The following is a 114,043-nucleotide window of genomic DNA, read 5'->3' as shown; positions in this document are numbered from 1 at the left end:
TCACATGGGTGGTGCCATTGCGGTACGGAGTTTTGAGCTCGTAACGCACCTGCCCATTGGCGGTTAATGCCAGACGTTTTTCTGAAACCGCTGGCCGACTAATGTAGCGACACAAGCGCTCAAGCTTATCCCGCTGATGCGCTTCGGCCATCACACCGGCGTGTAGCGAGAAACCAGCATGGTTGGCTACTCGACTGCTTGAGTCGGCTTTATCCTCACGCCCTGGCAAGGTTTGCAGGGTGAAGACTTTGCGCCCTTGCTGGGGGCCGACGGCAATGCGATACGTAACCGAAGCACCATGTAATTGAGTCAGCGTATCGTCTTCGCCCTCTTCCAGTGTCAACCACGTATTCTCGGCATCACGCTCCAAAATCCCACGCTTTTCCATGCAGCGAGCGATGCGATGGCTGAGGGTGTGAGCGAGCGTATTCAGCTCATCGTAAGTGGGTGCCTTGACACGATGGAAGCGTTGCTTGCCATAGTCATCTTCGGCATAGACACCATCGAGAAACAGCATGTGGTAGTGGACATTGAGATTTAGCGCGGAGCCAAAGCGTTGGATAAGAGTCACTGAGCCAGTTTGTGCAGAGGCTTTGGTGTAACCGGCTTTTTTGATCAGATGAGTTGAGAGTGTACGATAGACGATACTCAAGACCTGGCCCATCAGCTGGGGATGGCGAGCCAGCAAAAAGCGTAGCTGGAAAGGAAAGCTGAGCACCCACTGGCGAATGGGCTCCTTGGGGAAGACTTCGTCTATCAGCAGCGCCGCACTCTCGGCCATCCGGCGGGCACCGCAGCTAGGGCAAAAGCCGCGTCGTTTACAGCTGAAGGCGACCAGACGCTCGTGATGACAATCCTCGCAGCGAACCCGCATGAAACCATACTCCAGACGGCCACATTGGAGGAGGTCGTTGAATTCTTGTTGGATGTAGCGAGGCAGGTGTTGACCTTGGGCTTCGAGTGAGGCTTTGAAGGCTGGGTAGTGCTGCTCAACCAGCTGGTAGAGCAGCGTCTGGTCGGGTTGGTGGCGTTCGTAACCGTTTGTTTGAGTGGGCGATTGACTCGCCGTGGCGTTCCTTGCCAGCGACATGGGTATCCTCCGCTGATACTGTGGTTATGTACAGTATCAGCGGCTTGCGTTCAGACGTCCAGTCTGGCCCTAGACATCGCTAAATGCTTAACCCGCAATAGCCCTCACGAGTTGTTATCAGCCACTACCGGTTGAGCGAGAAGGTTTTGGGTTCAGGGTGCTATTGCTCCACCAATCACAATACTGAAGCCCCAACTGTTATCAGTTGGGGCTTTTTCTTGTCTGTTTGCGGCGGTTGCGTTTTATCGGTAGTCGTCGAGCTCTGCACCATCCCACATAAGAGCTTAACGGTGCGATCTTCAACGCCATCACACAAAACTTTCTTTTTCACGCACAGTCAACTTATTGGATGTTTTATTAACAACCCAAAAGGAGATATTTAGCGGGCGGCCGGAAGGTGAATGCTAGGCATGATCTAACCCTCGGTCTCTGGCGTCGCGACTGCGAAATTTCGCGAGGGTTTCCGAGAAGGTGATTGCGCTTCGCAGATCTCCAGGCGCGTGGGTGCGGACGTAGTCAGCGCCATTGCCGATCGCGTGAAGTTCCGCCGCAAGGCTCGCTGGACCCAGATCCTTTACAGGAAGGCCAACGGTGGCGCCCAAGAAGGATTTCCGCGACACCGAGACCAATAGCGGAAGCCCCAACGCCGACTTCAGCTTTTGAAGGTTCGACAGCACGTGCAGCGATGTTTCCGGTGCGGGGCTCAAGAAAAATCCCATCCCCGGATCGAGGATGAGCCGGTCGGCAGCGACCCCGCTCCGTCGCAAGGCGGAAACCCGCGCCTCGAAGAACCGCACAATCTCGTCGAGCGCGTCTTCGGGTCGAAGGTGACCGGTGCGGGTGGCGATGCCATCCCGCTGCGCTGAGTGCATAACCACCAGCCTGCAGTCCGCCTCAGCAATATCGGGATAGAGCGCAGGGTCAGGAAATCCTTGGATATCGTTCAGGTAGCCCACGCCGCGCTTGAGCGCATAGCGCTGGGTTTCCGGTTGGAAGCTGTCGATTGAAACACGGTGCATCTGATCGGACAGGGCGTCTAAGAGCGGCGCAATACGTCTGATCTCATCGGCCGGCGATACAGGCCTCGCGTCCGGATGGCTGGCGGCCGGTCCGACATCCACGACGTCTGATCCGACTCGCAGCATTTCGATCGCCGCGGTGACAGCGCCGGCGGGGTCTAGCCGCCGGCTCTCATCGAAGAAGGAGTCCTCGGTGAGATTCAGAATGCCGAACACCGTCACCATGGCGTCGGCCTCCGCAGCGACTTCCACGATGGGGATCGGGCGAGCAAAAAGGCAGCAATTATGAGCCCCATACCTACAAAGCCCCACGCATCAAGCTTTTGCCCATGAAGCAACCAGGCAATGGCTGTAATTATGACGACGCCGAGTCCCGACCAGACTGCATAAGCAACACCGACAGGGATGGATTTCAGAACCAGAGAAAGAAAATAAAATGCGATGCCATAACCGATTATGACAACGGCGGAAGGGGCAAGCTTAGTAAAGCCCTCGCTAGATTTTAATGCGGATGTTGCGATTACTTCGCCAACTATTGCGATAACAAGAAAAAGCCAGCCTTTCATGATATATCTCCCAATTTGTGTAGGGCTTATTATGCACGCTTAAAAATAATAAAAGCAGACTTGACCTGATAGTTTGGCTGTGAGCAATTATGTGCTTAGTGCATCTAACGCCTTGCTAAACGGCAGGCAAAGCGCAGCTTTGGCTGTCCGGTGGAGGGCCGTAGGCCCGGAACGTATTTGAGCAACTTGTTAGCTGCATGCTTACCGCTGATCTCTTCGTATGTATACAGCATATCTCGCATTTGTGCGCTTTGTTTTTCCTGACTCGGGAGCTACAAGATTGAGCCATATTTCGCCTTTCGAGTTCACTGGCTCTATGGATGAAATTCGCCAAACGCAACCAAAATTCGTATAACTCAAATGGATAAGCATTCCGACACGAAGCTGATTCGAAGGGATACTCTGGCCTACGTTGTGACGCTTTTTATAAAATCCTCTTGCCATAACTACTCCGTTTCTTGGCAGCTAACGCCTGGCACAGCGGATCGCAAACCTGGCGCGGCTTTTGGTACAAAAGGCGTGACAGGTTTGCGAATCCGTTGCTGCCACTTGTTAACCCTTTTGCCAGATTTGGTACCTATAATTTATGTTAGAGGCGAAGTCTTGAGTAAAAACTGGCCTAAAATTGCTGGGGATTTCAGGAAAGTAAACATCACCTTCCGGCTCGATGTCTATTGTAGATATATGTAGTGTATCTACTTGATCGATCAGGCTTTTGTATATCTCCCCACCACCTGAAACAATGACATGATCCGTTATTTTCTTTAGGTTGGTTAAAGCATCTTTAATTGATGGAAAGATCAATACGTTCTCATTGTCAGATGTAAAACTTGAACGTGTTACGACCGCATACTTTCGGTTGGGTAATGCTCCCATTGATTCAAAAGTCTTGCGTCCAACCAACAGCCATTGGTTATAGGTAATAGCTTTAAACAGGAGCTGTTCACCTTTGGCACTCCATGGAATATCAGGGCCATTCCCGATAACTCCATTCTTCGATATAGCTACCATTAGTGATAGTTTCACAATTCTTCCTCAGAGGTTAACGCAAAGCACACGGGCGGAAAAACGCGTTAGCGTTTGACGTCCCAGTGGCCGCAGGCCACGAGTGATGCGCCTTGTTATGTTTTTGAACGCTGCGCATTAGCTTTACTATCTAAAATATTTAATAACTCTTCGTACTTAGGCCCAGAACCAAACTGAGGTAATCCGATAGCCAGAACAACAGCGCCGAATGCTAAATAAACGATAAACTCAGCAACAACCACGCCTGTTGCCATCAAGGTAATACCGCATAGCATGACAACAATGAGCAAAACTCTGAAGAATGTTGCAGCTTTAATCTTTTTCCTAGCACCGGCTATCACTGCCAGTTCTTTGTCACTAAATTCCATAGTTAAACCTTTTTAAAACATAACGCTGCCAGCAAGCGCGACGCTGTTTGGCGTCGCTTGACTGGCCTTGTTAGCAGCCTGCACCTAACTTTCGCGGCTTGCCGCACTGGCAAACCCGAACAACGGCAAGCTGCTTTTAATTTAAAACTAAACCGGTTAACTGCGATACGGCGAGCCGACCGGAACCTGTAAAACTGTTAAGCGAAGCCAAGAAGAACAACGCTACCGCCACAACCGTTTGCAGCAAACCCACAAACTGGCGAACTAAACCTTTTGGCGCTGCCGCTAGGAAAACCAAACGCGAGCAATGCCGAAAAAAGCTACTGACTAAAACCGTTAAAACCCGAAAACCTGCTAACGCCCGGCTTTGGGGCGGACTTGTAGCCGCAAAGCGGCGGAAAGGCCGTCCCAGCCCCGAAGGGGCGACAACAGCCGTTTGTTAGGCACTTGAACGCTGCCAAAAATGGTACAAGCCTGCAATATCAGACGAGCACAAAAGAGGCATTGCTTCTTTAATTTGCTCCAACGGCCAATCCCACCACTTCATATCTAGCAACATTGAAATTTCCTGTTCTGAAAAGCGCTTCTTTATCTCTTTTGCAGGGTTGCCACCAACTATTGTGTATGGCTCTATATCTTTGGTAACCAAAGCCCGGCTGCCAATTACCGCTCCATGGCCAACCTTTACTCCAGGCATAATCATTGCTTCAGAGCCAATCCACACGTCGCTTCCTATGACGGTATCACCTGCCGCCTGGAAAGCATCAACTGATTCCGAAAATGCCGGTTCCTCATTCATATAGAAAAAAGGGAATGATGTAACCCAATCATATCGGTGACCTTGATTTCCAGCCATGATAAAAGATGCACCCGTCCCTATGGAGCAAAAGCTTCCAATTATCAATTTATCAACGTCATCACGATCAGGCAGGAGGTAGCGAGCGCAATCATCAAATGAATGCCCGTGGTAATAGCCTGAATAATAGCTATAACGGCCTACCTTGATATTTGGGTTCTTTACCTGTTCGACGAGAGGTTTTCCCTTAAACGGGCTCTCAAAATAGTTCTTCATATAATTCCGCACCAAAAATCTGCAACAACACCGTTGCCTAACACCTGAATTAAGCCGCGCCGCGAAGCGGCGTCGGCTTGAATGCTGTAATGGACTCTCCCTGCGCCACAGTTCTATACCGAGAACGGTGGTGGCTGAAATTGGGAGTGTTGTGATGAAGCGAATTGCGGTTGATCTGGCCAAGTCCGTTTACCAAGTTGCCGAGAGTGTCCGTTCCGGCCAAGTGGTGCAGCGCAAGCGGCTGAACCGAGAGGCGTTTAGGCGATATATACAGGAGCAAGCCGAGCCGGTCGAGTGGGTGATGGAGGCCTGCGGTACGGCCCATTACTGGGGGCGCGTGGCGCAGGCACTGGGCCATTCGGTAAAGCTGATCCACCCGCGCTATGTGCGCCCGTATCGCCGCCGCAACAAGACCGACCGCAACGACTGCGATGCGATGCTAGAAGCCGCGCGCTGCAAGGATATCCATCCCGTGCCTGTGAAAACCCATGAGCAGCAACAGGTGCAGCAACTGCATGGGCTGCGCGAAACCTGGAAGAAAAGCCGTACTCAGCGGATCAACCTACTGCGCGGCATCCTGCGCGAAGCGGGCATCGAAGCTCCAGCCTCTACCGCCGCTTTTATCCGTGCCGCCCATGAGTTAGTTGAGCGCCCAGAAATCGCGCCCTTGAGCCATCAACTGCATATCGTCCTGGCGGAAATAAACCTGCACGAACAGTGCATGGTCGAGTGCGAGCAGCAACTCAAACGCTGGCATGCCGACGATGAAGTCGTGCGCAAACTCGATGAAGTCAGCGGTATTGGCCTGTTGACCGCCAGCGCCCTGAAAACCGCAGTCGGCAAGCCCGAGCGCTTTGCCAATGGTCGCCAGCTCAGCGCTTGGCTGGGCATGACGCCGCGAGAGTTCAGCAGTGGTGAGCGGCGCAAACTGGGCCACATTAGCCGGCAAGGCAATGTATACGTGCGCACCCTGTTGATCCACGGCTCGCGCGCGGCCTTGTTGGCAGCGCAGCGCTGTCAGGCCCGGACACCCGAGAAACTGACCCAGTTACAGCGCTGGGCCGTCGAGACGGCGGCACGTGTTGGCCACAACAAAGCGGCCGTGGCCTTGGCCAACAAGCTGGTTAGGATTTGCTGGGCGGTGTGGTGTCATGAGCGGCGATTTAGTGGTGACTGGCAAAGCGTAAAGCCCGCCTGACGGCGGAGGTAATCAAGAAGGCGTGATGGTTTTCTTGTGGTTGTGGTGAGTAGCAGCACTGTCGGAACAGGCGAGTCCTGCAGCGGAATAAGGCCGATAACAATCATGATCTTCGTGATCGATTGAACGCTTGGCCCCCGCTGCGCGAACTACAGAATGGCCAGGGCGGTAGAGCCCAAAACAGGCCGGATATACGAATGCAACCGCGCTGACGACAAGTGCAAAAGAAAAGCTTTGCTCACTACTTGTGGGGAGAGTCCATATATGAGTTGTTAGGCAACACCGCGCTTTCTCTCGAAGGCTTGTCGTGTTTGAACCATGTAAACCGCCGGCCCGTCAGGCGTGGTGATGATCTTCTCCCGCACGAATCCTGCCTTCTCATAGCAGCGTATGGCTCGATGGTTGTTCGGAGTCGGGTCGGTCTGAATCTTCGTCACGGTGGGGTCCGAGAACAGTAGTTCAACGAGAGCGCGGACAAGCCTTGTTCCTAGGCCTTTGTTCAACTGTGTCGGGTCAGCCAGAGACTGGTCTATTCCTCGCACTCCTGGATCAGTTTCATCTTCCCACCAGCCATCACCGCTTCCGAGCGCGACGTACGACTGAGCATAGCCGATCGGTTCCTCGCCCAGCATTGCGATGTACGGTGTTACGGACTCTTCCGCCATCGCTCTGGGCAGGTAGTGTTCCAGCACTTCATCAAGAGTCGGTCGCTCTTCGTCACCACCCCACCACTCAACGATGTGCGGCCGGTTGAGCCAATCATGGAGCATCGGCAGGTCGCGCTCGGTCATGAGGCGAAGAGTTATGGGGGGGGTGCTCGCGGACATGAAATGGTCGCTCTGTGCTGCCTAACGCCGCGTTAAGTAGTGAGCAACATGCCACCCAACCTAAACCATTGTGCCGTAAACACTAAATTCAAAGCAAACCGAAAATGCCCAGCGTTGCGAATCTGTCTTAAACGCTTTGTTATGTGCGTAGCCGAATCTTGCGCTTAGTCAGGAACAATGATTACCCCTAATTGCTCCAGTAACTGCTCCTGTTGCCACGAGCATATTTTTACACCTGTAAGATCAATCTTTCGAGGATCTAAACCATAAAGCTCTGAATGACTTAAATCACAGCCTTGTACTCTAAACTGTTCCCAGCAGTCTTCTGAAAAAACGCCACGACTTAAATCTGATTCTTTAAATGAAGCGCCTCGAAGATTTGCACCAATCCATCTATTTTCGAACAGGTCACATTTTTCAATAAGCTGCTGCTCAAAATTGGCATAGGATAAGTTACAACCTGTTATGTATGCAGAGCAAAAGTACATTTTATTCGAAACCTGATTTACAAAACTAACTTGGCTAAAATTTGCCCCTTTAAGATCACAATCTCTCAGTTCAATACCAAAGCAATTTGCCCCCTTAAAATGGGACATTGAAAGCTGACAATCTTTAAATGAAGCATCTCGAAGATCAGCATAAGAAAAATCGCACCCTTCCAGTGCCCCCTGCTCTATGAAAGTACAGTTAATGAACTGTGTATCTCGAAGGTTTGAGCGCTTAAAATTACAATGTATAAAAGTACAATTGCTAAAGATATGTTCTTGCAAGTCCTGATGTGAGAAGTTCACTTGATTATATAATTGCTTTGATTTTTCCATGCTGTAGCTCCAAAAAACATTTGATTTGAAGACTACCATTTTACCTGAAAGTTCTCAACAAAAACAAAACCAATAAAAACAGACACTTAAAACACCCCGTTTTAGCCAAGATAAGGCATCAAAATGGCATTTTAAAGGGTGCTAATTCAAAATAAGCGATGCGGCCAGCTAGAAAAAAGTTTTGGTGAACCTGGTGAGTTTTAGAGAAAGCACATAACTTTGTTTTAGGGCGACTGCCCTGCTGCGTAACATCGTTGCTGCTCCATAACATCAAACATCGACCCACGGCGTAACGCGCTTGCTGCTTGGATGCCCGAGGCATAGACTGTACAAAAAAACAGTCATAACAAGCCATGAAAACCGCCACTGCGCCGTTACCACCGCTGCGTTCGGTCAAGGTTCTGGACCAGTTGCGTGAGCGCATACGCTACTTGCATTACAGCTTACCAACCGAACAGGCTTATGTCCACTGGGTTCGTGCCTTCATCCGTTTCCACGGTGTGCGTCACCCGGCAACCTTGGGCAGCAGCGAAGTCGAGGCATTTCTGTCCTGGCTGGCGAACGAGCGCAAGGTTTCGGTCTCCACGCATCGTCAGGCATTGGCGGCCTTGCTGTTCTTCTACGGCAAGGTGCTGTGCACGGATCTGCCCTGGCTTCAGGAGATCGGAAGACCTCGGCCGTCGCGGCGCTTGCCGGTGGTGCTGACCCCGGATGAAGTGGTTCGCATCCTCGGTTTTCTGGAAGGCGAGCATCGTTTGTTCGCCCAGCTTCTGTATGGAACGGGCATGCGGATCAGTGAGGGTTTGCAACTGCGGGTCAAGGATCTGGATTTCGATCACGGCACGATCATCGTGCGGGAGGGCAAGGGCTCCAAGGATCGGGCCTTGATGTTACCCGAGAGCTTGGCACCCAGCCTGCGCGAGCAGCTGTCGCGTGCACGGGCATGGTGGCTGAAGGACCAGGCCGAGGGCCGCAGCGGCGTTGCGCTTCCCGACGCCCTTGAGCGGAAGTATCCGCGCGCCGGGCATTCCTGGCCGTGGTTCTGGGTTTTTGCGCAGCACACGCATTCGACCGATCCACGGAGCGGTGTCGTGCGTCGCCATCACATGTATGACCAGACCTTTCAGCGCGCCTTCAAACGTGCCGTAGAAGGCACTGTTGCAAAGTTAGCGATGAGGCAGCCTTTTGTCTTATTCAAAGGCCTTACATTTCAAAAACTCTGCTTACCAGGCGCATTTCGCCCAGGGGATCACCATAATAAAATGCTGAGGCCTGGCCTTTGCGTAGTGCACGCATCACCTCAATACCTTTGATGGTGGCGTAAGCCGTCTTCATGGATTTAAATCCCAGCGTGGCGCCGATTATCCGTTTCAGTTTGCCATGATCGCATTCAATCACGTTGTTCCGGTACTTAATCTGTCGGTGTTCAACGTCAGACGGGCACCGGCCTTCGCGTTTGAGCAGAGCAAGCGCGCGACCATAGGCGGGCGCTTTATCCGTGTTGATGAATCGCGGGATCTGCCACTTCTTCACGTTGTTGAGGATTTTACCCAGAAACCGGTATGCAGCTTTGCTGTTACGACGGGAGGAGAGATAAAAATCGACAGTGCGGCCCCGGCTGTCGACGGCCCGGTACAGATACGCCCAGCGGCCATTGACCTTCACGTAGGTTTCATCCATGTGCCACGGGCAAAGATCGGAAGGGTTACGCCAGTACCAGCGCAGCCGTTTTTCCATTTCAGGCGCATAACGCTGAACCCAGCGGTAAATCGTGGAGTGATCGACATTCACTCCGCGTTCAGCCAGCATCTCCTGCAGCTCACGGTAACTGATGCCGTATTTGCAGTACCAGCGTACGGCCCACAGAATGATGTCACGCTGAAAATGCCGGCCTTTGAATGGGTTCATGTGCAGCTCCATCAGCAAAAGGGGATGATAAGTTTATCACCACCGACTATTTGCAACAGTGCCTCAGCAATCATATTTTTAAATTATATAACTCCCAACTGAGCTTTTGCTCCAACGATAAGGCTTTCATTTTGAGTTTCTAAGGCAAATAAACCATACATCAAAGGAGAGGCCGCTGCTCTTTCTAAAGTCTGTTCATATAGTTTATTCCAAACTTTACCCCCTAGTTTTTCATACTCGATGATTAGAGTTTTGAGGCTTTCTTCTCCAAACAAAGTTACATGCCCAGCAAAATCAATCGCTGGGTCATCTATATGGGCTGTTGACCAATCAATAACGCCTGAAACAGCTCCATCCTTTGAAGCTAGTACATGCCCAGCATATAAATCGCCATGTATAAATTGGGTGAAATCTGCCCATAGAACATCATTATCCAACCATTTTCTGTAGCGGGTTTCCAATTGCTCACTTATACCAATTTCAGATTTTACTAACTGCAAATTGTTTGCTATTTCAGGTCTTAAATCTGAAGGTTTCATAATTTTCAAATCATTTTCCCGAACTTCTTTTTCAGGAATACTATGGATTTCAAATAAGGTTTTTGCCAAAGATGTTATGTATTTCGGGCTATCTTTGTCCATATTCCAAATTATTTCATAGGTTTCAGCATCCAAATTTAAAACAGGATTATCTTTAAGTATGGGATAAGCCACTAATTCTGTAGATGAAATTCTCCAATCAGGAACCTCTACAGAAAGATGTTTTTTTACCAATTCTAAAATGCGTTTTTCTTTCTTGATTTGTTCCCTCATGCCATCACGACGAGGAATACGCAGCAACCATTGTTGCCCCTTTGTATCAAGAGCAAAAACGACCTTAAAATCAATGCCCATTTCATTGAAATTCATTTTGTCCGTAAGCAACAAGCCGTGTGCTTCAGCAAGTGATTGAATATCTTGAATTGTCATTTTTAATTTCCTTTAAAGAGTTCAATAATTAATGTTCGGATTAGATTGGCTATCATTAACAATCTCTCTCAAAAGTCTTGATGATTTTGTGGTCTTTGATCTCGTAGATAATGTCAGCAATATTATCGACCAATTGCTTGTCATGAGATACGAAGATAATAGTTCCTGCATAGGACTTCATCATTGTTTCTAATGCGGCAATACTTTTTAGGTCAAGATAGTTTCCTGGTTCATCCATAAGCAAAATATTATATTTTCCTAAAAGCATTTTGGATAAAAGCAGTTTGATGATTTCACCTCCCGATAAGTCGGATAAGTTTTTTTGAATATCATTCGCTCCGATCCCCATTGAAGCCAATACTGCACGAATTTCCGCAACTGTGTACTCGCACTCTTCCTGCATAAAGGAGAGCACAGATTTATGCGTGTTAAATTTATATCCTGTTTGTGTAAAGTAGCCAATTTCAGCTTTTGGAGATATGGTTAATCCATCAGCACGTTCTGATATCATTTTTAACAAGGACGTTTTCCCTGTTCCATTCGATCCAGTTATAGCGACTTTAGCGCCAAGCGGTATTATAAAGTTAGCGTCATCAAAGATAGTACGGCTACCAAATTTTAAGCTCAGACCATCTGCCGTAATCGGGAACTTATTGTGCAGTTCTAGGGCTGAACTTTGACGAAAACGAATAGAACGCAAATGCTCTGGTGCTTGAATATCTTCTAATGCAGCCAAACGCTTTTCCATACTCTTAGCTGCCTGATACAGTTTTCTTTGCTTGGTGCCAGTCATTTTTGCATGCCCAAGTCGTCCAGCACTTTCGGTAGAGTTTTTGGATTTTTCTCCTTTTTTCTTATTGTCTAATCGATTAGCTTGCTGGCGTTTTTCTTGCACAGCAGATTCTAATCGCTCCCGTTCCTTCATCATCAGCTCATATTCTACGGCTTGGTGTTGTCGCTCTTCTTCTTTTTGACGCAAGTAATCCGAGTAACCACCCCAATATTCCGTAATTTTACCGTCTTTTAACTCCCATATCTTGTCTACAACCATATCAAGAAAATATCGGTCATGACTGATAACAAGTAATGCTCCATCAAATGCTTTAAGTTGACCAATAAGTAGATCTATTCCATTGAGATCAAGGTGGCTGGTTGGTTCATCCGCTAGAATGCCATGTACTTGTTGGGAAAATGCGGCAGCAATTTTTGCACGAGTTTCCTCTCCGCCACTCATTGTGTCGTTTTGTACATTGGAAACACCAAGGCGAGATAACATTGCCCGGTCTTCGACCGTTTCTATTTCGATTCCGCCCAGTTGGCTGATATGTGCAAAATCACCAAAACGCTGTAATGTCGCTTCGGCTAAAACAATTTCGCCATTAAGTACTTTGAGTAAACTACTCTTTCCTGCTCCGTTATCACCCACAAGACCAATACGGTCATAAGAGTGAATTTCCAATTCATCAATATCCAAAACATCACGCCCAGCATAATCCAAGCGTATGTTTCTCGCTTTAATAATTAAACTCATTTTTATTTACTCCTGTTTAGCTCTTGAAATTTTTTATGCAGCAAACAGGATTTAGGTGAAAACAAAAGCTAGCATCACAGTGTCCTCCCAAAAAAAAAGCTATTCATCCACAGGGTGGACAAATAGCTAGTCAATTAAGTTATAACTGGAAACTATGCACTAAAAGCATACTTATAAATTAAGCATACTTTTACTTTATATATCCGCATATATTCTTAAAGACACAACAAAAGCCCACCATTATAAAATAGTGTCACTATGCAAATAGTTGTGTCTTAACGAATGCGGATAGAATGCATAAACTTACCTAAAAAATAAAATTCAGTTTTATGATAACTTTACTGTTAAAAGAAGTCTAGACAACCTTGTTTTATGCTTGGATATAAGGCTTATTTTAGGCACTGTTGCAAAGTTAGCGATGAGGCAGCCTTTTGTCTTATTCAAAGGCCTTACATTTCAAAAACTCTGCTTACCAGGCGCATTTCGCCCAGGGGATCACCATAATAAAATGCTGAGGCCTGGCCTTTGCGTAGTGCACGCATCACCTCAATACCTTTGATGGTGGCGTAAGCCGTCTTCATGGATTTAAATCCCAGCGTGGCGCCGATTATCCGTTTCAGTTTGCCATGATCGCATTCAATCACGTTGTTCCGGTACTTAATCTGTCGGTGTTCAACGTCAGACGGGCACCGGCCTTCGCGTTTGAGCAGAGCAAGCGCGCGACCATAGGCGGGCGCTTTATCCGTGTTGATGAATCGCGGGATCTGCCACTTCTTCACGTTGTTGAGGATTTTACCCAGAAACCGGTATGCAGCTTTGCTGTTACGACGGGAGGAGAGATAAAAATCGACAGTGCGGCCCCGGCTGTCGACGGCCCGGTACAGATACGCCCAGCGGCCATTGACCTTCACGTAGGTTTCATCCATGTGCCACGGGCAAAGATCGGAAGGGTTACGCCAGTACCAGCGCAGCCGTTTTTCCATTTCAGGCGCATAACGCTGAACCCAGCGGTAAATCGTGGAGTGATCGACATTCACTCCGCGTTCAGCCAGCATCTCCTGCAGCTCACGGTAACTGATGCCGTATTTGCAGTACCAGCGTACGGCCCACAGAATGATGTCACGCTGAAAATGCCGGCCTTTGAATGGGTTCATGTGCAGCTCCATCAGCAAAAGGGGATGATAAGTTTATCACCACCGACTATTTGCAACAGTGCCGCCTGTTCAGTTACAATCGCAACCAATAGTCCTCTAACAATGCGCATTGCGCAGTCGGGTGTTTTTCATGCCGTCACCAAATCGCTGGCTCGTACTGCTGATCGTATCGACAGCCCTTTTTCTCATCTGCATTGACGTTACAGTTCTATACACGGCACTGCCCCGGCTGACGCACGATCTTGGTGCGTCGAACGCTGAAAAGCTCTGGATCGTCAACGCCTATCCTCTCGTCATGGCGGGCCTTCTCATGAGCACTGGCACGCTTGGCGACAAGATCGGCCACAGGCGCATGTTCCTGATGGGTCTGATCGTCTTCGGGATTGCCTCGGTCATTGCCGCCTACTCGCCCACGCCAGGTATTCTGATCGCCTCGCGAGCGCTTCTCGCCGTTGGCGCAGCGATGATGATACCGGCAACGCTTTCGATCATCCGCATTACCTTCACCGACGACCGCGAGCGCAGCCTTGCGATTGGCGTATGGGCGGCGGTCGCCTCTGGCGGCGCAGCCTTCGGCACGGTGGTCGGCGGTATTCTGCTCGAATTCTTCTGGTGGGGATCGGTGTTCCTCATCAACGTGCCCGTCGTCATCCTGGCGCTGCTCCTGACACCGCGTCTTGTGCCCAACATTCCGGGCAATCCACAGCGGACATGGAAGTTTTCGGGCGCGATCATCGTCATGATCGGCCTTGTCGGCGTCATCTATGCGATCAAGGAGACGAGCAAGATCGACCCGTCGATCCTCATTGCAGTCGGGTCCGGCGTCATCGGTGCCGCGTTCCTATTCTGGTTTGTGCGCTCGCAGAGGGCAATGGCTGAACCCATGGTGGATTTCAGCCTCTTTCCGAACCCGGTCTTCCGGGGTGGTGCGCTCGCTGCGATGGTCTCCATGCTCGCCATGATAGGCGTGCTGCTGGTGCTCACCCAGCGTCTTCAGCTTGTCAGCGGCATGTCGCCGCTCGAGGCAGCATTCGCCTTGATGCCGCTATCGATCGCTTCCCTCGTCATCGGGCCGATTGCTGGCCTTTTGTCGAACCGGATCGGCAACGCGACGGTGATATGGGGAGCGCTGTTCGTTACCGCCGCGGGCCTCGCCGGGCTCGCACTCACCTACGATAGCAGCTTCATGATGCGGCTCGTGCCAATGGTAGCGATCGGCTTGGGAGTTGGCGGCACCATGACCGGCGCTTCGGGCGCCATCATGCTCAGTGCCCCGCCTGAAAAGGCCGGCATGGCCGCCTCGATCGAAGAAGTGTCGTACGAGTTCGGCAGCACCATCGGCGTCGCTCTCATCGGCACGATGCTATCGCTCTTCTACACACGCGCCTTCATCCTGCCAGACGGTTTTGAAGTGCCGCTTGCGGCGCGCGACAGCATCGATCAGGCGATCATCGCTGCCGAATCTTTGAACCCGAAAGGGGCCGAACAACTGATGACTATTGCGCGCAGCGCTTTCGATCAGGGGTTTGTCGCTTCGGTCTGGACCGCCGCTGCGCTCGTCTTCCTCGTTGCGATCTACATTGCGATCTCGACGCGCAATCAGCCCAAGCTAACGGGCAGCCATTGAAATCCGAATGATTGCCGCCCGGTCCTGGCAAGGGCCGGGCGGTTCGATTCCCGCAAAATTGGCCGTTGATAAGGAAATAGCTCATGTCCAGCACCCCCATACTCGTCACTGGCGCGACCGGCAAAACCGGACGCCGCGTTGCGGCACTTCTTACGGCACTGTTGCAAAGTTAGCGATGAGGCAGCCTTTTGTCTTATTCAAAGGCCTTACATTTCAAAAACTCTGCTTACCAGGCGCATTTCGCCCAGGGGATCACCATAATAAAATGCTGAGGCCTGGCCTTTGCGTAGTGCACGCATCACCTCAATACCTTTGATGGTGGCGTAAGCCGTCTTCATGGATTTAAATCCCAGCGTGGCGCCGATTATCCGTTTCAGTTTGCCATGATCGCATTCAATCACGTTGTTCCGGTACTTAATCTGTCGGTGTTCAACGTCAGACGGGCACCGGCCTTCGCGTTTGAGCAGAGCAAGCGCGCGACCATAGGCGGGCGCTTTATCCGTGTTGATGAATCGCGGGATCTGCCACTTCTTCACGTTGTTGAGGATTTTACCCAGAAACCGGTATGCAGCTTTGCTGTTACGACGGGAGGAGAGATAAAAATCGACAGTGCGGCCCCGGCTGTCGACGGCCCGGTACAGATACGCCCAGCGGCCATTGACCTTCACGTAGGTTTCATCCATGTGCCACGGGCAAAGATCGGAAGGGTTACGCCAGTACCAGCGCAGCCGTTTTTCCATTTCAGGCGCATAACGCTGAACCCAGCGGTAAATCGTGGAGTGATCGACATTCACTCCGCGTTCAGCCAGCATCTCCTGCAGCTCACGGTAACTGATGCCGTATTTGCAGTACCAGCGTACGGCCCACAGAATGATGTCACGCTGAAAATGCCGGCCTTTGAATGGGTTCATGTGCAGCTCCATCAGCAAAAGGGGATGATAAGTTTATCACCACCGACTATTTGCAACAGTGCCCTCGTGTGCGCTTGCCGACTACTTTGCTCCATGACTGTAACAGCGGATTGCGCTCGCTCTTGTAGAGCGCTGATCATGCTTTGAATATCCGTTGTCGATTGCTGTGTGCGAGCAGCAAGACTGCGAACCTCATCGGCGACAACAGCAAAACCACGCCCCTGCTCACCAGCACGCGCGGCCTCAATTGCTGCGTTGAGTGCCAACAAATTCGTTTGCTCGGCGATCCCTCGTATAACGTCAGAACTTTTGATATCTCGTTACTTTGACCTTCAAGCTCATGAATAACCTGAGTGGCTTGCCTAATTTCACCTTCAAGGGCAGTGATTGACTGGCTTGTGTGGGCTACCAGACGCTGGCCAGATGCCGTCTCAGTGTCTGCTCTTCCGGCCGCATCTGCAGCATGCTGTGCATTGCTCGCAACCTCTTGAATGCTTGCCACCATTTGGTTTACTGCCGTTGCTATTTGATCTGTCTCTGCCTGCTGCTCAACTGTAAGTACATTGCTTGACTCAATATCCTTTAGTAGGCCTCGGGTGTGTTCGCTAAGCCGATTTGATGCATCACCTATGCGACCTACTATGGCGCCTGTTTCAGCTTGCATCATTCGTAAAGCAAACTCTATTTGGCCAAACTCATCGGTGCGCCCAGTGTAGTGAATAGCCCCGGTTTTTCTAGAGACCGTCTTGCCTCAGAAAATAACGTCGTTCGAACTCTACCGGCGACAGCTTCTCGGCGAAACCATGTCGTCGTTTGGGGTTGTAAAACATCTCGATGTAATCGAACACATCGCTTCTCGCCTCATCTCGACTGCCGTAAATCCTGCGCTTGATCCGCTCACGCTTGAGCAACTGAAAGAAACTCTCAGCAACCGCGTTGTCATGGCAGTTGCCACGACGACTCATGCTGCCAACAAGATTGTTGGCCCTGAGAAAACTCTGCCAATCCGAGCTACTGAACTGACTGCCCTGGTCAGAGTGGATCATTACTTCCTGCTTCGGCTTGCGTCGCCAGACGGCCATCAGAAGCGCATCAATGGCCAGATCACTGCTCATGCGTGATTTCATCGACCAACCGATGACCTGACGAGAGAACAGATCGAGCACCACTGCCAAATACAGCCAACCTTCGTAGGTGCGGATGTAGGTGATATCGGTGACCCAAACCTTATTCGGCTCGCTGACATTGAACTGGCGTTCCAGCCGATTCGGCGCAGGTGTTGGCGGCTTGCCGCCATAGCGACCGGGGCGGCGACGATAGCCTGTTTGCGAACGCAGTCCTTCCGCACGCATCAGCCTAGCCACACGATGCCGCCCACAGCACTCACCTAGTTCGCGCAGATCTGCATGGATCTTGCGATAACCATAAACCCCGCCGCTCTCCAGCCAGGAATGCTTGATCAAACCCAGCAGGCGCTGATCGTCCTTGGCCCGTGCGGACTTGGGCTCAGCCAGCCAGGCGTAGTAACCGCTGGGATGCACTTTCAGAGCCTGGCAGAGGCGTTGAGTCGAGTAACTTGCCGCTAACTGGCGGATGAAGGCGTACCTCAGCCGGACTCCCTGGCAAAGTACGCGGCGGCCTTTTTTAGGATGTCTCGCTCTTCGGTCACCCGCTTGAGTTCAGCACGCAGACGACGAAGCTCCGCCTGCTGATCATCTTCTTGCTTACGCTGGGCTTCTGGCTTGCTGTAGCGCTTGATCCACGCATACAGGCTGTGCGCAGACATGCCCAAACGGGCCGCTACATCGGCAACAGGCAGGCCGCGCTCAGTCACTTGCCTGACTGCTTCGATCTTGAACTCTTCGGGGAAACGCTGGTTGCTCATGGCACCTCCTAGTGGCCTCATTATGAGGCTTGGAGGTCTCTAGGGAATCCGGGGCTATTCATAGAGGGATTGACTTAATGGGTTATTGGAAATATTCCTGGCTCTTTCAACCAGTCTTCCAAGAGGAGAGAGAATAGCCAAAACACTAACAGAGCTTAAGCTTCCTGACATTAAAGTGGCTAACAATAAGCTGCTTATTGATGTATCAGTAAGCATGCCGGCAGCCATTGCGCTTGATATAATACTACCCCATATGAGCAAGAGTATTTTCACGGAAAAGCTAGCAGCCAATTTCGGCCTCGCGGCCTTCCCGCTTCTCAATTGAGCATATAATTTTTCCGCAGCCAAAACCTGCTCAGGTTCAGGCTTGGTCCTTACAGACTGGTATTCAACAATCGAACCATTCTTAGCTATTGGCGTTACATAAGCACTTACCCAATAGTGGTCGCCATTTTTACAGCGATTTTTTACTAGCCCCATCCATGAGCGGCCAGATTTTAATGTACTCCACATATGCTCAAATGCAGCAGGCGGCATATCTGGGTGTCTTACGATGTTGTGAGGCTGGCCTAATAGTTCTTCCTCAGTGAAACCACTGATTTTAATGAAGTCAGGATTAACGTACGTGATATGGCTTTGAGGGGAGGTAGTCGAAAGAATATTGGCATCTTTTGGGAGTTCTAAGTTTCGACCCGTCACTGGTAAATTCTGGCGCATAAGAACCTCAAGGGTTGGCTGTTTTATTTTATTGTTTTCGGCATTAAGCCCAATTTCTTGAGCGTTACGATAAAGCTAGCATGGAAACGATAGGTGCAAGCAAGTTAAGGGTTGCATCGCGCATGTCAATCTAGGCTATACCCTAACTTGATGTCAGGCAGGGCCGCGCCGCTTCGTCAGAATAGAGTCTGCTTTCCCATTTTTTGACACATGCCCGCGAAGGTTATAGATTTCAGCCTGACAGAAATGGGCTTTGAGGCACAACGGAACAGAAAGTGCACTTAAGCCGCCTTCAACCAAGGAGACATCGTGCAGGGGCACCGCATCGGCTACGTCCGGGTCAGCAGCTTTGACCAGAACCCGGAACGCCAGCTGGAACAAACCCAGGTGAGCAAGGTGTTCACCGACAAGGCATCGGGCAAGGACACCCAGCGCCCCCAGCTCGAAGCGCTGCTGAGCTTCGTCCGCGAAGGCGATACAGTGGTGGTGCACAGCATGGATCGGCTGGCCCGCAACCTCGATGACCTGCGTCGCTTGGTACAGAAGCTGACTCAGCGCGGCGTGCGCATCGAGTTCCTGAAGGAGGGCCTGGTGTTCACTGGCGAGGACTCGCCGATGGCCAACCTGATGCTGTCGGTGATGGGGGCCTTCGCTGAGTTCGAGCGCGCCCTGATCCGCGAGCGGCAGCGTGAGGGCATCGCCTTGGCCAAGCAGCGTGGCGCGTACCGGGGCCGCAAGAAAGCCCTGTCCGATGAGCAGGCTGCTACCCTGCGGCAGCGAGCGACGGCCGGCGAGCCCAAGGCGCAGCTTGCCCGCGAGTTCAACATCAGCCGGGAAACCCTCTACCAGTACCTCCGCACGGACGACTGACACATGCCGCGTCGCTTGATCCTCTCGGCCACGGAGCGGGACACCCTGCTTGCGCTGCCGGAAAGCCAGGATGACCTGATCCGCTACTACACCTTCAACGACTCCGACCTGTCGCTGATCCGCCAGCGACGCGGCGACGCCAACCGCCTCGGCTTCGCCGTGCAGCTCTGCCTGCTGCGCTACCCCGGTTACGCGCTGGGAACCGACAGCGAGCTGCCCGAGCCGGTCATCCTGTGGGTGGCGAAGCAAGTCCAGGCCGAGCCGGCGAGCTGGGCAAAGTACGGCGAGCGCGACGTGACCCGTCGCGAGCATGCCCAGGAACTGCGCACCTACCTGCAACTGGCCCCGTTCGGCCTGTCCGACTTCCGCGCCCTGGTGCGCGAGCTAACCGAGCTGGCCCAGCAGACCGACAAAGGCTTGCTGCTGGCCGGTCAGGCCCTGGAGAGCCTACGGCAGAAACGACGCATCCTGCCGGCGCTGAGCGTGATTGACCGGGCCTGCTCGGAAGCCATTGCGCGAGCCAATCGGCGGGTCTACCGCGCCCTGGTCGAACCACTCACGGACTCGCATCGGGCCAAGCTGGACGAGCTGTTGAAGCTCAAGGCCGGCAGCAGCATCACCTGGTTGACCTGGCTGCGCCAGGCACCGCTGAAACCCAACTCTCGGCACATGCTGGAACACATCGAGCGGCTGAAGACATTTCAGTTGGTGGACTTGCCCGAAGGCCTGGGCCGGCACATCCACCAGAACCGCCTGCTCAAGCTGGCCCGCGAGGGTGGGCAGATGACGCCCAAAGACCTCGGTAAGTTCGAGCCGCAGCGCCGCTACGCGACCCTGGCCGCCGTGGTGCTGGAGAGCACCGCGACCGTGATCGATGAGCTGGTCGATCTGCATGACCGCATCCTGGTCAAGCTGTTCAGCGGCGCGAAGCACAAGCATCAGCAGCAGTTCCAGAAGCAGGGCAAGGCGATCAACGACAAGGTGCGCCTGTACTCCAGGATCGGCCAGGCGCTGCTGGAAGCGAAGGAAAGCGGCAGCGACCCCTATGCCGCCATCGAGGCGGTGATTCCCTGGGACGAGTTCACCGAGAGCGTCAGCGAGGCCGAGCTGCTGGCCCGGCCGGAAGGCTTCGACCACCTGCACCTGGTCGGCGAGAACTTCGCCACCCTGCGCCGTTACACGCCGGCCTTGCTGGAGGTGCTGGAACTGCGCGCCGCGCCGGCCGCGCAAGGCGTGCTGGCAGCCGTGCAGACCCTGCGTGAGATGAACGCCGACAACCTGCGCAAGGTGCCGGCCGATGCACCCACGGCCTTCATCAAGCCGCGCTGGAAGCCGCTGGTGATCACCCCGGAAGGCCTCGACCGGAAATTCTACGAAATCTGCGCCCTGTCCGAGCTGAAGAACGCCCTGCGCTCCGGCGACATCTGGGTCAAGGGCTCGCGGCAGTTCCGCGACTTCGACGACTACCTGCTGCCGGCCGAGAAGTTCGCCGCACTCAAGCGCGAGCAGGCCCTGCCCCTGGCGATCAACCCGAACAGCGACCAGTACCTGGAAGAGCGTTTGCAGCTGCTGGACGAGCAGTTGGCCACCGTCACCCGCCTGGCCAAGGACAACGAGCTGCCCGATGCCATCCTCACCGAGTCAGGGCTGAAAATCACCCCGCTGGATGCGGCGGTGCCGGATCGGGCGCAGGCGCTGATCGACCAAACCAGCCAGTTACTGCCGCGCATCAAGATCACCGAACTGCTGATGGACGTGGACGACTGGACGGGCTTCAGCCGCCACTTCACCCACTTGAAGGACGGGGCCGAGGCCAAAGACAGGACGTTGCTGCTGTCCGCAATCCTCGGTGATGCGATCAACCTCGGGCTGACCAAGATGGCCGAGTCGAGCCCCGGCCTGACCTACGCCAAGCTGTCCTGGCTGCAAGCCTGGCACATCCGCGACGAAACCTATTCGGCGGCCTTGGCCGAGCTGGTCAACCACCAGTATCGCCACGCCTTTGCCGCCCACTGGGGCGACGGCACGACCTCATCCTCCGATGGCCAGCGCTTCCGCGCGGGTGGCCGGGGCGAGAGCACCGGGCACGTCAACCCGAAGTACGGTAGCGAGCCGGGACGGCTGTTCTATACCCATATCTCCGACCAGTACGCGCCGTTCAGCACCCGCGTGGTGAATGTCGGCGTCCGCGATTCCACCTATGTGCTCGACGGCCTGCTGTACCACGAGTCCGACCTGCGGATCGAGGAGCACTACACCGACACGGCCGGCTTCACCGATCACGTCTTTGCCCTGATGCACCTGCTAGGCTTCCGCTTCGCGCCGCGCATCCGCGACCTCGGCGAAACCAAGCTGTACGTGCCGCAGGGCGTGCAAGCCTACCCGACGTTGCGCCCGCTGATCGGCGGCACCCTGAACATCAAGCACGTGCGTGCCCACTGGGACGACATCCTGCGCCTGGCCAGCTCGATCAAGCAGGGCACCGTCACCGCCTCGCTGATGCTGCGCAAGCTCGGCAGCTACCCGCGCCAGAACGGACTGGCCGTGGCCCTGCGCGAGCTGGGCCGGATCGAGCGCACGCTGTTCATCCTGGACTGGCTGCAAAGTGTTGAACTGCGCCGCCGCGTGCATGCCGGCCTGAACAAAGGTGAGGCGCGCAACTCGCTGGCCAGGGCGGTGTTCTTCAACCGCCTTGGGGAAATCAGGGATCGGAGCTTCGAGCAGCAGCGCTACCGGGCCAGCGGCCTCAACCTGGTGACGGCGGCTATCGTGCTGTGGAACACGGTGTACCTGGAACGCGCCACCCAGGGGTTGGTCGAGGCCGGCAAGCCGGTGGACGGCGAGCTGCTGCAATTCCTGTCGCCGCTGGGCTGGGAGCACATCAACCTAACCGGCGATTACGTCTGGCGGCAGAGCCGCAGACTGGAAGACGGGAAGTTTCGGCCCTTACGGATGCCCGGAAAACCTTAGCGTACGATTTTTTCCGAATTCTGCGGGCTCCCCAAGGTCTGCAACTCGATGCGCTTGAGGAACCAGTCGACGTTGTCTTCTTCCAGCGGGCCCTCCAGGGTCATCAGATCGCGGCGGATACGTTCGACCAGGTTGTTGAGGAGCACGTCGCTGGATTGTTCCTCCGGCTGGATCACGCGGACCATCAGCTTCTTGCCGGAGGCGTTGCGCAGGTTCATCAGCACGGCTCCGTCCGGACGGCTGTGGAACTGGGGCCGGTAGTCGGTGAAAAGGCTGGCCAGATGTGCAATTACGATATCGCGGCAGTTGTACATGTCGATCCCTCCCGGAGCATTGGCTTGGAGTGGGGACCGTTGCATCAGCCGTTCCAGGCCGGGGCCAGGTGTCTCATCGGCCTAACATCTTGTAAACGCTGGCAATAGCGCTGCCGGTAGTGGCGCTTGGATATGAGCAGAATGCACGGGTCGCCTCGGAGCGGGACGAAAAATGCACGGTGCGGGCAGCGCACCATCTGGCTCGCGGGCTGCAGGCCGCCGGCAAAAAACCTGAACTCCCGCGCCCGGGCCGGCTCAACCGAGCACTGCCCACGGGAGGAAAACGCCATGAATTCGGAAGTCTGCCAATGCCCCGGCTGTATCTGCGAGCTCGATGACTCCGCCGTACGCCGTGGCGATCAGTTTTTCTGCTGCCAGGCCTGCGCCGACGGCCATCACCAGGAGCGCGCCTGCCGCGATCCGGAGTGTCCCTGCACCGACCGGGCGCGACAGAACAGTTCGGACAGCCAGCTCGATCACTCGCTCGAAGAAACCTTCCCGGCCAGTGATCCCATTTCGCCCTGAGCGAGCCACTGGCGATCCACCCATTCGAACAGTGGAGGAAGCGACCATGAAGCGCCATCAGCCGAATGATATCGACGATACCGAAGACCGCATGGGCACCGTCCGCGAGCTGGATTTCGAGAAAGGCCCGGAAGGGCGCATCGGTGACGAGCGCTCGCCCGGCGAGGTGGAAAACGAATTCCCCGCTCGCCGCCGCCGGGAGATGGGCATGAGCGGCGGCGAAACGCAGAACGACAGCCAGGTGGAGGACAACGTGAGCATGGACGACCTGGCACCGGAAACCCTGATCGATGAGCAGGGCACCGAGTCGCCGCTCGATCCCTCCGATGAAACGCCTGCCGATGAAGAATTGCGCATCGCCGGAGCAGGCGAGATCGGTGGCGGCATCGGTCTGGACGAAGCGCAGGAGGGCCGGGTGAAGCCGCTGGACGGCAAACCCTGGGCGCGCACCCCCCGCGACGAGAAAGAATGAACCGGAGATCCGCCCCATGCCCGATGCCAACGCTCTGCAGGAATACGCGCGCAAGCGTGATTTCAGTGGCACACCTGAGCCACGCGGCGAGGCTGCGGCCCCCGCCGACGAATACATCTTCGTGGTGCAGAAGCACGATGCGAGTCACCTGCACTACGACTTCCGCCTGGAACTCGATGGCGTGCTGAAAAGCTGGGCAGTGCCCAAGGGGCCGTGCCTTGATCCTAGCGTCAAGCGCCTGGCCATCGAGGTCGAGGACCACCCGCTGGATTACGCACGCTTCGAGGGCCACATTCCCGAAGGCCACTATGGCGCGGGCGATGTGATCGTCTGGGATGAAGGCCGCTGGCAGCCGCTGGGCGATCCCCACGCCGGGCTGAAAAGCGGGCATCTGAAATTCCGCTTGCAAGGCCGCAAGCTGTCCGGCAGTTGGAACCTGGTACGCACGCGCATGCCTGGCCGCCAGCCGCAGTGGTTCATCATCAAGGGGCGCGATGGCGAGGCGCGCGATTTCCCGCGCTTCGACATTCTCGCCAAGGAGCCGCTCAGTGTGCTCAGCGGCCAGCCGCTGCCCAGCGAAATGACGGCGCCGGCCAGCAACCGTGGCTTGGCCGGGAAGCCCGCGAAGAAGCCAGCCGCAACCTCGGCGAAACCGGCCGCGCCGCGCAAGTCGGCCCGACAGCGGCTGCCCGAGCGCTTCGCGCCGCAACTGGCAACGCTGGTCGATGCGCCGCCCGCAGGCGACTGGCGCTACGAGATCAAGATCGACGGCTATCGCATCCTTGCACGCCTCGACCACGGCAACGTCCGGCTGCTGACCCGCAACGGCCATGACTGGTCGGCGAAGCTGCCCGAGCTGTGCAAGGCGCTGGCAGGGCTGGAAGTCGACTCGGCCTGGCTGGACGGCGAGATCCTGGTGGTGGACGAGGAGGGCCGGCCGGATTTCCAGCGCCTGCAGAATGCCTTCGATGCCGGTCTCTCCGAAGCGATTCGCTACACGCTGTTCGACCTGCTCTGGCTCGACGGCATGGATTACCGCGACAAGCCACTCGAAGAGCGCCGCGCAGCGTTGCAGGATCTGCTGCGTGAAAGCTCCAGCGACCGCCTGCGCTACTCCGAAGACTTCACCGATGACCCGCGCAGCATTCTCGACAGTGCCTGCCGGCTGGGGCTCGAAGGGCTGATCGGCAAGCGCGCCGGCAGCCGCTACGTCGAGCGCCGCTCCGGCGACTGGATCAAGCTCAAGTGCAAGCGCCGGCAGGAGTTCGTCATCGTCGGCTACAGCGAACCCAAAGGGTCGCGGACGCATTTCGGTGCACTGCTGCTCGGTTTGCACGACAAGGATGGCGAACTGCGATACGCCGGCAAAGTCGGTACCGGCTTCAGCGCCACCAGCCTGAAGGCCATCCATCAGCAACTCCAGCCGCTGGTGCGCCAACGCTGCCCGCTGAAGACGCTGCCCAAGGGGCAGGACGCCAGGGGAGTCACCTGGCTGCGTCCGCAACTGCTGGGTGAAGTGGCGTTTGCCGAGATTACCCGCGAAGGCCTGGTGCGCCAGGCGGTATTTCATGGTCTGCGCAGCGACAAGCCGGCCAGGGAAATCGTACGCGAGGAACCCAGGTCCACGCACAAGCGCTCACCCGGCGCTGCCGCCGGGCGTGGCAACGTTGTCGCCGGGATTGCCATTACCCATCCCGACCGGGTGGTCGATCCCGGCAGCGCGCTGCACAAGATCGACGTGGCGCGCTACTACGAACAGGCCGCCGAGCGCATATTGCCGTGGCTCGGCGACCGCCCGGTATCGCTGGTTCGGGCGCCGGATGGGGTTGGCGGCGAGCAATTCTTCCAGCGCCATGCCTCGCGCACCGAGCTTCCCGGTGTCGAGCAACTTGAACCGCGACTGGATCCCGGCCACGCGCCGCTGTTGCGTATCGCCAATACCCGTGGGTTGGTCGGTGCGGCCCAGATGGGCGTGCTGGAACTGCATACCTGGAATGCCAGCGTCGATGACCTGGAGAAACCGGACCGCTTCATCCTGGACCTCGATCCGGACCCGGCGCTGCCCTGGAAACGCATGATCGAGGCGACCCGACTGACACTCACCCTGCTCGACGAACTGGGTCTGAGCGCCTTCCTCAAGACCAGCGGCGGCAAGGGCATGCACATTCTGGTGCCGCTGCGCCGCGATTATGGATGGGATGAAGTGAAGGACTTCGCCCACGCCATTTCCCGGCACATGGCGAAGCTGATGCCGGATCGTTTCAGTGCCATTTCCGGACCGAAGAATCGTATCGGCAAGATCTTCATCGACTACCTGCGCAATACCCGTGGCGCCAGTACCGTTTGCGTCTGGTCAGTGCGCGCGCGCGATGGCCTGCCGGTGTCGGTACCGATCAGCCGTGATGAACTGGCCGACCTGAAGGGCGCCAATGCCTGGAATATCCAGAACGTTGCGCAGCGGCTGGGCGGCCCTGATCCCTGGAGCGCATGGCCTTCCGCCCGGCAGCAACGCCTCGGCCGCAAGATGTGGCAGCAACTGGAAGGCTAGGGTTTTTGCGAGGCTACCAGTTGATCGGCGATTTCCCGCTGGTGGTAGAGCATCGGTAACCAGAGGCGAGCGAAGCCCTGCAGTTCGGGGTCATCGGTGCGCTTGCTCATGCGATCGAAGGATTCCACAGCAGCCCTGGATGCCTTGAGCTGCGCCTCCGCGTAGTCCCGGTCGAAGCGCTGGCTGCTCGCCAGATCCGCTTGCGCCTGGTCGCTCTGTTGTTTCTGCGCCGGTTCGCTGCTGACCTGCAGGCCGTGTTTCTCCGCCAGCGCCTTCAACTCGGCAAGCATCTTGCCGTGCTCATCCAGAACGCCTTGTGCCTGGTCGCGCACCGCCAGCGTATGCCCGTGGAGCAGCGCCTGCCGGGCGCGGGCGATCTGCTGCTGGCTGTTGCTCATTGTCTCGGCGATGAAGCCGTTGGCGGCGCTGCGCTCGTCGGCGGGGGTCATGTCGCTCAGCAGCAGGCCGCCCAGCACGGCGGCACCGGCAATCGACAGGGCGCGGAAATACGCAGAGATCGGGCGCGTGCTCATGGGCCTTCTCCTTGGGGTATGTGCCGCAGTGGACGCAGTGATGCCGCCAAGGTTCAGAAAAGCAGGCCGATGACCGCGCCGCTGGTGAAAAACCCTGAACTCCGGTTTGGCCTTCCGGCCGAATCCAATGAAGGGCGGGCGTACCGCCCATTGGCTCAGGAGGCTCAGATGAACGACCAACGCTGCGCATGTCCCGGCTGCTCTTGCAGCCTTGGCCCCAACGCCGTCTACCACGAAGGCCGCGCCTATTGCTGCCAGGCCTGCGCCGACGGCCATCCGGACGGCGAACGGCACTGCCTGGACCCGCTCTGCCATTGCGCCGAAGCGAGCGCAACCCGCGCCTGATGACCGATGCCTGCGCATCGAAGGAGAACAGCATGAACGAAACCCTACCGCCGCAGCACCAGGACCGCCGGCCTGGCCGCGAGGACGAGATGCTGCCACACCCTGAATTCGTCTCCAGCCACTACCGGGCGGCGGCCAAGCTCACCGGCAAGGTGGCCATCGTCACCGGCGGCGACAGTGGCATCGGCCGCGCGGTGGCGGTGACCTTCGCCCGCGAGCGCGCCGACGTGGTGCTGCTGTATCTGGAGGAATCCGAGGACGCCCTGAAAACCTGCCAGATCATCGAATCGCTCGGCCAGCAGTGCCTGGAAATGGCCGGCGACGTCGCCGACCGCGAATTCTGCGCGGATGTCGCGCGTCGTGTCGAAGAGCGCTGGGGCAGGGTGGACATACTGGTCAACAATGCCGGCGAACAGCATCCGCAGGAGTCACTTGAAGACATCAGCGAGGAACAGTGGGAACGCACCTTCCGCACCAACATCTTCGGCATGTTCCAACTGACCAAGGCCGTACTGCCGCTGATGGGCGAGGGCGGGGCGATCATCAATACCACCTCCATCACCGCCTACAAGGGCAATCCGAAACTGATCGACTATTCCTCGAGCAAGGGCGCCATCACCTCGTTCACCCGTTCGCTGGCGATGAATCTGGCCGGGCGCGGCATCCGCGTCAACGCCGTCGCGCCCGGGCCGATCTGGACGCCGCTGATTCCGTCGACCTTCAGCGCCGAGGAAGTCGCGCATTTCGGCGCCAATACGCCAATGGCCAGGCCGGGGCAACCCGAAGAAGTCGCCCCGGCCTACGTATACCTGGCCAGCACGGATTCGTCCTACGTCAGCGGGCAGGTGCTGCACGTCAACGGCGGAACGGTGGTCAACGGCTGAACCGGCATCAGTGATGCCGGCTCATCACACAGGCGGCAAGGACGCCGCAAGTGACCGCCAGGACCAGGGTGGTCTGCCAGGGATGTTCGCCAACGTACTCGCCACCGGCCCGCAGGGCACGACGGCTTTGGCGGAGCAGCCGCTCACTGTTGTCGCGGCTTTCGGAAACCAGCTCCTGCAGCCTGGCCTTGAAAGCCGGAAGTTCATCGGCGGCCAGGTCACGGCCGCTTTCCAGCAGCGACTCGAGATCGCTGACCAGTGACTGCAGTTGCTGGGTGCTGCTGCTGCGCTGCAAGGGGGACCATGTGGAATGTGCCATCGGGTTGTCTCCTGCGTTGTGTCGGCTGAGTGAATGCCTTGCGCGGCTTCAGGCCGCGTGGCGGAGCGCGTTGATCAACTCCTGCTTGCGCATGGTCGAGCGGCCGGGAATGTGCCGGGTGCGTGCGCGATTGAGCAGTTCGGCCTTGGTCATCGACTCCAGCGACTGGTCCGGGCGCGGCACGCCATGCTTGGTCGCCACCGCACGGCGAGCGGAGGACTTTCGCGAAGCGGACTTGGCCTGCGGGCTTTTCTTCTGCCCGGAGCCACCTTTCTTCTCACCGCCGCCGGATTGTTTGTTGACCGTGGCCCAGGCGCGGGCTTGCGCTTCGTCCGTGGATACGCCGCGACTCTCGTAGCTCTCCTCGATGTGCTCGGCCTTGCGCTTCTGTTTGTCGGTGTACTTGTCTTTGCTGCCGCGTGGCATGGCTGTTCTCCTTTGATCGTCAGGTGCGTGAAACACACTCGTCCGGAACGCCGGACTTAGTTCGGGAGAGGACAGCCAGACGCGACGGTTCAGCGATTCGGATGAACGGAGGATGCCGGCCGGTGAAACGCTCTGAACTCATCGACTCGCCAGCGGACAGATGCACTAGGGGGCCGCTGCGCTTGCGTCGTCGTGGCTCTGCGGAGCAACCGGCATCCATAGGAGACGGCAATGGCCCTGGACAGCATTCCCGATCAGTCGGAAGTCGAAACGTTCAAGCACGCAGTACTCACCCGCTTGCGCTACGCCGTGGGCAAGGATCCGGCCGATGCCTACGACCACGACTGGTTCGAGGCAGTAGCGCTGGCCGCGCGCAAGTACCAGGTGGACGGCTGGGAGGAAACCACCCGCACCATCGACCGCAGCCAGCGCAAGCGCGTCTATTACCTGTCGCTGGAGTTCCTTATCGGCCGCTTGCTGATCGACAATCTGAGCAATCTCGGCCTGCTGGAAGTGGCACGCCAGGCGCTCTCGGAACTGGGCGTCGATCTTGAACGCATCCGCTTGCTGGAGCCTGACGCGGCACTGGGCAACGGCGGTCTCGGGCGGCTGGCGGCCTGTTTCATGGAAAGCATGGCGACCCTCGACATACCCGCCCACGGCTACGGCATTCGTTATGAACACGGCCTGTTCAAGCAGACGGTCGCCGATGGTTGGCAGCAGGAACACACCGAAACCTGGCTGGATTTCGGTAACCCGTGGGAGTTCGAGCGCCCCGAATGCAGCTACACCATCGGCTTTGGCGGCAGCGTCCTGAGCGAGGACGACGGCAGCGGTGGCCAGCGCTTGTGTTGGGAGCCGCTGGAACGCGTGCGTGCGGTGGCCTATGACATGCCCATCGTCGGTTGGCGCAATGCCAGCGTGAACACCCTGCGTCTGTGGCGTGCGCGTGCCGAGGAGACCCTGCGGCTGGATCGCTTCAACGCCGGCGACTACCTCGGCGCGGTGGCCGACACGGTGCGCGCGGAAAGCATCTCGCGGGTGCTGTATCCGGCTGACAGCACCGAGGCCGGTCAGGAACTGCGGTTGCGCCAGGAGTACTTCTTCGTCTGCGCATCGCTGCAGGACCTCATGCAACGGCACCTGGGGCATGGCGAAGAGGTGCACAGCCTGCCGCGTCAGGCTGCGATCCAGCTCAACGACACCCACCCGGCCATCGCGGTAGCCGAATTGATGCGCCTTTTGGTGGATGAGCGCGGGCTGGAGTGGGACGAAGCCTGGGGACTGACGGTAGCGACCCTGTCCTATACCAACCACACGTTGCTGCCCGAGGCCCTGGAGTCCTGGCCGGTGGGGCTGATGGAGCGCCTGCTGCCGCGGCACATGCAGATCATCTACCTGATCAACGCCTTCCACATCGACGCCTTGCGCGCCAAGGACATCCATGATTTCGACCTGCTGCGCGCGGTGTCGCTGATCGAGGAAGGCCACGGTCGCCGGGTGCGCATGGGCAACCTGGCGTTCCTTGGCTGCCACAGCGTGAATGGCGTCTCCGCGCTGCACACCGAGCTGATGCGTGAGACGGTGTTCCGCGAACTGCACCGGCTGTACCCCAACCGCATCAGCAACAAGACCAATGGCGTGACCTTCCGCCGCTGGCTGTTCCAGGCCAATCCGGAACTCACCGCGCTGCTGGTGGATACCCTCGGCGAAGAGGTGCTGGACGACCCGGAGAATCGCCTGCGCGACTTTGCCGCCCACGCCGAGAAGTCCTCGGTGCGGCAGCGTTTCGCCCAGCAGCGCCGCAATGCCAAGGAGCGGCTGGCGCAGTTGATCGAGGAAAACCTGGCGATCAGGGTCGATCCGGACGCGCTGTTCGACGTACACATCAAACGTATCCACGAATACAAAAGGCAGTTGCTCAACCTGCTGCACACCGTGGCGCTGTACCAGGACATCCGCAACGACCCGGCCACCCACCGCGTGCCACGGGTCAAAATCTTCGCCGGCAAGGCCGCGCCGAGCTACCAGCAGGCCAAGCTGATCATCAAGCTGGCCAACGACATCAGCCGCATGGTCAACGGCGACCCGACGGTGCGCGGGCTGCTCAAGGTGGTGTTCATCCCCAACTACAACGTAAGCCTGGCGGAGTCGATCATCCCCGCGGCGGACCTTTCCGAGCAGATTTCCACCGCAGGTCTCGAAGCCTCGGGCACCAGCAACATGAAGTTCGCGCTCAATGGCGCGCTGACCATCGGCACCCTGGACGGCGCCAATGTCGAGATGTGCGAACGCATCGGTCCGGACAATATGTTCATCTTCGGTCTCAAGGCGCAGCAGGTGGAAGCGCGCAAGCGTGCCGGCGAACTGTCGATGCAGCATGAGATCGCTGCATCGCCGCGCCTGGAGGAAGCGCTCATCGCACTGGGGACAGGCGTTTTCTCGCCCGATGACCCTCAGCGCTACGTCGCTCTGGTAGACAGCCTGCGTTATGACGACCGCTTCATGGTCTGCACCGACTTCGATGCCTACTGGGACGCCCAGGAACGTGTGGAACAGCTCTGGCAGAAGCCGGCGCGCTGGTGGAAGGCCTCGATGCTCAATACATCGCGGGTCGGCTGGTTCTCTTCCGACCGCACCATTCGCGAGTACGCGGAGGAAATCTGGAAGGTGCCGCCGGGCGAAGAGTGACCTACCAGAAGCCGCCGGCGTGACGGCTGGCGGCATAGTCCAGGCGCAGCGCGAAGGCACTCTGAAAGAATTCCATGAGGCGGGTATCGAGCACCATCTCGTTGAGCGAGGCCAGCGAGCCGATCAACCGCTGGGCACCGTGGCCGGCGCAGCGGTTCTCATGGCACAGGCGATGGGTACGCGGATCGGCGCTGATCCGGCACACGCACTCTGGGGCATGGCAGGAGCCGCGCGCACGCAGGCACAGCTCGGGCAGCTCGCGATGGCCCTCGACCAGCTCGACGCTGCATTCCAGGCCATGCTCGCGGGCGAACTCCCCGGCACGCGCGAAAGCCGGCAAGGCCACCTCGACCAGGGCACTGCGGTAGTCCTCGTTGAAACTATCGTGGGCATCGCTCATGTCAGTCTTCCTGCGAATCATCGATGGCCGGCGCACCGGAGATGCAGGAATGGACAACGTTCAACGGCATTGGAGCCGGTTTTCCGTCGAACGGCAGCATGACCGTCCGCGAGATTTAGCAAACCAATCGGCGCCGCTGCCGGTCTGCACTGCTAACAGGGGTGGCAGGGTTCATCGTCATGGGTACCTTCGAGCGTATCTGGCTGACGCTGGTGGATGAGTTTTCCGACCTCAGCGAGATCGAACAGATCACCCGCACCGGCCTGCGCCTGTGCCTGGCCGTGCTGTTGGGTGGCGTGCTGGGTTACGAGCGCGAGAACCAGGGCAAGGCCGCCGGCTTGCGTACGCACATGTTGGTAACGCTGGGCGCGGCGATGTTCGTGATGGCTATCCGCGAGGGCAGCGCGCAGGCCGACGCGGTCAGCCGGGTTATCCAGGGCATCGCGGCCGGCATCGGCTTTCTCTGCGCCGGCACCATCCTGAAGGGCAGCCGCACCTCAGAGGTCAAGGGCCTTACCACCGCCGCCGGGCTCTGGCTCAGCACCGCCATCGGCATCAGTGTGGGGTTGGGGCATTCCGCCACCGCCATGCTCGGCACGCTGCTCGCCCTACTGGTGCTGCACTGGTTGCCGGGGCTGGCAGAGCGCAACCACAACACCGCGGATAGCCAGGGGGATGACCGTCATGTTCCGTGAATTTTCCCAGGCCTGTGCATGGACCGACGCCATGTGCGAACAGGGCCAGTGCATCGGGCTGATCGAATACCAGGTCGCCCGGGAAGGCGCAGCGGTTGAAGTGCTTTGGGTATTCGCACCCGGCAGCAGAAACGCCGCCGAGGCCGAGGCGGCGGCAGACCGCATGCTGCAGCGCGTCCGCGAGATCGGCGCGGATGGCCGCGTGCACTTCGACGATGGCGTCACCCTGCAGGAGGAACTGACATGGCCCGTGTGATCTGGAAAGGCGCTATCAGCTTCGGGTTGGTGCACATCCCGGTGTCGCTCAACAGTGCCAGCCGTTCCACCGGTACCGATTTCGACTGGCTGGACGAGCACAGCCTGGAGCCGGTCGGCTACAAGCGGGTGAACAAAATCACCGGCAAGGAAGTACCCAAGGAGCACATCGTCAAGGGTGTGGAGCTGGAGAAAGGCCGCTACGTGGTGATCAGCGAGGAGGAAATCCGCACAGCACGCCCCGAGGCAACCCAGACCATCGACATCCTGAGCTTCATCGAGCGCAGCGAGATCCCTGTGCCGTTCTACGACTCACCGTACTACCTGACGCCGGAGCGCCGCGGCGAGAAGGTCTACGTGCTGCTGCGAGAAACCCTGCGCAAGTCCGGCAAGGCGGCGGTCTGCCAATTGGTCATGCACAGCCGGCAGCACCTGGCGATGCTGCGCGAGGAGGGTGAGGCGATCCTGCTGATGACCCTGCGCTGGCCCGCCCAGGTACGCGAGGTCGATGAACTGGCGCTGAGCCTGGACAAGGTGAAGCTGGACAAGCGCGAGATGGAGATGGCCGAGCGCCTGGTCAAGGACATGAGCGGGAAATGGACGCCGGCGGACTACGAGGACTCGTTCAGCGAGGAAATCCACCGTCTGGTCGAGCAGAAGGCCGCCGAAGGCAAATTGGCCAACGTTCCGCAGGCAGAAGAGCAGGGCACGGGCGAGGGCGCCGACATCATCGACCTCACCGAACTGCTCAAGCGCAGCCTCAAGGGGGACCGCAGGAAAACCCGCACGCCGGCCGCGCGTTCCGGTTCGGCGAAACGCAAGACCTCCTGATGCGTACCGCCTGTGCAATTGGCCTGAACTTGCGCGGTGGCTGTGGTTCGGAACCCATGTATCGCCAACCGCAGCGAGGAGGGCGCCGCGATGGAACAGGAGAATCAGGCCACTCGGGCAGAGGCTGCCGCCAATCAGCCGCGTATCGCCATCGAAGATGTCGGCCCCCAGCTCGACGGCGGGCGGTTCGCCGCCAAGGCCATCTGCAACCGCAGCGTGCACGTCCATGCACGCATCTTCAGCGATGGCCATGACTGCCTCGCCGGCGAGGTCGCCTGGCGCGAAGGCGGCTGTGCCGATTGGCGGAAGGTGCCGCTGACTCCAGAGGGCAATGATCACTGGAAAGCCGTGATCACGCCGACTCGGATCGGGCGTTGCGAGTTCATCGTGCTGGCCTGGATCGACGGCTATGCCAGCTTCCGCCACGACCTGGAGAAGAAGTACGCCGCCGGGCAGGCGATCGACCTGGAGCTGCGCGAAGGCAGCGAACTGCTGGAGCAGGTACTGAGCAACGCGCCGGATGACTGCGGGGCGGAACTGGCGGACCTGCTGCTGAGCCTGCGGGAATGCGACGACCGGGGGGAGCGCCTGGGCATTCTCATGGCGCCGCGCACGCTGACGCTGATGCAGCGCGCCGAGCACCGCCTGCATCTGGCCCGTAGCCAGACTTTCGCGCTCGATGTGGAGCGGCAACTGGCGGAGTTCGCCAGTTGGTATGAACTGTTTCCGCGCTCGGAAAGTTTGCAACCCGGCCAGCATGGCACCTTCGCCGATGTCCATAGGCGGCTGGCGGAAATCGCCGCGATGGGCTTCGACGTGCTGTATTTCCCGCCGATCCACCCAATCGGCCATACCCATCGCAAGGGCCGCAACAACAGTTTGCAGGCATCCGCGGACGATCCGGGCAGCCCTTATGCGATCGGCAGCGAGGCGGGTGGCCACGATGCGGTGCATCCGCAACTGGGCAGCCTGGAAGACTTCCGCGCGCTGGTCGGGGCCGCCCGCGAACACGGCCTGGAAATTGCCCTCGATTTTGCCATCCAGTGTTCACCCGACCATCCGTGGCTGCGCGAGCATCCCGGCTGGTTCAGTTGGCGGGCCGACGGCAGCATCCGCCACGCGGAGAATCCGCCGAAGAAATACGAAGATATCGTCAATGTCGACTTCTACGCACCGGATGCCGTACCCGAACTCTGGCTCGCCCTGCTGAAAGTGGTGCTGGGCTGGGTAGAGCAGGGGGTGACACTTTTCCGCGTCGATAACCCGCACACCAAGCCCCTGCCGTTCTGGGAATGGCTGATCGCCGAAGTGCGCAGTGCGCACCCGCAGGTGATTTTCCTCGCCGAAGCCTTCACCCGCCCGGCGATGATGGCGCGGCTGGGCAAGCTCGGCTTCAGCCAGAGCTACACCTACTTCACCTGGCGCGACACCAAGCAGGAACTGCTCGACTACTTCGACGAGCTCAACCGTCCGCCGCTGCGCGATTGCTACCGGCCAAACTTCTTCGTCAACACGCCGGATATCAACCCGTACTTCCTGCAGCGCTCCGGGCGCCCTGGATTTCTCATCCGGGCGGCGCTGGCGACCATGGGCTCCGGACTGTGGGGCATGTATTCGGGTTTCGAACTGTGCGAGGCGGCGGCGGTGCCGGGCAAGGAGGAATACCTGGACTCCGAGAAGTACCAACTGCGCCAGCGCGACTATCACTCGCCGGTCAATATCGTCGGCGAGATCAGCCGGCTCAACCGCATCCGCCGGGAGAATCCGGCATTGCACAGCCATCTCGGCTTCCACGCCTACAACGCCTGGAACGACAACATCCTGTTGTTCGGCAAGCGCACCGAGGACCTCTCCAATTTCATCCTGGTGGCGGTGTGCCTGGATCCGCATAACGCCCAGGAAGCCGATTTCGAGCTGCCGCTGTGGGAGTTCGGCCTGCCGGACGACGCCGTCATGGGGGGCGAGGACCTGATGAATGGCAAGCGCTGGGAGTGGCACGGCAAGCGCCAATGGATGCGTATCGAGCCCTGGCACCTGCCGTTCGGCATCTGGCGTCTGCATCCCCACCCGTCATGAACAGGAGCGCGACCATGGCCAAGCGCAAGACACGCCCCTTCCTCGATGATCTTCTCTGGTACAAGGACGCCATCATCTATCAACTGCACGTGAAATCCTTCTTCGATGCCAACAACGACGGCATCGGTGACTTCCGCGGGTTGATGGAGAAGCTCGACTACATCGCCGACCTGGGCGTCAACACGCTCTGGCTGCTGCCGTTCTACCCCTCGCCACGGCGCGACGACGGCTACGACATCGCCATGTACAAGGGGGTGCACCCGGATTACGGCACCCTGGCCGATGTCCGGCGTTTCATCGAAGCGGCGCACCAGCGCGGGCTGCGGGTGATCACCGAACTGGTCATCAACCACACTTCCGACCAGCACGCCTGGTTCCAGCGCGCCCGGCACGCGAAGAAGGGTTCGCAGGCGCGCAACTGGTACGTCTGGTCCGACGACGACAGCCGCTACGCAGGCACCCGGATCATCTTCACCGACAGCGAGAAGTCCAACTGGACCTGGGACCCGGTGGCCGAACAGTACTTCTGGCATCGCTTCTACTCGCACCAGCCGGACCTGAACTTCGATAACCCGCAGGTGCTGCGCGCCGTGCTGGGCGTGATGCGCTACTGGCTGGACATGGGCGTCGACGGCCTGCGCCTGGATGCGATTCCCTACCTGATCGAACGTGAAGGCACCAGCAGCGAGAACCTGCCGGAGACTCACATGGTGCTCAAGCGCATTCGCGCCGAGCTGGATGCACGCTACCCCGATCGCATGTTGCTGGCCGAGGCCAATCAGTGGCCGGAAGACACCCGGCCGTATTTCGGCGGTGCGGACGGCAGCGCCAAGGGGGCGGGCGATGAATGCCACATGGCCTTCCATTTCCCACTGATGCCTCGCATGTACATGGCAATCGCCCAGGAAGATCGCTTCCCGATCACCGATATCCTGCGCCAGACCCCACCGATTCCAGACAATTGCCAGTGGGCGATCTTCCTGCGCAACCACGATGAGCTGACCCTGGAAATGGTCACCGACGACGAGCGCGACTACCTCTGGAACTACTACGCGGCCGACCGGCGCGCGCGCATCAATCTGGGCATTCGCCGGCGCCTGGCGCCGCTGGTGGAGCGCGACCGCCGGCGTATCGAACTGCTCAACAGCCTGCTGCTGTCGATGCCCGGCACGCCGACGCTGTACTACGGCGATGAGATCGGCATGGGCGACAACATCTACCTGGGCGATCGCGACGGAGTGCGTACGCCGATGCAGTGGTCGGTGGACCGCAACGGCGGTTTCTCCCGCGCGGACCCGGCCAGCCTGGTGTTGCCGCCGATCCTCGACTCGCTCTACGGCTACCAGAGCATTAACGTCGAAGCCCAGGCGCGCGACCCACATTCACTGCTCAACTGGATGCGCCGCATGCTCAGCGTGCGCAAGCAGCAGAAGGCCTTTGGCCGTGGCAGCCTGACGCTGTTGTCGCCAGCCAATCGGCGCATCCTCGCCTATCTGCGGCAATACCGCGCCGAGGGCTGTGGCGAGACGAGCGAGGACAGCATCCTCTGCGTAGTCAACCTGTCCGGCGCCGCCCAGGCGGTAGAGCTGGACCTGGCGGCGTTCGACGGCCGTGTTCCGGTGGAAATGCTCGGCGGCGCCTCATTCCCGCCCATCGGCCGGCTGACCTACCTGCTGACGCTGCCGCCCTATGGCTTCTACTGGTTCTACCTGGCCGACAGCCAGCAGATGCCAGGCTGGCACGTGCAGCCGGTGGAACGCATGCCCGAGCTGCCGACTCTGGTGTTGGCCCAGTGCCTGGAAGAGGTGATGCGCGGTGCGCCGCGCGAGTTGCTGGAAAGCGATTCACTGCCACGCTACCTGCCCAAGCACCGCTGGTTCCCCGCCGAGCAGGTGTCTGCCGGCAGTGTGCGTCTGAGGTATGCGATGCCACTCGACGAAGGCGATGCGGCACCTCTGCTGGCGGAAGTGGAAGTGAACGGCGCGGACGGCGCCGAGCACTACCAACTGCCACTGGCGGCCGTACCGGAGAAGGGCAGCGCCGGCAACGATCTGCCGCAGCAACTGGCCCTGGCCCGGCTGCGGCGCGGACGACGGGTCGGCCTGCTGACCGATGCGTTCTCCTTGCCACGTTTCAGCCGGCTGATCCTGCGCCTGCTGCGCGAGAACACCACACTGGAAGGTCCGGCCGGCGAAGTGCAGTTCCTGGCTCTGCCGGGCCTGGCTGAGCACGCGGATATCGGCGAGGACAGCGAAGTGCGGGTGCTCGGCACCGATCAGTCCAACAGTTCGGCGCTGATCGGCGGGCGGCTGATGCTCAAACTGCTGCGCCGGGTTTCGCCGGGCATCCACCCGGAAGCGGAAATGGGAGGCTACCTGAGCCGGCACGGTTTCGCCAACATCGCGCCATTGCTGGGCGAAGTGCGGCGCATCGACGCCCAGGGCCAGCCTTGCACGTTAATGCTGCTGCAAGGCTACCTGAGCAACCAGGGTGATGCCTGGAGCTGGACGCTGAACCAGTTGGGGCGCGCGATGCGTGTCGCTCCGCTGGCCAGCGGCGAGTTGCCGGAACCCGAACTCGATGCCATGGAGGACCTGCGCCTGTTCGCCATGCGACTCGGCCAGCGGCTGGGCGAGATGCACCTGCTGCTGTCGCGGGCCACCGAGGAGCCGGATTTCTCTGTGCACCGCAGTTCCGCCGTCGACAGCGAAACCTGGACCAGCAGCATCACCGCCCAGGTCGAGCAGGCCCTTTCTGCGCTGGAACGTGCTCACGAAAGCCTGGATCAGCGCAGCCGGGTAATGGTCGACTGGCTGCTGGAAAACCGCCATGCGCTGCTGCTGACCATCGGCAATCTTGCACGGCTGGCCGAGGGCGGTGTGATGATCCGCGTCCACGGCGACCTGCATCTGGGCCAGGTACTGGTAGTGCAGGGTGACGCTTACATGATCGACTTCGAAGGCGAGCCGAACCGCCCGCTGGCCGAGCGCCGCCAGCGCCACAGCCCCCTGAAGGACGTCACCGGGGTGCTGCGCTCCTTCGACTACGCCGCCGTCATGGCGCTGCGCAACGCCCAGGCCGCCGATGGATCGCAGGAAATGCAGAACGGACGGGCCGAGCTCGCGCTGCGCTATCGGCGCGAATCCCGCGATGCCTTCCTTGAGGCCTATAGATTCGCTGCGGCCGACTTGCCGCACGAGTGGCACGGCCGCGAAGGCGAGGGCGCGGCGCTGGCCCTGTTCAGCCTGGAGAAAGCCGCCTACGAAGTGCTCTACGAAGCCGGTCACCGCCCGGATTGGCTGGACGTGCCGCTGCAAGGTCTGTTCGATCTGGCCCGCCACCTGCAGGGAGGACGCTCATGAATGATCTGGAACACCTGCAGCGCGCCGACCATGCCGACCCGTTCGCCTTCCTCGGGCCACATGGCGGAGAGGTACGCGTCTGGCTACCCGGTGCGCTGGCGGTCGAATTGCTCTCAGCGCAGGACGAAGTACTCGCGGCCATGAATGTCGTGGATGCCAGCGGGCTATTCGTCGCGCAACTGCCCAGCGGCACCCGCTACCGCCTGCGCATCCATTGGCCGCAAGCCGAACAGGTCAGCGAAGACCCGTATGCCTTCGGGCTGTTGCTGAGTGACCTGGACCTCTATCTGTTCTCCGAGGGCAATCACCGCCGGTTGGGCAAGTGCCTGGGGGCACAGGCGATGGAGATCGACGGCGTACCCGGCGTGCGTTTCGCCGTCTGGGCACCCAATGCGAGACGGGTCTCGGTTGTCGGCAACTTCAACGGCTGGGACGGTCGCCGGCACCCGATGCGCTTGCGCTATCCCTCCGGCGTCTGGGAACTGTTCATTCCCCGGTTGCAGCCCGGCGAAGTGTACAAGTACGAACTGCTGGGCGCCGCCGGCACGTTGCCACTGAAGGCCGACCCGCTGGCCCTGGCCACCGAAGCGCCGCCGGCCACCGGCTCGCGAGTTGCCGATCCGGCGCCGTTCGACTGGCAGGATCACGATTGGATGAGCCGCCGCGCCGAGCGCCAGGCCCCCGCACAGCCGCTGTCGATCTACGAACTGCACGCCGGTTCCTGGCAATGGGTGGAGGACCGCCCGCCCAGTTGGGATGAACTGGCCGAGCGGCTGATTCCCTATATCCGCGAGCAGGGTTTCAGCCACATCGAACTGATGCCGGTGATGGAGCACCCGTTCGGTGGCTCCTGGGGTTACCAAACGTTGTCGATGTTCGCACCCACCGCGCGCTACGGCAGCCCGGCGGACTTCGCCCGCTTCGTCGATCGTTGCCACCAGGCGCAAATCGGCGTGATCCTGGATTGGGTGCCGGCGCATTTCCCCACGGATGAGCACGGCCTTGCTCACTTCGACGGCACCTCGTTGTACGAGTACGCGCACCCGTTCGAAGGCTTCCACCAGGATTGGGATACCTACATCTACAACCTGGGCCGCAGCGAAGTGCACGGTTTCATGCTGGCTTCGGCGCTGCACTGGCTGCGCGAATACCACGTCGATGGGCTGCGCGTGGACGCCGTCGCCTCGATGCTCTACCGGGACTATTCGCGCAAGGAAGGCGAATGGATCCCCAACCGTCACGGTGGCCGCGAGAACCTTGAGGCCATCGAGTTCCTCAGTCATCTCAACACTGTGGTCGCCAGCGAAGCGCCCGGTGCGCTGGTCATCGCCGAAGAGTCCACCGCCTGGCCAGGCGTCAGCCGACCGGCCGAGGAAGGTGGGCTGGGCTTCTCCTACAAGTGGAACATGGGCTGGATGCACGACAGCCTGTCCTACATCCGGGAAGATCCGGTGTACCGCAGCTACCACCATCACAAGATGACCTTCGGCCTGCTCTACGCCTTCTCCGAACGCTTCATCCTGCCGATTTCTCACGACGAGGTGGTGCACGGCAAGGGCTCATTGCTGGGCAAGATGCCGGGTGACCGCTGGCAGCAGTTCGCCAACCTGCGCCTGTACCTGTCGCTGATGTGGACTCATCCGGGCAAGAAGCTGCTGTTCATGGGCTGCGAATTCGGCCAATGGCGGGAGTGGGATCACGACAGCCAGCTCGACTGGTACCTGCTGCGCTACCCCGAACACCTCGGCGTACAGATGCTGGTGCGCGAGCTAAACCGGCTGCTGCATGAACTGCCGGCGCTGCACGCCATGGACGACCGCGCAGAGGGCTTCCACTGGCTGATCGGCGATGACCAGCGCAACAGCGTCTTCGCCTGGTTGCGCCTGGCCGACCGCGAACCGCTGCTGGTGGTGCACAACTTCACTCCGGTACCGCGCCCCGGCTACAGCGTCGGCGTACCGCTCAAAGGCCATTGGCGGGTGCTGCTCAACAGCGATGCGCAACACTTCGCCGGTTCCGCCGCGGGCAGCCAGGGCATCATCGAAACCCAGCCGCTGGCCGCCCACGGCCAGCCGCAGTCGCTGCCCCTGGATCTGCCGCCGCTGGGCTGCCTGATCCTCATCCCCGAAGGCGATGCGCGGGTTTCATGAGGTTCGGGCCTCCTCGCGCCGTTCCGCTCTTCGCTTGAGCTTCTTCGCATGGCGCTCCAGCCACAGGTACACCAGACAGGCGAGCAACAGCGGGATGAGGAAGTACAACACCCGGTAACCGATGATCGCGGCCAGCAATTCGCCACGGGAGAAATGGTCGCGCAGTACCGTGAGGAACACCGTCTCCAGTACGCCCAGTCCGGCCGGCACGTGCAGCACCACGCCGGCGATGCTGCTGATGAGCAGCGTGGCCAGTACTTCGGGATAGCTCGCGGTATCCGGCAGCAAGCTGTAGATCAGTAACGCCATCATTGACCAGTTGCCGGCTCCCGCGATGCCTTGCAGGGCGGCCAGCCGCCAACCGGGCAACCTCAGCCGGTAGCGCTTCCAGCCCCAGGCGCGCCGCCGGGCGAAGCCGCAGGCCAGCAGATACGCGGCGCCCACTGCGAGCAACAGCAAACCGATCAGACGCAGGCCGCTCTGGCCCAGGCTCCAGTCATCCGGCAGGTTGGGAAAACCACAGACGAACAGTCCGCCGGCCAGCAGCAGATAGCCGTACCAGTTGGTGATCAGGCTGAAGGTGAGAATCCGCGTGATGTCGCCTGTGGTCATGCCCAGTCGGCCATACAGTCGATAGCGCAAGGCGACGGCGCCGACCCAGGAACTGAGGTTGAGGTTGAAGGCATTGCACACGAAGGCCACCGTCAGTACGCGCCGCACCGGCAGCGGGTGGCCGATGTAGAAGCGGCTGAGAACATCGAAGCTGCTGAAGATCGCATAGCTGCACAGGCTGAGCAGCATGCCTGCCAGCAGCGTCATGGCCTTGTATTCGCGGAGCAGGTGGAACACCTCGTTCCAGTCGGTGGCGCGTAGCAGGAGGAACAGCAGGATCGGCAATGCGACCAGCAGGACGAGGTTGAAGGTACGGTTGATGAGCTTCCAGAACTGCCGGCGGTTCATGGCTGGACCTGCGACTCGTGTTGCGGGTCGGCGGGGATGGCCTGCGGATGGAGCGTTTGCCGGTGCGCGGGCAGTTGTCCGGCGATGGCGGGGAAATGACGCAGGAAGTGAAAGCTGAGAAACACCAGCGGCGCCCGCCACCAGTAGCCGCGTCGCGCAGCCTTGCGGGTGACGCGCCGGCAACTGTCGGTGGAGAGCTGCAGCAGGTGCGCGTCCAGTTCGCTGGCGAAGTCTTCATCCTCGATCATCAGGTTGCCTTCCAGGTTCAGCGACAAGCTGAGCGGATCGAGGTTGCTGGAGCCCACCGTGGCCCAGCGCAAGTCCGCCACAGCGACCTTGGCGTGCAGCGGTCGGTCGCAGTATTCGTAGATTTCCACGCCGTCGCGCAGCAGAGTGTCGTAGAGCAATTTGCTGCACAGGCGCACCAGCGGCATGTCCGGCAACCCCTGCAGAATCAGGCGTACCTCCACACCGCGGCGGGCGGCGTCGCGCAGGGCGCGCAACAGCCGGTAGCCGGGGAAGAAGTAGGCGTTGGCGATCACCAGCCGATAGCGCGCCGCATGGATGGCTCGCAGATAGTGCTGTTCGATGTCGTTGCGGCGGCGCTGATTGTCACGTACCGCCAGACAACTACGGCAGGGGCCGGCGGGCGAGGGCGGCCGGACGCTGTCCGGCGGCGGCACGTCGCCATACTGGCGCAGCAGTTCCAGGCATGCCTGGCGGATATCCGCGACGCTCGGCCCTTCGACACGTACCGCATAGTCCTGCTTGGCCATCAGGCCGAAGTCGGCGAGGTGGTCGGCGCTGAAATTGATGCCGCCGACGAATGCGACCCGGTTGTCAATCACCAGCAGCTTGCGGTGCAGGCGGCGGAACAGGTTGGTACGCATGCCCAGCAGGCGCGGGCGTGGATCGAACAGGTGCAGCCGGGCACCGGAGGCGAGCAGCGGCTGCAGGTAGTCCACGCCCAGGTGTGGCGTGCCATAGCCATCGGCAACCAGCTCGACCCGCACGCCGCGCTGCGCCGCGCCGATCAGCGCCTGACGTAGCGCGCGCCCGACCTTGTCGTCGAAGACGATGAAGGTTTCCACCAGAACTTCCCGACGCGCCGTGCCGATGGCCTGGATCACCGAAGGGAAGAAGGCCTCGCCATTGATCAGCAGTTCGATCCGGTTGCCGCCGCGCCAGCGGTCATTCATGGCACCACCTCGGCGAGCAGCGGCAGATGGTCGGAAAGGTGCGGCCAGGGCCGGCGGTTCAGCACCTGGCTGCTGTTGACCCGCAGATTGCGCACGTAGATGCGATCCAGACGCAGGACCGGCCAGCGCGCAGGGAAGCTGCGCGGCTCGCCGCCACCGCGGAAGGCGGGAAGCAACCCGCAGTCGGCGAGGATCGCGCCGGCCCGGCAACGCCAGTCATTGAAGTCGCCGGCGACCACCAGTGGAGCATCGGGCGGCACTCCGGCAACCAGCTTGCAAAGCAGTTGCAACTGGCTCTGCCGCTGGCGTTCACGCAGGCCCAGGTGCACGCAGATGGCGTGCAGCGCGCGCGGCCCGGGCAGATCGATGCGGGCATGCAGCAGACCGCGCTGCTCGTTGCCGGCGATGGAAATGTCATGGTTGTCGTAACTGCTGATCGGCAGGCGCGAGATCAACGCATTGCCGTGGTGTCCCTCGGGATACACGGCGTTGCGTCCGTAGGCGAACGCCGGCCACATGCTGTCGGCGAGGAATTCGTACTGCGGGGCGGTGGGCCAGTTCACATTGCGCTCGGCGTGCAACTGATGTTCGCCGTGGACTTCCTGGAGGAACACCAGGTCCGCCGAGGTGGCGCGCACCGCATCGCGCAGTTCATGCAGGATGAAACGCCGGTTGAAGGCATTGAATCCCTTGTGCGTGTTGACCGTCAGCACCCGCAGGATGATCTCCTGCTGCGTTGAGTCGACGTCGGCCGGGCCTGCTTCGGCGAAGGTCATGACCAGTCCCCCGCAGGTTGCCCCGGCTCCTGGCGGTCATCCAGTTTCAGGTCGAGCAATTGCATCAGCCGGCTGGCATCGTATGGCGCGCGCACCTTCATATCGTTGTCGAAGTAGCAGAACACCTGACGTGGATGCCGGTCACCAGCTATCGAGTCGTCGAACAGCTCGGCATCCCGGGGCTGCGATCCGCGCCGCCAGTGCTCGATGCGCCTGCTCCAGCGCCTGAGCGCGGCTTCACCGTAACCGCTGGCGTAGAGTTCTTTGTCGCCATGCAGGCGCAGGTAGACGAAATCCCTGGCCGTCAGGTCCTCGGCGTAGGGCCATTTGCGCGGGGCGTCGGCGATTACCAGGGCGACGCCGTACTGGCGCAGCAACCGGACGAAACGTGGCGTGGCGAAGCTTTGATGGCGCACCTCCAAGGCATGCCGCAGCGGCTGGGCGCCAAGGGCTTCGGGCCAATGCCCGGGCTTGCGCGTGGCGCTGTCCCTGGCCAGCTTCAGGGCTGCCTGGCTGTCGCGTGGCAACTGGGCAAGAAACTGCTCGACCACTTCTTCGTCGAAACCCAGGCTCGGCGGCACCTGCCAGAGTATCGGCCCGAGCTTCTCGCCCAGCTCCAGCGGGCCGGAGGCGAAGAAATTGGCCAGGCCCTCGCGGGCGTCTCGCAGACGCTTGATGTGGCTGATGTAGCGCGGTCCCTTGATGCTGAAGCAGAACCGCGTCGGTGTATCGCCGGCCCACTGCCGGTAGCGCTCCGGCGTTTGCAGGGCGTAGAACGACCCATTCAGCTCGATGCTGTTGAACGCCCGCGAGGCGTAGCGCAATTCATCCCGCTGACGCAGGCCCCTGGGGTAGAAGTCGCCGCGCCAGGGGGCATACCGCCAGCCGGAAATGCCGATGTGCAGGTCCTTCATGGGGCGCTGCCTCAGTGCGCATGGGCCGCTCCGGGCCGGTGCACGGTTTCTTCGTCGCCGACGCGGGCTTCCTGCCGCTGCGGTTGCAGTTCGACTTTCACCCAGCCGGTTTCGCGCTGGTCGAAGGCCTCGAAGGCTGCGATGGCATCGCTCATCGGCTTGACCTGAGTGAGGATCGCCGCCGGATCGAAGCGTTCGGTCAGGACCAGTTCGATCAGGTGCGGGATGTAGCGCCGGTGATGGCAATTGCCCATTTTCAGGGTGAGGTTCTTGTTCATCGCCTCGCCAATCGGGAAGGTGCGCACATCCGGGCCATAGACGCCAATGATGCCCAGGCTGCCGGCCTTGGCCAGCCCGGAGACGGCCCATTCCAGTGCCTGGGCCGGGGCGTTGCCGGGTACCCATTCGGGTTTGTGCTCTTGCGCCGGCGCCACCGTCACCCCGCCCTGGCTGTGCTCGGCGTCCACGCCTACCGCGTCGATGGCGCGGTCGACACCGATGCCGTCGGTGAGCCAGAGCAGCGCCTGGACCGGGTCCTCACGTTCGAAATCGATGACTTCGGCGCCTTGCTGGCGGGCCATATGCAGGCGGTCCGGGTGACGGTCGATGGCGAACACACGGGCGGCGCCCTTCAGCAGGGCACTGGCGATGGCGAACTGGCCGACCGGGCCGCAGCCGAACACCGCGACGGTGTCACCTATGCCGACTTCCGCAAGTTCCGCGCCGAACCAACCGGTGGGAAAGATATCCGACAACAGGATCGCCTGGTCATCGCTGATCTGCGGCGGCAGCCGGACCAGGCCGATGTTGGCGTAGGGGATGCGGGCCTTCTCGGCCTGCAGTCCGTGGAACGCGCCATTGCCTTCGGGGCCACCGAAGAACGCTGTGCCGCCGCGCTTGCCGTTGGGGTTGGCGTTGTCGCACTGGGCATAGTAGCCGGCACGGCAGTAGGAACAGTTGCCGCAGGCGATGGTCGAGGGAATCACTACCCGGTCGCCGACCTGCAGGTTGCGCACTTCGTCGCCCAGCTCTTCGATGATGCCGACGCCTTCGTGGCCGAGGATCGTACCTTTCTTCATGCCGCCGACACTGCCGCGCACGAAGTGCAGGTCGGTGCCGCAGATGGCCGAGGCGGTGAGACGCACGATGGCGTCGTTGGGGTGTTTGAGTTCGGGCTCCGGAACATCCTCCAGGCGGATGTTGCCGACGTCATGGAATACGACTGCTTTCATGGCGTCCTCCTGTGGGGCGCCGACTGCGCGCTCAGCGTGGCAGCCGGGCTGGGATGTATGTCAGTGTGCCTGGGCGACACCGCGCAGCACGGTGTCGCTGGCTTGCTCGCTGCGGCAACTGGCGATATTGCCCAGGGATACCACGCCAACCAGACGTTTCTGCCGGGTCAACACCGGCAGACGGCGCATCTGGATGTCTGCCATGTTCTGCGCGACGTGCTGCACGTCTTCGTCTTCGAAGCAGTAGTGCACGTTGCCGCTCATTACGCGCTTGACCGGAGTTTCCGGGCCGAGCCCGGCGGCAACCGCGCGCACCGCGATATCGCGGTCGGTGACCATGCCCACCAGCAGATCGCCTTCGTTGACCAGCAAGGCACCGCTGTCGATGCGCGCCATCAGAGCGGCGGCTTCCTTGAGCGTGGTTTCCGGAACGACCCTCTGTACGTCGCGGGTCATGATTTCGCCGATCTTCATGCTGTCCTCCTTCCTGTTCTGGTGATTGCAGGAACTCCTTTATCGGAGCGCCTATCGGTTCCGACTAGGCTCGCCGGGCACCGTTCAGAGAGATTTTCCCCGCTCGTCAGACCACCTCAGTCCTCGCTGCGGCGCAGGGTGAACAGCGCAACGGCGCGGCTTCCCAGGGGGTATGGCGTGTCGAACTCCCAGAACGGCCCATGCCCCTCGGCTGGCTCCGCGGTATCCAGCAGGAGTTGCCAGTCTCCGCCCTGGGCCACGGGCGGCAGGTAGAAATCGATGCCTTCGTGGGAGGCATTGAGCAGTAGAAGCAGGGTCGCGTCGCCACCGCTGCGACGGATGCCGCTGGGTTGGGCGCGGCCATCCATAAGCATGCCGAGACTGCGGCGCTGCGGGTCGTGCCAGAAGCTTTCGCACATTTCGCCACCCTCGGGCGCGAGCCAGATGACGTCGCGCACGCCCAGCTCCTCGTTGTATTCGCCGACCAGGAAGCGGCGGCGGCGCAGGATCGGATAGGCATGGCGCAAGCGAATCAGGCGGCGGACGAAGGCCAGCAGTTCGCGGCCTTCGTCGTCGAGGTTCCAGTCCACCCAGCTCAGTTCGTTGTCCTGGCAATAGACGTTGTTGTTGCCGTGCTGGGTGCGGCTGAATTCGTCGCCCGCCACCAGCATCGGCGTGCCCTGGGAGAGCAGCAGGGTGGACAGCAGATTCTTCATCTGCCGCAGGCGCAGCTCGCGGATTTGCGCATCATCGGTCGGCCCTTCGACACCGTGGTTCCATGAGCGGTTGTCGTCGTGGCCGTCGCGGTTGTCCTCGCCGTTGGCCTGGTTGTGCTTGTCGTTGTAAGTAACCACATCGCGCAGGGTGAAACCGTCGTGGGCGGTGATGAAGTTCACCGAGGCGTATGGACGCCGGCCACGCTGGTCATAGAGATCGCCGGAAGCGGTCAGGCGTCGAGCCAGCTCCGGCAGTTGGCCTTCATCGCCGCGCCAGAAGCTGCGCACGGTGTCGCGGAAGCGGTCGTTCCACTCCACCCAGCCCGGCGGAAAGCGCCCGACCTGGTAGCCGCCGGGACCGCAATCCCAAGGCTCGGCAATCAGCTTGCGATGGCTCAGTACCGGGTCCTGGCGGCAGGCGACGAGAAAGCTGTGGCGCTCATCGAAGCCATCGGCGTAACGGCCCAGGATGGAGGCCAGATCGAAACGGAAGCCGTCCACGCGCATCTCGGTCGCCCAGTAGCGCAGCGAGTCAGTGACCATCTGCAGTACGCAGGGATGGCTGAGATCAAGGGTGTTGCCCGTGCCGGAGTCGTTGACGTAGTAGCGTCGGTCGTCGGCGTGCAGACGGTAGTAGGAGACGTTGTCGATGCCGCGCATGCACAGTGTCGGGCCGAGCTCGTTACCCTCGGCCGTGTGGTTGTAGACCACGTCGAGGATCAGTTCGATGCCGGCGTCATGCAGGTGCGCGACCATTTCCTTGAATTCGTTGATGTGGCCGCTGGCCAGATAGCGCGAATGGGGCGCGAAGAAGGCGATGCTGTTGTAGCCCCAGTAATTGTTCATGCCCCTTTCGAGCAGATGCTTGTCATCCACGAAGCCATGCACCGGCAGCAGTTCCAGGCTGGTGATACCCAGGTTGCGCAGGTGTTTGAGCAGCTCGCTGTTCATCAGCCCGGCGCACGTACCGCGTACGCGGTCGGCTACATCGGGATGACGGATGCTCAGCCCGCGCAGGTGCGCCTCGTAGATGACCGTTTCGTCCCAGGGCACGCGAATCGGCGGCTGCTCACCCCAGGTGAAGGCCGGATCGATGACTTTCGACTTCGGCACGAAGGGCGCACTGTCGCGCTCATCGAAGCTGAGGTCCGCGTCTGGCGAGCCGATGCTGTAGCCGAACAGCGATTCCGACCAGCGCAGTTCACCCACCAACTGGCGCGCGTAGGGGTCGATCAGCAGTTTGTTGGGGTTGAACCGATGACCGGCTTCCGGCTCGAACGGCCCGTGCACGCGATAGCCGTAGATCTGCCCGGGGTGCGCATCGGGCAGATAGCCGTGCCAGATTTCATCGCTGTACTCGGGGAGCTCGATGCGCTCCACCTCGCGCTTGCCGCTTGCGTCGAACAGGCACAGTTCTACCTTGGTGGCATGGGCGGAAAACAGGGCGAAGTTGACGCCCAGACCATCCCAGGTCGCTCCCAGGGGAAAGGGACGGCCTTCCGTCACGCGGGAATGGGTTCGTCGGGTCATTGCGCTCTCCTGGCATCAACTGCTCTTGGGCGCCCTGGATGGCTTGGGCGTTGCGGGTTTGGCCGTCTTCGGCCTGGTCTTCGTCGCTTTCTCGCCCGGGGTAGCGGCGGCACTTGCCTTGTTGCGCGGCTCGAGGGCGGGCTTCGAGGGTTCTTCAGGGGTAGCGGCGGGCAGCTTGCCGCGGCGTCGCGGCGGTTTCTGCAGGATGGCCGGCGGCTCCGGCTCTTCCCGGCCTTCGAAGCGCGGTTCCACGTCTTCGGCCGGTGCCTCCTGGCCATTGGCGATTTCACCCTCGGCGAGGCTCAGGGCCATGCGCCAATGGCGTTCTTGCTGGCCTTCGGGACGACCTTCGGATTCCCAGATCTGATAGGCCAGTTCGCGAACGCGCTGTTCCGAGACTTTCATCGTTCACCTCCAGCACAGGGCATCAGGAGATTCACAGGGCTATCGCCCAGCACGTCGGCCAGGCGTAGCCCGCCGTTCTGCACTCGGTGGCAGCCGGTCAAGCCTTGCCAGCGCCCGGCGCCCAGGTGCGAAGGCAGTTGCAGATGGGTATCGCCCCAGGCGGCGGGCGGCACGTGCGGTCGTGGCGATGTGCCCAGCAGCGAGGCGCAGCAGCGGGGCACCACCACCAGCAGGTGCTGCCCGGCGTAGCTGCGCGCGAAAGCGAGCACCCGCCGGGCCTGCTCGCCACGGACCACCAGGGGCAGGTAGTCCCCCTGGCTGAACAACGTCGGCCATTGCCTGCGCAGGCCAAGGGTATGGGCCAACAGCGCCTGTTTGATGCGCCCGTCGCGCCAGGTGCGCAGCAGCTCTGGCCAGTCCGGATCGCGGGTCAGCGTTGCCTCGCGCGCGGCATAGTCGGGAACGCGGCGGTTATCGGGATCCACCAGGCTGAAGTCCCAGAACTCGCACCCCTGGTAAAGATCGGGCACGCCCGGCACGCTGTTGCGTAACACGCCTTGCGCCAGTGCGTTCAGCGCACCGGCGGGCATCAGCCGCTGTGCGGCATCGGCGATGGCCTGCAACAGTGGCCGGCCGGTGTCGTCGAGCAGGATGCCGGCGAGAAACTCCGCGCAGGCCTGTTCATAGGCCTGCGCTGGAGCGCTCCAGTCGCTTTCCAGCTTGGCTTCGCGGATAGCCTTGCGCTGCCATTGCTGCAGCCGCTGGTAGTAGTCCTGCAGCCCCAGGGTATCGTCCGGCACCAGTTCCAGCGGCCAGGCGCCGAGCAGGCACTGATAGAGAATCAGCTCGTCGCCACCACTGGGTGCTACGCCTTGCCCCACGTGTTTGCGCAGCGGCGCGGCGAGCTTCCACCATTCCCAGGCGCAGGCGGCAAACCAGTCCGCGGATTCGCTCAACACCGCCAGGCGCGCGCGGCAGTCTTCGCCGCGCTTGTGATCATGGGTGGCGGTGGTCAGCAGCGCCTGGGGGAAGCTGCGCAACCGCTCCTGGCAGGCCTGGTGAAATTCTTCCGGTTCGCAGCCGAGGCGGCCTGGGTCGAAGCCGACGTCGTTGCGTCCCAGCGCCACCGCCGAGCGGTAGCAGGCAGTGTCTTCCAGGGCCTTGGCGGCAATCGGCGACGTCAATTGCTGGAAACGCGCCAGCACGTGCTGCCGCAGCCGCCGCAACGGGCCGGGGGGGAGCGCGCAGAGTGGCTCGCCGCCCAGTACCCGCTCCAGCCAGTGCAGGGTGCGCAAATCCACCGGTTCCAGGTGACGCTCGGCTTCGGCAATGGCTTGGGTCATGAAGCGCCGGTCCTGTTCCGAGCGTCCCAGCGCGCCGGCATAGGTGCGGTACACCGGGAAGGCGCAGAGCAACTGGTACAGCGCGCGGCGTATCGATCCGAGCGGCATATCGCGGCTGGCCAGGTCATGTCGGGCGATGCGCCAGAGCTGCTGGGCCAGACCTTCGACATCCCCGGCGAACAGTGAGCTGAGGACCCGCTCACGGGCCAGGCGGAGTTCGCCGGCGAAGCTGTCACGCCGATTGCTGATCTCCTGCCAGAGGTTGCGCAAGAGCGGCTCGCCCAACGCATCGTGCTGCAGCAGTGACACCTGGTTCATGAAGTCATAGCCGGTGCTGCCTTGTACCCGCCAGTCGCCGGGCAGCGCTTCGCTGGGGCCGAGAATCTTTTCCACGTACAGCGGCGCGCCATTCGTGGCCCGTGATAGGCGTCGGCAATAGCCGCGTGGGTCGGCGAGGCCATCGACATGGTCGATACGCAGCCCGTCGATCAGCCCTTGCTCCATCAGACCGAGCAGGTAGGCGTGGCTGGCCCGGAACACATCAGGCCGTTCGGCGCGCAGGCCGACCAGCTCGTTGATATCGAAGAAACGGCGCCAGTTGATGTCGTCCGCCGCCACCCGCCAGTTCGCCAGCCGGTAGTGCTGCTGTTCGAGCAGCCGGTGCAGGGCATGCCAGTCGTCGCGGTAAGTGTCTAGCAGGATGCCGCGGATGGCCGGATCGCCAAGCAGTGCGACCAGTTGCCGGCACAGTGCCTGGGCCAGATGACGAGCCTGCGGGTGGCGATGCAACTCGGCGAAGCGCGGCGACAGTTCGCGCAGCGCCGCCAAGGGCGAATGGGAGAGGATCATGCCGAAGCTTGCCGGGCAGACCGGGAAACGGTGTTCGCCATAGCGCAACAGGAAGCGCCCGTCCTCGGCCTGGTAGTCGAGCCGGATGCTGCCTGCCGCCAGTTCGTCGGCATAGTCCCCGCCAAGGCAAGGCAGCAGCACTTGCTGGTCCAGTAGCGGGTCGTCGCTATGCCAGCGGATATCGAAGAAGTGCGCGTAAGGGCTGTCCAGTCCCCATTCGAGTACATCCTGCCACCAGGGATTGGCATCGCCGATGCGCATGTGGTTGGCCACTGTATCGACGATCAACCCCATCCCGTGCAGCCGCAGGCCACCAACCAGCCGGCGCAGCGCCGCTTCGCCGCCCAGCTCGTCGCTGATGCGCGTCGGGTCGACGGTGTCGTAGCCGTGGCTGGAACCAGGCTGTGCTGCCAGCAGCGGCGAGGCGTAGAGGTGACTGATGCCCAGGCGCGAGAAGTAGTCGAGCCAGGGCAGGGCGTCATCCAGGGTGAACCCGCGGTTGAATTGCAGGCGCAGGGTGGCGCGGATATCAGCCATGTTCGCGCCCTCGATCACGGGCCCGGCGCAGCCGCTCCAGACGCGCGCTGACTTCCGGCGCATCGAGCATGTCCCGCGCCGGCCGGGCGAAGCGTCGTCGCCAGTTGGGGTGGGCGTCTCCAGGCCCCGGCAGGTTCGGCTGCTCGACGCAGGCCATGACATCTTCCATCGGCAGCAACACTAGCTGTGCCGGGGTCGTGCCGAGGAATTCAATGGCTCCGTCCAACAGTGAATGACCACCGACGCCATGTTCGTTCAGCGCGCGCTGCAAAGCCGCGGTTTCTCGTTCACGGCCACCGCGATCATCCGTCGAAGCGGCGCTGGAGCGCTGGCCAAGACGCTCGCGCCAGTCGATGTCACGCCCTTGCCGCCAGCCCTCCAGGGTCGGCAGGTCGTGAGTGGTGGTGGTCGCCAGCACATCGGCCGGCCACTGCCGGGGAGCGATGAAATGGCCGTGCTGCTGCTCGAACAGCAGTACACGCGTACCGAGGATGCCTCTGGCAGAGAGCATTTCGCGCATGCCCTCGGGAACGGTGCCAAGGTCTTCGCCGATAATCAGCGCATTGGCCCGCTCAGCCTCCAGGCAGAGCAGCCGCAACAGGTCGTCGAATGGATAGTCGAGATAGGCGCCAGCCTCCGGCGGAGCGCCAGTGGGTATCAGCCACAGGCGGCGCAGGCCAAGGATATGGTCGATACGCAGTCCGCCAACGTAGCGCAGGTTGGCCCGCAGCATTTCGATGAAGGCGCGGAAGCCCTGGCGCCGCAGGCCATCGGGGGAAAAGGCACAGAGCCCCCAGTCCTGGCCGCTACGGTTGAGGGTGTCCGGCGGGCAGCCGATGCTGACGCCGCCGAGCAGCTCGCTCTGGCGCATCCAGGCCTGGCTCCCTGAGGGATCCACTCCGACGGCCAGGTCGGCGATCAGTCCGATCCCCATGCCGCCGTCCTGCGCGGTGCGTTGTACCTGCTGCAGGCCACGGGCGATCAGCCACTGGCCGAACGCCTGCTGGCTGATCGCTTGTTCTTCGTCGATCATGAAATGCCCCAGCTCGGCGCTGGCGGCATTGCGGTAGGAGTGCGGCCAGAAGCGCCAGTCCATGCCGTCGCCAGACTCGGCGCGGCGCAACTGCAAGACCTGGAAGCAACAGTGCTGCAGCAGTTCGGCGCCGCCCTGGGCGCGGAAGGCGAGGAAGTCCTCGTGCAACTCTCCATCGCTCTGCTGGAACTGGCGATAGAGCTGGCCCAGCAGGCGGTCGCGAGCGTGGGCGACGCCCAGCCAGTCGATCAGTGGCAGTCGCTCCAGACGCCCCCACTCCTGGTCCAGGCCGGTTGCGGCAATCGCCTGGCGCACCGTTTCATCGCCCAGCAGCAAGCCCGGGGCGGCATAGAGTTCGTTGAACAGCAAGCGGCTGGATGGCGAGTAAGGGCTGTAGATATGCCGCGCGGCGGGAAACATCGCATGCACCGGGCTGATCGCCAGCGCGTCGGCGCCGTGCCGTGCGGCGCTGCGCGCCAGGTCTTGCAGCGCCGCGATGTCGCCAATGCCGCCATCGTGCTCGCGGCGTAATGAGTACAACTGCGTGGCCAGGCCCCAGGCACGGTGCTTGCCCGTGCACAACTGCTGCACCGATGGGCAGCGCGGCGGCGCCACGGCCAGCAGGATTTCATGGTCGCCCAGGTGCAGGCTGTAGTAGCCGCTACGGTCCGGCGCCTGCAGTCGCCCGTGCTCGTCGAGATGGCCATGACGATGATCGGCACCATCTTCATCCAGCAGGCGGTACGCGGTGCCCGCCGGGGCGGAGATCGATACCGGCTTGCCGCGCTCTGCGGTGATCAATGCCGATGGCACGGCGCTGCGTTGCTGCAGAACTTCCAGGCTCTGCAGAATCTGCTCCGGGCTCCGGGCGGGAAATCCCAAGGCTTCCAGAACGCTGCGCTGCACTTCCGGGGTCAGCCGTTGCGCGCGGTTGTCGGCATCGATCCATTCGATCTTCAGCCCTGCGCGGGTTGCCAGCCGTTCCAATTGCGCATCGCTCATCAGGATATCTCCAGGCTGAGGACCAGCCCGGCGGGGCCGAGCCAGCCATGTCGATAGTGAGCGGCGCTCTGTCCGCTGCAGAACAGCAGTTGGGCGCTTTCGCCAGGCGGTTCGACGTTCACGTCTTGCTCGCCCAGGTTCAGGTCGATGCGCCACAGGCTGCCATCGCCCAGCCGCCACCTGGCGGTGAGCGCCCGCTCGCCCAACGGTCGGGCATCCACCGCGCGACTGCCGGGCAAACGTGGAGTCAACCAGCGATGGCGCAGTTCGAGCAGTTGCCGATAGTGCTCCCGCCACTGTGGATCGCCCTGGTCCGGTTGCGGTCGCGAACTGTCGAAGGTGTGCTCAGCGTTTGGATCGGGAATGCCTTGCGCGGCATCCGGCTCGCGAAAACGGCTGAACTGAATGAACTCCGCGCGCCGCCCGGCGGTGACGGCGCTGGCCAGCTCGCCCTGGTAATCGGTGAAGTAGAGGAATGGCCGGCGCTCGCCCCATTCCTCGCCCATGAAGAGCATCGGCACCATGGGCAGGAGCAGCACCAGGGCAATGGCGGCGCGTAACTGCTCGGGGTGGCAGAGGGTGATCAGTCGCTCGCCGAAGGCGCGATTGCCTACCTGATCATGGTTCTGCAGAAAGGCTACGAAGGCGTGCGGTGGCAGGTCGCCGCTCGGTTCGCCCCGCGTCAGGCCGCGATAGTCAGTCTCGCCCTGAAAGGCGAAGCCCTCGCGCAGGCAGCGGCAAAGATGCTCGATCGGGCGCGCAGCGAAGTCGCTGTAATAGCCCTCGCTTTCACCGCTCAGCAGCACGTGCAGCGCATGATGCAGGTCATCGTTCCACTGGGCGTCAAAGGCGTTCCGCAGCAGGCTCGCTTCGTTGTGCTCGTTCTCCAGCACCAGGTGCAGGTGGCGCCCTGCGGCCGCTGTGCGGGCACGCTCGGCCAGCTCGCGCAGAAAACTCTTGTCCGGGATGGCATGTACCGCGTCGATCCGCAGGCCATCGACCCGGTACTCCCGGATCCACATCTCGGCATTGCCGATGAAGAATTCGCGTACCGCAGGACGGCGGAAGTCGATGGCCGTCCCCCAAGGGGTTCGAAGGTCGTCGCGGAAGAAGGCGCTGGCATACTGGCCCAGATAGTTTCCCTGGGGACCGAAGTGGTTGTAGACCACGTCGATGAAGACCATCAGGCCCAGGCCGTGGGCGCTGTCGATCAGCCGCCGCAGGTCGTCCGGCCCACCGTAGGCGTCAGCCGGCGCGTAGGGCAGCACTCCGTCGTAGCCCCAGTTGCGCTGGCCGGGAAAGGTGTTGAGGGGCATCAGCTCGATGGCGGTGATCCCCAGCCGCGCCAGTTCCGGCAACTTCGCCTGGATGCCGGCAAAACCGCCAAGCAGCCCGGCATGTGCCTCGTACAACACCACTTCATGCCGGGGACGGCCGCGCCATTCGCGATGCTTCCAGGGGTAGCCCGTGTAGTCCACCACCAGGCTCGCGCCCTCGACGCCGCCGGCCTGCGCCCGGGAGGCAGGATCGGCGACGCTCAGGCGCTGGTCGATCCGAAACCGGTAGGCAGTGCCGGCGGGGCAGGGCAGTTCTTCGCTGAACCAGCCCTCGGCATGCTTCGATAGCTGGTACTGGCCGCCATTGCCAAGCTCCACGGTGACCCGGCGGGCATCCGGCGCCCACAGCGAAAAGCGCGTGATGCCGCTGCCTTGCGGCAACGCTCCTGCCTTGAACGCCTGGCTCATCGGAACGCTCGCGCCGGCGCCTGCTGCAACAGCCGCTGATACAGGGAGGTGTACGGGCGCGCGGCGTCTTCCCAGCGTAGAGGCGATTTCATGGCCTTGCGGCGCATGGCATCGAGCAGGTCAGGATAGCGGTAGATGTTCAATGCGCGGCTTATGGCGTCGAAGTAGCTCTCGGGAGTTTCGTCGCGGAACAGCAGGCCGGTGACGCCATCGACGATGGTGTCGGCCAACCCGCCCGTGTGCCGGGCAATGGGTAGCGAGCCGAAGCGCTGCGCATACATCTGGCTGAGTCCGCAGGGCTCATAGCGCGAGGGCATCAGCAGGAAGTCGCTGGCGGCGAAGATGCGCCGCGCCTCGGTTTCGTCGAAACCGATGTGTACGCCGACGCGACCGGGATAGTTCTCTGCCAGCCGCTTCATCGCTTGCTCGAGCTCCGGTTCGCCACGGCCAATGACGACCAGCCGGCCGCCGGCGGCGATCATTTCGTCGGCGATGGCCAGCGTCAGGTCGATACCTTTCTGATGCACCAGGCGCGACACCACCGCAAACAGGGGACCGCGCCCCGGCAGCAGACCGAACTGCCGCTCGACATGCTCGGCGTTACGCCGCTTGCCGGCCAGATGGGTGGCATCGAAGCGCTCGACCAGATGAGGGTCGAGATTTGGCGTCCAACTGCCGTCGATACCGTGGGTGATGCCGCTTAGCTGGCCGCGCCGGCGCCGTTGGGTGAGTACGCCGTGCATGCCGCAGCCGAATTTTTCGCCAGTGATTTCGCGCGCATAGGTTTCGCTGACGGTGGTGATATGGCTGGCATGGCTGATGCCCGCCTTGAGGAACGACAGCTTGCCGTAGAACTCCATGCTTTCCGGCAGGCCGGCGGTATCCGGCAGGCCCAGTTCCGCGCAGCAGCCAAGCGGGCAGGAGCCCTGATAGCCAAGGTTATGGATGGTCAGCACGCTGGGCGTAGCTTGTTCGCGCCAGGCCATGTAAGCCGGTGCGAGAGCGGCGGGCCAGTCATTCACGTGCAGCAGGTCCGGGCACCAGCTCAATTCGGATCGCCCCGCGGCGATATCCGCCGCCGCCAGGCTCAGACGGGCGAAACGGATGTGGTTGTCCGGCCACTCCTGGCCCTGGTCATCGCCGTAGGGAGTGCCGTGACGGTCGTAAAGCTCCGGGCAGATCAGCGCGTAGACCACCAGTCCGTCGGCCAGCCGCAATTCGCCGATGTCACAGGCCGGCAGTGCGGCCATACCGGGAAGGTGGCCGACCACCTTGCAGGCCACCGCGCTTTGCAGGACCTGCGGATAACCTGGCAGCAGCACTCGGATGTCGTGCTCGGCGAGCAGCGCCCTTGGCAGGGCCGCGGAGACGTCACCCAGGCCGCCGGCCTTGACGAAGTCGGTGAACTCGGACGTCACGAAGAGGATGCGTTTGTGCCTTTTCGGCATGCCTTCGGCCGGAAAGATCGGCGGCAGGTTGGATGGGCAGGGCTCTTCCAGGCGCACATCGGCCAACTGGTCAGGCATTGTCGTGTTCCTCGCTTCTTGTCGGTGAGGGCCGGCGATTCCTGCAAGCCCTTGGGTGTCTCCGTGGTTTTCCGGGTTGTCCTTCGGAGGGACTGGCCCTGCGCGGACGAAGTTTCGATTTTTCCGCCAGCGGTCGTGATCACACTGGCGGCTGGCGTTCGGGTACTCGCGCCGCCTGGTCGTTGCCAGGCGCCTGCGGCCAGTCGCTGAGCATCGCCGCGCGCACCAGCGGCAGGCTCTGCGGATAGCGGGTGGTAATGAACAGCAGCAGGTGCTCGCGCAGGAAACAGCGCAGGTCCCAGTTGCGCGATGAGTCTGCGGCGCTGACCAGCACCCGCAGTTGCACCGCTGTTTCGCTGCATTCGATGGCTTGCAGCACGGAAACCCGTCCGTCCCACAGCGAGGTGCTCTTGCACAGGCGGTCGAGTTCCTGGCGCAGCGGCTCGAGCGGGGTGCGGTAGTCGACCCAGAGGATGAGCGCGCCGGTGATGTTGGAGGTGGCGCGGGTCCAGTTCTGGAAGGGGTTCTCGATGAACCACTGCAGCGGCACTACCAATCGCCGGTCGTCCCAGATGCGCACAACGACGAAGGTGCCGGTGATTTCTTCGATGCGCCCCCATTCGCCCTGCACGATAACGACGTCGTCGAGGCGGATCGGCTGGGTGAGGGCGATCTGCAGCCCGGCGATGAGATTGCCCAGCACCGGCTTCGCGGCAAAGCCCACGGCGAGGCCTGCAAGCCCGGCTGAGGCCAGCAGGCTGGCGCCGAACTGGCTGGCGGCGGGAAAGGTCATCAGCATCGCGGCGATGCCAAGGATCAGCACCAGGCCACTGAGCAATCGCTCGAGGACCATCACCTGGGTATGTACGCGCCTCGCCCGCAGGTTATCGCTCACGGTGACCGGGTGCAGGCGCAGGATCGAGGTGCGCAGGGAGCGCACCAGGCGCAGGCCCAGCCAGGTCAGTACGGCGATAATCAGCAATCGGCTGACATGGCGCGGCAACTCCAGGTTGGGCAGCGCGGACGAATCCCACAGAGTGTGGATCACCAGCAAGGGCGCGAGGAACAGCAGCGGAGTACGCGACTGCACCAGCAGTTCGTGGACGAAGGGCATTCGACACGTCAGGCGCTCCGCCAGCGGCAGCAGCATGCGCAGGCCCAGGATGACGGCGGCACAGAGAGTCGCGACATTCAGGAAGACCTGAACGCTGGTCCAACGGTCGAATGGCGTCCACAGATCCAGCATGGCTGCTCTCGCGTGAGATGGATTGTTCATCGAAGTCACAAGCACGCCGTGAGCGAACGGGCCCGGGCGTCGAGAGTGCTGCAAGCAGGGGGCGTACCAGTCTTCGGGGTTGGTCCAACTATCTGATCGAGCAGAAGAAATGCGCCGGTGGATGGCGCCGTGCAATCAGCAAACTGCACGATGGTCAGCGCCACGGGTTGCATTTTGCCTGCCTTACGCCTCGCGGCGCGGGTGCTCCTTGCCCTTGTATTCAATGTCCTGGGCGCGCTCGACCGGCAGGGTGCTATCCAGGCTTTCCTCGGCCATTTTCCAGTGGCGGATTTCCTGTCCGCGAGGTTTACCTTCGGCAACCCAGATGTCATGGGCCTTCTGGCGGATCTGCGCTTCGCGATCGGGATTCATGTGCGCTCCACTGTTCGTCATGTGCTTAGAACCCCTGACTGCATCGACAGTCGAGTGTTCATACATCCTGCCCGAGGGAGGCAATCCATGATCACTGCCGACAGCTCACGTCTGGTCGTCGCCTGCTCGCTGGAACCCGACGCGCACCCTGCGGATGTGCAGACCAACCAGGCGCTGGCCCGTTGGCTGGCGGATATCCAGGGGCTGGAGTTCAGTGCCGAGCTTCCCGGGCAGGGCAGTGCGGGACGATCGATCTACTGGGTGCCGGACGCCACGGTCGCCGGCCGCGCCCAGGCGGCAAGGCTGGGTGTTCACGGCCCGCTTGACCTGTTCGGTGGCTACGTCGAGCGCGAATTCCAGGGCGGAAAGGCCATCGTGCATCCGCTGTTCGAGCGCCCGACCCTGACACCCAAGGGTTGGAACGACACCTTCGCGCGGCGTGTGCAGCCCCTGGTGCTGGATGGCAACAGCGTGTTCTGCCACAACGACGCGGTGCGCTGTGCCAGCGCGCGTCTGAAGCGCGGGCCGCAACGCCTGAAGCCCGCAGGTGGACGGGGAGGAATGGGTCAGCAGGTCATCAGCGATATCGATGAGCTGGCCGATGCGTTGCGGCACCTGGAAGAGCCGGATTACCGCCTGGGCCTGGTCATCGAGGACGATCTGCAGGAGGTGCGGACACACAGCGTCGGCCAGGTGATGATCACTGGTGTGCTGCTCAGCTACCACGGCATCCAGCAACAGACCCGCAACCCCCGCGGCGAGCTGGTGTATGGCGGCAGCGACTTGCTGGTGGTGCGCGGGGACTTCGACGGATTGCTGTCCCTGGACCTGGTCGCCCCGGTAAGGGAGACGATCCAGCAAGCGCTATTGTTCGATCGCGCGGCACATCAGTCGTTTCCGCAGTTCTACGCGTCTCGCCGCAATTACGACCTGGTCCAGGGCACGGATATCCGGGGTCGACCGTGTTCAGGCGTGCTGGAGCAGTCCTGGCGTATTGGCGGCGCCAGCGGTGCCGAACTGGCAGCGCTGGAAGCTTTCGTCGCCGAACCCGCCCTGTGCGTGATCCGCGCCGCGTCCTTCGAAATCTTCGAAGACAAGCCGCTACCTGACAACGCGCACGTCCTGTACCGAGGCCCCGACCCCCACGGCGATCTCGTGCTGAAGTACGCAATGGTGGAACCTCATGAACTCCAACGATGAAAACATCGACATCGATGTTGGCCCGCAACACCTGCAGGGCAATTTCCTCAGTCCCATCACTCATGTGCCGGGCGTTCTGTTCGTGCACGGCTGGGGCGGCAGCCAGCAACGCGATCTCAAGCGGGCCCGGGGCATCGCCGGGCTCGGCTGCGTGTGCCTGACCTTCGACCTGCGGGGCCACGGGGCAGGGGAGGCGCAGCAGGCCCGGATCACGCGGGAAGACAACCTCAATGACCTGCTGGCGGCCTATGATCGTCTGGCGGCGCATCCGCGGATCGACCCCTCGGCCATCGCGGTGGTCGGCACCAGCTACGGCGGCTATCTCGCCTCTATTCTCACCGAGCTGCGCGCCGTGCGTTGGCTGGCTCTACGCGTACCGGCCATCTATCGCGACGAGGACTGGTCGCTGCCCAAGCGTGATCTGCCACGCGACGATCTGATGATCTATCGCGCCTCTCATATACCGGCGGCCAGCAACCGGGCGCTGAAGGCCTGTGCCGCGTTCACCGGCGATGTGCTGCTGGTGCAGTCGGAGCACGATGACTTCATTCCTCACGCCACCATCATGAGCTATCGGGCCGCCTTCCAGCACACGCACTCATTGACTCACCGGATCATCGACCGGGCCGATCATGCGCTGAGCAGCGAGCAGTCGCAGGACGACTACACGCAGATCCTGGTGCGCTGGATCACCGAGATGGTGGTCGGCGAGCGTGCCGGCCGGCTGGTGAGGGGCTGAACGCAGCGAAACCCCCGGCGGCTGACTGATGTACCGGCCGTCTTCGATCGACAGCACTGGAGGAATCCCAAGATGATGAGCGATAGCGACAAGGCGACGGTCTCCATCCTCAACGACCTGATCGAGACATGCCGTGATGGCCAGAAAGGCTTTCTTGCCTGCGCCGACAACGTGACGCCGCCGCCGTTGAAGGAACTATTCCAACGGCGCTCCGGCGAGTGCGAGCTGGCGGCGGAACAATTGGAGAAACAGGTTCTGGAGCTGGGCGGCCGTCCGGAGCATGGCACCAGCGTCGGGGCGGACCTGCACAGGCGCTGGATCGACCTGCGCGCCTGGGTCAGCGGCAAGGATGAAGCTGCGGTGCTCAGCGAGTGCGAGCGCGGCGAGGGTGTGGCCCTGCAGCACTATACGGACGCGCTGAAGCAGGCGTTGCCGATGGACATTCGCGAGATGGTGGAAAGACAGTACGCCGGAGTGATCCGCAACCTGGATCAGATCCGCGCGCTACGCCAGCAGATGGGAGGCTGAGCTCAGGACGGACCGGAGTGCGGACTCGCGCTCCGGCCTTCATCCAGCCTCATTCCGAAGGGTGCGCCTTGACCAGGTCCTGCGCCATTTCCAGGTGTTGCTGGAGCACTGGCAGGGTGTCCTGGGCGAACTTCCTGATGTCGGTGTCGCTGGCGTTGTTTGCCGCGTCGGTGAAGAGCTTCACCGCTTCCTCGTGGGCGCCGACCTGATTGTTGGCGTATGCCGCATCGAAGGACTCCTCGCGCACATCGAGTACCTTGGCCTTCGCCTGGTTGGTCAGGCTGGCACTTTCTGCAAGCTGCAGCCGATGCTTCTCGGCGAGCGTCTTCAAGGTCGCGTTGGCCTTGCTGTGGTCATCGATGATGTGCTGCGCGAAGGTCTTCACGTCGGGGGACTGGCTCTTCTTCAGGGCCAGTTTGGCAGCGTCGATTTCCGCCATCCCGGCAGCCGAAGCCTCGGTGACGAAGTGTTGGTCCTTTGCCGAATCCTGGTCCGCCGCCAGCAGCGGCCCGGCCGGGAGGATGAAAGCACACAGCAGTGCGCCGCGTAGAAGAGCTGTCGTGTTCATGATGATTCTCCGTATCGGATGGAATGCCCTCGCGGTACGAGGTGTAGCGGTTGACGGAGCTCAAGTGCGGGGGTTCAGAGTTTCCCGCAGGTGGCGTGCAACGACGCACTACGGCAAGAAAAATCGAACGATCCTGCTGCCAGATATCCAACGACAGACCGGCGGTTCTTGCCGCAGCTTTGGTTGGAGGTAAGCGTCATGTCACTGACCGTTCGCTCACAGCGCCCCGAACCCCAGGAGGCTCCGCCGGATCGCGAGAGCCAGATTCCCGAGGACTTTCCCGAAGAAGTCCCCATGCAGCAACCACCGGAAGAGCCCGTGCCGCAGCCGGAGCGCTGAGGCTGGCTATTGCTGCAGGTACTCGCCGCTGCCAAGCAGCGTCTGGCCCCATAATTCGAGGAAGGCGAATGCGGTGGTAAGCAGTGCGAGAAAGCCGAAAGCCAGGATGCAGGCGCCGTAGAACGCGGTCTGCCGTTGGCTCAAGCGCATGTAGATCGGCAGCCCGATGAACAGTAGCCAGCCCGAATAGGCCGTGGCCAGAGCCGCGGCGAGGATCATCAACCAGCGCGAAGGCATCAGTGCGGCCAGCCCGGCAATCATCAGCGGAAGCGCCACTGCGGTAGAGAAACCCATGCTGTAACCCACCGCTGGCCGGCTCTGCGTGCGAAACAGAACCCAGCGCACCAGGTAGGCAATGACCACGATACCCGCCACCAGGCCTGCATAGCACCAGAAGGCGAGGAGGGCGCCGCTTGCAAGACTCAGCACCTGGGTTTCTTCGTTGCCGGGCAATCTCCAGCCAACCTGCGTCGTGCCGATCAGCAGGCAGACGGCGGGGATCAATGGCATCAACAGCCAGAATGGCATGAATGACTTGGGATGGCGGCTGACGTTCTGGCGCAGATCACGCCAGGCCTGCTCGGGACGAGTGAAAAAGGCGATCAGCGGGAAGGTCATGGCAGACTCCTGGCCCTGACATGCAAGGCGGTCATAGCGAAACCGGACTCTCAGCGCCGGGGTGTGGCGCCTTCGTTGACATCGAGCTCAATCAGCGAGCCGGGATCTTCATTGCCAGGATCGTTGATCTGCATGTCCAGGCGCTGCTCGGTTTCCGTCTCGAGCGTGGGCTCCATCAGCGGCAGCAACTCTTCACGGAATTGTTTCTGCTGCTCCTCAGAAAGCGCAGCAAAGCCGTGATCGAGCAAGTAGCGGGCGAGGATCTCCTGGCGGCTATCGGCCTCCAGGACCTGCGCGGCGAGCAACTGGCGTAACTGCTGTATGAGCGCCACGTCTTGATGATCGTTCCAGCCCATGTCGTGTCCTCCATATCGCTGTACCGGAGAAGTTGGCGGCTGGTGACATCGCCGCCGCGAGGTGTTACGACCGGATGACTGGTCCAGTTCGCGGGCGTTCAGCGTTGGGGATGAACGGTGGCGCCAAACCGATAGGTGCTGCTGTCGCTCATCCGGAAACAGCTACCGCTCGCACCAACCGAGACTTGATCTCGCCCCACCCTGTGGGGGAGGCAGAAAAAGGTTCCGAACGGTCTTCATTACTTCGGTTCTGCGGCCGATAGATCCTGCATGAATCGAAGCAACAATTAGAACAACACAGGGAACATGTGCCTTGAAGTGCAATAACGCTGCGTTCGCTCGTCGCCACACACTCGCCCTTGCAATAGCGGCTTCAATTTTCAGCTTGGATGCTACTCGACTGGCCTTGGCCCAGAGTGTAACCGCTACAGGTAGCATCACTCCCTGGCCCCCCAACTCGCCCAACTGGACCGTCGTCGGTGACCTTTATGTAGGGGATGGTGCCGCTGGTTCTCTGCTGATAGATGCGGGGGCGAGCGTGGAAAACGACTCTGGCGTTGTCGGTAGCCTCGCCAATGGTAGCGTTACTGTGCAAGGTACCGACGGCAGCGGAACCGCCTCGCGCTGGATCAATAATGGCGATACCTATATCGGCTTGGACGGTAACGGAGCGCTCATAATCATCAACGGCGGCAATGTGCGCAGTGTCGGGACCGCCGTCGTCGCCAGGGAGCCAGGCTCCACCGGTACCGTCATCGTTTCAGGGCCCAATTCGCTCTGGGATGCCAGCGCTGGCCCCGGTCTATTGCCTACCTTCCAGATCGGCATGAAGGGAGCCGGGATGCTCCAAGTCAACAATGGTGGCGAGGTGCGCAGCGAGCAAGCATTGCTAGGAACGGAGCTGGGCGGGATGGGACAGGTCACCGTCACCGATGCCGGCTCTAGCTGGACCCCTCTCAACAATATCTACGTGGGGTTCGAGGGGGTGGGCGACCTCAGTGTACGGGAGGGTGGCTCGGTCGCAACCGAGCAGACCGGGGGCGGCGCCGCCACCGTCTATGTCGGATACCGTCCAGGCGCCGTCGGCAGCGTCACTGTGTCGAGCACCACTGGCAACGTATCGCGGCTGAGTGCCACCGACGACCTGCAGGTCGGGGTTGAAGGCGTCGGAATCGTTACTGTCGAGAAGGGCGGGCTTGTGCACACGGGTGACGAGGTGCGAATCGGCACCGCCGCAGGTGGAGTTGGGACCGTGCACTTGAAGGGGGATGCGAGCGGGCGGGGCGTTATTGAAACGGCGGCTGTAGAAGCGGGTCCCGGTGCCGCGACGCTCGATCTGGATGGCGGCATTCTGCGGGCGAACAAGGACGAAGCCGATTTCCTGAAAAACATCCCGGCGCTGATCATTGGCAGCGAAGGCGCCTGGTTCGACAGCAACTCCCATGACATCGGTATCGCCACCGCTTTTAGCGGGAACTCGGCATTCAACAAACTGGGAGCGGGCACCCTCACTCTGAGCGGCAACAGTACGAACTTTACGGGCGATGCCCAGGTGCAGGCTGGAACATTGCAGGTGGACGGCACCTTGGGAGGCACCATGAACGTCCTGTCCGGAGCGCGTCTGACCGGCATCGGCCAGGTTGGGACCACGACCAGCAGCGGGATCATCGCCCCTGGCCATCCCGGCAGCCTGGGTACGCTGACTATTGCCGGGGACTACGCTCCTTCGGGCGGCGCGATTGAGATCCGGACCCAACTGAAGGGCGATGACTCCCCCACCGACCGCCTGGTCATCACTGGCTCGACGTCTGGCACCACGCCCGTCCGGGTTACCAATTTCGGCGGAGCAGGCGCCCAGACGGCGGAGGGCATCCGGATCATCGAAGTCGGGGGCGCTTCCAGCGGCGTGTTCACCCTGCTCGGCAACTACACCTACCAAGGGCAGCCTGCCGTCGTGGCCGGTGCCTACGCCTATCGCCTGTACCAGGGCAGCACGAGCGCGTCCAATGACGGCAACTGGTACTTGCGTTCCTCGCTGGACAACCCGGTCGTTGCGCCCCCTGTGAACCCGCCCGTCACGCCGCCGTCCGGCCCGCTGCTGGCGCCGACCGTGCCGCTCTACGAGAGCTACGCCAGCGTGCTGCAGCGCGTGAACGAACTGGGCACGATGCAGCAGCGCGTCGGCAACCGATACTGGCAGCCGGATGCGGAGCTGCAAAGCGAGGCGAAGAGCGGCAGGCCGGCCATCGGCCGTGGAGCGTGGGTGAGGGCGGAGGGCACGGACTCGCAGATCGATCCGTCTTCCAGCACCAGCAAGGCCGACTACGATGTGCACCTGTGGAAGTTCGAAGCGGGATTCGATGCGCCGGTCTATGAAAGCGACGCCGGCACTCTGGTCGTCGGCCCGACCATGCACTATGGCACTGCCAATTCCAGCGTCTCCTCGATGTATGGCGACGGCTCCATCGATGTAACTGGCTATGGCTTCGGCGGCACCGCCACCTGGTACGGCAACGACGGTACCTATGTGGACGGTCAGGCAACACTGAGCTGGTACGACAGCGACCTGCGCTCCTCGCAACTGGGCAAGAAGCTGGAGAAGGGCAACCGGGGCAACGGGGCGGCCGCCAGCGTCGAAGTGGGTCGTCGGGTGGCGCTGGACGACATCTGGTCGGTTACCCCGCAGGCTCAACTGAGCTGGTCGCAGGTGCGCTTCGATTCGTTCACCGACGATTACGGCGCCAAGGTCTCCGACGACAACGGCGACAGCGTGATTTCCCGTCTGGGCGTTTCCCTAGACCGCGAAACCCAGTGGATCTCCAGCAACGCAAAGACCAGCCGCTCGCACATCTACGGTATTGCCAATCTCTATTACGACTTCGCCAACGGTACCTCGGCGGACGTTGACGAGCTGCATGTGAAGAGCGAAGAGCAAGCCCTCTGGGGCGGTCTCGGCGTAGGTGGATCGCTGGACTGGGATAACGGCCGATCCATGCTGTTCGGCGAGCTGCTCGGGCGTACCAGCCTGCAGGGCTTCGGAGACAGCCACTCGGTGGGGGCCAAGGTTGGCGTGCGGGTGATGTGGTAATTGCGCGGTAGCGAAAATGAACGGCCTGCGGAAGATCTGGAACCTCGCAGGTCGCTCATTTCTCTGGCTGTTCTGGCGCTGGATTCAACCGGCGAGAGCCCCTGTGCGGGCAGAAGGAGCAGACGAGGCAAAGGCCTGGGTTCAACTACGCCCAAAGCCAGACGGCATTGATGAGGCCGGCGAGTCGAATGTCGAGACTGTTTCAGCGAGGATTGTCGTGACTTCGAAAGTTCTCACTGCGGTGATCGCCTGGATGGAACCTTGGACTGCTCTGCATGCCCACCGCATACACCTGCAGTTCGGAGGTATCCGATGTCGACTTTTCTGTCCCTCACATTCATTGGTGTTGCGGTGATCATTGTCTTGCTCGACCTGTGGGCCATCGTCAGTGTTTTCCGCAGCGATAAGGACGTAAACGCAAAGGCTCTCTGGGCCTTGCTAATCGCGATTTTCCCGATAGTCGGATTGGCCATCTGGGGTATCGCCGGCCCTCGCGGTCTCGCTGAACCGCCACCCTGATGCCGCGCACGGCTAGGCGAAGTCGACCAGATACTGGGTCAATGTCCTGGCGCAGGCGCCAATGCCTTCTGCGAGGATCATCTCGTAACCGTGAGTGTTCTCCGTGGGTATCGCAATGCAGCCGCTCTGCGGACAGACCCCGGCAGCCAGCACGGCGCTGGCGTCGGAAGCAAAATCAAGCAATAGAGCAAACTGAGGCTGATAGCCACAGCGCACCCCGGCGCGATGAAGCTGCTCCGCGATCGCACGGGTGTAATAGGCCTTCTGGTCCCCGGTGCTGATGATCGGATCAATGCTCAATCGAGTCGCGTACTCAGGCATCACCGGGCCGACCTCCACTGCGACGGCAACGTCCCCGGGCAGCGTGCGTGCCGCGAACATCGCCCCGGAGTTGGATTCCTCTTCCATTGTGGTGAACACCAGGTAGGCATCGCAGCCCAGCTCCGCCTTGCGCGCGGCCAGCAGAGCAGCCGCTTCAATGCAGGCAGCCAGGGGCGCACGATCATCCAGAAAATGAGCAGCGATGGCGTCGCCAACCCGCCAGGGCTGCCGCCAGTGCTGAGACAGCACCACACGTGTTCCTGGACGTACGCCGGCATCACGAAGCTGTTCCCGGCTCATACGGGTCACGACGTGCACATCTTCCCAATGCACCGCCCCCGTCTGCACATCCTTACCCTGGGGCGACTCATTGGTGATGTGCATGGAGCCGTAAGAAAGCACGCCAGGCAGCACTGCTTTCTCCGCGAGGATGTCGACCGGGCACACCCCGAAACTCACCGGGTTGGCGCCGCCCAGCGCTACTACCCTCAGCGCTCCATCGTCCTCCACGCGCTTCACGATCATCGCGATCTCATCCAGGTGCGCCATGACTTTTACCGCAGGACCTTTCTCTGCGTTGCCGGCGATGAGACCTATCAGATTTCCAGCAGCATCTGTCCAGACACGGTCGCAGTACTTGATTAGTTCTCTATGGCAAACGGCGCGGACTTCGTTTTCCTGACCACCGGGACCGCGCGCCAGAAGAAGTTCGTCCAGTAGCCGATTCCCGCTTCCAGCGCGCTCCTGCATGAAGTCAGTCATGAGTGTCCTGCTCCTGAAGGTGTTCCATGCCGATCGCTTGGACCGGTCCCGGTTCAACGGAAGAGGCCCGCCTGACGCCCGCTGCCTGCACGGTCCCGCTCACGATCTGCAAGGTTTCAAAAGCGTGGAAGGATACAACGTACACAAGTGCCGAACGGACCGGCTCGATCAAGGCCACCAGCTCCCCGGTAGATATCGAGCCGGTCGGCAAATGCGCCACGCCTGGTCAGTTCATCGCTTGGCTGCGTCGGCATCCACCTTGTCGCGGGCCAAATAGGCGCCTGTTATTTCGGGCAAATGCTCGCGTAGCCATTCCGCCATCGCTACTTCCTGGGGAAGGATCTGCTTGAGCGCCGACTCCGTGGCCGCGTCTCCAACTTCCTGAGCCGCGGCAATCAGCACGGTGTAGGCGGCAATCTCCATGTTCTCGAAGACATAGCCGCTCATGGCGCCTTTGACCACTTCATCGCTGACCGTCATGCCACTGACAGCCTGACCGAACGCCATGAGTTTTGCGCCCATGTCCTTGAAGGTGGAGGGGCTGCTGTCGAGACGCTTCAGGCACTCTTCGAGCAGACGTTGCTGGCCGCGTGTCTCATCCAGATGCTGCAGGATGCGCGATTTCAACTCAGGGTAATGTTCGAGCCTGCCGGCCTGGGCCTCGAGCATCTTCTCCGCCTGTTGTTCCATGGCATGGGCATCGCGCAGCCAATCCAGCAGGTTGTCTTGTTTTGCGGTCATGGGTAATCCTCCCGAAGGTGTGTGTTCCATTTGAAAGGGCAGGAGGGCCGCTGTTCAGATTTATTTCCTTGCGGCGTCGAGACGCGTGGCGCGCGCGAGTGCTCAACCGGCCTCGCGAATGATCGATATCTTCCCGTTCTTCTCCAGGATGGCGAAGCGAATCTGCTCCATGCGCTCCACCCCTTGCGATTGCCGCGCCTCGAGCAGGATGTCCTCTTCGCGCAGTCGCGCTTCGGCAAGCCGGTTCTTGAGTGGACGGCCATGTTCGACGATCAGGATCGATGCACCCTCGATGATCCGGTCCATACGTGGAAAGCGCAGCTTCATGAGCGAGAAAACAACATCCATCACCACCAGAGTGATGATTACCAGCAGAGCATTGGTCGTGGAGAAATCGTCACCGAGCATGGCCTGCTGGGTTGCCTCGCTGATGATCATCAGAAACAGCAGATCGAAAGTGCTGACGTCCGCCAAAGCGCGCTTGCCCACCAGGCGGAACAGTATGATCAGGAAAAGGTAGATGCTTACGGCGCGCAGGACGGAATCCATGACAGGCTCCTCAGGGGTAGACCAGTTGCTGGAACTCGAGCTGCGCATCGGCGTAGAAAATCCGATGCGTTAGCAGCCCCGGCTGCGTGGCCAGCAATGCCAGGTACAGATGCAGCTCGCCGCGCTCGTCCAATCTGCCCAGCAGCTCCAGGCCACCCTCCCAACTGCGAGCTGGTAGCTCTGGCTGCAGGCTTTGCACATCGTGACCGGAGAGCAGGTCGCCGTTCAGGCGTAGCCGAGCCTCGGCACCGGGGTTGCCGCGTAACTTGATGTGCAATCGGCTACTGGCGCCCAAGCGTTCGAATCGTTCGTACTCGACCTCGAGGCGACCTCCATCGCTGGCCTGTTTTGCGCTGCTCAAGGGGCCGCTGGAGAACACGCCTGCCACCGCCAGTAGAACAATCGCGACCAGCCCGTAGAGCGAAATGCGCTCCAGCCGCCAGGCGCGACGCTGGCCTTCTATCTGCTCGGGAAAGGGATACTCGCGCGCACCGAAATCATCGTCGGCGGCGCTGCGTGCTTGCTTGCCCATGCTCGGTTCCTCGCTCCGCTATTGCTTGCGACCGGTCCGGTTGGAATTGGTGCCAAGGATTTTTTATCTGCCGTTTCGTTCGGGCGAAATGCACCGGCAACTTCTGCCGATCGTGCGCATTGCTGATTGCACGCTGCGACTATCCACGCCTGGAGGCGGTCTGGGGCGAGGGTGTTCGAAAGAGCGCTCCAGGCGCGGAACTTGCTCGGTTCGCTTCCAGGAGAAGGGAGCCAGCCCATCGGGCTGCGAGCAACATCGAGGCAGTCCCTGGAGGAGCAACCGAAGACCTCCTGCCTACTCAAACCCATTTGCCTGGACGAACCGGAGCGGGCCATCGAATGGACGCTTTTCCGCCCCCGCCGCAACGCCCCGGCCGGAGTTTTTGATCATGTTCGAAGCCGAACTGCGCGAATCGGCCCAAAGGGTCGTGGATTACCTGGAGCGGCAACGCCTGCGCCTGCTCACCGCCGAGTCATGCACCGGAGGTCATATCTCTGCAGTACTGTCTTCAATACCTGGAAGTGGACAAGTAATGGAAGGAGGCATCGTGGTCTATTCGCCTACAGCCAAGCGCGAGCTTCTGGGTGTGGAAGCGATGTGGCTGGAGGACTTCAACCTGACCAGTGTCGAGGTGGCAAAGGCAATGGCGGAGGCAGCGTTTCGCTACAAGCCAGCGACCGCCGTGCTCGCCGTCACCGGGCTGCTGGATGCGGAGGGCAAGGATGGCATCGCACCAGGGACGGTCTGCCTGGCCTGGGGGTTTCGCATGCACGAGGGGTTGGCCCTGTTCACCCGCCGCATGCGCTTCAACGGCGAGCCGCAGTGGATGCGGCATCAGACGATTCGACATGGGCTTGAACTGATTCCCGAATTCCATCGCAGAGCGCTGCAGGGCGAAAGATGCTGAGCGCCCGGCAATGACGACGGCACGCATAGAGCGATGAAACCACGGAGCGATCCATGCCCGCCCATCGATAGATAGGCAATCAAGTTGAACATCGTTCCGGGCAATTTTTCAGACCCGGTGTAAGGCATCGATTTCTCGACCTTGCATCTTCATTCACTGCCCAGCGAGGTAATCACCATGACTACCAACAAGAACCCCGGCAATTTCGCCAACGACAAACAGAAGGCCAGCGAAGCAGGGAAGAAAGGCGGCCAGCACAGCGGCGGCAACTTCGCCAACGACCCGCAAAAAGCATCTGAAGCAGGCCGTAAAGGTGGCCAGCACAGCCATGGCGGCCATAGCTGATGGCCTAAAGGTTCAGTCCTCGTGACTGAACACGCTTTCCCGCAAGCCGCATGGTTTGCGGGAAAGTCTTAGGCTCTAATTCGCTCGACGGCCCCAACGAAGCAGATGACTCCTTCCGTGTGCCGGCGGCCTGGCTGTCTACGAAACCACGAGCCATGTTTCGTGAGGACAGGAAGAGCCGTACTTGTCGTCGCCAGGGGAAAATTGTGGAAGACGCAGATCTCATTGATGCAGCGGTGGCTGCATTTCTGCTGCTTGTGCCCGCGCTGGCCGAAGAAATCGAACGCAGCATTCCGCCCGATACATCCGACGTCAACAGACAGTATCTGCGCAGGCAAAAGGGATGGGCTGAGCTTTGTCTTGCAGCTCAACAAAGATGTATCGAGCCCGCAGACTTCGCTCGCCAGGTGCTCAAACTGAAAGCAGAGGAAAAGAGTTGAGACGACAGGAAGCGTAATGACTCGAACGGATCATCATCTGTGAAAGAGGAGGGTGGGCAAGGGCCACAGCCATGTGCTTGCACCGGCCAGCCCAAGAACGTCCTGCCGCTGGCCGTCGACCGGATCTCCGCGATCATCGAAGTCATCAGCGCGAAGCCTTCCAGCTCACGATCCAGGCTGGCAATGCTTTAGAATTTCGCATGAGCCAACCCGGCATGCGCTGGGGCCTGCATGGGTTATTCGACGTTGGTGCCCACAGCCAGCTACTCGGTAATGGTCTGGAAAGCGAAGCCGACGAGCAGCGCTGCCCACGCGGATATCGTGACGCCCCTCGATAGAGGCTGTGGCTGGCCCAACATGACCGGGCAGATGAAGCTCAGTGGTCAAGATTTGCGCCGTTTTCCACGAGATGCTGTTTTGGGGCGGTGACGAGGCGCGAGGTTTGAAGATCTTGTTCAGCGCAAGGTGCATCCTGAGAGTGACATTCAAAGCCTACATGTAATTTAACATAATATACATTATGCGAAGCCTAGGGTATTTGCGGCTGAGCCCAGGATGCACAAAACCCCGCAGATCGCTCTACGGGGTTTCCTTCGTTTCCAGGCTGGCGATCGCCAGATTATCCGGCTCGGTCCTTCAGCACTCGCAAGGTGCGAATGTCCGACCAGAACATCTCATCAGGATAGGTTTGCGGTCTGGTCAGGCTGAACACCATGAAGTGCGGATGCTCGTAAACGCCTTCCAGGGCCAGAACCGCTCCAGCGATGTTGCCGACTATCTTTTCAGCAACACTCAATCAACAACACTGTTGCCAGACCAACAGTTCGCCATGCGTTGACTGCGCGGTGCCTCGCCTGGAGCGCTGGCACAGGGATTGCGTTACCGGCATGGGCCCCATTCCTTGCATTCAAGCAAGTCTCGCCGACAAGCACCGGCAACGGGCCACGAATTCCAATGAGTTTTGCCACGCGTGCACCGACGGGGCTTTTGCCCCAAACCGACGATGGCAACGAGGACACCCTATGAGTCTCGATATTTTCTGGTTTCTGCCCACTTCCGGGGATACCCGCTATCTGGGCCATTCCAGCAGCGGCCGACCGGCCACCAACCAATACATGCGCCAGATCGCCGTGGCCGCCGATCAACTGGGTTACGACGGCCTGCTGATCCCCACCGGCAGCAGTTGCCTCGACCCCTGGGTTACTGCCGCCAGCCTGGTGCCTGTGACCCAGCGAATCAAACTGCTGGTGGCGCTACGCACGTCGCTGGGCAACCCGACGGCTTCCGCGCGCCAGGCGGCGTCGCTCGACCAGGCGAGCAATGGTCGGCTGCTGCTCAATGTCGTGCCCGGAGGCGACAGCACCGAGCTTGAAGCCGATGGCGTGTTTCTAAGCCACGATCAGCGTTATGCGGCATCCGACGAATTCTTGACGATCTGGCGCCGGCTGATGGCTGGTGAAACCGTGGATTTCGATGGCGATCACCTCAAGGTGAAGGGCGCGCAGAACTTCTTCCCTCCGATCCAGAAGCCCCACCCTCCTCTCTATTTCGGCGGCTCGTCGCCCGCCGCCCATGAGCTGGCCGCCACACATGTCGATGCCTACCTGACCTGGGGCGAACCGCCGGCTGCGGTCGCGGAGAAGATCGCCGATGTGCGCGAACGAGCAGCCCGCCACGGACGCACGGTTCGCTTTGGCGTGCGTCTGCATGTGATCGTGCGCGAGACCAGCGAGAAAGCCTGGGCCGCCGCTAACGAACTGATCAGTCACCTGGACGACGCAACCATTGCAGCAGCCCAGGCGAATTACGCGAAGATGGATTCGGTGGGCCAGCAACGTATGGCGGCACTGCACGGTGGTGACCGTAATCGCCTGGAAGTCAGTCCCAACCTGTGGGCCGGTGTGGGGTTGGTTCGCGGCGGCGCGGGCACCGCGCTGGTGGGCGATCCGCAGACAGTCGCCGCCCGCCTGCTCGAATACGCGGAGCTGGGGGTGGACAGCTTCGTGCTGTCGGGATATCCGCACCTGGAGGAAGCCTATCGCTTCGCCGAGCTGGTGTTCCCGCTGCTGCCCGGCAAGGGGCGCATCACCGTGGATGGCGTGCTCACCGGCGGCGCTTTCGATGTGCGTGCAGGCCGCGAGCGCGAACACGCGGCATAGAGCCAGCGAGCTGATCGTCCAGCAGGCTCCCGTGGTGAGAACCGCCGGAGCCTCGCCCATGATCGACAGGCAACACTTGCGGAGCTGATGCACGAGTGCGTGACATCGCCCTCCCGCATGCGCTGTCTGGCAGTCGCTACGCAGTCGTTAAGCCAGCGCTAAGCCAAGTTCGCGATACTGCTCCCGCGTCCGGCTCGCAGGCTTGACGCTGCCAGCCTCGCGGCATACGTTTCGCCGCGTTTTTGTCCCTACACAGGAGTCCTGCCTTGGACAGTTGCCCCAGTCGATTGCGACAGGTCTGAACAGCGAGTACGTCCGGCAGCATTTTCTGCCGCTGTCTCGCTGAACCCAGCGGACAGTGGCGATCCGCATCCCGCCCCGGGATGACGCATCCCCATTCTCCCCTCCCGCCCCACCGGCTCGATCCGGCGCGGCGGCGCGACCTTTTGCAATCCATCCCCCCGAACCCGCGCCGGACCGCATCCGGCGCTCTTGCCGGCCCACGGCCGGAGTACGAGGTGAATCATGGATTGGAAAATCTTCCTGCTGCGCGTTGCCGTGGCACTCATTCTCGGTGCATTGATCGGCGCCGAACGCCAACTGCGTCAGCGTCTCACCGGCCTGCGCACCAATGCCCTGGTCAGCACTGGCGCCTGCCTGTTCGTGCTGATGACCCAGGGTGTTCCCGGCCTGGCCGGAGATGCCTCGCGCATCGCTGCCTACGTGGTTTCCGGCATCGGGTTCCTCGGTGGCGGCGTGATCATGCGCGACGGGCTCAATGTGCGTGGCCTGAACACCGCCGCCACCCTCTGGTGCACGGCGGCCATCGGTGTGCTGTGCAGCATGGGCCTGCTGCTGGAAGCCGGACTCGGCACCCTGGTCGTGCTATGCGCCAATATCCTGCTGCGCGACATTGCCCACCGCCTGAATCACCAGGACATGGTGCCGGCCACGGAGATGGAACTGCGCTACGGCGTGGAAATCGTCTGCCGCGCCGAGGATGAAATCCAGGTTCGCAGCCTGATGCTGCACAGCCTCGACAGTTCTACCCTGCGCCTGCAGTCACTGCACAGCGAGGACCAGCCCAACCCCGCGAAACTGGAAGTACGCGCCGAGCTGCTCGGCAACCACGGCGCTACTTCTCAGTTGGAGCGGCTGGTCGCCCGCATCAGCCTGGAAAAAGGCGTCAGCTCGGTGCGCTGGCAGGTCCAGGAGCTGGCCGGCGATTGACGCCCTGACATCAGTCGCCCCCAATGAACCAGCGATAGTACGGGTTGTCACCGTCCTCCCGGGCAACCTGCCGTACGTCGCGCGCCCAGGCGGCACGGTCACCACGGTAGGCGCTCAGGCTAACACCGTAGAAGTGCAGCAGGCGCTGCCACTGGTCATCCACTGCGCCGCGGAACGATGGCTCCGCGTTCTCCAGCGGCGGAGCCGTGCGCAGGGCCAGCAGGGCCGGCAATACCCGGGTGATCTCCCTGGAGCGCACCCACGGCGCATACTCGATGCGCGGCTGGTCGTCGGTGACCGGATCGGCGTCGCCGGCGTAGACCTCCAGCCCCTGGCGGTCGGTGATCCAGGTAGCGAGCAGCGCCTGGGCGGAATCGACACCCACTTCACCCAGCGCCGCCGCCACCTCCGGCTGGGCGAAGCGCTGGCGGATGCGCGGCACGTCCAGTTGCAGCGGCTGCAACGAACCCACCAAGAGCATTTCGTGGAACTCGGTGGTCCACAGAGACGCATGGGGGAATACATCGATGAAGCTGCGTACCAGCGAACGGCTGTCTTCATCGTTCTGCGTGGGCAACGGCAGCCATTGGGCGACCACGCCGTTTTCCCGCAGCCGGCTGGCGGCGAGCTGGTAGAAGTCACGCGAATAGAGGTTCACCACCCCGGCGGCGGATGGCGGCGGCGGTTCCAGGGTGATCATGTCGTAACGCTGTTCGCTGCGCAGCAGCTCGCGCCGGCCATCACGCAGGCGGATATCCAGGCGCGGGTCGCGGATGGCATCGAAGGTGCCGCGGAACTGCGGTGCCGCCGCCAGCACTTCCGGCAGCAGCTCCGCCACAACCGGATGCTCCAGGTCGCGATAGCGCAGCATCGCGCCGGCGGTGATGCCGGTGCCGAAGCCGATCACCAGCGACGAGCGCGGCTCACCGCGGTGGATCAGCAATGGCAGCAACGCCTGAAGGCGCATGTAGCGCAGCGATGGCATGGCGTCGCCGGTATTGGAAACACCCTGGATATACAGGCGGCTGAAGCGACGCCCCTCCCTGCCCTGCTCCACCACCGCCACGGTGCCGCCACGGCCCTCCTCATAGAAAGTGATCTGCCCGTTGCGCGCTCCCGGCATCAGCTCGGCCAGGTGGCGCGGCGAGGTCAGCACGGCGCTGGCCAGGGTGGCGACGGCGATCACTCCCACGGCGATACGCGCGGGCTTGCTCACCGACGCTCCGCGCCAGGCGGCCAACAAACCGATGGCCGCCGCGAGCATCGCCAGTGCCGCCAAGGTGCGCACCAGGCCCAGAGCCGGCACCAGCACAAAACCGGTGAGCCCCACACCGACGATGCCGCCGAGCGTATTCAATGCCACCACACGGCCCACGTCGCGGCCGACATGGGCGCTGTCCACGGCAAGGCGCAATGCCAGGGGGAAGGCCGCGCCGAGCAGCGTGGTCGGCAGGAACACCACGCTCGCCGCCGCCACCACGAAGCGCGCGGACATGCCCACCAGTTCGCTGCCGCCCAGACTCAACGCCAGCGCCTCGGCACGGGTCTGGGCGATCACCAGCCATTGCCCAAGGCCGGCGATCTGCAGGATCGCCAGTAACCCGGCTGCCCCGATGAGCACTGCGAAAGCTCCCCACGGATCACCGATACGGTCGGCGCGACGGGCGTACAGTGCGCTGCCCAGCACCAGGCCGAGCAGATAGGTGGCCAGCACCACCGCGAAGGCAAAGGCGCGGGTGCTCATGAATTGCACGATGGATTGCGTCCACACCACCTCGTAACCCAGCGCCACACCGCCGGCCAGGCAGTACAGGACAGTCGCCAGGCTGCGCGTCCCCGCCGTGACGGCAGGCGGCTCCACCGGCTCGGCACGCCCACGCTGGGCGAGCACCGCGCCCAGTGCAGCCAGCAGGTTCAGGCCGGCGGCGGCATAGGCGCTGCCCAGCACACCCAGCCCCGGCAGCAACAGGAACGCCGCCAGCAAGCTGCCAGCGATGGCGCCGGCGGTATTCGCCGCGTACAGGCCGCCGCCTGCCCTACCCATCTGCCCCTCCTGCGGGCGCACGGCGCGCACCAGCACCGGGAGCGTGCCCCCCATGAAGAACGCTGGCAAACCGACCAACAGGAACGGCAGCAGCCAGGCCAGCACCCCGACGCTGTCTTCGAGGCGGGCAAAGAGCCCGGCGGAAGCCGACAGCCCCAGTGTGGCGGCGACACCGAGCACCGCCACCAGCAGTTCCAGGCCCGCGTAGAGCAATACCGGGCGCTGCAGGCGATCGGCTCGGCGTCCGAAAGCCAGCCCGCCCAGGGCGAGCCCGGCGAAGAACGCACTGATTGCCGTGGTGACAGCGAAGACTTCGACGCCCACGACAATGGATAGTTGTTTGACCCACAGCACCTGGTAGACGAGCGCCGCTCCGCCGGAAACGAACATCAGCAGTGCGGGGACCAGCAAGCGCAACTGGCGGCCTTGCATATGGATACGGTCGGCACTGCGGGTGGAATTCATGCGGGACGAACTGGCGGCTGAAGACATCGAGTACGCCTTGTCAGACAGAGGAAAGCCCGCGACGGACAAGTCGTCGCGGGCGTATGGAACGAGTGCCGGCGCAATCCCGGCACTACGCCCGGGCTCACTGTTTCATCTGCTTCATCTTCTCTTCGATCTGCTTGTCCACGCTCTCGCGGACCTGGTCGAGGCTGAAGCTCGCCGGGCGCTGGCTCGGCGGGTAGTCAACGAAGGTCTGCAGGAAGGCCGCGGCCTTGCGCTCGCCCTGGAAGGCCAGGTAGACGTTCTTGGTCGTCCAGTCGTAGTACTGATCGGAGACCACGTCAGCCCGCTCGTAGGGGTCCATGCGCAGGTTGAACAGCTTTGGCACCCGCAGGCAGACGAAGGGCTCGCTCCATACCTTGAAGCCGCCCGGCGCACGCTGCTCACAGAACACCAGCTTCCAGTTGTCGAAGCGCATGGCGACCAGTTCGCCGTCGTCGTTGAAGTAGTAGAACTCGTGGCGTGCGCCCTTGTCGGTCTTGCCAGTCAGCAGATCGAGCTGGTTGAAGCCGTCGAGGTGGACCTTGAAGTTCTTGCCACCGATGTCAGCGCCCTTGAGCAGGCGCTCCTTGATGTCGGTGTCACCCACGGCGGCGAGCAGGGTCGGGAACCAGTCCAGTCCCGAGAACATCTCGTTGGACACTTCGCCTGGCTTGATGTGGTTCGGCCAGCGGATCATCGCCGGTACGCGATAGGCGCCCTCCCAGTTGGAGTTCTTCTCGTTGCGGAACGGGGTGGTCGCCGAATCCGGCCAGGAGAACTGGTTCGGGCCGTTGTCGGTGGTGTAGATGACGATGGTGTTATCGCCGATCTTCAGGTCGTCCACCGCCTTGAGCAGTTTGCCGACGTCGGCGTCGTGCTCAAGCATGCCGTCGGCGTACTCGTTGCCCGGCATGCCGCTCTGGCCCTGCATCGACTCGCGCACGTGGGTGAACAGGTGCATGCGGGTGGTGTTCATCCAGACGAAGAACGGCTTGTCGGCCTTGACCTGTTTGTCCATGAAGTTGATGGCGGCCTGGGTCGTCTCGTCATCGATGGTTTCCATGCGCTTCTTGTTCAGCGGGCCGGTGTCCTCGATCTTGCCGTCGGCGAAGGAGTGGATCACCCCGCGCGGCGAAGCGGCCTTGACGAAGGCGGCGTCGTCCTTCGGCCAGTACGGACGCTCCGGCTCTTCCTCGGCGTTGAGGTGGTAGAGGTTGCCGAAGAACTCGTCGAAGCCGTGGTTGGTCGGCAGGTACTCGTCCTTGTCGCCCAGGTGGTTCTTGCCGAACTGGCCGGTGGCGTAGCCCTTGGCCTTAAGTGCCTGGGCAATGGTGATGTCGCGCGCCTGCAGGCCGACGGGCACGCCCGGCATTCCGACCTTCGACAGGCCGGTACGCAATACCGACTGGCCGGTGATGAAGGTGGAACGGCCGGCGGTACAACTGTTCTCGGCATAGTAGTCGGTGAACATCATCCCTTCATGGGCGATGCGGTCGATGTTCGGCGTCTTGTAGCCGACCACGCCGAAGGAATAGGCGCTGATATTGGTCTGGCCAACGTCGTCGCCGAAGATCACCAGGATATTCGGCTTATCCGCGGCATGTGCAATCGAAATTCCCGCTATCGCCGTCGCCGCCAGGACGAACCGCGATAGCCATCTTCCCGTGCGCTTCATTGATGTTTCTCCATTCCAGTCACTTTGTCGTATTCCACGACTGCGTTCACTGGCGATGCCGACTATCCGGCTGGCGATCTCCTGTGCCCCTGCGGCTGTCTTCGGTTGCGTTGCTTACTGATCGAACGGATAGATCCGCTTCCATTCCGTGGCCATGTCCACGACCACCCAGCCCTTGGCCCTGGCCTCATCGAGTGCCTTGTCCAGGCGCCCGACCGTGCTTTCCCTGTCATACGCCCACTCGCGCTCGCCGTCGGTGTGGTGCACCAGCGCGGCGAGGCGCTTGCCTTTTCCGGCCACGGTCCATTGCAGCATCTGCAGGTCGCCGTCGGAGTTGCCGAAGGCGAGGATCGGCCGGCGGCCGATGATGCTGTCGATGCTCTCCGGCTTGCCCGGGCCATCGTCGTTGTGAACCAGTTTCGGCAGGCGCTGGATCGACAACTGGCCATCGCGATCCTCGAAGCGGCTACCCAGGGTAGTGCCGATCACCTGCTCCGGCACAATGCCGTAGACCTCCTCGGCGAAGGCGCGCATGAACGCCACTTCGCCACCGGAGACGATGTAGGTCTTGAAGCCGTGCGCACGCAGGTAGTCGAGCAACTCCAGCATTGGCTGGAACACCATTTCGGTGTACGGCTTCTGGCTGCGCGGATGCCGCGCGCTGGCCAGCCAGCGGCGGGCATTGCCGATGAACTCGTCGGTACTCATGCCAGAGTGGGTGGCGGCGACGATTTCCAGAATGCCCTTCACGCCGCTCTCGGCCAGGGTCTTGCGGTCGTTTTCCAGTACCGCCTTGAACGGTTGCCGGTCCTTCCATTCGGGATGCTGTGGCGCCAGGCGCCTGACTTCCTCAAGGGCGAACAGCACCTGGAAGTACATCGGCTGCTCGCTCCACAGGGTGCCGTCGTTGTCGAACACCGCGATACGCTCGGCGGGCGCCACGTAATCCGGGCTGCCTTCGGTGGTCACCGCTTCGACGAAGGCCATGATGGCCTGGCGCGAAGAGCCGTCATTCCAGGAGGACAGTGCTTCCTCGGCCTGCCCCAGCAGCGGCAGCATCAGCAGTACGGCGAACAACCAGCGAGAAGCAACGTATCGGCGCATGGAGCTTCCTTGATGTGTGCACTCGGTGACTCACGGGTTGAGCGGCTTGAGGCCCCCTTTCCCGACTTTGGCGCCGGCCTGCCGGCTGGCCGCTTCCTGCAGCGAGGGCAAGGTGCTGACCAGTTCATTGGTCTTTCCTTCGCCATACCCGCGTCCATAACGGGTCCTGAAGAACGCTAGCAAAGGTTTGTCCAGAGTGACGGGGCGATTGCGCAAATAGCTGCGCATTTCACGACAACCGCTGGTCCGGCGAATCCACAGGTACAGCGCGCCCAGCTCAGGCGGCGTGCCCTCAAGCTGGCCGCGGACCTGTCGCCAGGCGTACTCCGGCGATTCCAGCCAGGCCTGGCGCCGGGTACGCCGCCAGCGCTTCCAGACATCGATCCATCCCGGCCCCCAGAAACGCCCGGCACAGCCCAGCACACCCAACACCAGCAGCCCGACCAGCAATACGAGCCAATGCCGGGCGATGCGCAACTGAGTTTTCTGGCCCAGCGCCCGCAGGTCATCGGTGATGGAGAATGGCGCGCGGTAACCAGCGTCCGCGCTGGCCTGCAAATCCAGCGCGGCAACCTTGCTGATGCGCGGCTCGCCACTGGCGGCGTCCCACCAGTGCAATTCGACCGACGGCAGGGTGAACTCGCCGGGCTCGGTCACCACGTAGGTGACGCTGTCGTCGCGCATGCCGCCATCGACGCTCCCCCGGCCATCGCCCAGCGGCGCGACCACCGGCGTCTGTACATAGCGCTTCAGGCCCTCCACCTCGACGAATGCCGGTGGCGGGATAAGCATGGCCTGGGCGCCCTGCGCTTTGATGTGCAGGAGGCGGACCACGCTGTCACCGACCCGCAGCGGCTGGTGGGAAGGCTTCAGTTCCTGGGTGAACTCGACCTGTCGCGCCACCAGGTGTTGCTCACCGTCGTCACTGGCGCCGGTGGGCTGCCGGGCGACGAAGCTCAGCGCACTGCTGTGCACGGTGACTGGTCCACTGCCCTGCGCCGGCTCCACCTGTAAGTCCAGCGGTGGAATTTCGAAGGCCCGCGACTGCTGGGGGGTGATCTGGTAAGTGAAGCGCAGGCCGAAGAAGGGCTTGCCGTCGATCCGCTCGTTCAGATGGGTGGCCTCGCCGCCGGGTTCCGACACCACCGCGCCATCCAGGCCCAGCCGTGGCAGGCGCGGTGCGGCGCTGAACCAGGTGTCCACCAGCACGTCCACCTGCAGGCTCAGTGTGCCGCCGACCAGAACTGAATCCGCCGGCAGGAGCTGGCTGCGAACCTTCACCTCGGGCAGGTCGGCCCGCGCGAGCAGCGGCAGCAGGAGCAGGCAGACAACGATCCACTTCATGGCGCGGGCTCCTTGCTGGCGTCCTGCAACTGGAACTTGCGTTTGAGGAACTGTGCCGGCGAGGTGGTCAGGTTGTTCAACCACAGCTCATCGGAGTTCGCCCGCGGTCCCTTGCGCGTCACCGTCTTGCCCTTGCCGGAGTTGTTGTCGAACACTTCCTTGTCGGCCTTCTCTCCCGGCGGCCCCGCGTCCTGCTGGTCATCCCGGTCTTTTTGCAAGGCTTCGGCCAGTGCCAGGTTGGCCTTGGCTTCGGGAAAGTCGGCGCGCAGGCGCAGGGCCCGGCGGTAAGCGGCGATGGCCTGTTCGAACTTCGACAGGCGCACATAGGTATTGCCCAGGTAGAAATAGCCCGGCGCGGTATCCAGGCGGGCGAAGCTGGCCAGCGCAACATCGAACTCGGCGGCGCGATAGGCCGCCAGGCCCTTCCAGTAGCTGTCGTCGAAATGCGCGGCGGCTTGCGGGTAGTGCTCGTGTTCGAAGGCCCAGCGCCCCTGCTGGTCGCGAGTGAAGAAGGCATCTGCCAGAGCGCCGGCATGTGCCGGCTGCGACGGCAGGCCCAGCCCCAGCGCCAACAGCACGGCGCCCAGCCAGTTCACCCGCCAGCCACGGCGGATAGTCAGCAGCGCGAGCAGCAGCAGCGGCCAGCACAGCCAGTAGCCGGCATCCTTCCAGTGCACCTGCTGCTCGTCGTCATGCACCGCCTGGAAGTGCTGCTGGGCATGCAGTTCGATCCAGTCGAGGTCATCGTCGTTGAGCGTCAGGCTGCCGAGCGGCGCATCCGCCGCATCGGCCAGCCCCTTCAGGCCCTGGGCATCGAAGCGGCCAAGTTGAGGCCGGCCCTGCTCGTCGAGCCGTGGCGCTGCGCCGCTGTCAGGCAGCAGCCCGCCATCCTGGCTGCCCACCGCCAGCACCAGTACCTGCAGGTCGCTGCCCTGCAACTGTTTGCCGATGGCGTCGAACTGGCTGGCGTCCGCGCCGTCGGTGAGCAGCACCAGGGTGCCGGGAGATTCCTCGGCAGCCAGCAGGCGCTTGGCCACGACAATTGCACCCAGGGCGTCCTTCCCGCCGCGCTCGATAAGGTGGGTGGACAGCGCCTGCAGAAAGCTGTCGAGCAGCGCCGGGTCGTCAGTGGCGGGCAGCACCAGGTGCGCGCTGCCGGCATAGGCGATCAGCGCCACGCGACTGCCGGCGCGGCGCTGGATCAGGTCGTGCAGTTTGTGGCGAACGGCTGCAAGCCGCGATGGCGGCACGTCGTCGGCATCCATCGAGGCGGAAAGGTCCACGGCAAGAATCAGCGGCGCGCGGTTGTCGAGGAAGTCCGGGCGGTCCTGCTCCCAGGTCGGCCCGGCGGCGGCCACGCCGCCGAGGATCAGCAAACCGGCCAGTAAATGCACCGGCCGCACGCGATGGTTGTCCTGCGGGGTGATGATCAGGTGTTGCAGCAGGTGAGCCGCGATCACCCCTTCGAGGCGCCGCGCAAGGTCGTGCCGACGCACCCAGGCCAGCGGCAGGAGCACGCCGGGGATCAGCACGAGCAGCCATAGCGGCCGCAGGAAGTGGAAGGCGGACAGGTCGATTTCCATCTCAGCCCTCCTCCATCGCTTCGCGCCGCCGAGGGGCATGCAGCCGGGACCCGAGCGCGGCTGTCAGGTGGGCCAGCAGCAGGCCGAGCAGCGCGGTACCCAACGGCCACCAGAACAGGTCGCGCTTGGGCTGGTGGCTGAGTGTCTTCACCATGTGGGGGGTGATCCGGTCGAGGGTGGCGTAGACCTCCTGCAAGGCGTCACGGTCTCCGGCGCGGAAGAAGCGCCCGCCGGTGGTGCTGGCGATCTCCCGCAGGGCATCCAGGTCCACCTTGGCCTCGCCGCTGGCCTCGGGGTCGCCGATGCCGATGGTGTGTACCACCACGCCATGGTCGCGGGCGATGGCAGCCGCATGCTGCGGTGTGATGGCACTGCCGGTGTCATTGCCGTCGGTGAGCAGGATCAGCACCTTTTCCTGTTCCTTGGCATTGTCCAGCAGTTTGACGGTAAGGCCGATAGCATCGCCCAGCGCGGTATTCGGCCCGGCCATGCCGGCGCCAACTTCATCCAGCAGAATGCCCAGGCTGGCGTGGTCCTGGGTCAGCGGCGCCTGCGGGAAGGCGCCGCTGCCGAAGACGATCAGACCGATACGGTCGTCCTTGCGTCTGGCGATGAAGTCGCGCACTACGCTCTTCACTGCGCTCAGGCGATCCTGCCGGCTACCGTCGGGTGCGCTGTAGTCGGTGGTCTCCATCGACTGGGAGATGTCGATGGCCAGCATCAGGTCGCGGGTCGGTTGCTCCCGTTCGATGGGCTTTTCCACCAGCACCGGGCGTGCGCAGGCGGCGAGGATGAGTACCCACACCAGCAGGTTCAGCGGCAGTTGCCAACGCCCGCCGCTAGCGGCGGCGCTGCCGGGAGTCTGCCCGGCGGCCTGGCTCATGGCGGCGAAGAACGGCACGCGCAGCGCGCTGCGGGTCTCGGTGTAGGTGCCGAGGTAGCGGTAGGCAAGCCACGGCAGCGGTAGCAGGAACAGCATCCAGGGATAGTCAAACTGCCACATGGTGCGCCTCGATCCAGCGCCGGCTCGCGCTCAGCAATGTATGCAGCTCATCGGCATCCAGCGCCCGGAGCTGCTGCTCCGGCGCATAGGCCAGCAGTGCCAGGCGCTTTGCGAAATCCTCGGGCAGTGGCGTGGCGCTATGGCGTTGCAGGAACGCCTGCCAGTCATCGCCACCCAGGCGGGCCGCCGCTTCGCCGGCGGGCATCGACAGTGCTACGCGCTTGATCAGTTGCGGCAGTTCGCGCAGCGCGGCAATGCGGCGCCCGCCGTCGTCCAGCGACTGTACCAGCTCGTCATGCAGAGCCAGCGCCTCGCGCCGGTAGCGGTCACGTCGCCAGCGCAGGTAGCGCCACAGGCCCCATGCGCAGGCCAGGGCCAGCGCGGCGGCCGCCAGCAGCAGCCAACCCCAGGTTTGCGGCCAGTAGCTGGCCGGTGGCGGCGGCAGGGGCAGTTCGCGCAATTGATCGATGCTGGGGATCACCGGCGTGCTCATCGTTGCAGCGCCGTCAGGTGGCCCAGTTCACCGCGCAACTGTTCGAGGCTGTCCTGTCCGCTGCTGAACATCATCAGCGGCACCTGGCTACGCCGCAGCAAGGTGGCGACATCCTTCAATCGCCCGGAGAGAAATTCGCCCAGTGGCCGGTACACCTGGCGGCGCTCCACTTCCAGCTCGACCTGCAACTCGCCCTGGGTCACGGTCACCCGGCCACGGTCAGGCAGCTTGAGCGCGATGGGGTCGAATACCTGCAAGGCCAGCACATCGTTGTGGCGGTTCAACTGGCGCAGCAACTGCAGGGTTTGCGCGGAGACGCCGGCGAAATCGCTGACGATCACGATCAGGTGGTCATGCCCGGCGATCCCCAGGCATTCGCGCAATACGCGGTCCAGTTGTCCCGGTGCGGCGTCTTCGGTGCGCTTGGCATGCAGCGCTTGGTTGAAGCGCACGACGGTCGAACACAGCGCCTCGACCCGGGCCCGGCTGCGCAGCGGGCGCACATGCTCGACGCGGTGATCGTCGAACACCAGACCTCCAACCCGGTCGCCGGCATGGAAGGCCATCCAGGCGCCGATGGCCGCCAGTTCGGCAGCGGTCACCGATTTGAAGTTGCGCCGCGAGCCGAAATACATGCTCATGCGCTGGTCCACCAGCAGCAGGGTCGGCCGGTCGCGTTCCTCGGTATAGCTGCGCACGAATGGCTTGCCGTAGCGCAGCGAGGCGCGCCAGTCGAGGTGGCGCAGGTCGTCGCCGGGATTGTACTGGCGCAGCTCGTCAAAGCTCAGGCCACGGCCTCTCAGGCGCGCAGCATGATTGCCGGAGAGCACGCTGGATAACGGCTGGCGCGACAGGAAACTCAGGTCGCGCACCCGATGTTCCAGCAGCATCAATTGCTCCAGCGAGGCGTAGACGAAGCCGTCGGCCACGGGACGTTGGTCCTGCATGCCCCCTCCCCTATGCCGGAACCGCCACTTTGTCGAGCAGACGATCCAGCACCTGGTCGGCGCTCACGCCATCGGCTACCGCATCGTAGGAGAGCAGCAGGCGGTGGCGCAGAACCGGGTGCAGCACCGCACGCACATCGTCCGGGGACACGTAGTCGTTGCCCTCGATCCACGCATGGGCGCGCGCCACGCGATCCAGGCTGATGCCGCCACGAGGGCTGGCGCCGACCTTGATCCAGCGCGCCAGGTCGTTGTCGTAGTCGGCCGGATGGCGCGTGGCGTTGACCAGATCCATCAGGTAGCGGTCCAGCGGTTCGGACACATGGACCCGGCCGACATGGCGCCGCGCCTCGAAGATCGCCTCCTGGGCGAGCGGCTCGGACCGCACGTCGGCGGCGCCGGCCTGCTGCCGCTGCTCCTCCTCGCGTACCAGGCGCAGCACCTGGGTTTCGTCCTCGACCTTGGGATAGTCGATGAGCAACTTCATCAGGAAGCGGTCCATCTGCGCCTCGGGCAGCGGATAGGTGCCCTCCTGCTCGATGGGGTTCTGCGTCGCCAGCACCATGAACAGGCCGGGCATGACATGGGTTTGCCCGGCCACGGTGATCTGCCGCTCTTCCATCGCTTCCAGCAGCGCCGCCTGGACCTTGGCCGGGGCGCGGTTGATTTCGTCGGCGAGGATGACGTTACCGAACAGCGGGCCGGGCTGGAACTTCAACTGATTGCCAGATTCGGTCTGCTGGAGAATTTCGCCGCCAGTGATATCTGATGGCAGCAAGTCCGGGGTGAACTGTATGCGGCTCATGCGCGCATCGAGATTCTTCGAAAGTGCCTTCACCGTGCGCGTCTTGGCCAGGCCCGGCAGGCTCTCCAGCAGTACATGACCATTAGCCAGCAAGCCGAGCAGGATGTGCCGGATGGTTTCCTGCTGCCCCAGCACCTGGGCGCTCACGCTGGCTTCGAGGTTTGCGATCAGGTCGCGTGCGGTCGTTGTCATTGTCCTTTCCCAACCGTCGTTCTTATATGAGCCGGCCCTGGGCCGACGGCGCTTTGGCGTGGACTTTCCGTCCCGCCAGCGGGTTGGCTGACACTGTAGCCGTTGTAACCGGTCCAGTCATACACATCACGCAATGGGCACTGTCGTGAAATGAACATCTTCGCCCTCTAACTTTCTGTTGCTGGCGGCGCGTACTTTGGCGGTTTCTGAACTAGATTCAGTCTCCGTGCGAACTCGCTTTCCGCAGGACGGTCCGCGTGGCCCGATGACGGAAGAGCCGGTCAGGAGACCGGCTTGTGCGGGTGTGCACATTCATGTTCGTCGGACCAGCCAAGGAAGCTAGATGAATCAGAGTCAGTACCGATCTGCGAACGCCCTGCGCCTGTTTTTCCTGTCCTTTTCCGCCACCTGCCTGCCCTATGGCAACGCCTGGGCCGCCGGCCTGCTGATCCATGAGGCTGGCAGCGTGGCGTCCGACCGTGAGCCGATCGCGCTGCTGAGCACCCCGGCGGCAATCTCCGGGCTGCCCGCGGCGCACACCGGGCGGAAGCAGGAAGCAGATGATGGCCACTCCGCCCACGCCGCCTACACTTCATTCTGGCTGGGCGAGCCGAGCATGAAGCGCAGCGGCGAGACGCTATCGGGCACTCACAGGGACGGTGCGCCGCATGTATTGGGCACAGGGGTGACCTGGCACTTCTGAGCGACCACCGACGCGAACCAGAACGACTCAACCAGGACCATAGCCAACATTGCCTGACGATCCGTCCCAAGGAGCCATATGATGAAGTCGAAGTTTTTGCTGACCACGCTGTGCTGCGCATCCCTCGCGTTGTCCGGCTGTGCGAGCAAGTACGTCGAGCCCGAGCAGTATTCCGGGTTCCTGAAGAACTACAGCATTCTCAAGGAAGACAAGTCGCCGACCGGCGCGCCGGTCATGCGCTGGATCGACCCGGGCGTCGACGTGAAGCGCTTCTCCAGCGTCTACGTCGAGCCGAGCCAGCTCTATCCGCAGCCCAAGCCAACGGAGAAGATTCCCGCCGGTACCCTGCAAGGCATCACCCAGTACTACGACCAGGCCCTGAAAACACAGTTCTCCAAGGCTCTGCCGCTGGCCAGCGGCCCTGGCCCGGGTGTTCTGGTGGTACGCCCGGCGATCACCGCCGTGAGTGCCGAGACCAAGGGCCTGCAGCCCTATGAGGTGATCCCGATCGCGCTGATCGCCGCGGGTGTGAGCACCGCCACCGGCATCCGCGACCAGGACACCAGTATCTCCACCGAAGCGGCATTCCTCGACGGCGGCAGCGGCAAGGTAGTGGCCCAGGTGGTACGTAAGGGAGCCGGCACCGAACTGGAGAACTCCGATCAGGTCATGCAGGCCAGGGACGCCCGCGCTGTACTCGACGGCTGGGCCTCGGACATGGTCAAGACCTTCCAGGCGCTCAAGAGCAAGTAAGGCAACCAGGTCTGGGCGCCGCACCGGCGCCCAGACCGTTCCGGTGCGGCTGCCCGGCTTCCCTTTCGGCATCGCCTTTCCAGCACGAGTTACTTGATGGACAGCATTCGTGGTACCGCCTTCCTCCAGTTTGGTGAACTTCTCTCCGAGGAAGGGGCATCGTTGCGCGAGCATCTCGCACCGCACCGCGTCGACCCGGAAGTAGTGGGCAACTTCGACAGGAAACTCTCCTACCGCAGCCTTGCGCAGATATTCGAAGGCAGCGCCCATGCCGTGCGCATGCCCGAACTGGGCATGGAGCTGGCCGCACGGCAGGGTTCTTCGCTGCTGGGCCCGCTTCAGCACCTGGCGCATTCGGCGCCCACCGTCGGCGACGGGCTGGTTTCGGTGCTGCGCTACATGCACATCTATAGCCCGTCGATCCATTACCGCCTGGAGCGCCGTCCCAACAGGGCACTGCTGTACTTCGACAATGTCCTGCCACGGACCGAGGAAATCCCGCAGATCGTCGAAAAGTCAGTACTTCAGGGCAAGCTGCTGATCTCCGAGCTGCTCGGCGCATCGTTCCGGCCACGCACGGTGCTGCTCCGCCACCAGCCCCAGGCCGCCCCGGAGGTCTATCGCCGTTATTTCGGCTGCCAGGTGCTGTTCGGCCAGGATCACAACGCACTCAGCCTGCCGCCGGAAACCTTGCTGCGCAGTTGCGTACAGCACGACCCGGCGCTGCACGCCATCACGCGCTTCTATCTGGAGGCCAGCAGCAAGGCGGAGAACGATCTGCAGGCCAAGGTCGAACAGCATATCCAGGCGCTGCTGCCGCGCAGCCGCTGCAATCTCCAGCAGGTGGCGCGCTCCTTCGGCCTGCACCCGAGGACGCTGCAACGCCGGCTGGCCGGCGATGGCATCGATTTCGAGGGATACCTGGAACAAATCCGCCGCCGCCAGGCCGAACAGATGCTCTGCAATACCAGCCTGAGCGTCAGCCAGATCGCCCGGGAGCTGGGCTACTGCCACACCGCGTCGTTCTGCCGGGCGCACCTGCGCTGGTTCGACATGCCCCCGCTGGAGCTGCGCAGGCTGCGCGGCAACGCCGTGTCGAGGGCAGCCGCGGCGCCGGAGGACTGAACAGGCAGCCGCGCGGCGATCGCCAGGTTCAGTACAGGCGCGCCTTGATCAACGGTCGCAGCAGGTAGTTGAGCACGCTGCGCTTGCCGCTGAGGATGTCCACGTCCGCCACCATGCCGGGAATGATCGGCAGCACCTCGTTTCCTCGTTTCAACTGACTGCCATCGGTACGGATCAGCACCTGGTAGTAGGATTCCTTGCCGCGCACGGTGTCCTCCTCGATGGTGTCGGCGCTGATCTGCTCCAGGGTGCCCTTGAGGTCGCCGTAGATGGTGTAGTCGTAGGCGGTGATCTTGACCTTGGCCGGCATGCCGGGCACGAGGAAGGCGACGTCGCGCGGCTTGATCTTTGCCTCCACCAGCAGCCTGTCCTCCACCGGGATGACCTCCATGATCGGTTCGCCGGGCTGGATCACGCCGCCGCGGGTATTGATCAGGATGGTGTTCACCCGGCCACGTACCGGCGACAGGATTTCCGTGCGGCGCAACTGGTCCTGGCGCTGCTGCACTATCGGTTCCACCTGCGCCAGTTGCGCCTTCTTGTCCGCGCGTTCGGTATAGGCCTCCTGGAAGTAGGTGCTCTTCAGCTCGGTCAGCTTGCCGGTCAGGGTGGCGATATCCTGGCTGAGCTTCAGCGCCTCCATCTGGCTGACGGCACGCTTCTCCACCAGCGGCCGCACCAGGTCGAGCTGGCTCTGCGCCAGGCGTATCTGCTTCTGCACCGACTGTATGCCTTCCTGCAGCTTGGCCCGGCGCGAGGCGAACAGCTCACGCTCGGAACGGGCCAGCGGGCCGTTCGCGTCGATGTCGGCGGGGAACTCGATGCGCTCCTTGCCCAGTACTTCTGCATCCAGCCGGGCGATGGCGGCGCGCAGGACGCTTGCCTGGTTCGCCGACTCCTGAAGGTTGGTGCGGAAATGGGTCGGGTCCAGGCGTACCAGCGGTTGCCCGACATCCACAAGATCGCCCTCCTTCACCAGCAGACGATCGAGGATGCCGCCTTCCAGGCTCTGAATCTTCTGGATACGGCTGAACGGCACCACACGGCCGTCGCCGCGCGTCACTTCGTCGAGTTCCGCCCAGGAAGCCCAGGCGATGAACAGCAACAGGCCACCCAGCAACGTCCACAGCAGCGGCCGATAGACCGGGTGCGTAGTGGCCAGCAGCGGATCGGCCAGTTGCCGGCGCAGCCGGAGGTTCTTCATCTCAGCGCCCATGCGCGCTATCCCCCGCCAGGGGCGGCGCCTGGACCTGATTGCCTTGCACGACCTTGTCCATCGCACCGTCCATCACCACCTCGCCCTGGCGCAACACCACAGCGCGGTCCACCAGCGCGAGCATGCTCTTCTTGTGGGTGGTAAGAATCAGCGTGCGGCTACCGAGCCAGCCTTGCAGGTACTGGATGACGTGCAGTTCGCTGGTCTGGTCGAACGCTGCCGTGGGCTCGTCGAGCAGCAGGATTGCCGGGTCCTGCAACAGCACGCGGGCCAGCCCCACTGCCTGGCGCTGGCCGCCGGAAAGGCTGCCGTTGCCCAGGATAGGCATGTCGAGCCCCAGCGGGTGGCCGCGCACGAAGCTGCCCAGGCCCACGCCATCGAGGGCTTCCAGTAGTTCTTCATCGCCAAGCGCGGCATTCCCGAGGTTGAGGTTGTCGCGCAGGCGACCGTGGAACAGCGCGACATCCTGCGGCAGGTAGCCGATGCCGCGCTGGCGGTCGGCGGGGTCGATCTGGCTGAGGCTGATGTCATCCAGCAACAGGCGCCCCGACTGGGGGCTGACCCACCCGCTGAGCAGCCTCAGCAGCGATGATTTGCCGGCTCCGTTACCGCCCAGCAGCGCCACGCGCTCGCCAGCACGGATGTCCAGATTGCGGATGTTCACCACCGGCGGATTGTCGCCGTGGGCCAGACGCACGCCCTCCAGTTGATAGTGCCCGGCCAGCCGTTCCTTGTGCACGAAGCGCTTGCCGCTGGGGCGTTCCTGTTCCGCCCCCATGAGCTGGTCCAGGCCTTCCAGGGCAACGCGAATGTGCTGCCAACGCCCGAGGATACCGGCAGCCTGGGACAGCGGCGCGATAGCCCGGGACGCGAGAATGGAACAGGCCACCAGCGCACCGACGCTCATCGCGCCATCGTTGATGCGGTAGACGCCGAACACCACCACGCCGACATAGCACAGTTGCTGGATGATGCTCGATGCGTAGCTCAGCGAAGACATCAACGCCTGGGACTTCAGCGCCGTGTTCGACAGTGCGCCGGTCAGGGTTTCCCACTGGTGCAGGCAGCGCCCTTCGGCATGTGCCGCTTTCACCGTTTCCAGGTGCTCGAACGCCTCCAGCAGCAAACCGTTTTTCATGGCGCCCTCGCGCAGGTGTTGCCGCGACAGGTTGCCGAGCAGACGCTGGGCGAGCAGGCCCGGCAGGACCATCAGCACACAGGCCAGCAGCGGCACCCAGACGATATGGCCGCCGATCAGCGCGATGATCAGCAGGAAAATCACCAGAAACGGCAGGTCGCTGATCAGCGCCGCGCTGGATGAGGTGAAGAACTCCCGCACCGACTCGAATTCGCGTACCTGGGTGCTGAACGCCCCCATCGACACAGGCTTGGCGGCCAGGCGAGTGCTCAACACGCGAGAAAACAGCAGCGTCGACAATTGCAGGTCCAGGCGCTTGCCCAGCACCGTCAGCAGGTGGCCGCGCATGATCCGCAGCACACCTTCGAGGATTACTGCGAGAGCCACCCCGCTGGCGAGAATCCACAGGGTGTCGTAGGCGGCGTTGGGCACCACGCGGTCGTAGACCTGCATGGCGAACAGCGCCGAGCCGATGGCCAGGAGATTGGCGGCGAAGGCGCCGAGCGCCACTTCGGTATACGAGCGCCAGAGGCGCTTGAGCGGGCCGAAGAACCAGTGCTGGCCGGGCTGGCTGGCGTAGTCGCCTACCCGCCCGTCTGGCCGGAAGCGGCACTTGGCAAAGATTGCGGTACCGCAATAGAGCGTACCCAGCTCATCGAGCGACATGCGCTCGCGGCCACCGCCGCTCTGCGGAACCAGGACCTCGGCGTGGCTGCCGTCGATCCCGACCAGCACCAGGGTGCGACCATTGCCCAGCAACAACAGCGCCGGCAGCAGATAGCCATCGATCTGCCGCAGCGGCTGTTCCACGACCTGGGCGGTGATATCGGCGCGGCGCAGTGCCCGCGCCACCCGTTCCAGCGGCAGGCGCCCCTGGTGCAATGCGATGCCATCCACCAGCTCGGCATCGCTCAGCGGACGGCCAAGCTGCCGGCAAAGCAGCAGAAGCCCCTGGCGCAAAGGATCCTGCTGGTGCTCCGTCAGCGGCGCCACGACTCGCGCAGGGCTGCTTTCAACGTCCATTCAGGCGATTCTCCAGCAGCGGCCCCAACCAGCCCACCTGGGCGGCGGCACGGTATTGGATGCGTTTCTGTTCGAAATGCAGGTTGATCAGTTGGCGTTCGGCCTCGAAGCGCTCGCGCTGGACGTTGAGCAGGTCGATCACGTCGCGTCGGCCGACCTCGAACTGCTCGCGGTAGAGCGCGCTGACCTGCTCCGACTCGGCAACCTGCTGGTTCAGCGACTGCTCGCGCCAGTGCAGGGTTTCGCCGTTATCGAACAGCGTCTGCAATTGCCGGCGGATATCGCGCTGCATGGCATCGGCGCTCCAGCGCGCGGACTCCAGGCGCTGCTGCGCCGAGGTGGGCCGCTGGAAGTTGGACAGCCCCTGGAAAGTGTCCATGCGCAGGCGCAGCGCAACCACCGAATCGCTCTCCGGGTGCCCGCCCACCTCGCGGCGCAGCGCCGTGGCCTCGACATTCAGTTGCGGCAGCAGTGCCGCCTTGGCTTCGCGGATCTCGGCTTCGGCGACATTGGCGTCTTCTTCGGCCTGGCGCTGCAAGGGCGCATCGCGGATGACCTGCGCCATGTCGCTGCTGGCCAGGTAGCGCCGCAGGGATACCGGCTGCGGCTCCTGAAGATCGCTCGGCGGCTGCCCCACCAACAGGTCGAACTGGTTGCTCGCATCCTGCAGCGAACCCTTCTCCAGCGACAGTTGCTCGCTGGCGCGGGACAATTCGAGGTTCGCACGATCCAGTTCACTGCGGTCGGCATAGCCGTCGCCACCGCGGTCCTGGGTCATCCTGCGGATGTCGTCGAGACGCTGGATATGCTGTCGCACAGCATCCACCCGGCGCTCGGCCGCGAGGACATCGAGGTAGGTCTCGACGATATCCAGCGCCGCGTCGTCCTGCGCCACCCGCACCGCTTCGAGCTGCTTGCGCTGGCTGGCGCTGGCACCGTCCACCTTGCTGCCCACACGGCCCCAGTCGTAGAGCATCTGCGACGCGGTGACGTCATAGACCACCTCGCCAAAATCGAACTCCTGCGGGCCGCCGGACATCGACACCGACGGGTAGTAGCCGCCCTTGGCGATCTTCACCTCGGTGCCGGCCCGCTCCGCCTCGGCCACTGCCGAGCGCAGCTTGGGATGGATCGCCAGCCCGGCCCTCACCGCCTCGTCGAGGGGGATGGCCGATGCGCATAGCGGCAGAGCCAGGGACATGATCGCGATGATGCTCTTCCCACCCAGCCTGGTCTGCGGGAAGTACTGCTTGCAACGCATCAGGCCACCACCTGTACCGTATGGTCCTCGACCAGCAGAGTGCTGCTGCCGAAGCTGTAGATGTTGTAGGTAACGCCGTCGATCTGCTGCGTGGTTCCGGTGTTCACCGCCCCCGCCACATTCAGCGTGTCATTGCTCTCGCCGGTGATCTGCAGTACGTCATTGCCGTCGGTGATCGCATTCACGTCGTTGGCGGTCAGGGTCAGCGTGCTGCCCGAATCGCCCTTGCCCAGGTCGATGCGCTCGATACTGTTCAGAGTGCCTACCCCGGCGGAGGAGTAGTCGAGGTCGATACCATTGGCCAGCATCAGGGTATCGAAACCCGCGCCGCCGTCGATGGCGGCGAAATTGACCGAGGTGATCTGGATAGTGTCATTGCCGTTGCCGGCCAGCACATGGTCCCCTGCGCCGACGTTATGGATCAGGTCGTCGCCATCGCCGCCGTAGAAGTACTCCGTGCTGCTGGTGACGCCGAGCAGCACGTCATGGTTTGCCGTGCCGTTGACCTCGATCTGGGCGACATCCACCGACGAGCCGTTGGGCGACTGGACGATGTGGTAGGACGGGCTCTGGTTGCCACTGCTGTCGCTGGCCACCAGGCTGTAGGAAATCTGTGCCCCGAGGGAAATGATGTCGCCTGTGGACTTGCCCAACTGACTGAGCACAGCCGGGTCGAGCATATCGAGGGTGAAGTGGCCATTGCCGTCGCTGACGATGGATGTCAGCACCTGGTCCACCCCCGGCCCTATGACGCGGATCGTCACGACGGAATGGGCCTCGCTGTTGCCGCTGAGCATGTAGCGGGGAGCCAACGGGTTGAGGCTGACGTCGGCGACGAAGTCGGCGATGGTCAACGGCATCAGGCTGGCGTCGACGTTAGCGACAGCCAGCACGCTGGTGTTGCCCGCCGCGTCCTGGGCTACCACGTCAATCTCGCTGCCATTGGGCAGAGGACTGGTCGGGACAAAGTGCCAGTTGCCGGTGTTGTCGGCGACGGTCTGGCCGATCGGTTTGCCATTGCCGTCAGTGATGAGCAGCAGACTGCCGGGTGCGGAAGTACCACTGATTTCCCGGCCGTTGCTGGGATTGACACTTGGTTGGGCGGGAGCCACCGAGTCGATGGTGATTTGCGCCGAAGCGCCGGTGTTACCGGCTGCGTCCAAGGTGAAAGCACGGATCTGCGTTCCATTTGGCCATGGTGTAGAGGGTACGAACTGCCAATTGCCGTAGCTGTCCACGCTGCTGGCGCCGAACAAGCCCCCATTGACATAGTTAAGGATGATCGTGGCGCCAGGCTCCGCAGTACCGGCTATCAGCGTGCCATTGCTCGGATTGATCACTGGTGCGGCCGGTGCCACCGAATCGATCGTGATGCTGACTGCAAGGCTGCGGTTGCCACTGGCGTCCACCGCTACCGCGTTGACCACCGTTCCATTGGGCAGGCGCCCGGTGGGGACGAATGACCAACTGCCGCCGCTGTCCACATTGGCCTGGCCTATCGGGTTGCCCTGGCCATCGGTGAGAACCACATTGCTACCGGCCTCGGCGCTACCGCTCAGGGCGATGCCATTGCTCGAGTCAACTGTCGGTGCCGGGGGCGCGACGGCGTCCACGATGATGGTCATAACCCCACTGTAATTGCCGGCGGCATCCGCGGCGGAGGCCCTGACGACAGTGCCGTCGTTCAGTGGGAAGGAGAACGTGAATTGCCATTGCCCTGTGTCATCCACCAGGGTCTGGCCAAGCGGGCTACCGCGGCCATCGATCAGGATGATCCTGGCTCCAGGCTCGCCGGTGCCGGAAATCCACACGCCATTGCTCGGGTCGACGATAGGCGCCGCCGGCGGGATCCCGTCGATGACTAGGGTGGACTGCTGGCTGGTGTTGCCTGCCGCGTCGGTGGCAGTGACATGGACAACCTCGTCATTGGGCAGTTTGCTACCCGGAACGAAGCTCCAGTTTCCAAGGCTGTCGGCCACCACCCTGGCGATCGGCTGGTTGGCGGAATTGTAGATAACCACCGCCGAACCAGGTTCCGCGGTGCCGAAAATACTGACGCCATCGCTTGGGTGGATGACCGGTGCGGCAGGCGCAACGGAATCGACCGTGACGCTTGCCGGCGCGCTGACGTTGCCGGCGGCATCGCGGGCGACCACCATGACCACCGTGTTGTTGGCGATTACCGAGTCCGGCACATACCTCCACTGGCCGGTACCGTCGACCTCGACCACGCCAATCGAATTACCGGCGAGGTCGGTGAGAATCACCGTGCTGTCCGGTTCGGCAAGCCCGGAGATGCTGCGGCCGTTGCTCAACTGAAGGATTGGTGTGTCAGGCGCGACGGCATCCACGGTGGTGGAAGTCTGGCCGCTGACGTTACCCAGCGCGTCGGTGGCGGAAGCCTTCACGATCAGGCCATCCGACAGGCGCAAAGCAGGCGTGAAGCTCCAGTTGCCTTGTGCGTCGGCCACCGTCTGGCCGATAAGATTGCCGCTGCCATCGATGAGGCTGATACGCGCGCCGGCCTCGGCGGTGCCATGCAGCTCCAGGCCATTGCTCAATGCCAGCGTCGGGGCGGCCGGCGGCAGCGCATCGACGATGGTGGAAGCCGACGGCCCCTGGTTGCCGAAGGCATCGGCCGCGGTAACGTAGACCAGGGTTCCGTGAGCCAGCGGACTATTTGGCGTGAACGCCCAGTGACCGTTGCCGTCGGCAGTGGTCTTGCCAAGCAGCGTACCGTTGCCATCGCTGATGAGAATGGCCATGCCGGCGGCAGCGCTGCCCGAGAGCGATTGGCCGTTGCTGGCATCGACCTGAGGCGCATCGGGGAAGTCCGGGGCCTGTACGCTGGCCGCGGGGGCTGCGGTTGCCGGCGGCATCGGTGACCACCACACTGACGGTTTCACCATTGATCAGCGGCGGGTTCAGCGCCACCTGGAAACTGCCGCTGGCATCGGCTACCACGCTGATATCGGCCGTACCATCGCCATTGAGGTCGATGCCGACGGTGGCTCCCGCCTCCGCCCTGCCGGAAAGCCGGCTGCCATCGCTGGAGATTGCGAGCTCGCTGGCGGCCGCTGGCGGCGTGGTGTCTGGTTTGGAACCGCCGCCTCCTCCGCCACCACCACCGCCAGCGATGGCCGCGCCTCCGGCAATGATCCCGGCGCCCGCCAGGATAGTGGTGGTGGTGCTCATGCCGCCAATGCCGGACGATGAGGTCAACGACTCGAAGCCGGCGAGCGAAGCTTGCGGAGCGTAGCTGGCCGATAGCTCCCCGCCGCTGGCGGCCGACAGATCGACGGCGACCAGATGCCCCTCTTCAACGACGAACAGCTCGCTGGGAGCCTGTCCGGTGGCATAGAAGTTGGCGATGCGCAGAGTTTCGCCATTCTTCAGGTGGACGATCAGGTCCGAGCCTTCGCGGGAGTATTCGGCTACCGCGTCGCGAGGAACCTGCAAGGCGATCTTGCTGCCCTGCTCCAGGGCCAGTTGGCCATCGAGTTGGACAGCGGGGGACGAAGTGACGGACTGCCCGGTCGAAACGACCTTCGCTTGAATCGACATCCAGGACTACTCCTTGCTCCAGAGGCGACTGGGCCTGGGGCTCATGCCGGCTAGCCAGTCACGCAGGTCCCTGGAAGTTCAAGCAGCGACGAGCAGTCCTCCCGGCTCGCCATGCGGAGAATCCATTAGGCGCACGACGGCGCGCAGATGCCAGGTGCCGTTCCGGGCGCATCCCGCGTTTTTAAGGCTGTTGCGGTCGCTTTTGTTGTAAAGAATGCATTACACCTCAGAATTTTCCTACTCGTCCATAGCCAGTTTGTACTTTCGTGCCATGACCCACAGTCAACGGCAAAGGGCTCTGAGGCCTCTTCTGTGTTGAGGCTAATCGTGTGCCGCACCCCGGGCGCTTCATCTTTGGAGGGCGAACAAGCCCGCACGCGCTCGCCGCCACGCGAGGGTGCCGCCGACGAGGTGCGAGCCACGCGCCTCAAGACCGGCGTTCATGGCGGACTTTGAGCAGCAGAAGCAGTGCCAGCACGGCACACAGCATCCCCAGGGCAAGCGGCAGGCCCTGGTGCCCGACCATCTGCATCACCATCCCGGTGATGGGTGAACCGACCATGCCGCCAATGCCCCAGATGAAGGCGAAGGCAGCATTGCCGGCAATCAGGAACCGGCCGCTGAAGCGCTCGCCAAGCTGGATCAGTGACATGGTGTAGATACCGAAGGAGGCACCGCCCCAGACGAACACCAACGGCCAGACCAGCGGCGTATCGAACGCCGCTGACAGCAGCAGGCAACCGGCCAGCGCTGTCAGTGCGCAGAGGATCATGGTCCGGGTCGAGCCGAAGCGCTCGGCGAGACGTCCGAGTAGAACCTGCAGTACGGCATTGCCGGCGATGAAGCAAGTGATCAGCGCGGAGACACGATCCTCGCTGTCTCCGAACGCGGCACCATAGACCACCAGCAGGGACAGCAGGCTCTGCTCGAAGGCCGCCGCGGCGAACACGCCGAACAAAAGCAGCGGCGCCAATGCAACGAAGCCGGCGACCGACGTGCCCTCCCCTTCGTGGTTCATCTGCGGCAGGCGCGGCAGCACTGCCAGCACGATCAGCCCGCAGAACAGGAAAGCCACGATGCCGATCAGGAACGGCGGCCAGCCTTCGGTGCCGACCAGCCCGAGAGACAGCGGGCCGATGGCAAAGCCGCCCGAAACCAGCGCCGAATAGACGCCCATGATGCGCCCCCGGCGCTCCGCCGGAGCCAGCGTGATCAGCCAGGTTTCGCTGATCACGTAGAGCGGGTTGGCGAAGATGCCGAGCAGCAGACGCAAGGGCATCCAGCTCCAGACGCCCTGGGTGCAGGCGATGGCTGTCAGGCTCAGCGCCGCCAGGAGCGCACAGAGCACCGCCAGGCGCGCAGCCCCCATGCGCCGGGCCAGCATCGGGATGAGCGGCGCGGAGAGGATGAAACCCAGCGGCGTCATCGCTGCCGACAGGCCGATCAGTCCTGGCGATGTGCCCTGCCGTTCGAGGATGAAACTGAGCAGCGGGTAAGTCAGCCCCTGGGCCACGGCGAACACCGAGACGGTGGCTATGACCCCGGCCATCGCGGCCCACGGCAGCCCTCCCTGGGGCGTTGGTGTTGCTGTCATGCGAACCTCGCTCGCATCGGCTGTGGATTGGCACCGTCCGGCTTGCGGCGGCGGATACGCGCCCTATCGCCCTATACTTGCAAGAATGGCTTGGCAATCTCCACCATCAAGGTCTGCGACGCCGACCTGCCCGGCTCGCGGAAGCGCTTGCGCGGCCTCTTCCACAGTCTCGCGGGCAATGCCGAATTCGGCGACTACGGCGTAACCGAGGCCGAAGCCGAACTTCATCGGCTCGCAGGCCGCCTGCCGCCGTCTTTTCCTGTCGCTCCGAACAACAGTGCCGACACGCCGATCGTTGCCGCCAGCGCCAGAGAGCAAGAAGGAAAACAGCCATGAACCACGGCGAGAACCTCACTTCGCTGCGGCGCGTGGCCCACGGCGCCAGTTCGCCGGGCCAACCAGGCACAGGAAACAAAACGATGCCAATCGCCAGCGGCCGGAAGCGGCGCAGAGCCGGCAACTGAGGTAGTGTTGCCCAATCGACTTGCCTGGAGACCTCGCATGGACTCGCTCGAACACCGCGTTCCTCCTCCTGCCGTGGCGATCATCCTCGCCGTCCTGATGTGGCTGCTGGCGCGGCCGCTGCCAGCGTTCGACGGCCGGCTCTGGCTGGCACTGCCGGTGCTGCTGGCTGGCTTAGCGGTCTGCCTCGCGGGAGTCGCCTCTTTCCGCCGGGCGCGCACCACGGTCAACCCGCTCAAGCCCGAGTCCGCCTCGTCGCTGGTGGTAGCGGGCATCTACCGCTATACCCGCAACCCGATGTACCTGGGGTTCGCCGTCGTACTGCTGGCCTGGAACATCGCCCTCGCCTCGCCGCTCGCACTGCTGGGCGTGGTTGCCTTCGTGCTGTACATGAATCGCTTCCAGATCGGCCCCGAAGAACGGGCGCTACGCCAGTTGTTCGGTGCGCAATTCGATACCTACTGCGCGCAAGTGCGACGTTGGGTCTGAGACAGGAGCGAAGATTGCCGTTGCCTTTCGCCGCGAAGGAATGAGATATTTGCAAATGCAAAGTATTCTCAACAAGGCCAATCGTGTCTCCCTCGCTCCTGCTGGTGGAAGATGATTCTCTTCTGCGCCTCGATCTGGAACGGCATTTCTGCCAACGCGGCTTCTGCGTCACCGCCTGCGCCAACGGTGACCAGGGGCTGGTAGCCGTTCACCAGAATGACTTCGACCTGGTACTGCTGGACATCATGCTGCCCGGCCTCGACGGCCTGTCGCTGCTCGACTCCCTGCGCAACGCACGTACCACGCCAGTGATGCTGATGTCGGCCCTCGGAGCAGAACAGGACCGAATCACCGGCTTTACCCGGGGCGCCGATGACTACCTGCCCAAGCCCTTCAGCCTCGCCGAACTCGATGCACGGATCGACGCTCTGCTGCGCCGCGTGGCGCTGGATCGCCAACGCGCGACGCCTGCTTCGTGCGCAGCGCTGGCGTTCGACGACGAAGTTCAGGACGTGAGCAGCCACGGCCGGACCGCCGGCCTGACCGCATCGGAGTACCGTTTGCTGGCCACGCTGAACGCTCACGCCGGCGAAGCGCTGTCCAAGAGCTTCCTCTACCAGAGCGTCCTGCACCGTGCCTATACCCGCCTCGACCGGGGCCTGGATGTGCATGTCTGCAACGTGCGGCGCAAGCTTGCCGCTATCGGCGCCGCCCATGTGCAAATCCAGGCCGTGCGCGGCCAGGGTTACATCCTGGTGGACGCGGAACGCCACTGATGCGCCGTCACCCCCTGCTCTGGAAGCTCGCCGCGCTGCAAGTGAGCTTCTGCCTGCTGCTCACATGGCTGATCTGGACCTGGGGCCTGTCGCTGGAGCGCAGCACCTATTTCCTCGGCGAAGCCGACCGCGAGTACCTGGCGCGCTACGCGCAGCAGGCCGAAACGGTCTGGCAACTGGAGGGCGCGCCAGGTGTCGAGCGCTTCCGCCAGGAGCTCGCGGCGGCCGAGGACACCTGGGTAGCGGTGATCGGCGCGCACCTTCAGAGCCTGGGCAGCACACCACTCACCGCCGAAGAGGCCAGCCACCTGACCTTCATGCGCAAGCTCGACTGGCCGATGAGCCGGCGCCTGCAGGACCAGTTGCCGTACGTCAGCATCGAGTTCCCCAGGCACCCCGAACAGGGGCGGCTGGTCATGCAGTTGCCCGAACGCCTTTTGCCGGGCGGGCTTACGCCCTGGACTCACCTGTTCAGCCACGGCGTGGTGCCGACACTGCTGGCCGCCCTCCTCGGCCTGCTGATCTACCGCCATCTGGTCTTGCCGCTGAACCGTCTGCGCGACCGCGCCGATGCGTTGCGTGCCGACGACCTCGACAGCGAAGGCCCGGGCACCCCATTGGCTCATCGGCGCGATGAGCTCGGCGAACTGGCGCTGGCTTTCGACCATATGGCCGAGCGCCTGCGCCAGAGCCTGGCCCAGCAGCGCCTGCTGCTGCGCACGCTGTCCCACGAACTGCGTACGCCACTGGCACGCCTGCGCATCGCCTACGACAGTGACCTGCCCCCGGAGCAATTACGGCAACGCCTGGACCGGGAAGTCCTCGACATGCAACGGCTACTGGAAGACACACTCGACCTCGCCTGGATGGACACCGAACGCCCGCAACTGGTCCGCGAACCGGTGCTGGTGCTCTCGGTATGGGAGGCGCTGCGAGAGGACGCCTGCTTCGAGAGCGGCTGGAACACCGCGCAGCTCCCGGCTTCGCTGGGTACCGAATGCCTGGTGCTCGTACACCTGGACAGCTTTGCCCAGGCCCTGGAGAACCTTTTGCGCAACGCCATCCGCCACTCTCCGCGCGGCGGACAGGTGCGCCTGGACGGCTGGCGCGAGGGCGAGTTCTGGCACCTGTGCGTCAGCGACGAAGGTTCCGGCGTTGCCGAAGAAGACCTGGAGCGCATCTTCCAGCCCTACCAGCGCCTGCAACCGTCGGAGTCCTCCGGGTTCGGGCTGGGCCTGGCCATCGCCCGCCGAGCCATCGAACTGCAAGGCGGGCGTTTGTGGGCCAGCAACGGCCAGGCCGGTCTGTGCCAGCACCTGTTGCTTCCTGCTGCCGAATCAAGTGTTTAGAAAGTTAATGCGCTTTACTCGCAAATAGCATTAATTATCATCTTTCATCTCCCGTAACCGTACTCCTTCGGAGATCGAAGATGTCCTCCCGTCCGCTGTCCTTCGTTCCGCCCTTCCTGCTGCTATCGAGCTGCCTGCTGTCCGTCGCGGTCCACGCTGCCAGTGCCGAATCCGACCGGGTCGAATTCGACAGCGAGACCATCGTTGCCACGGCCGCCGAGGAAGCCAGGCAGATGCCGGGCGTATCGATCATCACCGCCGAAGACATCAAGAAGCGCCCCCCGTCCAACGATCTGTCGCAGATCATTCGGACCATGCCCGGCGTCAACCTGACCGGCAACTCCACCAGCGGCCAGCGCGGCAACAACCGGCAGATCGACATCCGCGGCATGGGCCCGGAGAACACTCTGATCCTGATCGACGGCAAACCGGTCGGCAGCCGCAACGCGGTGCGCTACGGCTGGCGCGGCGAGCGCGACACCCGGGGCGACACCAACTGGGTGCCGGCCGACCAGGTGGAGCGCATCGAAGTCCTCCGTGGCCCGGCGGCGGCGCGCTACGGCAACGGCGCGGCGGGCGGCGTGGTGAACATCATCACCAGGCAGGCCGGCCAGGAAACCCACGGCGACGTGACGGTCTACAGCAACTTCCCGCAGCACGGCGACGAAGGCGCTACCCAGCGTATGACCTTCGGCCTCAACGGCCCCCTCACCGACACCCTCAGCTACCGTGTCTACGGCAACGTCGCCAAGACCGACGCCGACGACTGGGACATCAACGCCGGGCACGAATCCGAGCGTACCGGCAACCAGATCGGCACCCTGCCCGCGGGCCGTGAGGGCGTACGCAACAAAGACATCAACGGCCTGCTGAGCTGGCGCCTCACACCGCAGCAGACCCTCGATTTCGAAGCGGGCTTCAGCCGCCAGGGCAACATCTACACCGGCGATACCCAGAACACCAACAGCAACGCCAACGTGAAGAGCATGCTCGGCCACGAAACCAACCGCATGTACCGTGAGAACTACTCGCTCACCCATCGCGGCGAATGGGATTTCGGCAGCTCGATGGCCTACCTGCAATACGAGAAGACCCGCAACAGCCGGATCAACGAAGGCCTGGCCGGCGGTACCGAAGGCATCTTCAGCAACACCGACTTCTATACCGCCACCCTGCGTGACCTCACCGCCCACGGCGAAGTGAACCTGCCGCTGAACGCCTGGCGCGACCAGACGCTGACCCTGGGCAGCGAATGGGTACGCCAGCAACTCGACGATCCGAGCGCCAACACCCAGACCACCAGCGAAGGCGGAGCCGTTCCGGGCCTGACCAGCAGCGGCCGCGACAGCAGCTCCGAAGCGCGGATATTCTCGCTGTTCGCCGAGGACAACATCGAGCTGCTGCCCGGCACCATGCTCACCCCCGGCCTGCGCTGGGACCATCACGACATCGTCGGCGACAACTGGAGCCCGTCGCTGAACATCTCCCATGCGCTGAGCGACAGCATCACCCTGAAGGCCGGTATCGCCCGCGCCTACAAGGCACCGAACCTGTACCAGCTCAACCCCGACTACCTGCTCTACAGCCGGGGCCAGGGCTGCTACGGACAGACCACCAGTTGCTACCTGCAAGGCAACGAAGACCTGAAGGCCGAAACCAGCGTCAACAAGGAACTGGGCATCGAATTCCAGCGTGACGGCTGGGTCGCCGGCCTCACCTACTTCCGCAACGACTACAAGAACAAGATCGAATCGGGCCTCTCCCCGGTCGACCAGGCCAGCGGCGGCAGCGGCAGCTACGCCAACTCGGCGATCTACCAGTGGGACAACGTGCCCAAGGCCGTCGTCGAGGGCCTCGAAGGCACACTGACCATCCCGCTGGCCGCGCAATTGAAGTGGAGCAACAACTTCACCTACATGCTCGAATCGAAGAACAAGGAAACCGGCGACGTACTCTCGGTCACCCCCGAGTACACCCTCAACTCCATGCTCGACTGGCAGGCCACCGACGATCTCTCGCTGCAGGCTACCGTCGCCTGGTACGGCAAGCAGAAGCCGAAGAAATACGACTACCACGGCGACCGCGTGACCGGCAGCGCCACCGACGAGCTTTCGCCCTACGCCATCGCCGGCCTGAGCGGCACCTACACCTTCACCCGGAACCTCAGCGTTACCGCCGGCGTCGACAACGTCTTCGACAAGCGCCTGTTCCGTGCCGGCAACGCTCAGGGCGTGAACAACATCGCCGGTGCTGGCGCGGCAACCTACAACGAGCCGGGCCGCACCCTGTACACCAGCATCACCGCGTCCTTCTGATACGAGACAGCCCGATGAAACTTCGCTCCCTCGTCCTGGCACTCGCTCTCGCCGTGCCGGGGCCGGCGCTCCTCGCCGCGCCCGCTGCCGACCAGAAAATGGACACCACGCTGCTGCAGCGCCAGGACCTCGCCTATCGATTCAGCACACTGAACCTGGACTCCGCCGATGGCCAGCGCCACTACCGACTATGGATCGCCCGCCCACGCCAGGCGGCGCCCGCCGGTGGCTATCCGGTGGTCTGGATGCTCGACGGCAATGCCGCCATCGGCGCGCTGGACGACAAGCTGCTCGACGAACTGGCCCACGGCAAGGCACCCCTGCTGGTTGCGGTGGGCTACCAGACGCCACTGCGCATCGAGCGCGTCAGCCGCACCTTCGACTACACACCGCCGCGCCCACTGCAAGCCCGGCAGAAGGACCCGCTCACCGGCGAACCCAGCGGCGGCGCCGACATTTTCCTTGATCTGATGCGCGACCGCATGCTGCCTGCGGTCGCCGCACAGGCGCCGGTCGACAGGACCCGGCAAACCCTCTGGGGCCACTCCTACGGCGGTCTGCTGGTGCTGCACGCATTGCTGACCCGGCCACAACAGTTCAGCTTCTACGCCCCTGCCAGCCCCTCACTGTGGTGGGGCGATGGAGCGATCCTTGGCGAAAGGGCCGGCGCGGCGCAGCGATTGAAGGGCCAGACTGCGCAGTTGCTATTGATGCGCGGCGGCAAGGAGCCATTCAGGCCCCGCGAGGCGGTCGCCGACGACGCCCTGAAGCCCGCACAGGAGCTGGTGAACGAGCTGGCCCACCTGCCGGGCATTGACGCCCAACTCCATGTCTTCGATGGCCTGAGCCACGGCGAGACCCTGGCTGCTTCGCTGCGCTACCTGCTGCGCACGCAGTTCTCGCGCTGAGCTGAACACCAACGGTCACGCCTTGCCGGCAATCTGCTCGCGCAACCGGCTGTGCCCGCGCGCATCCCCTAGCCACGGCATCCCTTGGCCCGACGCCTCCACTGACTGGAGCGCCGGGCTGCCGCCAGAGGATGCGCCGGAACCGTCGCCACCAGCTCACGGCTTGCTCACGCCACGATGACGAAACAGGAAATGCGCTCACACAGCGCCTGGTGCAGGCGCTGCTGGAAGGCGGCGCCGTCGGCCTGGCCGACCGGTCGGTGGCGACCCGCGATCTCGCCCAGGGTCCACTGGTGCGCCCCTTCGAGCCGGGTGTCCAGATGCCGGAAGACTACGCCTGCCGCAAGGCAGCGAGGATGACCCGCGGGTCGCAGCCTCCCGTGGATGGGCGTTGGCCGAGATGGCCGACGAGGCGAGCGCCTGGATCAGCCGCTTCGCGGCAGGACCCGGGCCCCGGCGCCCTGCCCTTCGATGTAGACCGGCGTGCCGGGCTTGAGGTCAGGGTTCACCGGCTGGGTCACCGAGACCAGCACGCCGTTGTTCATCCGCACGATCACCTGCTGTGCAGCCTGAGGTCTATCGTACCGGCGTTGCTCGGCATAGTTGCCGCCCACCGCGCCGGCCAGAGCACCGGCGATCATCGCCACGTCGCGCCCGGTGCCCCGGCCGATCAGGCTGCCCAGCCCCACGCCGCCCAGCCCCCCGAGGATCGCGCCGATCCCGCTGTCATGGTTGCTCTGCACCTGCGTATCGTTGACCTGCTCGACCACCCCCGCGCGTATTTCCGTCTCGCCGGGGCCGGCATTGCCGCCGGCATCCACCGAAGCGCAACCGCCCAGCGCGAACGCCAGAATGAAAGCGAACATTCCCTGCCTGGTGTGTTTCATCTCGATCTCCCTGGAAGAATCCAACGCCCAGGCTGCTAGCCGCAGGATCGTCGGGCGCCCACCAGCAGAGCATCGTCCAGATTCAGCAGAATGCCCGCCATGACGGCCACGGAGCCGGGCCGGAGAGTCTTTTGGCGACGGACGGTACGGATCGATCGCTCCGCCAGCGCAGTACCTCGGGTTCAACGCCAAACGCGATAGGGTTTAGTGCGATTCGGTAAAACGAGGTGCCGAAAAGCGACCTATCTAATTAAGTGAACCCCATCCAGGTCGCGGCTTTCAGTGGTGCCGCGGGTGTTCGCCTGGGGCGATCCGGCTGCGCGTTCCCTGGGTTCCGCTTGTCCCTGTACGCCGGCTGGCTACTCCAGCTCCGAGCGGCGCGCCCGCTCACTGTGCAGGGACGACACCATGAGCAGCATCGTCGATTCGCTTCTTACCCAATCCCAGGCCGAACTGGATGAGCTGTTCAGCGCCCACGAAGCGGGCCCCATTCCCGAAGGCGAAGCACGCGGCACCGCAATCGTCGCGCCGGGGACGTCCTTCAGCGACGAAATCGCCAAACTGATCAACGTCTTCGCCTGGCAAGGCAAGGTGTTCGACGCGCAGAGCGGCACCCTGCGCAATCACATCCTGCCGCTGGGGCTGAAGGCGATCATCGCCAAGGTCTACAAGGGGCCGAGCTGGCTCGATGGCAAGGAGTGCATCGTTCTCGACTACTCGGACACCTCGCTGGTGGCGCACTGGATTCGTGACGAAATCCGTCTGATCGCCCCCGGTGTCTACCTGGGCAAGGTGTACTGGAGCAAGAAGCGGCTGATCGACTTCGCCCTCGAATTCGACGTCTGAACACGATGATCACCCAGGACCATTTCATGGTCGCGGCAAGCGTGCGCGAACACCACGCGCCGGCGCTGCGCGCGCTGCTGGCGCGCATGAACCGCGCGCCCGGCGAAGTCGATCCATATAACACCTGGCTGCCGTTCGGCCGGTTCGAAGCGATCCACTTCGCCCGCCTGGTAGTGGCACAGGACCGTACCCTCGGCGAGCGCGCCTGCTACCCCGGCCTGCCCGAGCAGGAGCCCTTGTACCTGGTACTGATGGTCGATTGCGACGGCCCGGCGGACGACATCCTGCAGCGCCTGGTGCAGGAGGCCGGCAGCGGCCTGCGGGAAATTTTCCAGCACTGCGACGGTTGCGAGCCCGATGTCGATCTCTGCGCCTGGCTGCGGGCGCGCCGCACGCCGGCGTCGGCCAGCTATGTCAACTGGGTTGGCCGCACGGTGCGCCAGGTGCGCGAGGAAGCGGCGCTGCACGATACTCTGCGGCGCGTCCTGCACAGCCATCCGCAAACCCTGGCGCCGCGCGAGCTGCATCGGCGCCTGCGTCACGCGGTGGATAGCGAAGAGCCGGAGCTCACGCCACTCCAGCCGCGTAGCCTGGGCCAGTGGCTGGCGCAGGTGGGCGAAGCCGCGCTGCTTCTGCTGCTCGGCGCGCTGCTAGTGGTGCCGGGCCTTCTCGCCGCGCCGTTATTCCTCTGGCTGCTGCGCCGCCACGAGACCCGCGACCCGGTGCTAGACCTACGCTCCGATGCTGCCGTCACCCGCGCCATCGCCCAGGGCGAAGACCGCGACGTCACCAACCCATTCAGCGCCATCGGCTCGCTCAAGCCCGGCGCCTTCCGCCTGTGCGTGACTCGCGCGGCGCTGTGGCTGCTCGACCGCTCCTGTGCGCTGCTCTATCACCGGGGCCGTCTTGCGCGGGTCAGCACCATCCATTTCGCCCACTGGGTGCTGCTGGACGACAGCCGCCGGGTGTTTTTCGCCAGCAACTACGACGGCAGCCTGGAGAGTTACATGGACGACTTCATCAACAAGGTCGCTTTCGGACTCAACCTGGTGTTCTCCAACGGCATCAACTACCCGCCGACAGATTTCCTGGTGCTGCGCGGCGCCTGGCAGGAGCAGCGCTTCAAGAACTACCTGCACCGCCGTCAGCTCGCCACGGATGTCTGGTACAAGGCCTACCCCGGCCTGACCAATGCCGATCTCGCCCGCAATGCGCGCATCCGCCGGGGGCTTGAGCATCCACCGGCCAGCGATGCAGGGCTGCGGCGCTGGCTGGCGGAGATCTGAGCCATGAGTGGGGCGATCTTCAGCCCGGCGGACGCCGTCGACACCCAGGCACTGCTGCGCACGGCCTTCGACCGCCTGGCCTGTAACCTTCTGCTGCTGCGTATCGATACGCCGGCAACGGCCCGCACCTGGCTGCTCGAGCGCCTGCCGGAACTGGCGAGCGTCGCCCGGATTGGCCACGACAAACCACCGGTACGGCACACCCTGCAACTTGCCCTGAGCGCCGAAGGTCTGCGGCAACTGGGACACGAGGGGTTGCTCGAACAGTTCGCCCCGGAGTTCACCACCGCGCCGGGCGATGATGTCAACCGCCTGCGCCGCCTTGGCGATATCGGAGCCAACTCGCCCGAACACTGGCGCTGGGGCGTCGGTGAGCGCGCACCGCATCTGCTGCTGATGCTGTTCTGCGCGCCTGGAGAGCTGGACGAGCGTAGCGCCGGACTATTGGCAAGCGCGGCAGCCGCCGGTCTGTCGCTGGTGGAAAGCCTGCCCGCCGCCGACCTGGACGGCTTCGAGCCATTCGGTTTTCGCGATGGCATCTCCCAGCCGGAGCTGGACTGGCAAGGCACACGCAAGCCGGGCGGCGCTGAAGACATGGACTACCAGCGGCGCATCGCCCTGGGCGAGTTCCTGCTTGGCTATCGCAACGAATACGACCTCTACACCGACCGCCCGCTGCTCGCCGCCAGCATCCCTCGCGCGCAGGAGCTGCCATTGGCGGAGGAGCAGCCGAACCACCATGACCTCGGGCGCAATGGCACTTACCTGGTACTGCGGCAATTGCAGCAGGACGTCAGCGGTTTCTGGCGCTGGGTACGCCAGCAGAGCGAGGGCGATGACAGCGCGCTGGAGCTGGCCGAAGCGATGGTTGGCCGACACCTCGACGGCTCGCCATTCGCACGCCTGAACGCCCGTGACGGCAACAACGACTTCACCTTCGCCGACGACCGCTCCGGGCACGCCTGCCCCTTCGGCGCGCACATCCGCCGTGCCAACCCGCGCACCGGGGACTACGCGCAGGGCCGCAGCGGAACGCTGGGCAAGCTGCTGGCGCTGCTAGGCTTCAGTGGAAACGCCGAGGAGGACCACATCGCCTCGGCACGCTTCCACCGCTTGCTGCGCCGTGGCCGCGAATATGGCGGCGCACCCTATGTGGCCATCGACGGGGAAACCGGCGCACCCGCCGAAACGGGGCTCTATTTCATCTGCCTGAACGCCAACCTGGCGCGGCAGTTCGAATTCGTGCAGGGCGCCTGGATTGCCAGCGCCACCTTCGCCGGTCTGAATCGCGAGCAGGACCCACTGCTGGGCAATCGCCTGCCGTTCCCCGGCGAGCAGCCCACCGACGGTTTCAGCCAGCCCAGCACCGAGGGTGCCTGCCGCTTCACCTGCGCCTTGCCGCGTTTCGTGACCCTGCGCGGTGGCGGCTACTTCTTCCTGCCAGGGCTCAAGGCGCTGGCGTGGCTGCTGCACGAACCCTAGGGCGCCGCTTCAATCGAAGGTTTCGTCGCCGGTCGGCTCGATGTGCTGCACAGCGTTCTGTACCTGCCGATAGCGTGCCAGCTCGTAGTACATGCGTTTGCGCGCGCGATTCTGGTTGCCCAGCGGCCGGTGCTCCGGCAGGCAGTGCCAGGGATTGATGGTCAGGTTGCGGGCGAAGTCGAGCTGGGCCTGGGAATCGAAGCGCTGCCGCGGAATTCGCAAGGTCGCCACCGCTACCGGGGGCGACAGGCGATCGGGCCAGCGCACGCCGGCATCTTCCAGCGGCATGCGGTGCGCGTCGGTCTGCACCTGTACCAGCAGGTGGAACTCAACGTCCTGTTGCGCCAGTGTCCGCACCATGTTGTCGCGCAGGTAGTTGTCCGGCGGCCGCAGCGGTAGCCGTGGAATCCGCTGCGGCACCCGCGACAGCGGGCGGAAGCGGTACTGCATCGCCTGGCCCTCGCCCAGCAAGTACGGCACGCAGCTGTAGAACTCGTGGCCGAGCGGGTTGTACTGGGTTTCGTTCCACAGGCCCTGCATCAGCAGGTCGAGCAGATGGGTGCCGGTCGGGCCGCTAGGGTCGAAGAAGTAGAACACCCCCATGTGCCGCCGGCTCCACATCTGCAACTTGACGTTGGAGCGCGTGTCCGGCGTGACGAAGGTAGGCGTGCAGACTCCAGTGAAGTCCTGGGTGAAGCGCTCGTCGTCCATCAGCTTCGGCCCAGGCACACCCATGACCTTGACCCCGATGCTGAGAAAGCCAACGTCGTCGATGTCCGGCTCGACGTGCGGCCCTGGCCCGGAAAACCGTACATAGCAGGGATAGCTGGCCGGTTGGGCGAACAGCCCGTGGCGCAGGTGCCCAGGCAGATCGTCGTGGACCCTGAGCGTCGCCCGGACGATCCCGTGGGTCTTGGTGTTGCCGGCGCGCTCCACGCCACCGGGGCGGAAGTCCTGTGCCAGGTGCTCGCGCATGGTGTCGATCATGCTCTGCAGGCTGGCTTCCTCGTCGGCTTCGCGGCGCTCTTCGGCCAGCGCCAGGTGCAGGTCGGGCCTGCGCAGGTTGTAGAAGAACTGGATCAGGGCCGCCATCGGCTCGCGCAGCAACACGTTGAGCCAAGGCCGAAAGAACGGTTCGAAGCGGCGTTCGACGTGCAGCAGGAAGATCAGCACGGCATGGGCTCGTTGCAGAATCATGGCGACTCTCCCCTGGGCGGCTCGCGGAGGATCGCGTCGGCGGCCTTTTCGGCGATCTGGTAGATCGCGCTGACGATGAAGAACCCCGGAATGCGCGGGAACACCGAGGCATCCACTACGCGCAGCCCGCTGACGCCATGCACCTTGAAGTTGCCGTCGACCACCCCGCCCTGTTCACGCGGGCCGATGGCGCAGGTGCAGGAGGCGTGGTGGCCCCAGGCGTTGTCGCGGATCCACTGTTTCAACGCCTCGCCCCGGACCCCGCCGCCAGGCAGTTCCTCGCTGGCGTCCTGCATCGGGCCGGCGATGTCGCGGACCATCTGCACCGCGTCCACCAGCGCCTGGAGGTCCTGCTCGCCGCCTTCGTCGAAGTAGTTGAAATCGATGCGCGGCGGCTCTTGTGGGTCGGCGCTGGCCAGGCTGATCCGCCCGCGACGATTGCGCGTGTGGCCCTTGAGCACGCACCAGGTCAGGCGGTCGTGCGCGCCGTATACGGCCTCGGCATAACCGGGATAGTAGCCACGGAATGGCACCAGCATGGCCATCATGAACAGGTCCGGGTCGCCCTCGCAGACAGTCGAGCGCCGCGTCACCGCCAGCGCCGCGCCGTTGGAGCCGTAGAGCCCGCTGCCGTCGAGCTGCCAGCGCCGGTACAGCGGATCGCCCTCGGCAAAGCGCGCCCCGGCAAGCGATGCCCAGGGGCGCTGCATGCGGTAGATCAGCCCGACTTCATAGCGATCCTGCAGATTGGCGCCGACGCCAGGCAGTTCGACCTGGCAGCGGATGCCATGCGCATCCAGTTGCTCCCGCGGGCCAATGCCCGAGAGCATCAGCAATTGCGGCGAATTGAATGCGCCGCCGCAAAGGATCACTTCCTTCCGGGCGTGCACTTGCCTCCGTACACCGTCTTCGCCCGAGGGTCTGGCGCAAACGCCGTACAGGCGCTCGCCCTGCCGATACTCCACGCCCACTGCCCGTGCCTGCTCGTCGAGCAGCACTCGGGTGACCAGGGCGTTCAATTGCAACGTCAGGCAGCCTGGATGGCGGCTCGCCACGTCCAGCAGGCGCTCGCGGGTACCTGTCCGGTGGTGCCCGGAGGTGCTTATCGGTGTGTACCAGACGCCTTCGCTGCCGGCGACGCGCACATCGTTGGGGTCGCCCTTGCCCAGCGCCAGCCGCAGCCAGGGCAGGATGCCGCCGCCAATGCCACGCAACGCCGCACAGGCCGCCACGGCGATCTGCCAGAGCATCCACACGTCGCGCCAGGCGTCCTGCGGCTCGAAGCGTTCGACGCGCAGCCAGCCGTTCCAGCCGTGCCCGGTCGGGGCCAGGCCCAGGTGGCGCAACCAGCGCCAGACAGGCCGATGCCGGCAGTCCTCGACCTTGCGCGCCCAGCGGCGCATGCGGCGCGCCGACCAGCTCGGGTCGCCGGTCAGCGTGGCGATAGCGTCCCAATCGGAGTCGTGGGCGGCCAGGTAGATCATGGCGTTGTGCGCGGTGCAGCCGCCCAGCAGGCTGGCCCGTGGATACAGCACGCCACCGGCGCTCCACTTGTCGTCACGGGCGGCCTGGGCCGGGTCGGCGTAATGGTTCACCTTGAAGTTCCAGCTCATCGCCGGGTGCTCCGAAGCCCGCGCGTGGAAGGCTGGCACGCGGTATTGCCCGGGCAGACCATCCGCCGGCTCGTTGCAGGGATCGCCGCCTGCTTCCAGCAGCAACACCTTCGCGCCGCTTTCCGCCAGGCGTGCAGCCAGGGTGCCGCCGCCAGCGCCGGAGCCGACGATGACATAGTCGTACGCCTCCGCCGTCATAGCGTCTTGATGAATTCGATCAGGGCGCGCTTGTCGTCGTCACTGAGCACCGGCTCGGTGCCGAAGGCCTTCTCGTCCTCGCTCAGCCCTTCGGTCTGGTTGAACTGCGCGGTGCCGAAGTAGTGACCGCGGTTCACCACGAAATCCGGGCACTTGTTCAGCGCCATCAGCCCAGCGCGAGCATCGGCGAAATGCTCGCGCAGCGCGGCGTCGTCGGCGTCCTGCGGCAGCGTCAACAGGTCGCCCTTGATCTTCACCAGCAGTTTGAGCAATTGCCCGTAGTGCTCGACAAGATCTTCGGGCTTGCTGCTTTCGGCCAGCGGCTGCACGTTGGCCAGCAGATTGACCGGCATGCCCTGCGGGATCGGTCCCAGGCGCAGGAAGCCGTCCTTGTCCTGCAGGCTGTCGAGCAGCTTCTCGCCCGCCGGTCCGGCGACCTTGCGGATCTGCTCGACATAGTGCGGCGGCAGCATGATGAAGCTGCGCTGGTCGGTCCGGTCGATCATGCCGTCCACCCGGTCGCCCAGTTCGGCATCGCGCAGCCGCCGCTCCGGCCAGAGCATCTGTTCGATGGAAGCGTCGAACACTGCCATCCGCCCTTTCACCGAAGGGTCGCCGTTGAATGGCCCGACGGCGTTGTTGAGCAGGAACGGTGCCGTCGACCAGGCGGAGATCAGCGAAGGCACGCGGGTGTAGCCACGGCCGCCGGCAGGCATCGTGTAGCTCCAGGCATGGCCGTCGAACGGGTCGCGCAGTGTCACCTTGCCTACCGAGGGCAGGCTCTTGTAGGAGTTGGAGGAGAAGTCGTTCCAGATATTGCCGGCCAGCGCGTTGGTCGCAAGCGGGCTGCAGACGTTGGTGCGCAGGAGTGTCGAGGGAATCCGCGCGTCGCTGGAGAGGTAGTTGCCATCCAGAAAATCCGGCGCGCCAACGATGTCGCGCATCTGCCGCTTGTAGTCATCGGTCTGCGTCCACTTCCACCACTTGGCGAAGCA

The 114,043-nt window shown here is 62.6% G+C and carries 97 protein-coding genes and 6 pseudogenes (2 of these 103 only partly in view); 40 read left to right on the top strand and 63 right to left on the bottom strand.

Features of this window, described 5'->3' with window-relative positions; genetic code table 11:
* The 6 genes from OU419_RS14270 to catB form a co-directional block, all read right to left on the bottom strand.
* Positions 1–1,090 carry the 5' portion of an IS91-like element ISCR1 family transposase gene (locus OU419_RS14270; protein WP_000050481.1) on the bottom strand. It extends 452 nt beyond the left edge of the window, so the window shows 1,090 of its 1,542 coding nt (coding positions 1–1,090); its start codon is at positions 1,088–1,090; its stop codon lies beyond the left edge, outside the window.
* Between the two features lie 404 nt (positions 1,091–1,494).
* Positions 1,495–2,334, bottom strand: coding sequence for a sulfonamide-resistant dihydropteroate synthase Sul1 (gene sul1, locus OU419_RS14265; protein ID WP_000259031.1), 840 nt, complete (start codon positions 2,332–2,334; stop codon positions 1,495–1,497).
* Positions 2,328–2,675: a quaternary ammonium compound efflux SMR transporter QacE delta 1 gene (locus OU419_RS14260; RefSeq protein WP_000679427.1), complete on the bottom strand. Its 348-nt coding sequence runs from the start codon at positions 2,673–2,675 to the stop codon at positions 2,328–2,330. Before OU419_RS14260 ends, sul1 begins: the two co-directional genes overlap by 7 nt.
* A gap of 552 nt (positions 2,676–3,227) precedes the next feature.
* Complete coding sequence (gene dfrA1, locus OU419_RS14255) at positions 3,228–3,701, bottom strand: trimethoprim-resistant dihydrofolate reductase DfrA1 (RefSeq protein ID WP_023622807.1); 474 nt, start codon at positions 3,699–3,701, stop codon at positions 3,228–3,230.
* 95 nt (positions 3,702–3,796) lie between these two features.
* Positions 3,797–4,069 carry a hypothetical protein gene (locus tag OU419_RS14250; RefSeq protein ID WP_023622806.1) on the bottom strand — a complete coding sequence of 91 codons (273 nt, stop codon included), beginning with the start codon at positions 4,067–4,069 and terminating at the stop codon, positions 3,797–3,799.
* Positions 4,070–4,508: 439 nt separating this feature from the next.
* Entirely contained in the window at positions 4,509–5,141 is a 633-nt protein-coding gene (gene catB / locus OU419_RS14245; protein WP_023622804.1) for a type B chloramphenicol O-acetyltransferase, read from the bottom strand.
* A 154-nt stretch (positions 5,142–5,295) separates the two neighbouring features.
* Between catB and OU419_RS14240 the strand changes: the two genes are divergently transcribed.
* On the top strand, positions 5,296–6,339 hold the full coding sequence (locus tag OU419_RS14240; RefSeq protein ID WP_076611547.1) for an IS110-like element ISPpu24 family transposase: 1,044 nt from the start codon (positions 5,296–5,298) through the stop codon (positions 6,337–6,339).
* A 272-nt stretch (positions 6,340–6,611) separates the two neighbouring features.
* Here the strand turns inward: OU419_RS14240 and OU419_RS14235 are convergent, their stop codons facing one another.
* Together OU419_RS14235 and OU419_RS14230 are read right to left on the bottom strand one after the other, a co-directional pair.
* On the bottom strand, positions 6,612–7,166 hold the full coding sequence (locus tag OU419_RS14235) for an aminoglycoside N-acetyltransferase AAC(6')-IIa (RefSeq protein WP_023622803.1): 555 nt from the start codon (positions 7,164–7,166) through the stop codon (positions 6,612–6,614).
* A 164-nt stretch (positions 7,167–7,330) separates the two neighbouring features.
* Positions 7,331–7,987 (bottom strand): quinolone resistance pentapeptide repeat protein QnrVC6, encoded by a 657-nt coding sequence (locus tag OU419_RS14230; protein WP_032495607.1) that lies wholly within the window; start codon positions 7,985–7,987, stop codon positions 7,331–7,333.
* Between the two features lie 353 nt (positions 7,988–8,340).
* On the opposite strand from OU419_RS14230, the pseudogene intI1 reads away from it, so the two are divergent.
* Positions 8,341–9,138 (top strand): annotated as a pseudogene (gene intI1 / locus OU419_RS14225) (class 1 integron integrase IntI1); the annotation flags it as partial.
* Positions 9,139–9,190: 52 nt separating this feature from the next.
* On the opposite strand, the gene OU419_RS14220 reads toward intI1, so the two are convergent.
* From OU419_RS14220 to OU419_RS14205, 4 genes are all read right to left on the bottom strand, one after another.
* Positions 9,191–9,895: an IS6-like element IS26 family transposase gene (locus OU419_RS14220; RefSeq protein WP_001067855.1), complete on the bottom strand. Its 705-nt coding sequence runs from the start codon at positions 9,893–9,895 to the stop codon at positions 9,191–9,193.
* An 83-nt stretch (positions 9,896–9,978) separates the two neighbouring features.
* Positions 9,979–10,863 (bottom strand): Mph(E) family macrolide 2'-phosphotransferase, encoded by an 885-nt coding sequence (locus OU419_RS14215; RefSeq protein WP_000155092.1) that lies wholly within the window; start codon positions 10,861–10,863, stop codon positions 9,979–9,981.
* Positions 10,864–10,918: 55 nt separating this feature from the next.
* Positions 10,919–12,394 carry an ABC-F type ribosomal protection protein Msr(E) gene (msr(E), locus tag OU419_RS14210; protein WP_000052512.1) on the bottom strand — a complete coding sequence of 492 codons (1,476 nt, stop codon included), beginning with the start codon at positions 12,392–12,394 and terminating at the stop codon, positions 10,919–10,921.
* A 449-nt stretch (positions 12,395–12,843) separates the two neighbouring features.
* Positions 12,844–13,548: an IS6-like element IS26 family transposase gene (locus OU419_RS14205; RefSeq protein ID WP_001067855.1), complete on the bottom strand. Its 705-nt coding sequence runs from the start codon at positions 13,546–13,548 to the stop codon at positions 12,844–12,846.
* Positions 13,549–13,678: 130 nt separating this feature from the next.
* Here OU419_RS14205 and OU419_RS14200 point away from each other — a divergent pair, with 130 nt between their 5' ends.
* A complete protein-coding gene (locus OU419_RS14200; RefSeq protein ID WP_254476847.1) occupies positions 13,679–15,175 on the top strand; it encodes an MFS transporter in 1,497 nt (498 codons plus the stop codon).
* A 206-nt stretch (positions 15,176–15,381) separates the two neighbouring features.
* Here the strand turns inward: OU419_RS14200 and OU419_RS14195 are convergent, their stop codons facing one another.
* The 4 genes and pseudogenes from OU419_RS14195 to OU419_RS29115 form a co-directional block, all read right to left on the bottom strand.
* Positions 15,382–16,086, bottom strand: coding sequence for an IS6-like element IS26 family transposase (locus OU419_RS14195; RefSeq protein WP_001067855.1), 705 nt, complete (start codon positions 16,084–16,086; stop codon positions 15,382–15,384).
* Positions 16,087–16,166: 80 nt separating this feature from the next.
* A pseudogene (locus OU419_RS29025) lies at positions 16,167–16,373 on the bottom strand (methyl-accepting chemotaxis protein); the annotation flags it as partial.
* Between the two features lie 447 nt (positions 16,374–16,820).
* Positions 16,821–17,971 (bottom strand): IS3 family transposase gene (locus OU419_RS14185; RefSeq protein WP_254474115.1). Its coding sequence is split into 2 segments (ribosomal slippage): positions 16,821–17,728 and positions 17,728–17,971, totalling 1,152 coding nucleotides; the frame shifts between segments, so codons are not numbered across the junction.
* A 296-nt stretch (positions 17,972–18,267) separates the two neighbouring features.
* A pseudogene (locus OU419_RS29115) lies at positions 18,268–18,688 on the bottom strand (PAS domain-containing protein); the annotation flags it as partial.
* A 309-nt stretch (positions 18,689–18,997) separates the two neighbouring features.
* On the opposite strand from OU419_RS29115, the gene OU419_RS14175 reads away from it, so the two are divergent.
* Together OU419_RS14175 and OU419_RS14170 are read left to right on the top strand one after the other, a co-directional pair.
* Positions 18,998–19,558: a recombinase family protein gene (locus tag OU419_RS14175; RefSeq protein WP_001161490.1), complete on the top strand. Its 561-nt coding sequence runs from the start codon at positions 18,998–19,000 to the stop codon at positions 19,556–19,558.
* 3 nt (positions 19,559–19,561) lie between these two features.
* Positions 19,562–22,528, top strand: coding sequence for a Tn3-like element TnAs1 family transposase (locus tag OU419_RS14170; RefSeq protein WP_001138014.1), 2,967 nt, complete (start codon positions 19,562–19,564; stop codon positions 22,526–22,528).
* Here OU419_RS14170 and OU419_RS14165 read toward each other — a convergent pair.
* Positions 22,525–22,842 carry a DUF3509 domain-containing protein gene (locus tag OU419_RS14165; protein WP_254474117.1) on the bottom strand — a complete coding sequence of 106 codons (318 nt, stop codon included), beginning with the start codon at positions 22,840–22,842 and terminating at the stop codon, positions 22,525–22,527. The two genes, OU419_RS14170 and OU419_RS14165, sit on opposite strands and share 4 nt — an antisense overlap.
* A gap of 288 nt (positions 22,843–23,130) precedes the next feature.
* On the opposite strand from OU419_RS14165, the gene OU419_RS14160 reads away from it, so the two are divergent.
* Genes OU419_RS14160 through ligD form a run of 3 tightly spaced genes read left to right on the top strand, consistent with a single transcriptional unit; the run spans position 23,131 to position 26,387 of the window.
* Positions 23,131–23,367, top strand: coding sequence for a metallothionein (locus tag OU419_RS14160; RefSeq protein ID WP_254474118.1), 237 nt, complete (start codon positions 23,131–23,133; stop codon positions 23,365–23,367).
* 46 nt (positions 23,368–23,413) lie between these two features.
* Positions 23,414–23,839 carry a phosphotransferase system, HPr-related protein gene (locus OU419_RS14155; RefSeq protein ID WP_254474119.1) on the top strand — a complete coding sequence of 142 codons (426 nt, stop codon included), beginning with the start codon at positions 23,414–23,416 and terminating at the stop codon, positions 23,837–23,839.
* A gap of 16 nt (positions 23,840–23,855) precedes the next feature.
* Positions 23,856–26,387, top strand: a complete 2,532-nt coding sequence (ligD, locus tag OU419_RS14150; protein WP_254474120.1) for a DNA ligase D — start codon at positions 23,856–23,858, stop codon at positions 26,385–26,387.
* On the opposite strand, the gene OU419_RS14145 is transcribed toward ligD, so the two are convergent.
* On the bottom strand, positions 26,384–26,920 hold the full coding sequence (locus OU419_RS14145; RefSeq protein WP_254474122.1) for a DUF4142 domain-containing protein: 537 nt from the start codon (positions 26,918–26,920) through the stop codon (positions 26,384–26,386). The two genes, ligD and OU419_RS14145, sit on opposite strands and share 4 nt — an antisense overlap.
* A gap of 168 nt (positions 26,921–27,088) precedes the next feature.
* On the opposite strand from OU419_RS14145, the gene OU419_RS14140 reads away from it, so the two are divergent.
* Together OU419_RS14140 and OU419_RS14135 are read left to right on the top strand one after the other, a co-directional pair.
* Entirely contained in the window at positions 27,089–27,265 is a 177-nt protein-coding gene (locus OU419_RS14140; RefSeq protein ID WP_254474124.1) for a metallothionein, read from the top strand.
* 32 nt (positions 27,266–27,297) lie between these two features.
* On the top strand, positions 27,298–28,149 hold the full coding sequence (locus tag OU419_RS14135; protein WP_254474126.1) for an SDR family oxidoreductase: 852 nt from the start codon (positions 27,298–27,300) through the stop codon (positions 28,147–28,149).
* A gap of 7 nt (positions 28,150–28,156) precedes the next feature.
* On the opposite strand, the gene OU419_RS14130 is transcribed toward OU419_RS14135, so the two are convergent.
* Both OU419_RS14130 and OU419_RS14125 read right to left on the bottom strand, forming a co-directional pair.
* A complete protein-coding gene (locus OU419_RS14130; protein ID WP_254474128.1) occupies positions 28,157–28,468 on the bottom strand; it encodes a DUF883 family protein in 312 nt (103 codons plus the stop codon).
* Between the two features lie 48 nt (positions 28,469–28,516).
* Positions 28,517–28,894 (bottom strand): Rho termination factor N-terminal domain-containing protein, encoded by a 378-nt coding sequence (locus tag OU419_RS14125; protein WP_254474130.1) that lies wholly within the window; start codon positions 28,892–28,894, stop codon positions 28,517–28,519.
* A gap of 231 nt (positions 28,895–29,125) precedes the next feature.
* Between OU419_RS14125 and OU419_RS14120 the strand changes: the two genes are divergently transcribed.
* Positions 29,126–31,585 carry a glycogen/starch/alpha-glucan phosphorylase gene (locus OU419_RS14120; protein ID WP_254474132.1) on the top strand — a complete coding sequence of 820 codons (2,460 nt, stop codon included), beginning with the start codon at positions 29,126–29,128 and terminating at the stop codon, positions 31,583–31,585.
* A gap of 1 nt (position 31,586) precedes the next feature.
* Here OU419_RS14120 and OU419_RS14115 read toward each other — a convergent pair whose 3' ends face one another.
* A complete protein-coding gene (locus OU419_RS14115; RefSeq protein WP_254474134.1) occupies positions 31,587–31,985 on the bottom strand; it encodes a hypothetical protein in 399 nt (132 codons plus the stop codon).
* A gap of 179 nt (positions 31,986–32,164) precedes the next feature.
* Between OU419_RS14115 and OU419_RS14110 the strand changes: the two genes are divergently transcribed.
* The 6 genes from OU419_RS14110 to glgB all read left to right on the top strand — a co-directional run bounded on the left by OU419_RS14110 (position 32,165) and on the right by glgB (position 41,354).
* Entirely contained in the window at positions 32,165–32,680 is a 516-nt protein-coding gene (locus tag OU419_RS14110) for an MgtC/SapB family protein (RefSeq protein ID WP_254474136.1), read from the top strand.
* Positions 32,670–32,936, top strand: a complete 267-nt coding sequence (locus OU419_RS14105) for a hypothetical protein (protein WP_254474138.1) — start codon at positions 32,670–32,672, stop codon at positions 32,934–32,936. Before OU419_RS14110 ends, OU419_RS14105 begins: the two co-directional genes overlap by 11 nt.
* A complete protein-coding gene (ku, locus tag OU419_RS14100) occupies positions 32,924–33,766 on the top strand; it encodes a non-homologous end joining protein Ku (protein ID WP_254474141.1) in 843 nt (280 codons plus the stop codon). Before OU419_RS14105 ends, ku begins: the two co-directional genes overlap by 13 nt.
* 90 nt (positions 33,767–33,856) lie before the next feature.
* Positions 33,857–35,842 carry an alpha-1,4-glucan--maltose-1-phosphate maltosyltransferase gene (locus OU419_RS14095; RefSeq protein ID WP_254474143.1) on the top strand — a complete coding sequence of 662 codons (1,986 nt, stop codon included), beginning with the start codon at positions 33,857–33,859 and terminating at the stop codon, positions 35,840–35,842.
* Positions 35,843–35,856: 14 nt separating this feature from the next.
* Positions 35,857–39,204, top strand: a complete 3,348-nt coding sequence (gene treS, locus OU419_RS14090; RefSeq protein WP_254474145.1) for a maltose alpha-D-glucosyltransferase — start codon at positions 35,857–35,859, stop codon at positions 39,202–39,204.
* Positions 39,201–41,354, top strand: coding sequence for a 1,4-alpha-glucan branching protein GlgB (glgB, locus tag OU419_RS14085; RefSeq protein ID WP_254474147.1), 2,154 nt, complete (start codon positions 39,201–39,203; stop codon positions 41,352–41,354). Before treS ends, glgB begins: the two co-directional genes overlap by 4 nt.
* On the opposite strand, the gene OU419_RS14080 is transcribed toward glgB, so the two are convergent.
* The 14 genes from OU419_RS14080 to OU419_RS14015 all read right to left on the bottom strand — a co-directional run bounded on the left by OU419_RS14080 (position 41,349) and on the right by OU419_RS14015 (position 59,243).
* On the bottom strand, positions 41,349–42,314 hold the full coding sequence (locus OU419_RS14080; protein ID WP_254474155.1) for a lysylphosphatidylglycerol synthase domain-containing protein: 966 nt from the start codon (positions 42,312–42,314) through the stop codon (positions 41,349–41,351). The two genes, glgB and OU419_RS14080, sit on opposite strands and share 6 nt — an antisense overlap.
* Entirely contained in the window at positions 42,311–43,513 is a 1,203-nt protein-coding gene (gene clsB / locus OU419_RS14075) for a cardiolipin synthase ClsB (RefSeq protein ID WP_254474157.1), read from the bottom strand. Before clsB ends, OU419_RS14080 begins: the two co-directional genes overlap by 4 nt.
* Positions 43,510–44,289, bottom strand: a complete 780-nt coding sequence (locus OU419_RS14070; protein WP_254474159.1) for an endonuclease/exonuclease/phosphatase family protein — start codon at positions 44,287–44,289, stop codon at positions 43,510–43,512. The genes clsB and OU419_RS14070 overlap by 4 nt, the downstream gene beginning before the upstream one ends.
* The gene (locus tag OU419_RS14065) at positions 44,286–45,203 is read right to left on the bottom strand and encodes a DUF72 domain-containing protein (protein ID WP_254474163.1); all 918 of its coding nucleotides are present in this window, start codon (positions 45,201–45,203) and stop codon (positions 44,286–44,288) included. Before OU419_RS14065 ends, OU419_RS14070 begins: the two co-directional genes overlap by 4 nt.
* Before the next feature lie 11 nt (positions 45,204–45,214).
* Positions 45,215–46,435, bottom strand: coding sequence for a zinc-dependent alcohol dehydrogenase (locus OU419_RS14060; RefSeq protein WP_254474165.1), 1,221 nt, complete (start codon positions 46,433–46,435; stop codon positions 45,215–45,217).
* Positions 46,436–46,495: 60 nt separating this feature from the next.
* Positions 46,496–46,909: a CBS domain-containing protein gene (locus OU419_RS14055; RefSeq protein WP_254474167.1), complete on the bottom strand. Its 414-nt coding sequence runs from the start codon at positions 46,907–46,909 to the stop codon at positions 46,496–46,498.
* A gap of 116 nt (positions 46,910–47,025) precedes the next feature.
* Positions 47,026–49,155, bottom strand: a complete 2,130-nt coding sequence (glgX, locus tag OU419_RS14050; protein ID WP_254474169.1) for a glycogen debranching protein GlgX — start codon at positions 49,153–49,155, stop codon at positions 47,026–47,028.
* A 15-nt stretch (positions 49,156–49,170) separates the two neighbouring features.
* Positions 49,171–49,560 (bottom strand): DUF2934 domain-containing protein, encoded by a 390-nt coding sequence (locus OU419_RS14045; protein WP_254474170.1) that lies wholly within the window; start codon positions 49,558–49,560, stop codon positions 49,171–49,173.
* The gene (gene treY, locus OU419_RS14040) at positions 49,557–52,289 is read right to left on the bottom strand and encodes a malto-oligosyltrehalose synthase (protein ID WP_254474172.1); all 2,733 of its coding nucleotides are present in this window, start codon (positions 52,287–52,289) and stop codon (positions 49,557–49,559) included. The genes OU419_RS14045 and treY overlap by 4 nt, the downstream gene beginning before the upstream one ends.
* Complete coding sequence (gene malQ, locus OU419_RS14035; protein WP_254474174.1) at positions 52,282–54,324, bottom strand: 4-alpha-glucanotransferase; 2,043 nt, start codon at positions 54,322–54,324, stop codon at positions 52,282–52,284. The genes treY and malQ overlap by 8 nt, the downstream gene beginning before the upstream one ends.
* A complete protein-coding gene (treZ, locus tag OU419_RS14030; protein WP_254474183.1) occupies positions 54,324–56,069 on the bottom strand; it encodes a malto-oligosyltrehalose trehalohydrolase in 1,746 nt (581 codons plus the stop codon). The genes malQ and treZ overlap by 1 nt, the downstream gene beginning before the upstream one ends.
* Positions 56,066–57,595: a glycogen synthase GlgA gene (gene glgA / locus OU419_RS14025; RefSeq protein ID WP_254474185.1), complete on the bottom strand. Its 1,530-nt coding sequence runs from the start codon at positions 57,593–57,595 to the stop codon at positions 56,066–56,068. Before glgA ends, treZ begins: the two co-directional genes overlap by 4 nt.
* A gap of 139 nt (positions 57,596–57,734) precedes the next feature.
* On the bottom strand, positions 57,735–58,841 hold the full coding sequence (locus OU419_RS14020; RefSeq protein ID WP_254474187.1) for a mechanosensitive ion channel family protein: 1,107 nt from the start codon (positions 58,839–58,841) through the stop codon (positions 57,735–57,737).
* A 213-nt stretch (positions 58,842–59,054) separates the two neighbouring features.
* Positions 59,055–59,243, bottom strand: coding sequence for a DUF2934 domain-containing protein (locus OU419_RS14015; RefSeq protein WP_254474189.1), 189 nt, complete (start codon positions 59,241–59,243; stop codon positions 59,055–59,057).
* A gap of 87 nt (positions 59,244–59,330) precedes the next feature.
* Between OU419_RS14015 and OU419_RS14010 the strand changes: the two genes are divergently transcribed.
* The 3 genes from OU419_RS14010 to OU419_RS14000 all read left to right on the top strand — a co-directional run bounded on the left by OU419_RS14010 (position 59,331) and on the right by OU419_RS14000 (position 61,710).
* On the top strand, positions 59,331–60,443 hold the full coding sequence (locus OU419_RS14010) for a DUF3182 family protein (RefSeq protein WP_254474191.1): 1,113 nt from the start codon (positions 59,331–59,333) through the stop codon (positions 60,441–60,443).
* The gene (locus OU419_RS14005; RefSeq protein ID WP_254474192.1) at positions 60,427–61,182 is read left to right on the top strand and encodes an alpha/beta hydrolase family protein; all 756 of its coding nucleotides are present in this window, start codon (positions 60,427–60,429) and stop codon (positions 61,180–61,182) included. Before OU419_RS14010 ends, OU419_RS14005 begins: the two co-directional genes overlap by 17 nt.
* A gap of 75 nt (positions 61,183–61,257) precedes the next feature.
* Complete coding sequence (locus tag OU419_RS14000) at positions 61,258–61,710, top strand: PA2169 family four-helix-bundle protein (RefSeq protein ID WP_254474598.1); 453 nt, start codon at positions 61,258–61,260, stop codon at positions 61,708–61,710.
* Positions 61,711–61,759: 49 nt separating this feature from the next.
* Here the strand turns inward: OU419_RS14000 and OU419_RS13995 are convergent, their stop codons facing one another.
* Positions 61,760–62,278, bottom strand: coding sequence for a DUF4142 domain-containing protein (locus OU419_RS13995; RefSeq protein ID WP_254474194.1), 519 nt, complete (start codon positions 62,276–62,278; stop codon positions 61,760–61,762).
* Positions 62,279–62,476: 198 nt separating this feature from the next.
* On the opposite strand from OU419_RS13995, the gene OU419_RS13990 reads away from it, so the two are divergent.
* On the top strand, positions 62,477–62,617 hold the full coding sequence (locus OU419_RS13990; protein ID WP_254474197.1) for a hypothetical protein: 141 nt from the start codon (positions 62,477–62,479) through the stop codon (positions 62,615–62,617).
* 6 nt (positions 62,618–62,623) lie between these two features.
* Here the strand turns inward: OU419_RS13990 and OU419_RS13985 are convergent, their stop codons facing one another.
* Both OU419_RS13985 and OU419_RS13980 read right to left on the bottom strand, forming a co-directional pair.
* Positions 62,624–63,235 (bottom strand): Yip1 family protein, encoded by a 612-nt coding sequence (locus OU419_RS13985; RefSeq protein WP_254474199.1) that lies wholly within the window; start codon positions 63,233–63,235, stop codon positions 62,624–62,626.
* Positions 63,236–63,285: 50 nt separating this feature from the next.
* On the bottom strand, positions 63,286–63,591 hold the full coding sequence (locus OU419_RS13980) for a hypothetical protein (RefSeq protein ID WP_254474200.1): 306 nt from the start codon (positions 63,589–63,591) through the stop codon (positions 63,286–63,288).
* Between the two features lie 589 nt (positions 63,592–64,180).
* On the opposite strand from OU419_RS13980, the gene OU419_RS13975 reads away from it, so the two are divergent.
* Positions 64,181–66,679: an autotransporter family protein gene (locus OU419_RS13975; protein WP_254500548.1), complete on the top strand. Its 2,499-nt coding sequence runs from the start codon at positions 64,181–64,183 to the stop codon at positions 66,677–66,679.
* Between the two features lie 312 nt (positions 66,680–66,991).
* Positions 66,992–67,198, top strand: coding sequence for a PLD nuclease N-terminal domain-containing protein (locus OU419_RS13970; RefSeq protein ID WP_254474202.1), 207 nt, complete (start codon positions 66,992–66,994; stop codon positions 67,196–67,198).
* Between the two features lie 12 nt (positions 67,199–67,210).
* Here the strand turns inward: OU419_RS13970 and OU419_RS13965 are convergent, their stop codons facing one another.
* From OU419_RS13965 to OU419_RS13950, 4 genes are all read right to left on the bottom strand, one after another.
* A complete protein-coding gene (locus tag OU419_RS13965; protein WP_408004955.1) occupies positions 67,211–68,269 on the bottom strand; it encodes a zinc-binding metallopeptidase family protein in 1,059 nt (352 codons plus the stop codon).
* 243 nt (positions 68,270–68,512) lie between these two features.
* A complete protein-coding gene (locus OU419_RS13960) occupies positions 68,513–69,022 on the bottom strand; it encodes a ferritin-like domain-containing protein (protein WP_254474204.1) in 510 nt (169 codons plus the stop codon).
* 102 nt (positions 69,023–69,124) lie between these two features.
* Positions 69,125–69,571 (bottom strand): DUF421 domain-containing protein, encoded by a 447-nt coding sequence (locus tag OU419_RS13955; RefSeq protein WP_254474205.1) that lies wholly within the window; start codon positions 69,569–69,571, stop codon positions 69,125–69,127.
* Positions 69,572–69,581: 10 nt separating this feature from the next.
* On the bottom strand, positions 69,582–70,103 hold the full coding sequence (locus OU419_RS13950; RefSeq protein ID WP_254474207.1) for a hypothetical protein: 522 nt from the start codon (positions 70,101–70,103) through the stop codon (positions 69,582–69,584).
* A 388-nt stretch (positions 70,104–70,491) separates the two neighbouring features.
* Here OU419_RS13950 and OU419_RS13945 point away from each other — a divergent pair, with 388 nt between their 5' ends.
* The 3 genes from OU419_RS13945 to OU419_RS13935 all read left to right on the top strand — a co-directional run bounded on the left by OU419_RS13945 (position 70,492) and on the right by OU419_RS13935 (position 71,795).
* Positions 70,492–71,010, top strand: a complete 519-nt coding sequence (locus OU419_RS13945; protein WP_254474209.1) for a CinA family protein — start codon at positions 70,492–70,494, stop codon at positions 71,008–71,010.
* A 177-nt stretch (positions 71,011–71,187) separates the two neighbouring features.
* A complete protein-coding gene (locus OU419_RS13940; protein ID WP_408004942.1) occupies positions 71,188–71,355 on the top strand; it encodes a con-10 family general stress protein in 168 nt (55 codons plus the stop codon).
* A 155-nt stretch (positions 71,356–71,510) separates the two neighbouring features.
* Entirely contained in the window at positions 71,511–71,795 is a 285-nt protein-coding gene (locus tag OU419_RS13935; protein WP_254474210.1) for a hypothetical protein, read from the top strand.
* 619 nt (positions 71,796–72,414) lie between these two features.
* Here OU419_RS13935 and OU419_RS13930 read toward each other — a convergent pair.
* Positions 72,415–72,591 carry a hypothetical protein gene (locus OU419_RS13930; RefSeq protein WP_254474211.1) on the bottom strand — a complete coding sequence of 59 codons (177 nt, stop codon included), beginning with the start codon at positions 72,589–72,591 and terminating at the stop codon, positions 72,415–72,417.
* Between the two features lie 226 nt (positions 72,592–72,817).
* Between OU419_RS13930 and ssuD the strand changes: the two genes are divergently transcribed.
* Both ssuD and OU419_RS13920 read left to right on the top strand, forming a co-directional pair.
* Positions 72,818–73,954: an FMNH2-dependent alkanesulfonate monooxygenase gene (ssuD, locus tag OU419_RS13925; protein WP_254474212.1), complete on the top strand. Its 1,137-nt coding sequence runs from the start codon at positions 72,818–72,820 to the stop codon at positions 73,952–73,954.
* 525 nt (positions 73,955–74,479) lie between these two features.
* Complete coding sequence (locus tag OU419_RS13920) at positions 74,480–75,184, top strand: MgtC/SapB family protein (RefSeq protein WP_254474213.1); 705 nt, start codon at positions 74,480–74,482, stop codon at positions 75,182–75,184.
* 10 nt (positions 75,185–75,194) lie between these two features.
* Here the strand turns inward: OU419_RS13920 and OU419_RS13915 are convergent, their stop codons facing one another.
* The 9 genes from OU419_RS13915 to OU419_RS13875 all read right to left on the bottom strand — a co-directional run bounded on the left by OU419_RS13915 (position 75,195) and on the right by OU419_RS13875 (position 86,863).
* Positions 75,195–77,693, bottom strand: a complete 2,499-nt coding sequence (locus OU419_RS13915) for a fused MFS/spermidine synthase (protein WP_254474214.1) — start codon at positions 77,691–77,693, stop codon at positions 75,195–75,197.
* A 124-nt stretch (positions 77,694–77,817) separates the two neighbouring features.
* A complete protein-coding gene (locus OU419_RS13910; RefSeq protein ID WP_254474215.1) occupies positions 77,818–79,392 on the bottom strand; it encodes an arylsulfatase in 1,575 nt (524 codons plus the stop codon).
* A gap of 114 nt (positions 79,393–79,506) precedes the next feature.
* Positions 79,507–80,496 (bottom strand): HAD family hydrolase, encoded by a 990-nt coding sequence (locus OU419_RS13905; protein WP_254474223.1) that lies wholly within the window; start codon positions 80,494–80,496, stop codon positions 79,507–79,509.
* 30 nt (positions 80,497–80,526) lie between these two features.
* Positions 80,527–81,840, bottom strand: coding sequence for a hypothetical protein (locus tag OU419_RS13900; RefSeq protein ID WP_254474225.1), 1,314 nt, complete (start codon positions 81,838–81,840; stop codon positions 80,527–80,529).
* On the bottom strand, positions 81,837–83,423 hold the full coding sequence (locus tag OU419_RS13895) for a VWA domain-containing protein (RefSeq protein ID WP_254474227.1): 1,587 nt from the start codon (positions 83,421–83,423) through the stop codon (positions 81,837–81,839). The genes OU419_RS13900 and OU419_RS13895 overlap by 4 nt, the downstream gene beginning before the upstream one ends.
* A 1-nt stretch (position 83,424) precedes the next feature.
* Positions 83,425–84,426 carry a vWA domain-containing protein gene (locus OU419_RS13890; RefSeq protein WP_254474229.1) on the bottom strand — a complete coding sequence of 334 codons (1,002 nt, stop codon included), beginning with the start codon at positions 84,424–84,426 and terminating at the stop codon, positions 83,425–83,427.
* Entirely contained in the window at positions 84,413–84,919 is a 507-nt protein-coding gene (locus OU419_RS13885; protein WP_254474230.1) for a DUF4381 domain-containing protein, read from the bottom strand. Before OU419_RS13885 ends, OU419_RS13890 begins: the two co-directional genes overlap by 14 nt.
* A complete protein-coding gene (locus OU419_RS13880; protein ID WP_254474231.1) occupies positions 84,916–85,866 on the bottom strand; it encodes a DUF58 domain-containing protein in 951 nt (316 codons plus the stop codon). The genes OU419_RS13885 and OU419_RS13880 overlap by 4 nt, the downstream gene beginning before the upstream one ends.
* Positions 85,867–85,876: 10 nt before the next feature.
* Complete coding sequence (locus OU419_RS13875) at positions 85,877–86,863, bottom strand: AAA family ATPase (RefSeq protein ID WP_254474232.1); 987 nt, start codon at positions 86,861–86,863, stop codon at positions 85,877–85,879.
* A gap of 343 nt (positions 86,864–87,206) precedes the next feature.
* Here OU419_RS13875 and OU419_RS13870 point away from each other — a divergent pair, with 343 nt between their 5' ends.
* The 3 genes from OU419_RS13870 (at position 87,207) to OU419_RS13860 (ending at position 89,444) form a co-directional block, all read left to right on the top strand.
* Entirely contained in the window at positions 87,207–87,566 is a 360-nt protein-coding gene (locus tag OU419_RS13870; RefSeq protein ID WP_254474233.1) for a hypothetical protein, read from the top strand.
* An 81-nt stretch (positions 87,567–87,647) separates the two neighbouring features.
* Complete coding sequence (locus OU419_RS13865) at positions 87,648–88,319, top strand: DUF3313 domain-containing protein (RefSeq protein WP_254474234.1); 672 nt, start codon at positions 87,648–87,650, stop codon at positions 88,317–88,319.
* Positions 88,320–88,415: 96 nt separating this feature from the next.
* Entirely contained in the window at positions 88,416–89,444 is a 1,029-nt protein-coding gene (locus tag OU419_RS13860; RefSeq protein WP_254474235.1) for an AraC family transcriptional regulator, read from the top strand.
* 28 nt (positions 89,445–89,472) lie between these two features.
* On the opposite strand, the gene OU419_RS13855 is transcribed toward OU419_RS13860, so the two are convergent.
* The 7 genes and pseudogenes from OU419_RS13855 to OU419_RS13830 all read right to left on the bottom strand — a co-directional run bounded on the left by OU419_RS13855 (position 89,473) and on the right by OU419_RS13830 (position 99,240).
* Entirely contained in the window at positions 89,473–90,660 is a 1,188-nt protein-coding gene (locus tag OU419_RS13855) for an HlyD family efflux transporter periplasmic adaptor subunit (protein ID WP_254474236.1), read from the bottom strand.
* Positions 90,650–92,821: a type I secretion system permease/ATPase gene (locus OU419_RS13850; RefSeq protein ID WP_254474238.1), complete on the bottom strand. Its 2,172-nt coding sequence runs from the start codon at positions 92,819–92,821 to the stop codon at positions 90,650–90,652. Before OU419_RS13850 ends, OU419_RS13855 begins: the two co-directional genes overlap by 11 nt.
* Entirely contained in the window at positions 92,811–94,082 is a 1,272-nt protein-coding gene (locus tag OU419_RS13845; protein WP_254474240.1) for a TolC family protein, read from the bottom strand. The genes OU419_RS13850 and OU419_RS13845 overlap by 11 nt, the downstream gene beginning before the upstream one ends.
* A pseudogene (locus OU419_RS29110) lies at positions 94,082–95,008 on the bottom strand (calcium-binding protein); the annotation flags it as partial. The gene OU419_RS13845 and the pseudogene OU419_RS29110, both read right to left, overlap by 1 nt.
* Before the next feature lie 18 nt (positions 95,009–95,026).
* Positions 95,027–96,961: pseudogene (locus OU419_RS13840) on the bottom strand (Ig-like domain-containing protein); the annotation flags it as partial.
* A 28-nt stretch (positions 96,962–96,989) separates the two neighbouring features.
* Positions 96,990–97,646 (bottom strand): annotated as a pseudogene (locus OU419_RS13835) (BapA prefix-like domain-containing protein); the annotation flags it as partial.
* A gap of 427 nt (positions 97,647–98,073) precedes the next feature.
* Positions 98,074–99,240 carry an MFS transporter gene (locus OU419_RS13830; RefSeq protein ID WP_254474251.1) on the bottom strand — a complete coding sequence of 389 codons (1,167 nt, stop codon included), beginning with the start codon at positions 99,238–99,240 and terminating at the stop codon, positions 98,074–98,076.
* 90 nt (positions 99,241–99,330) lie between these two features.
* On the opposite strand from OU419_RS13830, the gene OU419_RS13825 reads away from it, so the two are divergent.
* From OU419_RS13825 to OU419_RS13800, 6 genes are all read left to right on the top strand, one after another.
* Positions 99,331–99,576 carry a hypothetical protein gene (locus OU419_RS13825; RefSeq protein WP_254474253.1) on the top strand — a complete coding sequence of 82 codons (246 nt, stop codon included), beginning with the start codon at positions 99,331–99,333 and terminating at the stop codon, positions 99,574–99,576.
* Between the two features lie 165 nt (positions 99,577–99,741).
* The gene (locus OU419_RS13820; RefSeq protein ID WP_254474255.1) at positions 99,742–100,191 is read left to right on the top strand and encodes a methyltransferase family protein; all 450 of its coding nucleotides are present in this window, start codon (positions 99,742–99,744) and stop codon (positions 100,189–100,191) included.
* A gap of 83 nt (positions 100,192–100,274) precedes the next feature.
* Positions 100,275–100,967, top strand: a complete 693-nt coding sequence (locus OU419_RS13815; protein ID WP_254474257.1) for a response regulator transcription factor — start codon at positions 100,275–100,277, stop codon at positions 100,965–100,967.
* A complete protein-coding gene (locus tag OU419_RS13810) occupies positions 100,967–102,316 on the top strand; it encodes a HAMP domain-containing sensor histidine kinase (RefSeq protein WP_254474258.1) in 1,350 nt (449 codons plus the stop codon). Before OU419_RS13815 ends, OU419_RS13810 begins: the two co-directional genes overlap by 1 nt.
* 80 nt (positions 102,317–102,396) lie before the next feature.
* A complete protein-coding gene (locus OU419_RS13805) occupies positions 102,397–104,631 on the top strand; it encodes a TonB-dependent siderophore receptor (protein ID WP_254474260.1) in 2,235 nt (744 codons plus the stop codon).
* Between the two features lie 14 nt (positions 104,632–104,645).
* Entirely contained in the window at positions 104,646–105,539 is an 894-nt protein-coding gene (locus OU419_RS13800) for an alpha/beta hydrolase (RefSeq protein ID WP_302329042.1), read from the top strand.
* 425 nt (positions 105,540–105,964) lie between these two features.
* Here the strand turns inward: OU419_RS13800 and OU419_RS13795 are convergent, their stop codons facing one another.
* A complete protein-coding gene (locus OU419_RS13795) occupies positions 105,965–106,426 on the bottom strand; it encodes a glycine zipper 2TM domain-containing protein (protein WP_254474262.1) in 462 nt (153 codons plus the stop codon).
* Positions 106,427–106,834: 408 nt separating this feature from the next.
* Here OU419_RS13795 and OU419_RS13790 point away from each other — a divergent pair, with 408 nt between their 5' ends.
* Genes OU419_RS13790 through OU419_RS13780 form a run of 3 tightly spaced genes read left to right on the top strand, consistent with a single transcriptional unit; the run spans position 106,835 to position 110,040 of the window.
* On the top strand, positions 106,835–107,272 hold the full coding sequence (locus OU419_RS13790; RefSeq protein WP_254474264.1) for a hypothetical protein: 438 nt from the start codon (positions 106,835–106,837) through the stop codon (positions 107,270–107,272).
* 26 nt (positions 107,273–107,298) lie between these two features.
* Complete coding sequence (locus tag OU419_RS13785; protein ID WP_254474266.1) at positions 107,299–108,558, top strand: hypothetical protein; 1,260 nt, start codon at positions 107,299–107,301, stop codon at positions 108,556–108,558.
* A 3-nt stretch (positions 108,559–108,561) separates the two neighbouring features.
* Positions 108,562–110,040, top strand: coding sequence for a Dyp-type peroxidase (locus tag OU419_RS13780; protein ID WP_254474267.1), 1,479 nt, complete (start codon positions 108,562–108,564; stop codon positions 110,038–110,040).
* Between the two features lie 9 nt (positions 110,041–110,049).
* On the opposite strand, the gene OU419_RS13775 is transcribed toward OU419_RS13780, so the two are convergent.
* The 3 genes in view from OU419_RS13775 to OU419_RS13765 are tightly spaced (each overlapping or abutting the next) and all read right to left on the bottom strand, a layout consistent with a single transcriptional unit that may run on beyond the window.
* Entirely contained in the window at positions 110,050–111,237 is a 1,188-nt protein-coding gene (locus tag OU419_RS13775; protein WP_254474270.1) for a catalase family protein, read from the bottom strand.
* Entirely contained in the window at positions 111,234–113,048 is a 1,815-nt protein-coding gene (locus OU419_RS13770; RefSeq protein ID WP_254474272.1) for a GMC family oxidoreductase, read from the bottom strand. The genes OU419_RS13775 and OU419_RS13770 overlap by 4 nt, the downstream gene beginning before the upstream one ends.
* A protein-coding gene (locus tag OU419_RS13765; RefSeq protein WP_254474273.1) for a hypothetical protein crosses the window boundary here: on the bottom strand, positions 113,045–114,043 show its final stretch. It continues 1,488 nt past the right edge of the window; the window shows 999 of its 2,487 coding nt (coding positions 1,489–2,487); its start codon lies beyond the right edge, outside the window — the gene reads right to left on this strand; it ends in the stop codon at positions 113,045–113,047. The genes OU419_RS13770 and OU419_RS13765 overlap by 4 nt, the downstream gene beginning before the upstream one ends.

Source organism: Pseudomonas triclosanedens (genome assembly GCF_026686735.1).
Taxonomy (GTDB): domain Bacteria; phylum Pseudomonadota; class Gammaproteobacteria; order Pseudomonadales; family Pseudomonadaceae; genus Pseudomonas; species Pseudomonas triclosanedens.
The sequence above is the reverse complement of the archived record's forward strand: the minus strand, read 5'-3'. Positions and strand labels throughout refer to the sequence as shown.

What these genes read in the sequence shown, in the direction of transcription:
- sul1 (WP_000259031.1), bottom strand. Translation starts at nt 2,334, where the DNA reads ATGGTGACGGTGTTCGGCATTCTGAATCTCACCGAGGACTCCTTCTTC.
- OU419_RS14260 (WP_000679427.1), bottom strand. Translation starts at nt 2,675, where the DNA reads ATGAAAGGCTGGCTTTTTCTTGTTATCGCAATAGTTGGCGAAGTAATC.
- OU419_RS14250 (WP_023622806.1), bottom strand. Translation starts at nt 4,069, where the DNA reads ATGGAATTTAGTGACAAAGAACTGGCAGTGATAGCCGGTGCTAGGAAA.
- catB (WP_023622804.1), bottom strand. Translation starts at nt 5,141, where the DNA reads ATGAAGAACTATTTTGAGAGCCCGTTTAAGGGAAAACCTCTCGTCGAA.
- OU419_RS14240 (WP_076611547.1), top strand. Translation starts at nt 5,296, where the DNA reads ATGAAGCGAATTGCGGTTGATCTGGCCAAGTCCGTTTACCAAGTTGCC.
- OU419_RS14235 (WP_023622803.1), bottom strand. Translation starts at nt 7,166, where the DNA reads ATGTCCGCGAGCACCCCCCCCATAACTCTTCGCCTCATGACCGAGCGC.
- OU419_RS14230 (WP_032495607.1), bottom strand. Translation starts at nt 7,987, where the DNA reads ATGGAAAAATCAAAGCAATTATATAATCAAGTGAACTTCTCACATCAG.
- OU419_RS14220 (WP_001067855.1), bottom strand. Translation starts at nt 9,895, where the DNA reads ATGAACCCATTCAAAGGCCGGCATTTTCAGCGTGACATCATTCTGTGG.
- OU419_RS14215 (WP_000155092.1), bottom strand. Translation starts at nt 10,863, where the DNA reads ATGACAATTCAAGATATTCAATCACTTGCTGAAGCACACGGCTTGTTG.
- OU419_RS14205 (WP_001067855.1), bottom strand. Translation starts at nt 13,548, where the DNA reads ATGAACCCATTCAAAGGCCGGCATTTTCAGCGTGACATCATTCTGTGG.
- OU419_RS14200 (WP_254476847.1), top strand. Translation starts at nt 13,679, where the DNA reads ATGCCGTCACCAAATCGCTGGCTCGTACTGCTGATCGTATCGACAGCC.
- OU419_RS14195 (WP_001067855.1), bottom strand. Translation starts at nt 16,086, where the DNA reads ATGAACCCATTCAAAGGCCGGCATTTTCAGCGTGACATCATTCTGTGG.
- OU419_RS14170 (WP_001138014.1), top strand. Translation starts at nt 19,562, where the DNA reads ATGCCGCGTCGCTTGATCCTCTCGGCCACGGAGCGGGACACCCTGCTT.
- OU419_RS14165 (WP_254474117.1), bottom strand. Translation starts at nt 22,842, where the DNA reads ATGTACAACTGCCGCGATATCGTAATTGCACATCTGGCCAGCCTTTTC.
- OU419_RS14160 (WP_254474118.1), top strand. Translation starts at nt 23,131, where the DNA reads ATGAATTCGGAAGTCTGCCAATGCCCCGGCTGTATCTGCGAGCTCGAT.
- OU419_RS14155 (WP_254474119.1), top strand. Translation starts at nt 23,414, where the DNA reads ATGAAGCGCCATCAGCCGAATGATATCGACGATACCGAAGACCGCATG.
- ligD (WP_254474120.1), top strand. Translation starts at nt 23,856, where the DNA reads ATGCCCGATGCCAACGCTCTGCAGGAATACGCGCGCAAGCGTGATTTC.
- OU419_RS14145 (WP_254474122.1), bottom strand. Translation starts at nt 26,920, where the DNA reads ATGAGCACGCGCCCGATCTCTGCGTATTTCCGCGCCCTGTCGATTGCC.
- OU419_RS14140 (WP_254474124.1), top strand. Translation starts at nt 27,089, where the DNA reads ATGAACGACCAACGCTGCGCATGTCCCGGCTGCTCTTGCAGCCTTGGC.
- OU419_RS14135 (WP_254474126.1), top strand. Translation starts at nt 27,298, where the DNA reads ATGAACGAAACCCTACCGCCGCAGCACCAGGACCGCCGGCCTGGCCGC.
- OU419_RS14130 (WP_254474128.1), bottom strand. Translation starts at nt 28,468, where the DNA reads ATGGCACATTCCACATGGTCCCCCTTGCAGCGCAGCAGCAGCACCCAG.
- OU419_RS14125 (WP_254474130.1), bottom strand. Translation starts at nt 28,894, where the DNA reads ATGCCACGCGGCAGCAAAGACAAGTACACCGACAAACAGAAGCGCAAG.
- OU419_RS14120 (WP_254474132.1), top strand. Translation starts at nt 29,126, where the DNA reads ATGGCCCTGGACAGCATTCCCGATCAGTCGGAAGTCGAAACGTTCAAG.
- OU419_RS14115 (WP_254474134.1), bottom strand. Translation starts at nt 31,985, where the DNA reads ATGAGCGATGCCCACGATAGTTTCAACGAGGACTACCGCAGTGCCCTG.
- OU419_RS14110 (WP_254474136.1), top strand. Translation starts at nt 32,165, where the DNA reads ATGGGTACCTTCGAGCGTATCTGGCTGACGCTGGTGGATGAGTTTTCC.
- OU419_RS14105 (WP_254474138.1), top strand. Translation starts at nt 32,670, where the DNA reads ATGTTCCGTGAATTTTCCCAGGCCTGTGCATGGACCGACGCCATGTGC.
- ku (WP_254474141.1), top strand. Translation starts at nt 32,924, where the DNA reads ATGGCCCGTGTGATCTGGAAAGGCGCTATCAGCTTCGGGTTGGTGCAC.
- OU419_RS14095 (WP_254474143.1), top strand. Translation starts at nt 33,857, where the DNA reads ATGGAACAGGAGAATCAGGCCACTCGGGCAGAGGCTGCCGCCAATCAG.
- treS (WP_254474145.1), top strand. Translation starts at nt 35,857, where the DNA reads ATGGCCAAGCGCAAGACACGCCCCTTCCTCGATGATCTTCTCTGGTAC.
- glgB (WP_254474147.1), top strand. Translation starts at nt 39,201, where the DNA reads ATGAATGATCTGGAACACCTGCAGCGCGCCGACCATGCCGACCCGTTC.
- OU419_RS14080 (WP_254474155.1), bottom strand. Translation starts at nt 42,314, where the DNA reads ATGAACCGCCGGCAGTTCTGGAAGCTCATCAACCGTACCTTCAACCTC.
- clsB (WP_254474157.1), bottom strand. Translation starts at nt 43,513, where the DNA reads ATGAATGACCGCTGGCGCGGCGGCAACCGGATCGAACTGCTGATCAAT.
- OU419_RS14070 (WP_254474159.1), bottom strand. Translation starts at nt 44,289, where the DNA reads ATGACCTTCGCCGAAGCAGGCCCGGCCGACGTCGACTCAACGCAGCAG.
- OU419_RS14065 (WP_254474163.1), bottom strand. Translation starts at nt 45,203, where the DNA reads ATGAAGGACCTGCACATCGGCATTTCCGGCTGGCGGTATGCCCCCTGG.
- OU419_RS14060 (WP_254474165.1), bottom strand. Translation starts at nt 46,435, where the DNA reads ATGAAAGCAGTCGTATTCCATGACGTCGGCAACATCCGCCTGGAGGAT.
- OU419_RS14055 (WP_254474167.1), bottom strand. Translation starts at nt 46,909, where the DNA reads ATGAAGATCGGCGAAATCATGACCCGCGACGTACAGAGGGTCGTTCCG.
- glgX (WP_254474169.1), bottom strand. Translation starts at nt 49,155, where the DNA reads ATGACCCGACGAACCCATTCCCGCGTGACGGAAGGCCGTCCCTTTCCC.
- OU419_RS14045 (WP_254474170.1), bottom strand. Translation starts at nt 49,560, where the DNA reads ATGAAAGTCTCGGAACAGCGCGTTCGCGAACTGGCCTATCAGATCTGG.
- treY (WP_254474172.1), bottom strand. Translation starts at nt 52,289, where the DNA reads ATGGCTGATATCCGCGCCACCCTGCGCCTGCAATTCAACCGCGGGTTC.
- malQ (WP_254474174.1), bottom strand. Translation starts at nt 54,324, where the DNA reads ATGAGCGATGCGCAATTGGAACGGCTGGCAACCCGCGCAGGGCTGAAG.
- treZ (WP_254474183.1), bottom strand. Translation starts at nt 56,069, where the DNA reads ATGAGCCAGGCGTTCAAGGCAGGAGCGTTGCCGCAAGGCAGCGGCATC.
- glgA (WP_254474185.1), bottom strand. Translation starts at nt 57,595, where the DNA reads ATGCCTGACCAGTTGGCCGATGTGCGCCTGGAAGAGCCCTGCCCATCC.
- OU419_RS14020 (WP_254474187.1), bottom strand. Translation starts at nt 58,841, where the DNA reads ATGCTGGATCTGTGGACGCCATTCGACCGTTGGACCAGCGTTCAGGTC.
- OU419_RS14015 (WP_254474189.1), bottom strand. Translation starts at nt 59,243, where the DNA reads ATGAATCCCGATCGCGAAGCGCAGATCCGCCAGAAGGCCCATGACATC.
- OU419_RS14010 (WP_254474191.1), top strand. Translation starts at nt 59,331, where the DNA reads ATGATCACTGCCGACAGCTCACGTCTGGTCGTCGCCTGCTCGCTGGAA.
- OU419_RS14005 (WP_254474192.1), top strand. Translation starts at nt 60,427, where the DNA reads ATGAACTCCAACGATGAAAACATCGACATCGATGTTGGCCCGCAACAC.
- OU419_RS14000 (WP_254474598.1), top strand. Translation starts at nt 61,258, where the DNA reads ATGAGCGATAGCGACAAGGCGACGGTCTCCATCCTCAACGACCTGATC.
- OU419_RS13995 (WP_254474194.1), bottom strand. Translation starts at nt 62,278, where the DNA reads ATGAACACGACAGCTCTTCTACGCGGCGCACTGCTGTGTGCTTTCATC.
- OU419_RS13990 (WP_254474197.1), top strand. Translation starts at nt 62,477, where the DNA reads ATGTCACTGACCGTTCGCTCACAGCGCCCCGAACCCCAGGAGGCTCCG.
- OU419_RS13985 (WP_254474199.1), bottom strand. Translation starts at nt 63,235, where the DNA reads ATGACCTTCCCGCTGATCGCCTTTTTCACTCGTCCCGAGCAGGCCTGG.
- OU419_RS13980 (WP_254474200.1), bottom strand. Translation starts at nt 63,591, where the DNA reads ATGGGCTGGAACGATCATCAAGACGTGGCGCTCATACAGCAGTTACGC.
- OU419_RS13970 (WP_254474202.1), top strand. Translation starts at nt 66,992, where the DNA reads ATGTCGACTTTTCTGTCCCTCACATTCATTGGTGTTGCGGTGATCATT.
- OU419_RS13965 (WP_408004955.1), bottom strand. Translation starts at nt 68,269, where the DNA reads ATGCAGGAGCGCGCTGGAAGCGGGAATCGGCTACTGGACGAACTTCTT.
- OU419_RS13960 (WP_254474204.1), bottom strand. Translation starts at nt 69,022, where the DNA reads ATGACCGCAAAACAAGACAACCTGCTGGATTGGCTGCGCGATGCCCAT.
- OU419_RS13955 (WP_254474205.1), bottom strand. Translation starts at nt 69,571, where the DNA reads ATGGATTCCGTCCTGCGCGCCGTAAGCATCTACCTTTTCCTGATCATA.
- OU419_RS13950 (WP_254474207.1), bottom strand. Translation starts at nt 70,103, where the DNA reads ATGGGCAAGCAAGCACGCAGCGCCGCCGACGATGATTTCGGTGCGCGC.
- OU419_RS13945 (WP_254474209.1), top strand. Translation starts at nt 70,492, where the DNA reads ATGTTCGAAGCCGAACTGCGCGAATCGGCCCAAAGGGTCGTGGATTAC.
- OU419_RS13940 (WP_408004942.1), top strand. Translation starts at nt 71,188, where the DNA reads ATGACTACCAACAAGAACCCCGGCAATTTCGCCAACGACAAACAGAAG.
- OU419_RS13935 (WP_254474210.1), top strand. Translation starts at nt 71,511, where the DNA reads ATGTTTCGTGAGGACAGGAAGAGCCGTACTTGTCGTCGCCAGGGGAAA.
- ssuD (WP_254474212.1), top strand. Translation starts at nt 72,818, where the DNA reads ATGAGTCTCGATATTTTCTGGTTTCTGCCCACTTCCGGGGATACCCGC.
- OU419_RS13920 (WP_254474213.1), top strand. Translation starts at nt 74,480, where the DNA reads ATGGATTGGAAAATCTTCCTGCTGCGCGTTGCCGTGGCACTCATTCTC.
- OU419_RS13915 (WP_254474214.1), bottom strand. Translation starts at nt 77,693, where the DNA reads ATGAATTCCACCCGCAGTGCCGACCGTATCCATATGCAAGGCCGCCAG.
- OU419_RS13910 (WP_254474215.1), bottom strand. Translation starts at nt 79,392, where the DNA reads ATGAAGCGCACGGGAAGATGGCTATCGCGGTTCGTCCTGGCGGCGACG.
- OU419_RS13905 (WP_254474223.1), bottom strand. Translation starts at nt 80,496, where the DNA reads ATGCGCCGATACGTTGCTTCTCGCTGGTTGTTCGCCGTACTGCTGATG.
- OU419_RS13900 (WP_254474225.1), bottom strand. Translation starts at nt 81,840, where the DNA reads ATGAAGTGGATCGTTGTCTGCCTGCTCCTGCTGCCGCTGCTCGCGCGG.
- OU419_RS13895 (WP_254474227.1), bottom strand. Translation starts at nt 83,423, where the DNA reads ATGGAAATCGACCTGTCCGCCTTCCACTTCCTGCGGCCGCTATGGCTG.
- OU419_RS13890 (WP_254474229.1), bottom strand. Translation starts at nt 84,426, where the DNA reads ATGTGGCAGTTTGACTATCCCTGGATGCTGTTCCTGCTACCGCTGCCG.
- OU419_RS13885 (WP_254474230.1), bottom strand. Translation starts at nt 84,919, where the DNA reads ATGAGCACGCCGGTGATCCCCAGCATCGATCAATTGCGCGAACTGCCC.
- OU419_RS13880 (WP_254474231.1), bottom strand. Translation starts at nt 85,866, where the DNA reads ATGCAGGACCAACGTCCCGTGGCCGACGGCTTCGTCTACGCCTCGCTG.
- OU419_RS13875 (WP_254474232.1), bottom strand. Translation starts at nt 86,863, where the DNA reads ATGACAACGACCGCACGCGACCTGATCGCAAACCTCGAAGCCAGCGTG.
- OU419_RS13870 (WP_254474233.1), top strand. Translation starts at nt 87,207, where the DNA reads ATGAATCAGAGTCAGTACCGATCTGCGAACGCCCTGCGCCTGTTTTTC.
- OU419_RS13865 (WP_254474234.1), top strand. Translation starts at nt 87,648, where the DNA reads ATGAAGTCGAAGTTTTTGCTGACCACGCTGTGCTGCGCATCCCTCGCG.
- OU419_RS13860 (WP_254474235.1), top strand. Translation starts at nt 88,416, where the DNA reads ATGGACAGCATTCGTGGTACCGCCTTCCTCCAGTTTGGTGAACTTCTC.
- OU419_RS13855 (WP_254474236.1), bottom strand. Translation starts at nt 90,660, where the DNA reads ATGGGCGCTGAGATGAAGAACCTCCGGCTGCGCCGGCAACTGGCCGAT.
- OU419_RS13850 (WP_254474238.1), bottom strand. Translation starts at nt 92,821, where the DNA reads ATGGACGTTGAAAGCAGCCCTGCGCGAGTCGTGGCGCCGCTGACGGAG.
- OU419_RS13845 (WP_254474240.1), bottom strand. Translation starts at nt 94,082, where the DNA reads ATGCGTTGCAAGCAGTACTTCCCGCAGACCAGGCTGGGTGGGAAGAGC.
- OU419_RS13830 (WP_254474251.1), bottom strand. Translation starts at nt 99,240, where the DNA reads ATGACAGCAACACCAACGCCCCAGGGAGGGCTGCCGTGGGCCGCGATG.
- OU419_RS13820 (WP_254474255.1), top strand. Translation starts at nt 99,742, where the DNA reads ATGGACTCGCTCGAACACCGCGTTCCTCCTCCTGCCGTGGCGATCATC.
- OU419_RS13810 (WP_254474258.1), top strand. Translation starts at nt 100,967, where the DNA reads ATGCGCCGTCACCCCCTGCTCTGGAAGCTCGCCGCGCTGCAAGTGAGC.
- OU419_RS13805 (WP_254474260.1), top strand. Translation starts at nt 102,397, where the DNA reads ATGTCCTCCCGTCCGCTGTCCTTCGTTCCGCCCTTCCTGCTGCTATCG.
- OU419_RS13800 (WP_302329042.1), top strand. Translation starts at nt 104,646, where the DNA reads ATGAAACTTCGCTCCCTCGTCCTGGCACTCGCTCTCGCCGTGCCGGGG.
- OU419_RS13795 (WP_254474262.1), bottom strand. Translation starts at nt 106,426, where the DNA reads ATGAAACACACCAGGCAGGGAATGTTCGCTTTCATTCTGGCGTTCGCG.
- OU419_RS13790 (WP_254474264.1), top strand. Translation starts at nt 106,835, where the DNA reads ATGAGCAGCATCGTCGATTCGCTTCTTACCCAATCCCAGGCCGAACTG.
- OU419_RS13785 (WP_254474266.1), top strand. Translation starts at nt 107,299, where the DNA reads ATGGTCGCGGCAAGCGTGCGCGAACACCACGCGCCGGCGCTGCGCGCG.
- OU419_RS13780 (WP_254474267.1), top strand. Translation starts at nt 108,562, where the DNA reads ATGAGTGGGGCGATCTTCAGCCCGGCGGACGCCGTCGACACCCAGGCA.
- OU419_RS13775 (WP_254474270.1), bottom strand. Translation starts at nt 111,237, where the DNA reads ATGATTCTGCAACGAGCCCATGCCGTGCTGATCTTCCTGCTGCACGTC.
- OU419_RS13770 (WP_254474272.1), bottom strand. Translation starts at nt 113,048, where the DNA reads ATGACGGCGGAGGCGTACGACTATGTCATCGTCGGCTCCGGCGCTGGC.